General features: G+C 65.9%; 110 protein-coding genes, 1 tRNA gene and 1 pseudogene (2 of these 112 cut by a window edge). 38 read left to right on the forward strand and 74 right to left on the reverse strand.

All coding sequences use genetic code 11. The annotated features are described in order from the left end of the window. The 3 genes in view from SR882_RS00280 to SR882_RS00290 are tightly spaced (at most 4 nt apart) and all read right to left on the reverse strand, a layout consistent with a single transcriptional unit that may run on beyond the window. Positions 1–1127: the 5' portion of a 5-(carboxyamino)imidazole ribonucleotide synthase gene (locus tag SR882_RS00280; protein ID WP_322521363.1), read on the reverse strand. It extends 67 nt beyond the left edge of the window; only the first 1127 of its 1194 coding nucleotides appear in the window; its start codon is at positions 1125–1127; its stop codon lies beyond the left edge, outside the window. Positions 1128–1131: 4 nt separating this feature from the next. Continuing rightward, positions 1132–1629, reverse strand: coding sequence for a 5-(carboxyamino)imidazole ribonucleotide mutase (gene purE / locus SR882_RS00285; protein WP_322521364.1), 498 nt, complete (start codon positions 1627–1629; stop codon positions 1132–1134). Further along, positions 1626–2042: a SirB2 family protein gene (locus SR882_RS00290; protein WP_322521365.1), complete on the reverse strand. Its 417-nt coding sequence runs from the start codon at positions 2040–2042 to the stop codon at positions 1626–1628. The genes purE and SR882_RS00290 overlap by 4 nt, the downstream gene beginning before the upstream one ends. Before the next feature lie 148 nt (positions 2043–2190). On the opposite strand from SR882_RS00290, the gene SR882_RS00295 reads away from it, so the two are divergent. Both SR882_RS00295 and SR882_RS00300 read left to right on the forward strand, forming a co-directional pair. After that, entirely contained in the window at positions 2191–2859 is a 669-nt protein-coding gene (locus SR882_RS00295) for an energy-coupling factor ABC transporter permease (RefSeq protein WP_322521366.1), read from the forward strand. Positions 2860–3092: 233 nt separating this feature from the next. After that, entirely contained in the window at positions 3093–3431 is a 339-nt protein-coding gene (locus SR882_RS00300; RefSeq protein WP_322521367.1) for a c-type cytochrome, read from the forward strand. A gap of 197 nt (positions 3432–3628) precedes the next feature. Here SR882_RS00300 and SR882_RS00305 read toward each other — a convergent pair whose 3' ends face one another. From SR882_RS00305 to SR882_RS00315, 3 genes are all read right to left on the reverse strand, one after another. Continuing rightward, complete coding sequence (locus tag SR882_RS00305; RefSeq protein WP_322521368.1) at positions 3629–4429, reverse strand: ABC transporter permease; 801 nt, start codon at positions 4427–4429, stop codon at positions 3629–3631. Then, positions 4416–5018 (reverse strand): ABC transporter ATP-binding protein, encoded by a 603-nt coding sequence (locus SR882_RS00310; RefSeq protein WP_322521369.1) that lies wholly within the window; start codon positions 5016–5018, stop codon positions 4416–4418. Before SR882_RS00310 ends, SR882_RS00305 begins: the two co-directional genes overlap by 14 nt. A 214-nt stretch (positions 5019–5232) precedes the next feature. Beyond that, positions 5233–6462, reverse strand: coding sequence for a c-type cytochrome (locus tag SR882_RS00315; RefSeq protein ID WP_322521370.1), 1230 nt, complete (start codon positions 6460–6462; stop codon positions 5233–5235). A 90-nt stretch (positions 6463–6552) separates the two neighbouring features. On the opposite strand from SR882_RS00315, the gene recG reads away from it, so the two are divergent. Beyond that, a complete protein-coding gene (gene recG, locus SR882_RS00320; RefSeq protein ID WP_322521371.1) occupies positions 6553–8679 on the forward strand; it encodes an ATP-dependent DNA helicase RecG in 2127 nt (708 codons plus the stop codon). Positions 8680–8854: 175 nt separating this feature from the next. Next, complete coding sequence (locus tag SR882_RS00325) at positions 8855–11020, forward strand: transporter substrate-binding domain-containing diguanylate cyclase (protein ID WP_322521372.1); 2166 nt, start codon at positions 8855–8857, stop codon at positions 11018–11020. Positions 11021–11116: 96 nt separating this feature from the next. Here the strand turns inward: SR882_RS00325 and SR882_RS00330 are convergent, their stop codons facing one another. Next, on the reverse strand, positions 11117–12361 hold the full coding sequence (locus tag SR882_RS00330) for an MFS transporter (RefSeq protein ID WP_322521373.1): 1245 nt from the start codon (positions 12359–12361) through the stop codon (positions 11117–11119). Between the two features lie 452 nt (positions 12362–12813). Between SR882_RS00330 and SR882_RS00335 the strand changes: the two genes are divergently transcribed. The 5 genes from SR882_RS00335 to SR882_RS00355 all read left to right on the forward strand — a co-directional run bounded on the left by SR882_RS00335 (position 12814) and on the right by SR882_RS00355 (position 20813). Next, positions 12814–15576, forward strand: a complete 2763-nt coding sequence (locus tag SR882_RS00335) for a type I restriction endonuclease subunit R (RefSeq protein WP_322521374.1) — start codon at positions 12814–12816, stop codon at positions 15574–15576. Next, a complete protein-coding gene (locus SR882_RS00340; RefSeq protein ID WP_322521375.1) occupies positions 15573–17063 on the forward strand; it encodes a restriction endonuclease subunit S in 1491 nt (496 codons plus the stop codon). Before SR882_RS00335 ends, SR882_RS00340 begins: the two co-directional genes overlap by 4 nt. After that, positions 17060–17971, forward strand: coding sequence for a DUF5655 domain-containing protein (locus SR882_RS00345; protein ID WP_322521376.1), 912 nt, complete (start codon positions 17060–17062; stop codon positions 17969–17971). The genes SR882_RS00340 and SR882_RS00345 overlap by 4 nt, the downstream gene beginning before the upstream one ends. Next, positions 17971–19413, forward strand: coding sequence for a type I restriction-modification system subunit M (locus tag SR882_RS00350; RefSeq protein WP_322521377.1), 1443 nt, complete (start codon positions 17971–17973; stop codon positions 19411–19413). Before SR882_RS00345 ends, SR882_RS00350 begins: the two co-directional genes overlap by 1 nt. Before the next feature lie 200 nt (positions 19414–19613). Next, entirely contained in the window at positions 19614–20813 is a 1200-nt protein-coding gene (locus tag SR882_RS00355) for a Fic family protein (protein WP_322521378.1), read from the forward strand. Between the two features lie 30 nt (positions 20814–20843). On the opposite strand, the gene SR882_RS00360 is transcribed toward SR882_RS00355, so the two are convergent. From SR882_RS00360 to doeB2, 5 genes are all read right to left on the reverse strand, one after another. Beyond that, a complete protein-coding gene (locus SR882_RS00360; protein WP_322521379.1) occupies positions 20844–21293 on the reverse strand; it encodes an Sbal_3080 family lipoprotein in 450 nt (149 codons plus the stop codon). 187 nt (positions 21294–21480) lie between these two features. After that, positions 21481–22857, reverse strand: a complete 1377-nt coding sequence (locus SR882_RS00365) for an NAD-dependent succinate-semialdehyde dehydrogenase (protein ID WP_322521380.1) — start codon at positions 22855–22857, stop codon at positions 21481–21483. Continuing rightward, a complete protein-coding gene (doeA, locus tag SR882_RS00370; RefSeq protein ID WP_322521381.1) occupies positions 22854–24194 on the reverse strand; it encodes an ectoine hydrolase in 1341 nt (446 codons plus the stop codon). The genes SR882_RS00365 and doeA overlap by 4 nt, the downstream gene beginning before the upstream one ends. Before the next feature lie 3 nt (positions 24195–24197). After that, the gene (locus SR882_RS00375) at positions 24198–25472 is read right to left on the reverse strand and encodes an aspartate aminotransferase family protein (protein WP_322521382.1); all 1275 of its coding nucleotides are present in this window, start codon (positions 25470–25472) and stop codon (positions 24198–24200) included. 118 nt (positions 25473–25590) lie between these two features. Then, on the reverse strand, positions 25591–26760 hold the full coding sequence (doeB2, locus tag SR882_RS00380; protein ID WP_322521383.1) for a N(2)-acetyl-L-2,4-diaminobutanoate deacetylase DoeB2: 1170 nt from the start codon (positions 26758–26760) through the stop codon (positions 25591–25593). A 312-nt stretch (positions 26761–27072) separates the two neighbouring features. On the opposite strand from doeB2, the gene SR882_RS00385 reads away from it, so the two are divergent. Beyond that, positions 27073–28500, forward strand: a complete 1428-nt coding sequence (locus SR882_RS00385) for an MBL fold metallo-hydrolase (protein ID WP_322521384.1) — start codon at positions 27073–27075, stop codon at positions 28498–28500. A gap of 332 nt (positions 28501–28832) precedes the next feature. Here the strand turns inward: SR882_RS00385 and SR882_RS00390 are convergent, their stop codons facing one another. From SR882_RS00390 to ssb, 4 genes are all read right to left on the reverse strand, one after another. Next, positions 28833–30059, reverse strand: coding sequence for a PP_RS20740 family protein (locus tag SR882_RS00390; protein WP_322521385.1), 1227 nt, complete (start codon positions 30057–30059; stop codon positions 28833–28835). Continuing rightward, positions 30052–31980, reverse strand: coding sequence for an ATP-binding protein (locus tag SR882_RS00395; RefSeq protein WP_322521386.1), 1929 nt, complete (start codon positions 31978–31980; stop codon positions 30052–30054). The genes SR882_RS00390 and SR882_RS00395 overlap by 8 nt, the downstream gene beginning before the upstream one ends. 20 nt (positions 31981–32000) lie before the next feature. After that, complete coding sequence (locus SR882_RS00400; protein WP_322521387.1) at positions 32001–33071, reverse strand: DNA cytosine methyltransferase; 1071 nt, start codon at positions 33069–33071, stop codon at positions 32001–32003. 885 nt (positions 33072–33956) lie between these two features. After that, a complete protein-coding gene (gene ssb, locus SR882_RS00405; protein ID WP_322521388.1) occupies positions 33957–34454 on the reverse strand; it encodes a single-stranded DNA-binding protein in 498 nt (165 codons plus the stop codon). A gap of 174 nt (positions 34455–34628) precedes the next feature. Between ssb and uvrA the strand changes: the two genes are divergently transcribed. Further along, positions 34629–37460 carry an excinuclease ABC subunit UvrA gene (uvrA, locus tag SR882_RS00410; RefSeq protein WP_322521389.1) on the forward strand — a complete coding sequence of 944 codons (2832 nt, stop codon included), beginning with the start codon at positions 34629–34631 and terminating at the stop codon, positions 37458–37460. A 286-nt stretch (positions 37461–37746) separates the two neighbouring features. On the opposite strand, the gene SR882_RS00415 is transcribed toward uvrA, so the two are convergent. The 5 genes from SR882_RS00415 to SR882_RS00435 all read right to left on the reverse strand — a co-directional run bounded on the left by SR882_RS00415 (position 37747) and on the right by SR882_RS00435 (position 41433). Further along, complete coding sequence (locus SR882_RS00415) at positions 37747–38289, reverse strand: hypothetical protein (protein ID WP_322521390.1); 543 nt, start codon at positions 38287–38289, stop codon at positions 37747–37749. Positions 38290–38310: 21 nt separating this feature from the next. Further along, positions 38311–38652 carry a TraR/DksA family transcriptional regulator gene (locus tag SR882_RS00420; protein WP_322521391.1) on the reverse strand — a complete coding sequence of 114 codons (342 nt, stop codon included), beginning with the start codon at positions 38650–38652 and terminating at the stop codon, positions 38311–38313. A 6-nt stretch (positions 38653–38658) separates the two neighbouring features. Continuing rightward, the gene (locus tag SR882_RS00425) at positions 38659–39156 is read right to left on the reverse strand and encodes a hypothetical protein (RefSeq protein WP_322521392.1); all 498 of its coding nucleotides are present in this window, start codon (positions 39154–39156) and stop codon (positions 38659–38661) included. Between the two features lie 130 nt (positions 39157–39286). Then, a complete protein-coding gene (locus SR882_RS00430) occupies positions 39287–40282 on the reverse strand; it encodes an MBL fold metallo-hydrolase (protein WP_322521393.1) in 996 nt (331 codons plus the stop codon). Positions 40283–40449: 167 nt separating this feature from the next. Then, on the reverse strand, positions 40450–41433 hold the full coding sequence (locus tag SR882_RS00435; protein ID WP_322521394.1) for an aldo/keto reductase: 984 nt from the start codon (positions 41431–41433) through the stop codon (positions 40450–40452). Between the two features lie 123 nt (positions 41434–41556). Here SR882_RS00435 and SR882_RS00440 point away from each other — a divergent pair, with 123 nt between their 5' ends. Continuing rightward, on the forward strand, positions 41557–42012 hold the full coding sequence (locus tag SR882_RS00440; RefSeq protein ID WP_322521395.1) for a phosphate-starvation-inducible protein PsiE: 456 nt from the start codon (positions 41557–41559) through the stop codon (positions 42010–42012). Between the two features lie 76 nt (positions 42013–42088). Here SR882_RS00440 and phoU read toward each other — a convergent pair whose 3' ends face one another. After that, positions 42089–42811 (reverse strand): phosphate signaling complex protein PhoU, encoded by a 723-nt coding sequence (gene phoU / locus SR882_RS00445; protein ID WP_322521396.1) that lies wholly within the window; start codon positions 42809–42811, stop codon positions 42089–42091. Positions 42812–42994: 183 nt separating this feature from the next. On the opposite strand from phoU, the gene ppk1 reads away from it, so the two are divergent. From ppk1 to SR882_RS00470, 5 genes are all read left to right on the forward strand, one after another. Beyond that, positions 42995–45070, forward strand: a complete 2076-nt coding sequence (gene ppk1, locus SR882_RS00450; RefSeq protein WP_322521397.1) for a polyphosphate kinase 1 — start codon at positions 42995–42997, stop codon at positions 45068–45070. Positions 45071–45196: 126 nt separating this feature from the next. Then, positions 45197–45463, forward strand: coding sequence for a PP0621 family protein (locus SR882_RS00455; RefSeq protein WP_322521398.1), 267 nt, complete (start codon positions 45197–45199; stop codon positions 45461–45463). Continuing rightward, positions 45460–47088, forward strand: coding sequence for a sensor histidine kinase (locus tag SR882_RS00460; RefSeq protein WP_322521399.1), 1629 nt, complete (start codon positions 45460–45462; stop codon positions 47086–47088). Before SR882_RS00455 ends, SR882_RS00460 begins: the two co-directional genes overlap by 4 nt. A gap of 3 nt (positions 47089–47091) precedes the next feature. Then, a complete protein-coding gene (locus tag SR882_RS00465; protein WP_322521400.1) occupies positions 47092–48441 on the forward strand; it encodes a sigma-54-dependent transcriptional regulator in 1350 nt (449 codons plus the stop codon). Positions 48442–48540: 99 nt separating this feature from the next. Then, the gene (locus tag SR882_RS00470) at positions 48541–49074 is read left to right on the forward strand and encodes a DsrE family protein (protein ID WP_322521401.1); all 534 of its coding nucleotides are present in this window, start codon (positions 48541–48543) and stop codon (positions 49072–49074) included. Positions 49075–49104: 30 nt separating this feature from the next. Here SR882_RS00470 and sixA read toward each other — a convergent pair whose 3' ends face one another. After that, positions 49105–49611: a phosphohistidine phosphatase SixA gene (gene sixA, locus SR882_RS00475; protein WP_322521402.1), complete on the reverse strand. Its 507-nt coding sequence runs from the start codon at positions 49609–49611 to the stop codon at positions 49105–49107. A gap of 244 nt (positions 49612–49855) precedes the next feature. Between sixA and SR882_RS00480 the strand changes: the two genes are divergently transcribed. Together SR882_RS00480 and SR882_RS00485 are read left to right on the forward strand one after the other, a co-directional pair. Then, a complete protein-coding gene (locus SR882_RS00480) occupies positions 49856–50395 on the forward strand; it encodes an FHA domain-containing protein (RefSeq protein WP_322521403.1) in 540 nt (179 codons plus the stop codon). 7 nt (positions 50396–50402) lie between these two features. Next, entirely contained in the window at positions 50403–52124 is a 1722-nt protein-coding gene (locus tag SR882_RS00485) for a protein kinase domain-containing protein (protein ID WP_322521404.1), read from the forward strand. A gap of 28 nt (positions 52125–52152) precedes the next feature. Here SR882_RS00485 and SR882_RS00490 read toward each other — a convergent pair whose 3' ends face one another. From SR882_RS00490 to SR882_RS00545, 12 genes are all read right to left on the reverse strand, one after another. Then, positions 52153–53190, reverse strand: coding sequence for a LysM peptidoglycan-binding domain-containing protein (locus SR882_RS00490; RefSeq protein WP_322521405.1), 1038 nt, complete (start codon positions 53188–53190; stop codon positions 52153–52155). A gap of 31 nt (positions 53191–53221) precedes the next feature. Further along, positions 53222–54028, reverse strand: coding sequence for a PP2C family protein-serine/threonine phosphatase (locus tag SR882_RS00495; protein ID WP_322521406.1), 807 nt, complete (start codon positions 54026–54028; stop codon positions 53222–53224). 142 nt (positions 54029–54170) lie between these two features. Continuing rightward, complete coding sequence (locus SR882_RS00500) at positions 54171–56096, reverse strand: ABC-F family ATP-binding cassette domain-containing protein (protein WP_322521407.1); 1926 nt, start codon at positions 56094–56096, stop codon at positions 54171–54173. Positions 56097–56597: 501 nt separating this feature from the next. Beyond that, positions 56598–56674, reverse strand: a tRNA-Pro gene (locus SR882_RS00505). A 23-nt stretch (positions 56675–56697) separates the two neighbouring features. Further along, on the reverse strand, positions 56698–57675 hold the full coding sequence (locus SR882_RS00510) for a polyprenyl synthetase family protein (protein ID WP_322522368.1): 978 nt from the start codon (positions 57673–57675) through the stop codon (positions 56698–56700). A 71-nt stretch (positions 57676–57746) separates the two neighbouring features. Continuing rightward, entirely contained in the window at positions 57747–59123 is a 1377-nt protein-coding gene (locus SR882_RS00515) for a hypothetical protein (protein WP_322521408.1), read from the reverse strand. Next, positions 59120–60958: a tetratricopeptide repeat protein gene (locus SR882_RS00520; RefSeq protein ID WP_322521409.1), complete on the reverse strand. Its 1839-nt coding sequence runs from the start codon at positions 60956–60958 to the stop codon at positions 59120–59122. Before SR882_RS00520 ends, SR882_RS00515 begins: the two co-directional genes overlap by 4 nt. A gap of 11 nt (positions 60959–60969) precedes the next feature. Continuing rightward, on the reverse strand, positions 60970–61926 hold the full coding sequence (locus tag SR882_RS00525; protein ID WP_322521410.1) for a vWA domain-containing protein: 957 nt from the start codon (positions 61924–61926) through the stop codon (positions 60970–60972). Continuing rightward, positions 61923–62441: a hypothetical protein gene (locus tag SR882_RS00530; protein ID WP_322521411.1), complete on the reverse strand. Its 519-nt coding sequence runs from the start codon at positions 62439–62441 to the stop codon at positions 61923–61925. The genes SR882_RS00525 and SR882_RS00530 overlap by 4 nt, the downstream gene beginning before the upstream one ends. After that, a complete protein-coding gene (locus SR882_RS00535) occupies positions 62438–63478 on the reverse strand; it encodes a DUF58 domain-containing protein (RefSeq protein ID WP_322521412.1) in 1041 nt (346 codons plus the stop codon). The genes SR882_RS00530 and SR882_RS00535 overlap by 4 nt, the downstream gene beginning before the upstream one ends. Beyond that, on the reverse strand, positions 63475–64425 hold the full coding sequence (locus SR882_RS00540; RefSeq protein WP_322521413.1) for an AAA family ATPase: 951 nt from the start codon (positions 64423–64425) through the stop codon (positions 63475–63477). The genes SR882_RS00535 and SR882_RS00540 overlap by 4 nt, the downstream gene beginning before the upstream one ends. A gap of 73 nt (positions 64426–64498) precedes the next feature. Beyond that, positions 64499–65272, reverse strand: coding sequence for an ArsR/SmtB family transcription factor (locus SR882_RS00545; protein WP_322521414.1), 774 nt, complete (start codon positions 65270–65272; stop codon positions 64499–64501). 224 nt (positions 65273–65496) lie between these two features. On the opposite strand from SR882_RS00545, the gene SR882_RS00550 reads away from it, so the two are divergent. Both SR882_RS00550 and SR882_RS00555 read left to right on the forward strand, forming a co-directional pair. Further along, positions 65497–66759: an MFS transporter gene (locus SR882_RS00550; RefSeq protein ID WP_322521415.1), complete on the forward strand. Its 1263-nt coding sequence runs from the start codon at positions 65497–65499 to the stop codon at positions 66757–66759. Positions 66760–66901: 142 nt separating this feature from the next. Then, complete coding sequence (locus SR882_RS00555) at positions 66902–67495, forward strand: DUF4124 domain-containing protein (RefSeq protein WP_322521416.1); 594 nt, start codon at positions 66902–66904, stop codon at positions 67493–67495. Between the two features lie 56 nt (positions 67496–67551). Here the strand turns inward: SR882_RS00555 and argB are convergent, their stop codons facing one another. The 3 genes from argB to coaBC form a co-directional block, all read right to left on the reverse strand. Continuing rightward, complete coding sequence (argB, locus tag SR882_RS00560; protein WP_322521417.1) at positions 67552–68439, reverse strand: acetylglutamate kinase; 888 nt, start codon at positions 68437–68439, stop codon at positions 67552–67554. Between the two features lie 300 nt (positions 68440–68739). After that, positions 68740–69195, reverse strand: coding sequence for a dUTP diphosphatase (dut, locus tag SR882_RS00565; RefSeq protein ID WP_322521418.1), 456 nt, complete (start codon positions 69193–69195; stop codon positions 68740–68742). Between the two features lie 4 nt (positions 69196–69199). Beyond that, positions 69200–70390 (reverse strand): bifunctional phosphopantothenoylcysteine decarboxylase/phosphopantothenate--cysteine ligase CoaBC, encoded by a 1191-nt coding sequence (coaBC, locus tag SR882_RS00570; protein WP_322521419.1) that lies wholly within the window; start codon positions 70388–70390, stop codon positions 69200–69202. A gap of 132 nt (positions 70391–70522) precedes the next feature. Here coaBC and SR882_RS00575 point away from each other — a divergent pair, with 132 nt between their 5' ends. Further along, on the forward strand, positions 70523–71128 hold the full coding sequence (locus tag SR882_RS00575) for a redoxin domain-containing protein (protein ID WP_322521420.1): 606 nt from the start codon (positions 70523–70525) through the stop codon (positions 71126–71128). 19 nt (positions 71129–71147) lie between these two features. On the opposite strand, the gene tal is transcribed toward SR882_RS00575, so the two are convergent. From tal to ykgO, 3 genes are all read right to left on the reverse strand, one after another. Further along, entirely contained in the window at positions 71148–72245 is a 1098-nt protein-coding gene (tal, locus tag SR882_RS00580) for a transaldolase (protein ID WP_322521421.1), read from the reverse strand. A gap of 97 nt (positions 72246–72342) precedes the next feature. Further along, entirely contained in the window at positions 72343–73257 is a 915-nt protein-coding gene (locus SR882_RS00585) for a DnaJ C-terminal domain-containing protein (RefSeq protein ID WP_322521422.1), read from the reverse strand. 316 nt (positions 73258–73573) lie between these two features. Then, a complete protein-coding gene (gene ykgO, locus SR882_RS00590) occupies positions 73574–73699 on the reverse strand; it encodes a type B 50S ribosomal protein L36 (RefSeq protein WP_058574874.1) in 126 nt (41 codons plus the stop codon). Between the two features lie 189 nt (positions 73700–73888). On the opposite strand from ykgO, the gene rdgB reads away from it, so the two are divergent. Together rdgB and hemW are read left to right on the forward strand one after the other, a co-directional pair. Continuing rightward, entirely contained in the window at positions 73889–74521 is a 633-nt protein-coding gene (rdgB, locus tag SR882_RS00595; protein WP_322521423.1) for an RdgB/HAM1 family non-canonical purine NTP pyrophosphatase, read from the forward strand. Between the two features lie 13 nt (positions 74522–74534). Beyond that, positions 74535–75698, forward strand: a complete 1164-nt coding sequence (gene hemW / locus SR882_RS00600) for a radical SAM family heme chaperone HemW (protein ID WP_407653356.1) — start codon at positions 74535–74537, stop codon at positions 75696–75698. 16 nt (positions 75699–75714) lie between these two features. Here the strand turns inward: hemW and glmU are convergent, their stop codons facing one another. The 17 genes from glmU to speE form a co-directional block, all read right to left on the reverse strand. Then, entirely contained in the window at positions 75715–77100 is a 1386-nt protein-coding gene (gene glmU / locus SR882_RS00605) for a bifunctional UDP-N-acetylglucosamine diphosphorylase/glucosamine-1-phosphate N-acetyltransferase GlmU (RefSeq protein WP_322521425.1), read from the reverse strand. Between the two features lie 97 nt (positions 77101–77197). Then, a complete protein-coding gene (gene atpC / locus SR882_RS00610) occupies positions 77198–77641 on the reverse strand; it encodes an ATP synthase F1 subunit epsilon (protein WP_322521426.1) in 444 nt (147 codons plus the stop codon). A gap of 15 nt (positions 77642–77656) precedes the next feature. Next, entirely contained in the window at positions 77657–79045 is a 1389-nt protein-coding gene (atpD, locus tag SR882_RS00615; RefSeq protein ID WP_322521427.1) for a F0F1 ATP synthase subunit beta, read from the reverse strand. Positions 79046–79087: 42 nt separating this feature from the next. Then, a complete protein-coding gene (gene atpG / locus SR882_RS00620; RefSeq protein WP_322521428.1) occupies positions 79088–79948 on the reverse strand; it encodes a F0F1 ATP synthase subunit gamma in 861 nt (286 codons plus the stop codon). 15 nt (positions 79949–79963) lie between these two features. Then, on the reverse strand, positions 79964–81502 hold the full coding sequence (gene atpA, locus SR882_RS00625) for a F0F1 ATP synthase subunit alpha (RefSeq protein ID WP_322521429.1): 1539 nt from the start codon (positions 81500–81502) through the stop codon (positions 79964–79966). A gap of 11 nt (positions 81503–81513) precedes the next feature. After that, positions 81514–82050 (reverse strand): F0F1 ATP synthase subunit delta, encoded by a 537-nt coding sequence (locus SR882_RS00630; protein WP_322521430.1) that lies wholly within the window; start codon positions 82048–82050, stop codon positions 81514–81516. A gap of 16 nt (positions 82051–82066) precedes the next feature. Beyond that, positions 82067–82537, reverse strand: a complete 471-nt coding sequence (locus tag SR882_RS00635) for a F0F1 ATP synthase subunit B (protein WP_322521431.1) — start codon at positions 82535–82537, stop codon at positions 82067–82069. Between the two features lie 98 nt (positions 82538–82635). After that, positions 82636–82923, reverse strand: a complete 288-nt coding sequence (gene atpE, locus SR882_RS00640; protein WP_125198247.1) for a F0F1 ATP synthase subunit C — start codon at positions 82921–82923, stop codon at positions 82636–82638. A 55-nt stretch (positions 82924–82978) separates the two neighbouring features. Continuing rightward, positions 82979–83797 (reverse strand): F0F1 ATP synthase subunit A, encoded by an 819-nt coding sequence (gene atpB, locus SR882_RS00645; RefSeq protein ID WP_322521432.1) that lies wholly within the window; start codon positions 83795–83797, stop codon positions 82979–82981. Positions 83798–83822: 25 nt separating this feature from the next. After that, entirely contained in the window at positions 83823–84230 is a 408-nt protein-coding gene (locus SR882_RS00650; protein WP_322521433.1) for an ATP synthase subunit I, read from the reverse strand. Next, entirely contained in the window at positions 84227–84514 is a 288-nt protein-coding gene (locus tag SR882_RS00655) for an AtpZ/AtpI family protein (RefSeq protein ID WP_322521434.1), read from the reverse strand. Before SR882_RS00655 ends, SR882_RS00650 begins: the two co-directional genes overlap by 4 nt. A gap of 148 nt (positions 84515–84662) precedes the next feature. Beyond that, positions 84663–85544: a ParB/RepB/Spo0J family partition protein gene (locus tag SR882_RS00660; protein ID WP_322521435.1), complete on the reverse strand. Its 882-nt coding sequence runs from the start codon at positions 85542–85544 to the stop codon at positions 84663–84665. Positions 85545–85548: 4 nt separating this feature from the next. Beyond that, complete coding sequence (locus tag SR882_RS00665) at positions 85549–86388, reverse strand: ParA family protein (protein WP_322521436.1); 840 nt, start codon at positions 86386–86388, stop codon at positions 85549–85551. Next, positions 86385–87050 (reverse strand): 16S rRNA (guanine(527)-N(7))-methyltransferase RsmG, encoded by a 666-nt coding sequence (rsmG, locus tag SR882_RS00670; RefSeq protein WP_322521437.1) that lies wholly within the window; start codon positions 87048–87050, stop codon positions 86385–86387. The genes SR882_RS00665 and rsmG overlap by 4 nt, the downstream gene beginning before the upstream one ends. A gap of 4 nt (positions 87051–87054) precedes the next feature. Continuing rightward, positions 87055–88935, reverse strand: a complete 1881-nt coding sequence (mnmG, locus tag SR882_RS00675) for a tRNA uridine-5-carboxymethylaminomethyl(34) synthesis enzyme MnmG (RefSeq protein ID WP_322521438.1) — start codon at positions 88933–88935, stop codon at positions 87055–87057. Between the two features lie 101 nt (positions 88936–89036). Further along, positions 89037–90521: a tRNA sulfurtransferase gene (locus SR882_RS00680; protein ID WP_322521439.1), complete on the reverse strand. Its 1485-nt coding sequence runs from the start codon at positions 90519–90521 to the stop codon at positions 89037–89039. A 224-nt stretch (positions 90522–90745) separates the two neighbouring features. Continuing rightward, positions 90746–91597, reverse strand: a complete 852-nt coding sequence (gene speE, locus SR882_RS00685; protein WP_322521440.1) for a polyamine aminopropyltransferase — start codon at positions 91595–91597, stop codon at positions 90746–90748. Positions 91598–92002: 405 nt separating this feature from the next. Between speE and SR882_RS00690 the strand changes: the two genes are divergently transcribed. Then, positions 92003–92224 (forward strand): cold-shock protein, encoded by a 222-nt coding sequence (locus tag SR882_RS00690; protein WP_322522369.1) that lies wholly within the window; start codon positions 92003–92005, stop codon positions 92222–92224. On the opposite strand, the gene SR882_RS00695 is transcribed toward SR882_RS00690, so the two are convergent. Then, positions 92211–93176, reverse strand: a complete 966-nt coding sequence (locus SR882_RS00695; RefSeq protein ID WP_322521441.1) for a hydrogen peroxide-inducible genes activator — start codon at positions 93174–93176, stop codon at positions 92211–92213. The two genes, SR882_RS00690 and SR882_RS00695, sit on opposite strands and share 14 nt — an antisense overlap. A 182-nt stretch (positions 93177–93358) precedes the next feature. On the opposite strand from SR882_RS00695, the gene trxA reads away from it, so the two are divergent. The 3 genes from trxA to SR882_RS00710 all read left to right on the forward strand — a co-directional run bounded on the left by trxA (position 93359) and on the right by SR882_RS00710 (position 95892). After that, on the forward strand, positions 93359–93685 hold the full coding sequence (trxA, locus tag SR882_RS00700) for a thioredoxin TrxA (RefSeq protein WP_125198259.1): 327 nt from the start codon (positions 93359–93361) through the stop codon (positions 93683–93685). A 322-nt stretch (positions 93686–94007) separates the two neighbouring features. Then, positions 94008–95267 (forward strand): transcription termination factor Rho, encoded by a 1260-nt coding sequence (gene rho, locus SR882_RS00705; protein WP_322521442.1) that lies wholly within the window; start codon positions 94008–94010, stop codon positions 95265–95267. Positions 95268–95412: 145 nt separating this feature from the next. Then, positions 95413–95892 carry a hypothetical protein gene (locus SR882_RS00710; RefSeq protein ID WP_322521443.1) on the forward strand — a complete coding sequence of 160 codons (480 nt, stop codon included), beginning with the start codon at positions 95413–95415 and terminating at the stop codon, positions 95890–95892. A gap of 4 nt (positions 95893–95896) precedes the next feature. Here the strand turns inward: SR882_RS00710 and SR882_RS00715 are convergent, their stop codons facing one another. Continuing rightward, positions 95897–96436, reverse strand: coding sequence for a peroxiredoxin (locus tag SR882_RS00715; RefSeq protein ID WP_322521444.1), 540 nt, complete (start codon positions 96434–96436; stop codon positions 95897–95899). Positions 96437–96592: 156 nt separating this feature from the next. Between SR882_RS00715 and SR882_RS00720 the strand changes: the two genes are divergently transcribed. Further along, a complete protein-coding gene (locus SR882_RS00720; protein ID WP_322521445.1) occupies positions 96593–97189 on the forward strand; it encodes a cytochrome b/b6 domain-containing protein in 597 nt (198 codons plus the stop codon). Next, positions 97186–97320 carry a hypothetical protein gene (locus SR882_RS00725; RefSeq protein WP_322521446.1) on the forward strand — a complete coding sequence of 45 codons (135 nt, stop codon included), beginning with the start codon at positions 97186–97188 and terminating at the stop codon, positions 97318–97320. Before SR882_RS00720 ends, SR882_RS00725 begins: the two co-directional genes overlap by 4 nt. Positions 97321–97369: 49 nt before the next feature. On the opposite strand, the gene purD is transcribed toward SR882_RS00725, so the two are convergent. Beyond that, complete coding sequence (purD, locus tag SR882_RS00730) at positions 97370–98641, reverse strand: phosphoribosylamine--glycine ligase (protein ID WP_322521447.1); 1272 nt, start codon at positions 98639–98641, stop codon at positions 97370–97372. Positions 98642–98799: 158 nt separating this feature from the next. Here purD and SR882_RS00735 point away from each other — a divergent pair, with 158 nt between their 5' ends. Continuing rightward, positions 98800–99261, forward strand: a complete 462-nt coding sequence (locus tag SR882_RS00735; protein WP_322521448.1) for a tRNA (cytidine(34)-2'-O)-methyltransferase — start codon at positions 98800–98802, stop codon at positions 99259–99261. After that, a complete protein-coding gene (tsaA, locus tag SR882_RS00740; protein WP_322521449.1) occupies positions 99258–99959 on the forward strand; it encodes a tRNA (N6-threonylcarbamoyladenosine(37)-N6)-methyltransferase TrmO in 702 nt (233 codons plus the stop codon). Before SR882_RS00735 ends, tsaA begins: the two co-directional genes overlap by 4 nt. Before the next feature lie 46 nt (positions 99960–100005). Here tsaA and SR882_RS00745 read toward each other — a convergent pair whose 3' ends face one another. From SR882_RS00745 to SR882_RS00775, 7 genes are all read right to left on the reverse strand, one after another. Next, positions 100006–101013 (reverse strand): NAD(P)H-dependent glycerol-3-phosphate dehydrogenase, encoded by a 1008-nt coding sequence (locus tag SR882_RS00745; protein ID WP_322521450.1) that lies wholly within the window; start codon positions 101011–101013, stop codon positions 100006–100008. Positions 101014–101022: 9 nt separating this feature from the next. Beyond that, complete coding sequence (gene secB, locus SR882_RS00750) at positions 101023–101532, reverse strand: protein-export chaperone SecB (protein WP_322521451.1); 510 nt, start codon at positions 101530–101532, stop codon at positions 101023–101025. Between the two features lie 37 nt (positions 101533–101569). After that, positions 101570–102007, reverse strand: coding sequence for a thioredoxin TrxC (gene trxC / locus SR882_RS00755; protein WP_322521452.1), 438 nt, complete (start codon positions 102005–102007; stop codon positions 101570–101572). Between the two features lie 74 nt (positions 102008–102081). Next, positions 102082–102408, reverse strand: coding sequence for a glutaredoxin 3 (gene grxC / locus SR882_RS00760; protein ID WP_322521453.1), 327 nt, complete (start codon positions 102406–102408; stop codon positions 102082–102084). Between the two features lie 10 nt (positions 102409–102418). Continuing rightward, a complete protein-coding gene (locus SR882_RS00765) occupies positions 102419–102847 on the reverse strand; it encodes a rhodanese-like domain-containing protein (protein ID WP_322521454.1) in 429 nt (142 codons plus the stop codon). A gap of 268 nt (positions 102848–103115) precedes the next feature. Then, positions 103116–103328, reverse strand: coding sequence for a YgaP family membrane protein (locus tag SR882_RS00770; RefSeq protein WP_322521455.1), 213 nt, complete (start codon positions 103326–103328; stop codon positions 103116–103118). 83 nt (positions 103329–103411) lie between these two features. After that, complete coding sequence (locus tag SR882_RS00775) at positions 103412–103741, reverse strand: ArsR/SmtB family transcription factor (RefSeq protein WP_125199401.1); 330 nt, start codon at positions 103739–103741, stop codon at positions 103412–103414. Between the two features lie 333 nt (positions 103742–104074). Here SR882_RS00775 and SR882_RS00780 point away from each other — a divergent pair, with 333 nt between their 5' ends. The 4 genes from SR882_RS00780 to SR882_RS00795 all read left to right on the forward strand — a co-directional run bounded on the left by SR882_RS00780 (position 104075) and on the right by SR882_RS00795 (position 108268). After that, positions 104075–105322 (forward strand): murein hydrolase activator EnvC family protein, encoded by a 1248-nt coding sequence (locus SR882_RS00780; protein WP_322521456.1) that lies wholly within the window; start codon positions 104075–104077, stop codon positions 105320–105322. A gap of 340 nt (positions 105323–105662) precedes the next feature. Further along, positions 105663–106994: a S41 family peptidase gene (locus SR882_RS00785; RefSeq protein ID WP_322521457.1), complete on the forward strand. Its 1332-nt coding sequence runs from the start codon at positions 105663–105665 to the stop codon at positions 106992–106994. A 28-nt stretch (positions 106995–107022) separates the two neighbouring features. After that, on the forward strand, positions 107023–107577 hold the full coding sequence (locus SR882_RS00790) for a DJ-1 family glyoxalase III (protein ID WP_322521458.1): 555 nt from the start codon (positions 107023–107025) through the stop codon (positions 107575–107577). Between the two features lie 73 nt (positions 107578–107650). Beyond that, on the forward strand, positions 107651–108268 hold the full coding sequence (locus tag SR882_RS00795; protein WP_322521459.1) for a YigZ family protein: 618 nt from the start codon (positions 107651–107653) through the stop codon (positions 108266–108268). Between the two features lie 107 nt (positions 108269–108375). Here SR882_RS00795 and SR882_RS00800 read toward each other — a convergent pair whose 3' ends face one another. The 3 genes from SR882_RS00800 to SR882_RS00810 all read right to left on the reverse strand — a co-directional run bounded on the left by SR882_RS00800 (position 108376) and on the right by SR882_RS00810 (position 110770). Beyond that, entirely contained in the window at positions 108376–109620 is a 1245-nt protein-coding gene (locus SR882_RS00800; RefSeq protein ID WP_322521460.1) for an ammonium transporter, read from the reverse strand. Positions 109621–109635: 15 nt separating this feature from the next. After that, complete coding sequence (locus tag SR882_RS00805) at positions 109636–109974, reverse strand: P-II family nitrogen regulator (protein WP_125199395.1); 339 nt, start codon at positions 109972–109974, stop codon at positions 109636–109638. Positions 109975–110038: 64 nt separating this feature from the next. Further along, a complete protein-coding gene (locus SR882_RS00810) occupies positions 110039–110770 on the reverse strand; it encodes a TorF family putative porin (protein WP_322521461.1) in 732 nt (243 codons plus the stop codon). Positions 110771–111063: 293 nt separating this feature from the next. Between SR882_RS00810 and ubiK the strand changes: the two genes are divergently transcribed. Continuing rightward, on the forward strand, positions 111064–111345 hold the full coding sequence (ubiK, locus tag SR882_RS00815) for a ubiquinone biosynthesis accessory factor UbiK (RefSeq protein WP_322521462.1): 282 nt from the start codon (positions 111064–111066) through the stop codon (positions 111343–111345). Positions 111346–111512: 167 nt separating this feature from the next. After that, a pseudogene (locus tag SR882_RS00820) lies at positions 111513–113019 on the forward strand (YifB family Mg chelatase-like AAA ATPase). Between the two features lie 8 nt (positions 113020–113027). Here SR882_RS00820 and cmoB read toward each other — a convergent pair. The 3 genes from cmoB to cmoA form a co-directional block, all read right to left on the reverse strand. After that, positions 113028–114026 carry a tRNA 5-methoxyuridine(34)/uridine 5-oxyacetic acid(34) synthase CmoB gene (gene cmoB, locus SR882_RS00825; protein WP_322521463.1) on the reverse strand — a complete coding sequence of 333 codons (999 nt, stop codon included), beginning with the start codon at positions 114024–114026 and terminating at the stop codon, positions 113028–113030. 7 nt (positions 114027–114033) lie between these two features. Continuing rightward, a complete protein-coding gene (locus SR882_RS00830) occupies positions 114034–115044 on the reverse strand; it encodes a DUF2860 family protein (RefSeq protein WP_322521464.1) in 1011 nt (336 codons plus the stop codon). Positions 115045–115236: 192 nt separating this feature from the next. After that, on the reverse strand, positions 115237–115343 hold the 3' portion of the coding sequence (gene cmoA / locus SR882_RS00835) for a carboxy-S-adenosyl-L-methionine synthase CmoA (protein ID WP_322521465.1). The gene runs 688 nt beyond the window's last position; the window shows 107 of its 795 coding nt (coding positions 689–795); the start codon falls outside the window, past its right edge; its stop codon occupies positions 115237–115239.

The following is a 115343-nucleotide window of genomic DNA, read 5'->3' on the forward strand; positions in this document are numbered from 1 at the left end:
GGCGCGGTGACCGTGACGTGGCCGAGCTTGCGTCCCGGACGCGGGGTCTTGCCGTAATCGTGCCAATGGGTCCCCGGCACCGCCAGCACCGCCGCCGGGTCGGGCAGACTGCCGACCAGGTTGAGCATCGCCACCTCGCCGAGCGGGTCGGTCTCGCCCAGCGGCCAGCCGATCACCGCGCGGATGTGGTTCTCGAACTGCGAGGTGCGCGCCCCGCCCAGGCTCCAGTGACCGCTGTTGTGCACGCGCGGCGCCATCTCGTTGATCACCAGCCGGCCATCGACGACGAAGAACTCGATCGCCAGCACACCGACGTAGTCGAGCTTGTCCATCACCAGCCTGGCGGCGCGTTCGGCATCCGCCTGCAACGGGTCGCCGGTGTGGGCAGTGGTCTGCCAGAGGATGCCGTGGCGATGCTCGTTGGTCACCAGCGGGTAGACGCGGGCCTCGCCATTGCGGCCGCGCACGGCGACGATCGAGACCTCGCGCTCGAATTCGAGCATCTTCTCCAGTACCGCCGGGGCGCCTGCCAGCGCCTCCCAGGCGGAAGCGGCCTCGCCGGGATTGCCCGGGCCGCCCTCGTGGGCGGCATGGGCGGGATCGGCCAGTCGCACCTGGCCCTTGCCGTCGTAACCGAAGCGCCGGGTCTTGAGGATCGAGGCGCCACCCAGATGCGCCACGCCCTGGACAATGTCGCGCACCGAATCGACCTGCACCCACGGCGCGACCGACAGGCCCAGTCCCTCGAAGAACTGCTTTTCCTCGACGCGATCCTGCGCCACGGCAAGCGCCTGCGGATTGGGCATCAGGCAATTGCGCGCGGCGATCCGCTCGGCGGAGGCCTGCGGCACGTTCTCGAACTCGAGCGTGACCAGGTCACACTCCACGGCCAGTCGTTCGAGCGCCTCGGCATCGTCGAACTCGGCACGCAGGTGGCGGCCGACCGAGGCGGCCGGCGGCTCCATCGCCGGGTCGAGGAAGGTAAAGCGATGCCCCATCGCCACCCCGGCCAGGCCCAGCATCTGGCCGAGCTGGCCACCGCCGATTACGCCGATGTGCAGCCCGGCCGGCTCGCCGGTGCGTCCCTCGACGCGCGGCACCTCGCACTGATTCTGACCGCCGCCCATCGGCTCAGGCCTCGCCCGGCTCGGGCTTGTCGAGCACCGCCTGGGTCTGGCGCTCGCGCCAGGCATCCAGTCGCTCGGCCAGCGCTTCGTCGTGGGTCGCCAAGGTCGCGGCGGCCAGCAACGCGGCGTTGATCGCGCCGGAGCGGCCGATGGCGAGCGTGCCCACCGGCACGCCGGCCGGCATCTGCACGATCGACAGCAGCGAGTCCATCCCCGACAACGCCTTGGACTGCACCGGCACGCCCAGCACCGGCAACCGCGTCTTGGCCGCGACCATGCCCGGCAGGTGCGCCGCGCCGCCGGCCCCGGCGATGATCACCTTCAACCCCCGGCCGACGGCCGCGTCGGCGTAGTCGAACAGCTTGTCGGGGGTGCGGTGCGCGGAGACCACGTCTTTCTCGAAGGGAATACCCAGCGCCTCGAGGGTTTCGCAGGCGTGGATCATCGTCTCCCAGTCCGACTGCGAGCCCATGATCACGCCGACCAGCGGTTGGGCACTCATACGCCCGTCACCATGGCGGGCAGGACGTCCTGCAATTGCGGGTGCGTGTTGGCCACGCCCACGGCAGCGACATACAGGAAGACCAGGATGGCCAGCACCCAGGCACTGGCGCGCAGGCCACGGGTCTTGCCGAAGCGCATCGCTACCAGGCCCAGGCCGATGTAGACGATCAGGCCGACGATCTTGACGGTGAGGAAGTCGGGGTGGACGCCATTACCCCAGAACAGCAGCCAGGCGGCGACCAGGGCGCTGACCAGCAGCACGGTGTCGACCACGTGCGGGGTGATCTTCACCCACTTCTTTTTCAGCATCGGCGAGCCGGCGAGCATCCAGACACCGCGTACGACGAAACCGGTGAGCGAGAGCACGGCCGCCAGGGCATGCAGGTGAATCCAGAGGGAGGCGTTGGCCATGGAGTATCTTCCCGATTGATGTGTCCGTGTGACCGCAAGGGAGCGAACCCTAGATGCGGAAAGGGCCAAAGCATAAATCATCGGCGCCCACCCCCCAAGGTCGCTACACTGAGGTCCCCACCAGGCACCAGCGACAGGAGGTGACGCCATGCAGCTACCCAACCACCTGGTCTCTCTGCCGATTGGCGCGATCGGCTGGCTGCTGGCCATTGCCAGCCTGATCTGGGCGGTGCGCACCGCGCCCTGGCCGGCCCTGCGCGCCGAGCCGATGCGCACCCACCTGGTGCTGCTGGCGGTGATCTTCCTGACGGGCATGTGGACGCTCTCGGCCACCCTGATGCCGGGGCTGACCCTGCACTTTCTCGGCGCGGCGACGGTGACGCTGGTCATCGGGCTGGAGCTGACCCTGATCGCCGGCCTGATTGCGGCCATTCTCTCCGCACTGCTGTTCGGCCAGGGCCTGGCGATCGCCAGCTGGACGTTTCTGCTGAGCGCCGCCCTGCCCGCGGCGATCACCTACGGCATCACGCGCGCCTCACAGCGTTTCCTGCCGCCGAATTTCTTCATCTACCTGTTTATCGGCGTGTTCCTCTCCGCGGTGCTGGGCATGCTGGTCCACGGCGGGGGCACCGCGTTGCTGATGATGGCGTTGGGGCTGTACGACGCCGACATCATCTGGAACAACTACCTGCGCATCCTGCCGCTGATCGCCTTCCCCGAAGGGGTAATCAACGGCATGCTCATGACGGCCCTGGCTCTGGTCAGCCCGCAACTGGTGATCTCCTTCGACGACCACCATTACATCGACGGCCGGTGACTCGAGACCCGCCGGGCGGCCCGCAACGGCAAGGCCGGGGATTGCGTCCTGACGTCGCCCATTTGCAAGATGCAACTCCGGCCGCCGCCATCAGTCGAACTGAACTCGGGTAAGCGTTTGTTTATGAAAGAACGCCGAGCCGCGCGCGGGTGGCATGGAACCTGCTAACCAAGCCCCAGCCGAGCAGGAGTGAGCTCGGGTAATTCAATGACACGAGATCTCAGGAGTTCCTCATGAAAAAACTGATCGCGATCGCTTTCGCCTCGGGTTTGGCCGCTGCCTCCGCGCAGGCCATGGCCGCCGACGTCAAGGCCGGCAAGAAGCTCTACGAGCAGAGCTGCGCCTCCTGCCACGGTCAGCAGGCCCAGGGCCAGGGCATGTTCCCGGCACTGGCCGGCAAGAGCGCTGACCACATCGTCACCGCGCTGGGCCACTACAAGAACGGCAACCAGGACGCCCTCAAGGAAATGGGCGACCTCGGCGGCTCGAACTTCGCCATCATGGCCCCGAACGCGGCCGGCCTGTCCGACGGCGACATGGAGAACCTGGGCGCCTACATCGAGACCCTCTAAGGTCCCGCGCCCGACACGACCAACCCGGACCACTCGGTCCGGGTTTTTTTGTGGCCGATGACAAATCACATGGGCGCGGTCAGGCCGAGCCTCACCCGACGGCCCGGGGCAAACCGGGGCAAACCGGGGCAGCCCGGGGCAGCCCGGGGCAGCCCGGGGCAAACCAGGCGCTCGACAAACGGGGCACAGGGACGTTGTCAGCGCCCGCTGCGCAGGCGGTCGAGCCGCAGGCGATCACGCGCATCAAAAAGGCGGCGCGCGCCCAGCTGCACCGCCACCAGTGAGCCAAAGCCCGTCGCCGCCGTGATCAGGAAGATAATCAGGATCTGGTATTTGACCGCCTCGATCGGCGGCGTGCCGGCGAGGATCTGGCCGGTCATCATCCCCGGCAGGCTGATCACGCCGGCCGCGGCCAGCATGTTGAGCGTGGGGATCAACCCGGCACGCATCGAGTCCGAGCGCAGCTCGGCGGTCGCCTCGCGCACCGTATGCCCCAGCACCAGCCGGGCCTCGATCTCGCGGCGGCTCTGCCAGGCCGTCTGCGTGAGGTTGTTCAGGGCCAGGCCGATGCCGGTCATGGTGTTGCCCAGGATCATGCCCAGCAGGGGGATGGCGTATTGCGGGGTGTACCAGGGGTCGGTCTCGATCACGAAGGTCAACGCCAGCACGGTGACGATCAGCGCGGTGGCGCTCATCGCCGCCAGGCCGATGCCGTAACCGTGCCAGCCCCGGATCGCGCGCTTCTGCCGGGCGACCACCTCGTAGCCGGCCAGCGCCATCATCACCATGGCAATCAGCGCGATCCACGGCAGGGTCGCCGCATCGAACACCGCCTCGAGGATCACGCCCACCAGCAGCAGCTGCAGCACCATCCGCACGCTGTTGAGCGCCAGGGTGCGGAACAGGCCCAGCCCCAGCAGCACCTGCACCACGCCCAGCGCCAGCACCAGCCCGGCCGCCAGGGCGAGATCGAACGGGGTCAGGCTATACAGTTCCATGCAGCACCCCTCCCTCAGGTGTCATTTCCAGCCACCGATCACCGTGGGCGTCGATCTCGCGGGGATCGTGACTGATCCATACCGCCGCGGCACCCTGATCGCGCAGGTAGTCGAGCAGCAGCCCCGCCATCGCCTCGGCGTTGTCGCGATCGAGATTCGCGGTCGGCTCGTCGAGCAACAACACGCGCGGCTTGAGTGCGAGCGCGCGCAATACCGCCAGTCGCTGACGCTCACCGGAGGACAGCCGCTCGACCGGTGATTCCCACAACGCCGCCCGCAGCCGCAGGCGTTCCCACCAGGTCTCGGATGGCGGGGAGGGAAAGTGTTCGGCCACCGTGTCGGCCCACCAGCCGGATTCCGCCGGCACCAGCGCCACCTGGCGGCGCCAGTCGGTCGCCGGGATGGATTGCTGCTCGACGCCCCCCAGGCTGATCTCGCCCTCGTGCGGGGACAGATCGGCCAGCGCGCGCAGCATCTGGCTCTTGCCCACGCCCGACTCACCCCGCACCGGCAGCACCTCGCCGGCGGCAAGCGCGAACGAGACCCGCGGCACGTTTGGCCCGCACAGCTCCTTCACCTCGAACAACATGCGATTCCCCCGTCGAAAAACACGCCCCCGATCGGCCGGGGGCGGCAAACTCGTCTCACCGTGGCAGCGAGGCGTGCGCGAGCAAGCCCGAGCACGACCGCTCCGGCCAACCGGCCGCACGGTGAACAGCCACGCACCCCGCAAACAAAACGCCGGCCCTGAGGGCCGGCGTCGTTTCTGCGATCAGGCCGAAGCGTCGGCCTAGGTGGCGACCTTACTCAGCCGCGGCACCTTCATTTTCCTCGTCCATGACCGCGATGTAGGCACCCAGCGCCGTGATGTCGTCATCGGTCAGGTTCGTGGCCTGCGGGATCATGGCATAGGAATTCGGACCCATCTCCTGGCCCTTGCGGTAGATCTTCAGCAGAGAGATGGTCTGGTCCATGCCAGTACCGGCCAGCTTGGGCGCGTTGAACAGCTCGCCACCCTCGCCTTCGGCGCCGTGGCAGATGGCGCAGGAGGAGTACAGCGCCGCACCGCGGTTGATGACCGACTCGCTGACGATACGCGGCTCGGCCGGCTTCTCTTCCTTGGCGGTGTCGCCGCCCTCGGACTTGGCCTGATCACCACCAGCCGCGTCACCGCCGCCGTTGGTGCCACCGAACTCGTCGGCAATGTAGACCGACAGGTTGGCGATCTGCTCGTCCGAGAGGTTCGCCGCGTTCGGCGCCATGGTGCCGTAACGACCGCCCAGGCCGACCGACTTCAGGTAGTCCTGATCGCCTTCACGGTAGGCGGTCAGCTTCTTCTGCACGTCGGCTGCGTCCATCTCGGTCAGCACCGGGAAGGCACCGCCCTGGCCGTTGCCGTCGGCACCGTGGCAGGCCGCACAGGAGGCGTAAGCCTGCTTGCCGGCCGCGACGTCACCGTCAACCGCACCGCCGCCGTTGCCGCCAGCGCTGTCGCCACCGTCAGCCGCACCACCGGCGCCACCACCGAACTCGTCGCCGATGAAGGCGGCCAGGTCAGCAATGTCCTCGTCGGAGAGATTGGCCGCGTTCGGCGCCATGGTGCCGTAACGGTCACCCAGGCCGACCGACTTCAGGTATTCCTGGTCGCCATCGCGGTAGGCAGCGAGCTTTTTCTCGGCCTCGTCAGCCGGGATGCCGGTCAGCACCGGGAAGGCGCCGCCCTGGCCCTTGCCGTCCGCACCGTGACACGCGGCACAGGAAGCGTACTTTTCCTTGCCGGCAGCAATGTCGCCACCGGAACCGCCAGAAGACGTCTCGCCACCACCCGACTGCGTTTTCTCGTCTGCCGAGGCAGTCTTGGTTTCCTCTTCCTTGCTTGCCGGCTTCTCGACCACCTGCCCTTCCAGCGCGTTCTCTTCCGCGGTGTTGAAGAGCGCGTTCACGAGATAGAACACGGCGGCAAGCAGGACCAGCGCCGAGACGAAGCCAACCAGCTTCGACATCGGATCGACCTTGGGGGTATGTTGAGCCACGAGAGTCCTCCAGAATCTTTATCGTTTTAGCATGCGCAACGGCGCGTAGTATATCGGCAAAAATCCTCGTTTGACAGAACCGGCGCCCGCATGTCTCCCCCCGCACCGAAAAAAAACCGCACATCCAGCAGGGCCACCACCTCGGGGCGCGTCAGAAAGCCGCCCCCGGGGCTTTCGTCGCCCGTGGCGGAACTGCCCGGCGTCGGCCCGAAGGTGGCCGAAAAACTCGCCCGCCTGCACATCGAGACGGTCGAGGACCTGCTCTGGCACCAGCCATTGCGCTACGAGGACCGCGGGACCAAGCAACCGCTCTCGCCGGAACACCTCCACGAAGCGGCCCTGTTCGAGGTGCGCATCACCGAGGTACGGCCGCTGTTTCGCGGCAAGGCACGCCTGGTCTGCCAGGCCGTGGGCGAGGGGCCGTCCGGCCCGATGCCCCTGACCGTCTGGTTCTTCGGCCGTTTCGGCCCCACCCCGCAGGCCGGGCGGACCTATCTGCTGTTCGGCGAGTTGCAGCATGGGCCGCACGGCCTGGAGATGGCCCAGCCCGAGCTGGTCGCGCCCAATCAGATCGGCCAGATTCGCCCGGTGTACCCGGCCACCGAGGGCGTCGCCCAGCCCAAGCTGCGCCAGCTGGTCGAGGCGGCTCTGGAAGTGGCCGTGCGCGACCTGCGCGACCCGCTGCCCGGCGCCATCCGCGAGGCGCGCGACTGGCCGTCTTTGATGAAGGCGCTGCAGCGCATCCACCTGCCCAAACGCAACGACGGCGTGCCGGAGCGGACCGAGCCGGCCCTCCAACGCCTGATCACCGAGGAGCTGGCCACCCACATCCTCGCGCTGCGCCAGCGCCGCGCCGTCACCCGCCAGGTCGCCGCCCCGGCCATCCCGCCACGCGAGCACCTGTTCGACGCATTGCTCGGCCAGCTGGGCTTCGCGCCCACCGGCGCGCAGCAGCGGGTGATCGGCGAGATCAAGACGGACCTGGCCCAGCGCCTGCCGATGCTGCGGCTGGTGCAGGGCGACGTCGGTTCGGGCAAGACCCTGGTGGCCGCGGCCGCCGCGCTGGACGTGATCGACGCCGGCTACCAGGTCGCCCTGATGGCGCCCACCGCCCTGCTCGCCGAGCAGCACGCGCGCAACTTTGCACAGTGGTTCGAGCCGCTGGGGCTGTCGGTATTGCTGTTGAGCGGCCAGCAATCGGCCGCCCAGCGCCGCGAGGGGCTGGCAACACTGGCCGACGGCCGCGCCCAGATCGTGATCGGCACCCACGCCCTGTTCCAAGAATCGGTGGCCTTTCATCAACTGGGGCTGGTGATCGTCGACGAGCAGCACCGCTTCGGCGTCCATCAGCGCCTCGCGCTGACCGACAAGGGCGCGAGCCAGGACGGAGGCGCGCGCCGACCGCACCAGCTGATCATGACCGCCACCCCCATCCCGCGCACCCTGGCCATGACGCAATTCGCCGACCTCGACGTCTCGATCATCGACGAGCTGCCGCCGGGGCGCACCCCGGTGACCACCGTGGTGGTGCGTTCGGATCGACGCGGCGAGGTGATCGAGCGCATCAGCCAGGTGTGCGCCGAGGGCCGTCAGGCGTACTGGGTCTGCCCGCTGATCGAGGAAGGCCAGATCGAGGCGCAGGCCGCCGAGTCCACCTTCGCCATGCTGGGCGAGGAATTGGCGCACCTGACCATCGGCATGGTGCACGGGCGGATGTCGGCCGCCGAAAAGCAGCGCGAGATGGCCCGCTTCAAGACCGGCGACTATCACCTGCTGGTCGCGACCACGGTGATCGAGGTGGGCGTCGACGTGCCCAACGCTTCGCTGATGATCATCGAGAACGCCGAGCGCATGGGCCTGGCCCAGCTGCACCAGTTGCGTGGCCGGGTCGGGCGCGGCGCGACGGCCAGTCACTGCGTGCTGCTGTTCGACGAGCCGCTGAGTGACCGCGCCCGGGCCCGCCTCGGGCTGATGCGCGAGACCGAGGACGGCTTTCGCCTCGCCGAGGCCGACCTCGAACAGCGCGGCCCGGGCGAGGTGCTGGGCACCCGCCAGGCCGGCATCGCCAAACTCAAGATCGCCAACCTGCAGGAAGATCAGGGCAAGCTCGAGGAGGCGGGGCAACTGGCCGACGAATTGCTCGAGCGCTTCCCCGAGTCGGTCAACCCGCTGATCGCCCGATGGGTCGGCGCGGCGGGGCAATACGGACAGGTATAGCACCATCCGAACCCAACCCTTGCCCGCATCCGGCCGCTGACATACAGTTTTTCCTTATACCCCGATCCGGGCCACACTGACCGCCCCCGGTTGAACCGCGACGACGAACACGCCATCCGACGACGACGGTCGGCACACCAGCCCGCCCAGGCACTGACGGAACCACGCGCCGGCAATGAAGCGACTCTGCCTTTCTCTACTCGGGACCTGGTTCCTGTTGATCGCCCCCGTGATTGCCCAAGGCGCAACTCCCCAGGGCGCATCGGCCGTGACCCTCAATGCCGACGAAAAGGCATTCCTCGAAGCACACCCGACCGTCTCGATCGCCATGATGGTCGAGCACCCGCCGTTCACCATCGTCGGCGATGGCTCGGGCAACGGCTTCGAACACGACGTCCTGCACCTGATCGCCAGCAAGACCGGGCTCACCTTCGAGAAGACCTTCGGCATCTGGGGCGACTCGTTCCGTCGCTTCCGCGAGGGCGAGGTCGACATGATCTCCGGCATCTCCTACGACGAGGATCGCACCGCCTTCACGCTGTTCACCGAGCCGTACTACGAGCTGCCGATCTTCGTCTTCGTCCGCGACGACTTCGGCGACTACGCGGACATCGCGGATCTCGCCGGGCACAAGGTCGGGGTGATCGACGACATCTTCTACGTGAATGACCTGGAGGCCGCCGGCGGGATGGACCTGCGGCACTACGGCACCTACCAGGAAATGACCCGCGCGCTGGTGCTGGGCGAGATCGACGCGCTGGTGCAGAACCTCACCAATATCAATGAGGTCATCAAGCGCCGCGCCTACACCAACATCCGCATCGCCGGCGAGTTGTCGCTGCCCGGCGTGGGCGCGGAAGACCTGCGCTTCGGCATCACGCCGGACAAGCCCGAACTGCACTCGATCATGCAGAAGGGCCTGGATGCGATCACCCCGGCCGAGTGGGGCACCTTGACCGGACGGTGGCTGGGGGTGCGCGGCGAGGGCGCGCCTCAGGAGCGAACAGCGGCCATTGAGCTGACCGAGGCCGAGCGCGCCTATCTCGACGAGGCGGGCCAGATCGACATCTGCATCGACCCGAACTGGATGCCCTTCGAGCGCTTCGACGAGCACGGCCGGCACCACGGCATCAGCGCCGACTACTTCGCCCTGTTCGAGCAAGCACTGGGCGTGGACTTTCGCCCCCTGCCGGTCAAGACCTGGTCGGAATCGGTCGAGGCGCTGAAGGCCGGGCGTTGCGAGATGTTCAGCCTCGCCATGCGCACCCCCGAGCGCGAGACCTACGCCGAGTTCACCGACAGCTACATCGAAACCCCGCTGGTGGTCGCCACCAAGGCCGACGTCGCCTTCATCAATGACCTGGGCGACCTGAGCGGACGCCGGATCGCCATCCCGGCGCTGTACGCCTTCGCCGAGCTGCTGCGCGACGACTACCCCGACCTCGACCTGATCGAGGTGACCGACATCGACGCCGGCCTGGCGATGGTGCGCAGCGACGAGGTGTTCGGCTACATCGGCACGCTGGCCACCATCGGCTACAAGCTGCAGACCGAATACAGCGGCGAGCTGCGCATCACAGGCGATTCCGGCAAGTCCTGGGACATGGGCGTGGCCGTGCGCAAGGATCGGCCGATGCTGCACGGCATCATGGAAAAGGCCGTCGCCAGCATCACCGAGGAACAGCGCCGGGACATCAACAACAAGTGGATCTCCGTGCGCTACGACCAGCGGGTGGACTACACCCTGCTCTGGCAGGTCAGCGCCGTCTTCGTCCTGCTGCTGCTCGCCGGCGGGCTCGTCTATCTCAAGCAGGTCAGCCTCAAGCGCCAGCTCGAGGCCGCCTACCGACAGACCGAACGGCTGGCCGTCACGGACAAGCTCACCGGGGTGTACAACCGCCACCGGCTCGACCAGGTCCTCGGGGAAGAGGCGCGCAAGGCCAACCGGTACGGCGATGCCTTCGGCGTGATCATCCTCGACATCGATCACTTCAAGGCCATCAACGACCGCTTCGGCCACCGCAGCGGTGACGCCATCCTGCGCGAGTTCGTCGACGTACTGCGCCGCAACTGCCGCCAGACCGACATCCTCGGACGCTGGGGCGGCGAGGAATTCCTGATCATCGCCCCGCACGCCGACAAGCCCACGCTGACGGCCTTCACCGAGAAGCTGCGCCACGCCATCGAATCGACCTCATTCACCGAGGCCGGCCGGGTCACCACCAGCATTGGCGCGAGCCTCTACCGGCCGGGCGACACCCCCGACACCCTGGTCAAGCGCGCCGATGACGCCCTCTACGACGCCAAGGGCCAAGGGCGCAACACGGTGGCGTTCCGGTAACCGCCGGCAACGAATCGCCACCTGCTGACCGCCGCCGTCCAGGCAGACGAGGTTCGCACTGACCTCTGCCCGCCCCGCGCCCAGGTGCCTTGCGGGTCAGGAGTTCTTGGCGTCTCGCGTGACCGGCTCGTCATCCGCGCCCTGAAGCTGGTAATCGTAGGCGGCCTGCAGGCCGGTCTGGCCTTCGGCCTCCTCCTCGGCCTCTTCGCCGATCGTGCGCGGGTACAGGGGCGACAGGATGGCGATCACGACGCCAATCGCGGCGAACATCGCAAATGCCTCGGCGTAGCCGAATGCGTTGACCAGCATGCCGACAACCGGCGAGCCGATCGCCTGCCCCAGCGACACCGCGATGAACGGCAGCACCGGCCCCATGGACAGGCGGCCCGGCAACAGACGGATGCCCGTCATCAAGTAGAGCCCCGTCAGGCTCATGTAGGCCAGGCCGAAGACCAGCGCGGAAAAGGCCGCAAGAAACACGTTGCTCGGACTGGCCGCGAGCAACGCGATGCTCGTGGCCAGCATCATCAGCATCAGGGCCTGCGTGATGGGCGGGTTGTTGCGATCGGCCACGTCGGCCACCATCGCCCCGCCGAGCCCGGCCACGCCGACCGCCAGCCACAGCCAGCCGGTCGCCGCCGGCGGCAACTCACCCAGGGTGACCACGAGATCCGGTGCGAAGATCCAGTAGGCGGCGGAGACGAAGCCCATCAGGAAGGCAAACACCGAGAGCCGCCCAAGACGCCACCACTGCAGGCTGCTGATCGGCGGTGGCGGCGTGGCATCCGACGGCGTGAAGCGCGACACCGAGGGGATGACGCGCCACGTGACCGCCACGCCGATGACGGCCAGCACGGCAAAGGATCCGTAGGCGAGCCGCCAGGCATCGGCCAGGATCAGCACCGCCGGCACAGCAACGACCACGCCGATGCTGGTGCCCGCATTCATGATCGAGCTGACGCGCCCCTGCATCGAGCGCTCGACCACCGCCTGCATGGCGCCCGACAACGCCGGCATCATCAGGCCGGTGGCGATACCACAAGCGAACACCCCGATGCCCAACGACAGCGCGTCGGGGGACTGACTGATTACCAGCAAGCCACTGGCACCGACGGTGCCGGACAGCATCGCCGTGTAGCGCGCCCCCAACCGTACGGCGAGGATCGGCGCGACCACCGACGCGAGAATAAAGCTGATCAGCGGCAACGCACCGATGATGCCGACCACTTCCGGCGTGAGTCCCAGTTCGGCGCGGATCGGCGGCACGAACAGACCGAAGGCGAAGCGCGCCAGCCCGTAGGTGATCGCGATCAGCCCGGCGCCGAACAGCGCGAATCTCATGCTGGGAGGAAACGTCATGTCTGCCCCGCCTTGCTCGAAACGAGAATGTCGGCCCGCCGGCCGCCCTGTCGCACACCAAACAATGCAGAAAGCTTAGAGCCTAGGCCGCGATCTCGCCGGGTTCAAACAGGAACCCTGGCTTGCGTGACTGAGTATCCGTTTTCGTTGTGGGAGCTTGTCCTGCAAGCGAGACGCGCCAACGGCAAGTGCCCAGCCCTGCGCTGGCACCACGAAAAATTGCTACCTGTACCGGGTTACGAGACTCGGAATTCCCCTTCGCCTTGCCGAAAGGGTTTGGCCGGCCCTTTCCGCACAAGGGTGGACTCCTCCGCAACCTGATAGCATCGGATAGCCAGCTAGTGGCCGGGGCAAGCACCGATGTGCCGTTCGGGCATGCAGCCCCGCCACCCTCACAAGGACGGCCCAGCGGGTGGCCAGAAAGCGAGATCCCCATGCAACTGCCGGAAGAACAGGCAAGAGAGAAAATCGACCAACTGCTCACGGAGGCCGGTTGGATCATTCAAGATCGCGATGCCTTTGACCGGAATGCGGCCCTCGGCGTGGCCGTGCGCGAGTTTTCGCTGCCCGCCGGATTCACCGACTATCTGCTGTTCATCGAGGGCAAGGCGGCCGGGGTGATCGAGGCGAAGAAGGCCGGCATTACCCTCAGCGCCGTCGCCGAGCAGTCGGCGAAGTACATGACCGCCCTGCCCGAGCACCTGGCCCGCTGGGACGACCTGCTCGTCTACGACTACGAAAGCACCGGCGAGGAAACCTTCTTTCGCAACCTGCACGACCCCAAGCCACGCTCGCGCCGGCTGTTCGCCTTCCACCGCCCCGAGACCCTGCACGACTGGCTACGCGAACCCGACACGTTGCGCGAACGGCTGCGAAACATGCCGCCACTGGACTTCCGCGGCCTGCGTGACTGCCAGGTCGAGGCCATCGAGGGGCTGGAACGGTCACTGGCCGAAGACCGCCCCCGGGCGCTGATCCAGCTCGCCACCGGCGCGGGAAAGACATTCACCGCCTGCTCCTTCTCGTACCGGCTGATCAAGCATGCCGGCGCGAAGCGCATCCTGTTCCTGGTGGACCGCAACAACCTCGGCGACCAAACCCTCAAGGAGTTCCAGAACTTCCAGCCGGTGGGCACGGCCAACCGCTTCACCGACACCTACATCGTTCAGCACCTGCACGGCCATCGCATCGACCCGGACGCCAAGGTGGTCATCACCACCATCCAGCGGCTCTACTCCATGCTGCGCGGCCGGGAACTGGACGAGGAAACCGAGGAAATCTCCGCCTTCGAGCAATGGTCCGATAACGGGCACGACCCGCTACCGGTGGCCTACAACCCCGACATCCCGATCGAGACCTTCGACTTCATCGTCACCGACGAATGTCACCGCTCGATCTACGGCCTCTGGCGCCAGGTGCTGGAATACTTCGACGCCCATCTCATCGGCCTGACCGCCACGCCGTCGAAGCACACCCTCGGTTTTTTCAACCAGAACCTGGTGGCCGAATACCCCTACGAGCGCTCGGTCGCCGACGGCGTCAACGTCGGCTACGAGGTCTACCGTATCCGCACCCGCGTCACCGAACAGGGCGGCAAGATGGAAACGGGCGATGCCGGCTTCCAGGTGCCGGTGCGTGACCGGCGCACCCGCCAGCTGCGCTACGAGACCCTCGACGCCGACCTGGAATACACCGCGCGAGAGTTGGACCGTTCCGTCGTCAACCCCAACCAGATCCGCACCGTCCTTCGCACCTACCGCGAGCGCGTCTTCACCGAGCTGTTCCCCGACCGCACGGGCGAGTGGCTGCCCAAGACCCTGATCTTCGCCAAGGACGACAACCACGCCGAGGAGATCGTCCACGCCGTGCGCGAGGTCTTCGGCGAGGGCAACGACTTCGCCAAGAAGATCACCTACCGCAACACCGGCGAGGATCCCAAGGCACTGATCAAGGCCTTCCGCGTCGATCCCTTCCCGCGCATCGCCGTTACCGTCGACATGGTCGCCACCGGTACCGACATCAAGCCGGTCGAGGTGCTGTTCTTCATGCGCGACGTCAAGTCCGAGGGCTACTACGAGCAGATGAAAGGCCGCGGCGTGCGCACGATTCCCGAGGCCGACCTGCGGGCCGTCACCCCGGATGCCAAGACCAAGACCCGCTTTATCCTGATCGACGCCGTGGGCGTCTCCGAGACCAAGAAGAACGCCAGCCAGCCACTGGAACGCAAGCACGGCATCAGCTTCGACAAGCTGCTCGAGCAGATCGCCATGGGCCGTCGCGACGAGGACGCCCTGTCCTCGCTCGCCGGCCGGCTGGCCGCCCTCGATCGCAAGCTTTCCGACGACGATCGCTCCCGCGTGGCCGAGACCACCGGCGGCCAGACCCCGCGCGATCTGGCCAACACGCTACTCGATGCCATCGAACCCGACCGCCAGCAGGCCGCCATCACCGAACGCGTCGGCCCCGCGCCCACCCCGGAACAGGAACAACAAGTCATCGACGGGCTGATGGACGAGGCCTGCCGCCCCTTCGACAAGCCCGACGTGCGCCAGCGGCTCAAGGACATCAAGCAGAAAAGCGAGATCGTCATCGACGAACTCACCCCCGACGAGATCACCGGCGCGGGCTTCGACGAACAAAAGGCGCGCGAGACCATCACCAGTTTCAAGCAGTTCATCGACGACAACCGCGACGAACTCACCGCCCTGCAGATCCTCTACAACCAACCGCTCGGCCACCAGCACCTCACCTATGCCACCATCCGCGAGCTGGTGAACGCCATGACAGAGCGCCCGCCGCACCTGGCGGTCGCCAATGTCTGGCAGGCCTACAAGCGGCTCGAGGCCGCCCGAGTGCGCGGCGCGCCGGTGGACGAACAGCTGACCGAAGTCGTCAGCCTGGTGCGCTTCGCGCTGGGCCAGACCGACAGCCTGGAACCCTTCAGCACCGCGGTGGAACGCCGCTTCAACCTCTGGCTGGGCCGGGAGAAGAAGGCTGGCCGCGACTACGGCCCCGAGCAGATCGAATGGCTGCGCGCCATTGCCGCCTACCTGACCGCCAATGCCGAGATAACCCCGCGCGATTTCATGGAAGCACCCGCATTGACCGACAAGGGCGGTATCCTGCGCGCCCGCAAGGTACTGGGCGACGGGCTGAACGAGATGCTGGATGAGCTGCAAGAGGCGTTGGTGGCGTGACAAATAATCAATCCGTCCTACCTCTCAATTGGAGCGAGGCCAGCTTGGGGGAATTAGGCACTTGGTCCGGGGGCGGGACTCCATCCAAGGCGAACAAGTCCTTCTGGACGCATGGCACTATCCCTTGGGTTTCACCGAAAGACATGAAGTTTGGCCGCGTCCGCGGAGCCGCGGACTCAGTCACGGAAGACGCCATCGACCAGTCTTCCGCAAAGCTGATTCCTTCCAATTCAATCCTGATGGTTACAAGATCCGGCATATTGGCGCACACCTTCCCTGTGGCGGTTACCGAGTGCGCCGTGGCCGTCAATCAGGACCTAAAAACGCTCACGACTTTTGATGAAATAAATCCGGACTTTTTGACTTGGTATCTGCGCGCGCAGAACTACCGCATTCTCAAGGATTGCGCCAAGCACGGCACTACGGTAGCGAGTATCGATACTGACCGACTCAAAAAAGTTTCGGTTCCGGTAGCCCCTCTCAACGAACAACGCCGCATTGTCGAAAAGATCGAGACCCTGTTCGCCCGGCTGGACCAGGGCGAGGCGGCGCTGCGCGAGGTGCAGGCGCTGCTGGCACGCTATCGCCAGTCCGTACTGAAGGCCGCCGTCACCGGCGAACTGACCGCCGACTGGCGCGCCGAGAACGCCCACCGCCTCGAACACGGCCGCGACCTGCTGGAGCGCATCCTGCAGACCCGCCGCGAGAACTGGCAGGGCCGCGGTACATACAAGGAACCCGACACGCCCGACACCACCGACCTACCCGAACTACCTGAGGGGTGGGTATGGACATCGCTAGATGCGCTTTTGACTCATCTGACCAGTGGCTCGCGAGGCTGGAAAAAGTATTACGGCCGAGGCGAAGGTGTCTTCATCATGGCTCAGAATGTGCGCCCGATGAGATTTGATCTTTCCGAGAAGTTTCGAGTTGACCCTCCTGCCGATAGCCCTGATGCAATTCGGAGCGAAACCCGAAAAGATGACATTCTCATCACGATCGTCGGCGCGAACACCGGAGACGTATGTCGTTTCCCTAGCGATGAAAGGCGTCATTACGTATGCCAGAGCGTTGCCTTACTCCGTCCTGCCGAGAGAACACTGAGTCGCTTCCTGGAAATGTTTCTTGCCAGCAAGGGGGCTGGGCGCGACCAACTGGAAAAATTCATTTATGGAGCAGGCCGCCCTCACCTGAGCTTTGAGCAATTACGGTCGGTGGCAATCCCCCTACCGCCGCTCGAAGAACAGGCGGAAATGATGACGCGAGTCAATGAGAAGCTCAGCGAAATCCAGCAAGTCGAGGATGCGCGCCAAACCGAACTCACCCGCTCCGCCGCCCTGCAGCAGTCCATTCTCAAGGACGCCTTTGCCGGCCGGCTGGTGCCGCAGGACCCCGACGACGATCCCGCAGCCGAATTGCTCGTCCGCATCCGCGCCGCCCGCGAGGCCGCCCCAACGAAACCCAGCCGCAGGAAGACCCGCGCATGAGTGATCTCAAGCTGTTCCAGTCCGCCGGCAAGACGCTGACCGAGCTGGGCAACACCCCCACGCCGCTGGAGCGCGGCCTGCAGACGCAGTTCGAGCAGAACCTCGAGACCCTGCTGGGCGTGCGCTTCCTGGCCTCCGAGTACGCCACCACCCACGGCGGGCGCATGGACACGCTGGGGCTGGACGAGAACGGCTCGCCGGTGATCATCGAGTACAAGCGCGACCGCTCCGAGAACGTGATCAACCAGGGCCTGTTCTACCTGGACTGGCTGATGGACCATCGCGGCGACTTCGAGCTGCTGGTGCGGGACCGCTACGGCAAGGAGGTCGCCGACCAGGTGGAATGGAACGCGCCGCGCCTGATCTGCATTGCCGCGGATTTCACCAAGTACGACATCCACGCCGTCAAGCAGATGGGCCGGAACATCGAGCTGATCCGCTACCGCCGCTTTGCTGGCGACCTGCTGTTGCTGGAGCTGCTGACGGCGGTCTCGGCCGGCACGTCATCCGGCGTGACGGTTGACGCTGCCGGCAACAGCAAGCCGCACAAGTACAAGACCGTCTCGGAGATGATCGCCGGCGCGGACGGCGAACTGGCCAATCTCTATGCCGACGTGGAGCACTTCCTGATGGGGCTGGGGGACGATGTCACCCAGAAGACCCTGCGCTTCTACGTGGCCTTCCGCCGGATCAAGAACTTCGCCTGCGTGGAGGTCAAGACCACGCTCAACCTGGTGCGGCTGTACCTGAAGCTCGACCCCGACACGGTGGAGCTGGAAGACGGCTTTACCCGCGACGTGCGCCACGTCGGCCATTACGGCACCGGCGACCTGGAAGTGAGCCTGACATCCCACGACGACCTCGAGCGCGCGAAAGCACTGATCGAACAATCCTACGAGGCCTCCTGATGAGCAACGAGCAACTGGTCTCCAAGGTCTGGAACTATGCCCATGTCCTGCGCGACCAGGGCATTTCCTACGGCGACTACATCGAGCAGATCACCTATCTGCTGTTCCTGAAGATGGACCAGGAGCGCGAGGAGTTTCTGGGCGAGGGCTCGGCCATCCCGCCGGAGTGGAACTGGACGAAACTGGCCAGCAAGGAGGGCGATGAGCTGGAACTGCAATATCGCCATACGCTGGAGGCGCTGGCCAGCGAACCGGGGCTAATCGGCACCATCTTCCGCAAGTCGCAGAACAAGCTCTCCGATCCGGCCAAGCTCAAGCGCGTGGTCGGCCTGATCGACAAGGAGGGCCCGTGGATCGGTCTGCAGGTGGACGTGAAGGGCGAGATCTACGAGGGATTGCTGGAGCGCAACGCCTCGGAGGTGAAATCCGGCGCCGGGCAGTACTTCACCCCGCGGCCGGTGATCGAGGCCATTGTCCGCTGTGTCGAGCCGAAGATCGGCGAGACCGTCTGCGACCCGGCCTGCGGCACCGGTGGGTTTCTGCTGACCGCCTTCGAACACATGAAAACGCAGAGCCAGGACCGCGAAAAGCTGCGCGATCTGCGTCACTCGGCATTCACCGGCGTGGACATCGTCGACGAGGTGGTGCGCTTGTGTGCCATGAACCTCTACCTGCACGGCATCGGCAACGGCGGCAGCCCGGTGCTCCAGCGCGATGCGCTCGCCGGGGACAACGGCGAGCGCTTCGACGTGGTGCTGACCAACCCGCCCTTCGGCAAGAAATCCAGCTACAAGGTGGTGGGCGAAGACGGCTCGGTCAGCACGGAGCGGGAGAATTACGAGCGCGAGGATTTCAAGTTCACCACCTCGAACAAGCAGTTCAACTTCCTGCAGCACATCATGACCATCCTCGACACCCAGGGCCGATCCGGCGTGGTGCTGCCGGACAATGTCCTGTTCGAGGCCGGCCGCGCAGGCGAGGGCATCCGCAAGCGGCTGCTGGAAGGCTTCAACTTCCACACCCTGCTGCGCCTGCCTACCGGCATCTGGTATAGCCCCGGCGTGAAGGCGAACGTGCTGTTCTTCGACAAGCGCCCCGCCTCACGCGAGGTGCAGACCAAGGAGCTGTGGGTCTACGACTACCGCACCAACGTCCACAAGACGCTCAAGACCAAGAAGCTGACCGACAGCGACCTGGACGACTTCGTCCGCTGCTACCACGAGCGCAAGGAAACCGAACGCTTCCGCCGCTTCACCTACGAAGAACTGGCCCAGCGCGACAAGCTCAACCTCGACATCTTCTGGCTCAAGGACGACAGCCTGGAAGACATCGACAGCCTCCCCGCCCCCGACGTACTGGCCACGGAAATCGTCGAGAACCTGGAAGCCGCGCTGGAACAGTTCCGCAGCGTCAGCGCCGAGCTGGCAGAGGATCCGGGTTGACCCCAGCTCTCGCATGACTCGCTATCGAGGAACCAGGGCAGGCCGCGATGCAATTCAGGCGCGCATCAACCTAAGCGCATGCCTGGAGCCGGGGAAAACAAGGGAGAAAAACCGGGGCCATATTCCATAATTTGAAAACATACCACCCCAGGCGCTTCCATATTTCTCTTTTGTGCTATAGAAGAGCGTGTTAAGGCAACATGATTCAGGCTCCACCAAAAATGACACGCTGTGGCATCTATCGACAGACCCCGACCGGCTACCGTGCGTTCTTCCCGGCGACACTGCCGCCCACTCCTCCAGTGAAGCTCGAAGGGGAGTTGGCGATGCTGCTCTCCGACGCAGACCGCGCTCTGGGCGCAATCAACACCATTGCAAGCGTCCTGCCGAATCCCGATCTTTTCGTCGCGATGTTCATCCAAAAGGAGGCCCTACTCTCCTCTCAGATCGAGGGAACCCAATCCTCCCTCACCGACGTACTCGGGGCCGACGAGGAACACATACCCACGGCTGACGTGGGCGAGGTGGTCAATTACGTCAAGGCGATGCGCTATGGCCTGCGCCGACTGATTGACGACGAGTTCCCCATGTCCCTGCGATTGCTCCGGGAAATCCACGGTGTGCTCATGCAGCAAGTACGCGGTGGCAAGCCAGCGCTGACACCGGGGGAGTTCCGCACCGGACAGAATTGGATCGGCGGCACCAACCTCCGAACGGCACGATTCATTCCACCGCCACCAGACTCCATGAAGGATGCACTCGACAACCTAGAGAAATACCTCTACGTCGAAGACGATTGCCCCGTCCTGCTGCAGTGCGCCTTGATTCACTATCAGTTCGAAACCATCCACCCCTTCAACGACGGCAATGGCCGTCTCGGACGCCTGCTGATTACCTTCTTTCTTGTCTGGCGCGGAGTGCTGGACGAGCCCATGTTGTACCTCTCCGCCTACCTAAAGACCCATCAGCAGGAGTATTACGACCGTCTAATGCAGGTCCGTAATAGCGGCAACTTCGAGGCCTGGGTCGCCTTCTTCCTCGAAGGGGTGGTGACGGTTTCCGAACAGGTGGTGAGCACCACCAAACGCCTTCAACAGCTGGAGCATAACGACATCGACCGCCTCATCGCCGCGAACGCCGGGCAGGAGGGCTTTAGGTTGCTACGACATCTCATGCAGCAACCCGTCGTAATGGTGAAGGACGTGCAACGCATCCTCGGCGTCAGTTACGGCAAGGCCAATACCCTGATAGCCACCTTCGCCGAGGCCGGCTTACTTCAGCAAACAAGCCAAGGCCGGCGTAACCGCCGCTTCGCCTACAAACGCTACATCGATATCCTGGCCGAAGGCACCGAAATGCCCACGGGCGAAAACGGAGGTCAGCCCGAGACCGCCCCATGAACAAGCGCAAACAAACGCGGCTCTGTTCCCTCAATCCTGATTCGTCACTCCCGCACCACCAAACATCTCCTCAACCAACGGCTCAATCTTGCTCCGCGTCGACCCAAACTTGTCCATGCGCCCACCACCATTCCGAGCATCGTAGGTCGCACGCCCTTCAAGCCCATCCTGCCCAAACACCTTGAGATCGGCATAGGACAGGTACATCGCCATGTCCCAGCGCCAATTGGCGGTGTATTCGAGGAAGTGGGAGCAGCCGACCGGGCGCTCGCCGCGATACACCTCGGTGTACAGGCCCTGCTCCTCGATCAGTTCGCAGACGGCCGGTTCGAAGCCGTCCATCAGCACGTCGGGATTGTGTTCGACGCAGATGCGCTCGATGTCGTTGTCGGCGACGGGCTCGACGGTCTGGGTAATGGAGCAGCCGCTCAGTCCGAGCAGCAGGCCGAGGCCGGCAACGAGTTTCGCTTGCGGTGACATGACACCTCCTTGGTCAGTGGTTGTTCCCTGTGGGGCATTGCACCCCGAATGCGCATGATCGCATGGTTGAAAGGCCGGGTGCGCACCCGGCTCGGTTGGTCACAAAAACAAAAGGCCAGCGCCCCGGCGGGGTCACCCCCACTCGGCACGCTGGCCTCTCTTCAAGCTTCCAGCTGTCCGCTTCAGGCTAGCCGGTCTTCGGCCCCACCCACACCTGCTGGGCATTAACGAACATCTTGATGCCATGCGGACCGAGTTCACGGCCGTAGCCGGAGCGCTTGACGCCGCCGCTGGGCAGGCGCGGGTCGGTCTTGACGATGCCGTTGACGGAGACCTGGCCGACCTCGAGGTCGCGGGCCATGTGGATGGCCTTCGCGGTGTCGCCGGTCCAGACGGCCGCCCCCAGCCCGTACTGGGTGCTGTTGGCGATCTCGAGGGCATGGTCGGCGTCACGCGCGGACATGGCCACGGCGATGGGACCGAAGGTTTCCTCGCAGAAGGCGACCATGGTGTCGTCGACGTCGGCGAGAAGGGTGACCGGGTAGAAGAAACCGTCGCCCTCGGGCATCTCGCCGCCCATCAGGCAGCGCGCGCCGGCCTCGATGCTCGCCTGCACCTGGCGATGCAGCCCGTCGCGGAGATCCGCGCGAGCGATCGGGCCCACGTCGGTGCTCTCCTCGCGCGGGTCGCCCATGGTCAGTTTCTCGAGGCGGGTTTTCATCATGTCGAGGAAGCGCTCGTAGATGGACTCCTCGATGATGATGCGCTTGGCGGCGATGCAGGACTGGCCGGCGTTGATGATGCGCGAGAGCACCACGGTGTCGGCGGCGGCCTCGAGATCGGCGTCCGCCAGCACGATCACCGGGTCGGAACCGCCCAGCTCCAGCACGGCCGGCTTGATCTGCCGGGCGGCCGTGGCCGCGACGATGGCGCCGGCGCGATCGGAGCCGGTAAAGGACACGGCACGCACGCACTCGGTCTCGATCGCCCCCTGGATGTCTTCGGTCTCCAGCGGCAGGTTCTGGAATACGCCCTGCGGGCAGCCGGCCTTCTCGAACGACTCGGCGATGCCCGCGGCGCAGGCCGGCACGTGGGCGTCGTGCTTCATCACGCAGGTGTTGCCGGCCATCAACGCCGGCGCGGCGAAGCGAAAGGCGAGCCAGAACGGCGCGTTCCACGGCAGGATGCCCAGCACGGTGCCGATCGGCAGGTATTGGACGTAGCTGACCGTGGCATCCGAACCCAGCATTTCGCTGGCGAGGTACTCCTCGGCATGATCGGCGTAGTGCTCAGCGCACCAGGCGGCCTTGTCGACCTCACCACGCGCCTCGCGAATCGGCTTGCCCATCTCGTCGGTCATCAGCAGGGCCAGGCGCTCGCGATCCTCGCGCATCACCGCCGCCACGCGCCGCAGCAGGTCGGCGCGCTCGGCAAAGCTGGTCTTGCGCCAGTCGCGGTAGGCGACGTCACTGCGCTCGAGCACGGCGTCGCGCTGGGCCGGGTCCATCACCGGAAAGTCGTGCAGGGTCTTGCCCGTGGTCGGGTTGATGACGGTCTGGCTCATGAGGCGCGCGACTCCTTGGATTTCTTGTGGTCGTGCTTGCCGTGGGACTTGGCCGAGGATTTGGCCCCGGATTTGGCCTCGGATTCCCCCTGGGACGCCTCCTGGCGCTTGCCGCTCTCGGCCGCGAGCAATTCGATCACCGGCGGCTCGTCCGGGATCTCGCGCTTGGCCTCCTCGCGCTTGACGGTGAAGTCCTGCTCCATGTCGAAGAACGACTCGCAGCCGTCCTTGGTGATGTAGATGGTGTCGGAGATGCCGCAGGTCTTGTCGCCGTCCACGCCCCAGGCCCAGGGGATGATGTGGAAGGTCATGCCCTCGCGCAGCACGGTCTTGTCGCCGTGCATCAGGCTCAGGATGTAGCCCTCGTCCCAGCTGGGCGGGAAGGCGATACCGATCGAATACCCCGAGCGGGTGATCAGCTTCCCGTGGGCGTCGTCCACCGTCATGATCGAGCGGACCAGGTTGTCGGCATCCGAGACGGTGACGCCCGGACGAATCAGCCCCTTGACCCGCTCGAGGGCCTCCTTCATGCGCTCCTGGGCCTTCCACATCAGGTCGGTGGGTTCGCCCAGCACGGCGGTGCGCATCATGGCGGTGTGGTAGCGGCGGTAGCAGCCGGCCACCTCGAGGAAGACGTGCTCGCCCGGCTTGACCACGCGCCCTTCCCAGGTGGCGTGACCGATCATGGTGCGCGGCCCGGAGGTGACGTAGGGCAGCACGGCAGGCGGTTCGCCGCCGGCTCGGAACATCGCCGCGCAGACCTCGGCGCCGATCTCGTTCTCGGTCACCCCGGCCTTGCAGGCCTCGAGCCCGGCCTTCATGCCGGCCTCGGTGGCGACGGCCGCGCGACGCATGATCTCGATCTCATGCTTGGACTTGGTGCGCCGGCCGCACTCGACGATGCCGAAGCAGTCCAGCAGCTTCGCCCCGGTCAGCGTGGTGTGCAGCGCGTCCTGCTGGTAGGCGGGGAAGAAGTAGCTGTTGCGCTCGTAACCGATGTACTTGTTCGCCAGACCGAACTCCTTCAACGAGGAGACCAGCATCTGGATGGCGTCACCGGTGTCCGGATACGGCCGGGTGATCTCCACCCAGGTGCGCGCATGGACGTTGGATTCCTCCATGGTGCGCGTGATCATGAACGGCTTGTCGTCGAGCGGCACCACCAGCGCCTGGAAGAACGAGTACCCGGTCGTCTGGTAGTCGGTCAGGTACATCAGGTTCTCGGGGTCGGTGATGATCACCGCGTCGAGCAGCCGCTCGGCCATGCGCATGCGCAACTCGCCGAGCCGGCGCTCGTACTCCTCCATCGGGAAGGTCATGTCGTCACGTTGTCGCATGGGTCAGCCCTCCACCTGGGCATCGACGGCCTGTTCGAAGAGGTTCAGCCCTTCCTCGAGGTCGTCATCGGGAATGGTCAGCGGCGGGATCAGCTTGATCACCTGCCCCTTCGAACCGCAGACCGCCGCCAGCAGGCCACGGTCGAAGCACTCGCGGGCGATGCGCTTGGACAGATCGCCGTCGATGAAATCCAGCGCCTGCATCATGCCGCGGCCACGCACGGCAAAGCGCGGGTACTTCTCGGCGATGGTCTCCAGGCGCTTTCTGATCACCTCGCCCTTGCGGCGGGTCTCGTCCATGAACGCCGGGTCGTCGAAGTAGCCCAGCGCCACGGTGCCGGCGATGAACGACAGGTCCTGGCCGCGGAAGGTGCCGGTGTGCTCGCCCGGCAGCCAGTGCTTGTCGTGCTCGGGCTTGTTGAGGTTCATCGCCATCGGCGTGCCGAAGCCGCCGATGCCCTTGGCCAGGGTGATGATGTCCGGGTCGAGGTCCATCTCGTCGAAGGAGAAGTACGAACCCGTGCGGCCGGAACCCATCTGGATGTCGTCGAGGATGAACAGCGCGCCCAGTTCGTGCGCGAGGTCCTGGATGCCCTTGAGCCATTCCTCGGAGGCGACGCGCACCCCGCCCTCGGCCTGGATGGTCTCGACCAGGAAGGCCGCCGGCGGCGCGAAGCCGCTGGAAGGGTCGCTGTAGATGTCACGCAGACGCTCGAGCGACGGCATGCCGCAGCCCAGCGTGCAGTTGGGGCACTGGGTCTCGCAGCCGAAGGCCTGGTGGACGACATTGTCCAGCGGCACGCCGGCGGCGTTGCGGAAATGGGCGTTGGTGGTCGCCGCCAGCGCGCCCAGCGTCATGCCGTGGAAGGCGTGGTGGAAGGACACCACCTGCTGCCGGCCGGTGACGCGACGGGCGAGCTTGAGTGCCGCCTCGACGGCATTGGTGCCGGTCGGGCCGACGAACTGCAGCCGGTAGTCCATGTCGCGCGGTTTGAGGATCGTCTCGACGAACTTGGTGATGAAGGCGCGCTTGGCCGTGGTGTACATGTCGAGGCTGTGGGCGACGCCGTCGTTCTGGATGTAGTCGATCAGCGCGTCCTTCATCTTCGGGTCGTTATGCCCGAAATTGAGCACCCCGGCGCCCGCGTAGAAATCGATGTAACTGCGGCCCTGCTCGTCGGTCTGGCGGGCGTTGCTCGCCGAATGAAAGACCGTGGGTGCGGCGCGACAGTACGCGCGGATCTCGGATTCCCACTGCTCGAACACCTGCATGTGCATTGGCGCTTTCTCCCCTTATTGCGGGTGGTTTCAGTCCGCCGCATCGCGGCGGGAGTGCCGGGGAGTGCCCCGGCCGGTCTCCGGGTCAAGCTCTTGCAAGAGCCCTGCCCATTCGCGTTCAGCCCGCGCTCGACTCCATCGACATCCCGACCAGGTCGGAGAAGATCCGGCCCACCGGGTCGATCAACCGGTCGTTGAAGTCGTAGCGCGGGCTGTGGCAAGGCCAGTGATGGCCCTCGCCGTCATCGGCGCCGATCAAGGCGAAGGCGCCGGGAACCTCCCGAAGGTAGTAGCTGAAATCCTCGGACGCCATGATCGGCACCGGCAACGACGTATCGCGCCAGTCGACGCCCAGCACACGGGCCAGTGCACCCCGGTAGTGCGCGGCGGCCTCGGGGTGGTTGACGGTGGCGTGATAACGGGGCGTGAAGGTAAAGCGCGCCTCGACGCCGTAGGCCGCGGCGGTATCGCGGGCGATCTGGTCGAGGTGCTGGGCCACCGCATCGCGCTGGTCGGTACGTTCGACGCGCACCGAGCCGGCCAGGCGGGCGGTATCGGGGATGGCGGTGATCGCCCCGCCGGCCTCGAAGGTGGTGACGCTGACCACCGCGGCGGTCTGCGGGGCCAGTCGGCGCGAGACGATCTGCTGGATCGATTGCACCAGGGCGCTACCGGCAAGCAGCGGGTCGCGACAGGCCTCGGGCTGGCTGGCGTGCCCGCCGCTGCCGGTCAGGCGGATCTCAAAGGTGCCGTTGGCGCCCATCACCGGCCCGTCCGGGCAGACGGCCTGGCCGAAGGGAATCGCCGGCCAGTTGTGCCAGCCGAACACCCAGTCGACGCCCTCGAGCGCGCCGTCGCGGATCATCTCGCGCGCGCCGTGGCCGCCTTCCTCGGCGGGCTGGAACAGCAGCGTGACTGGGCCGGGCAGCTGGTCCTCGCAGGTCTTGAGCCAGCGGGCGACCGCCAGCAGCGTGGCGGTGTGCCCGTCGTGACCGCAGGCGTGCATGATCCCGGGCGTGCCGGAAGACCAGTCCTTGCCGCTGATTTCGTCGATCGGCAGGGCGTCGATGTCGGCACGCAGGGCGATGTGACGGCCTGTTGCCTCGGACGCGAGGTGGGCCACCGTGCCGGTGCCGACGCAGGCGCGCCAGGGGATGCCCAGATGATCGAGCTCCGTGCGGATGACGCCGGCGGTGGCGTGCTCCTGCCAGGTCAGCTCGGGGGCCTGGTGCAGGCGACGGCGAAAGTCGGTGGCCTGGGTGGCGATGTCGGTCCAGATCGAGGGCACCGTGGCCTCCTGTCGGCGGCCGGCACGGGCCGGACGCGGGTGGTTTCAGCGGGACACCGGGCGCTTGAGCCTAGAGGCTGGAACGACCCGATGACTTCGAGCTAAGCACAGGTGCCGGCACGGGCGCAACAGCGCGCTCGCGCCGGTGTCGCGCCGGTGTGGCGTCCGGGCCACGCCCAGCGATGACGGATCGATCCACGGGAGCGTCGGCGGGGGTTGAGAAACTCGAAATCCATCCCACTGTCCATTCTTCAACAGTTTCTCTGATAGATTCCCAAGTCACGCTTATTCACTACCTCCGAGGGAGTACCCATGCTGTTCGAAGCGTTCGAAGAGACCGGCCTGTCGCAACTGAGCTACGCCGTCGGCTGCCAGCAAAGCAAGGAGCTTGCGATCGTCGACCCGCGCCGCGACATCGACATCTACCTCGATTTCGCCGAGCAGGAGGGCTACGTCATCCGCCACGTGCTGGACACCCATATCCACGCGGACTACGCCTCCGGCGCGCGCGAACTGGCCGAGGTGACCGGCGCGAAGCTGCACCTGTCGGCCTACGACGACAACGAGGTGTTCGAGGTCGGCTTCGACCACCTGCCGATGCAGGAAGGCGATTCGGTGCAGATGGGCAACGTCCGCATCGAGGCGCTGCACACACCGGGGCACACCCCCGAGCACCTCACCTTCCTGGTCTATGACGGCGCCCGCTCGGTCGACGTGCCGGCGGTCGCGCTGACCGGCGACTTCCTGTTCGTCGGCAGCCTCGGCCGCCCCGACTTGCTCGGCGAGGAGGCCACCCGCGGGCTGGCCAAGCAGGCGTTCCACAGCGTGCGCGAGAAGCTCCACGGCCTGCCGGACGGGCTGGAGATCCGCCCGGGGCACGGCGCGGGATCGGCCTGCGGCGCCGGCATGTCGGGGCGCACCGTCTCGACGCTGGGTTACGAGCGCGCGGCCAACCCGCTGCTCGACCCGTCGCTCACCGAAGACGAGTTCATCGACACGCTGCTGGGCAACTTGCCGCCGGCGCCGGATTTCTACCCGCGCAACAAGGTCACCAATTCGGAAGGTCCCAAGCCGGTCCAAGGCATGGTCGACCTGCTGGCCGAGGAGATCGAGGTCTTCGACATCGACGACCTCAAGGCCCGCATGGCCGAGGGGGCGGTGGTGATCGACATCCGCGACCGGCTGGCCTACAACGCCGCGCACATCAAGGGGTCGCTGGGCATCGAATACGGCGACAACCTCTCCACCTGGGCCGGCTGGATCGCCCCGCCGGACCAGCCGCTGATCCTGGTCGACCATGAGGGTGACGACGAGCTGATCAGCGAGGCCATCCGCGCGCTGGTGCGTGTCGGGCAGGACCACGTGGTCGGCTTTCTCGACGGCGGCTTCGATGCCTGGCTCAAGGCCGGCGAGGCATTCGACAACCTCCCGCTGGTCGACGCCGAGACCGCCAAGACCGACCTCGATCACGACCGCCGCGCGCTGTGGGACGTGCGCGAGACCAGCGAATGGAACGACGGCCACGCCCTGGGCGCACGTCACACCCCCGCCCACGATGCCCGCAACGGGCTCGAGGGCGTGGCCAAGGACGAACCGATCACGCTGGTCTGCGGCTCGGGCATGCGCTCGACCGTCGCCGCCAGCCTGCTCAAGCGCGCGGGCTACACCAACGTCGCCAACCTGATGGGCGGCATGGACGCCTGGGAAGAGGCCGGTCTGCCGGTGGTCGCCAAGGACTGATCACACCGCCCGGCCCGAAACGAACAGCCCCGCTCGACCGAGCGGGGCCTTTCGTGCACGGCCCACAACCAACAAACCCCGCGCTTCTTAGGTCGGCTTGGGCCCAGCAAAAACCCAGCCGCCGGTTCACTTGCAAATATTAATGGGTTCGGAAAAAGCTTCTGGCACTAAATTCGCCCAAGTTGTCCGCCCCCCTTGAGGAACCGAAGGAGCCATCCCAAGCACGCTCATTTCCCGCACCCCAACACGACTAAACATCAGCTACTTTAAAACCCGGCAACCCTGAGGGCATTCAGGACGACCCCCCCATATTGCCCGCCAAGCCTTGGGGATTATGCTTCTTTCGCACCCCCCGTTTCCAGCCAGCGGTCAAACTCTTCACCTGAATACCCAGCTTCAACCAAAAGATCTCTGGTCTGACTGCTTGACTTCTCGTATGCAACTGAGTCTTCGGACAACTCTTTCTCAACATCACAAGGCCTAACCACCACCTCAGCGATCGCGCGAGCGAGGTCCTGCTCGTCAATCCCCCCCGAGTCACTTTGACCTGACGACACATTCGTTGCCAACCCGGAACTGTCGTGCAAACCCTTTGGGGCCGGGGTCATGAGGTAAGAAATCGAAAAAAGATCTAAGCTTCCATTTCCTCGAACACTGTAGGCATAAGCATCTTTTGTTCTGACTTTCAGCGGCACATGCAACTCTGCGGCACTGAAGTGCATTAGCCACTTTGAAAAGGCGGCCGCGTAAGCCTTTGGGAATAGGTCATCCGCAACGTCGTGCGCATCCTGTAGCTGAGAAAAAAGCTCGCCACGGCACACACCGATACCTTCCGAAAACTCTTTCGCAAAAATCTGATCATGTTTAACGTTTTCCAACAATTTCCCCCAGAAGGTGCCCAACGCGTCCTTATCAACAGCTTGAAGATCGGCTCGTGTTGTAATGAACAGAAGCCACGGCTCGCGCCTTGTTTGCTGCATATCCAATATGGCAAGAATAGCGTTGTAATAACTTTCCTCTGATCCTGGCGAATGAGTTCCTATTGAGTCACACAAATCGATATTAACCACATCAAAGGGCCCATATTCACGCAACCGCCTATGGGCCACTGAACGAGGGTTAGCGATTTGCTCAATTCTATTGTGTTCTACGGTTGACGATGCATCCAACCTTTGCTCAGTTATTAACCGATGCATGGTTTCGTCCAAAGCGTCCCGTGCTGGGGAATTCGGGACTGCGCTGGAGTCAAACCCCAAAAAACGTATAGAAACTCCGTCTCTTAAACACCGATCGGAAATGACTCTAAGATCAAGCAAATCTCGTTCGGCAAGGCCAAGATAATTTATCTGTTTCGTTTTCTCGACTAAGGGTTTTACCTTATTGAGCAGGTCACCGACGCGGCGATCCCATTGAAGCTTCCGGACATATTGTTTTCTGGGCAAATGCCATGGCTGAAACCGCTTCCGATCCCTTGAGGTATGCTTTACAGGCTCGAAGAGCCCCTTAAGAAGGTCGTCGTCTTGCGGGCTCTGGCTCGATCGATTAGCCCCGTTACGCATCGTTGAACACCTTTAACAGGTTCTGAATCAGTCCCTGTTGCTCTTCCAGGGGCAGTGAGTCGATTACACCATATGCCATAAGAATACTTGCAACCGCTTCAGCCCTTCTCTTGTCTTCTTCGGACTTTCCTGTCAGACCTAAAGCACTAGCTGAAAAAGCAAGTCCATCATACGATGATCTTGCATCTTCAGCCTCCTTTTCGGTAGCCAGTATCTTAATGTCGGGCCGCGCATCTTCCGCCTCATCCAAGCCTACAAAACGACCATCCCATACTTGTTTAACGTGCTTTTCGAGTGCGCGCAGGCTCGAGGCGGCTTCCTCCTTCCGCCTCGCTAATCGCGCCTCGGACGAAAGTTGTTTGTGTTTCGTTGCAAGGTTTCTAAGCGCTCGATGGAGCCAGCGGCTAATGATCTGGTAATGCGGGTGGGAGTGATTAAACGACTCTCTGTCAATGTTAAGGGCGCTTTCCATACCCTCATCGACAAAAATCTCCGCTGTCGTTTGTCTGAGCCTAGTCAGCTCTGCCACCTTATATTGCATAAAGGTAGTATCAAAAAGAGTTCCGCTTGCACCAAAGATTCGAACAAGCACCCCCTGGTGCTCCTTAGGCATGATCTTGGGACGCCAATGCAAATACGCCCTAAACTTCAGCGGACCCCCATTCTGCGTCGAGGGAATATTTGATAAGTCTGGAGAGTATTCACCAATAAACAATAACGGCGTCTGAAAAGTACTGCCACTCTTTGTTTCGGAAGTGAAGGATATCGGTCGCCTAAGTTCGATCCCGTCAACGAACACGTCGAAGTCATTCGGGCTTTCCATCCCTGGTGGAACACCCTGATCCTGTTCTGACAAACAGTCGTCATTTTCCCAAGCTATCTCGGACGGCTGTTTTCCGTTCTCATTAAAAAGTCGGAAAGCACGTATCCCGTCTTTTCGCGTGAGATCGAAAGGATGTTTTTCTATATATTTAATAGGCACAGCCAGCGAAAGATTCCAAATCGTTCGCAAATAACTGTCGAGAACCTGGTCTAGGTTGGTGCGGTTTCTTTTGACTCCTTCACTGACAACTGCCTCGTGGAGACGGTGCATGCGAGTCAAAGGCGAATCTTCTTCACCCCAAGGCAAGGACGCACTATCGGAAATGTAGTCAGGGCCCTTCGCCCCCAAGTCAACCGCGCCGATGTGATAGGTCGGGTGAGTAAGGCTTGAACCAAGTGGCGTAGCCTTATCCTGAGGAGCCTCCTCAAGTAGGGTTTGCCACATACCCCTACTTTGAAGCACCTCTTTGGCTTGATTTCGCAGGTCCATTAGGATTAGCTCCGTGCCATGTGCGTCGAGACTTGGGTGAGCCTCTTCCCATATGTGGACTTCTCCAGTTTTTACATCTGCGCCATCATTGATGGTGTGCTCAATTTCTTCATCTGAGTATGTGTGGAGCACAACGTCGGCGATCAAGCTATAGTTTTCACCTTTTCGCTTTGTGAGTATTTTAAAATGCCGGGTAAGCTGCGCAACCGAGAAAAGCCCGATCCCGATTTTTCCAATTAATCGTCTCCCCCTTGGGGAGAGAAGAGGATTCTGTCCGGACGTAACGTTAAGGGTTTGGCCTTTAGATGTGCGCTTCGCACTACCGCCAATTTGCTGAATAAGATTCGCAAGAGCCTCCCTGCTCATCCCATTCCCATTGTCTCGAACCCTTATCTCATCAAATCGCGGGGGGTCCATGTCTATGGTTACCCGAGTGGCATCCGCGTCGTAAGCATTTGATATGAGCTCCCGAAGCGCGGATGACGGCTCTCGGTATATCCCATCCGTCACCCGCGCAAGAACCCTGTCTGATGTCCTCAATTCCGCACGAGCCGGCGTGCCGCTATCACGACTATTCTGTATTTCTGAAATTAGAATATCGGGATCCACTTTACTTTCCTCTCAGGATGTCACGCTCCGACAGCTGACAATTCGCAAATCGGATAACGGGAGCTCCCAGTAAGCGGCTCACGCACCGCTGCGTAAAAAGAATTTGCAACCGAGGCCGCCAAGGGAATCGGCACAGCATTAGAAACCTGGGTAACTTGCTCGGAAAAATTACCCTTAACGACAAAGTCTAACGGGAAACCTTGCAATCTCATCGCCTCATAAATACTCAGGCGCCTATGACCATCAGGATGGACATGGATCTCTCGGTTTCCATAGGCGACAGCCGGGCTTGGCAAGTCCCAGGAAAGCTGCTTGAAGGATCGGCGCTTTAGGTTAGGGCCATGATTAGTTGCGAATTTTTGAGACCTTGGAACCATGGTCCAATGGTTGGGATGAAAAGGGATGTCCGAAGCGGAGAGGTTTCTGCGAAAAAACGTAGGCTCTGGCAGATTGGCGATAGCATCACGAACGAGGGAGGGCCGGGAAACGGTTGGCGCGGGCACCAAGTAACGCCGAACCGCTCCGGGGGCAAATTTTTTATGGAACCCCAGAAGCATTAGTCGTCTTCGATTTTGGGGCACCCCATAATCGAGAGCTTGATGAATTTTTTCGTGTTGAGAAAATCCCGCACGGTAGAGCCGCCATTTAAGGCGCGCATAGCGATATCGATGTTTCCGCACCTCCCGAAGCCCTGGAACATTTTCAAACACAAAACCTAAAACACGAAAACGACATAGAAGCGCTTCGATTATCGCGGCGTAACTATCTACAAGGGAAGCTCGCTTTTCATCGATCTTGGGAGATACGTTGCTTACACTAAAGGATTGGCACGGGGGACCGCCAATCACCACGAGATTAGAACCCGGCGACACATGCCGCTCTACCAATTCAGCAACAACCGCAGGAGAGGCTTCTCCCAGATCAATTTGGTAAGCATATGTGCCGGGAAAGTTTGAACGATAGGTTTTGAGTTCGGCGCTGCCACGCTCAAACGCCACGGCTGTTTCGAGACCACAGCGAGAGAACCCAAGATCCAACCCACCAGCGCCAGAATAGAGGCTTACTACGGAAATTTCTGCATTCTTGGCCACACTCGGCATTCGTTGGATTCCTCGTTAGCGGGCCGTTGCTTGCTCCAACACTCATTGGGACTAACCGCCAAAAGCGCATGCACAAACACCCAAAGGTAAGCTACAGACACCTATAACTTCGGTCAAGGCCTCGGCGCCCAACGCGGATGACGCTCACTGCTCGCTTGTCGGTCGGCGGCGCACGCCTTAGCCAATGAATATCAATTTAATAGATCACAGAAGCCCCCATCCAATCGGCCATATTTTTCAAATCATTTCTCATGGAACATGAAACGCGATGCTTCTGTCTGAAGAGCCATTGGCGACATTGGCCGACATGCGTGTGGGCTTACCCCGTGAACTCTTTGAGGGTCCGCGCAAAAACGTGTGGAGGAAGGAATCTGAATCTAACTCTTTGAATTTGTTTTGCATCAACCAAGTGACAAAGCGGCCCCATTCCCCCTCGGGCTTATCCATTTTCCTCGCAATCGCCCGGACCCAAGTTCAGTGAGACGGGCAAGTTGAAAGCCTCCCGCCAGCCTGAAACAACGAAACCAGAGCCAACAGTGGAGATTGCATTTGCGCATTCACCACCCACACCTTGCGCCGTGCCTTCCAGCTGGTAAGTTGCCGGGACTGGCGGGCAAGGATATCGAACTGCACCCGACGGCGACCCACCAACCGTAAGGGAAGCCCGCAGGGCCAAGGCGCCGAGGTGTCCTTCTTTTCGCCCCTTTTCTTGGAGAAGCAAAAAAAGGACTCGCGCGCAGCCTCGAAAGCCCGTCGAGACCAACGACACCCTTCAGGCGCGCGAAAACAGGGCAACAAGCCAGGAAAAGGTCGCCACCAAAAACAAAACCCCGTCGGGGGACGGGGTCTATCAGGTTTGGTTGAGGCCGGTATTCCTCAGAACGGAATGTCGTCCTCGCCGAAGCCGTCGTCGATGGACTTGGCCGGGCGCTGGTCCTGGCTCGGCGGCGGGGGCGGCGCGCCGTAGTCGGACTGGCCACCTTGGCTGGCCTGGCCACCGCCGTAGCCGCCGCCCTGGCCGCCACCGCCACCCGGACGGCCACCGAGCATCTGCATCTCGTTGGCGACGATCTCGGTGGTGTAGCGGTCCTGGCCGTCCTGGCCCTGCCACTTGCGGGTCTGCAGGCGGCCTTCGATGTAGACCTGGCTGCCCTTCTTCAGGTACTCGCCGGCGATCTCGGCGAGCTTGCCGAAGAAGACGATGCGGTGCCACTCGGTGTTCTCGCGGTTCTCACCGGTGTTCTTGTCGCGCCATTGCTCGGAGGTGGCCACGCGGATGTTGGTGACCTGGCCGCCGGACGGCAGGTAGCGCACGTCCGGGTCGACCCCGAGGTTGCCGATGATGATTGCCTTGTTCACACCGCGGCTAGCCATATTCAAACTCCTTGTGGTTCCTGCCGACCGGTGGCGTCACCGGCCCCTGCAAGCGCAAACCACCACTATAAAGCATTCATATCTCGGCAACGAGATCGTCGTGCATTCGGCTACACTACCCGGTTCCGCGCCAACCGGCGGCGGGCACACTCAAACGAGCGAATTCCCTGCACCATGGCCGATCCGTTCATCCGCATTCGCGGCGCACGTACGCACAACCTCAAGAACATCGATGTCGATCTCCCGCGCGAGAAGCTGATCGTCTTCACCGGCCTGTCGGGCTCGGGCAAGTCGTCGCTCGCCTTCGACACGATCTTCGCCGAGGGCCAGCGCCGTTACGTCGAGTCGCTGTCGGCCTACGCGCGCCAGTTCCTGTCGATGATGGACAAGCCCGACGTCGACACCATCGAGGGGCTGTCGCCAGCGATCTCGATCGAGCAGAAGACCACCTCGCACAACCCGCGCTCGACGGTGGGCACGGTCACCGAGATCTACGACTACCTGCGCCTGTTGTACGCCCGCGCCGGCCTGCCGCGCTGCCCGGAGCACGACATCGACCTGGCCGCGCAGACGGTCTCGCAGATGGTCGACCACGTCATGGACCTGCCCGAGGGCTCGAAGTGGCTGCTGCTCGCCCCGGTGATCGAGAACCGCAAGGGCGAGCACCACAAGCTGTTCGCCGAATGGCAGGCGCAGGGCTTTTTGCGGGTGCGCCTTAACGGTGAGGTCTACGAGATCGACGAGGTCCCGACGCTCGATCCCAAGACCAAGAACACCATCGAGGTAGTGGTTGACCGCTTCAAGGTGCGCGACGACCTGCAACTGCGGCTGGCCGAGTCCTTCGAGACCGCGCTACGACTGGCGGACGGCCAGGCGATGGTGGTGTCGATGGACTCCGACGAGGAGCACGTCTTCTCGTCACGACACGCGTGCCCCAAGTGTGGCTACTCGCTCGGCGAGCTCGAGCCGCGGCTGTTCTCCTTCAACAACCCGGTCGGCGCCTGCCCGAGCTGCGACGGACTGGGCGTGAAGCAGTTCTTCGACCCGCAGAAGGTGATCATCAACCCCGAGTTGTCGCTGGCCGCCGGCGCCGTACGCGGCTGGGACCGGCGTAATGCCTACTACCACGCACTGCTCTCCTCGCTGGCGCGTCATTACGACTTCGACCTGGAGACGCCGTGGCAGGAGCTGCCGGAGGACCTGCGCGAGATCATCCTGCACGGCTCGGGCAAGGAGAAGATCGCCTTCACCTATATCGCGCCGCGGGGGCGTACCCGCGAACGCACGCATCCCTGGGAGGGCGTGCTGCCCAACATGTCGCGCCGCTACCGCGAGACCGAATCGCAGGCGGTGCGCGAGGAGTTGGCGCGCTACATCTCCGAACAGGCTTGCCCGAGCTGTCACGGCACCCGCCTCAATCGCGCCGCCCGGCACGTGTTCATCGACGGTTACAACCTGCCGACGGTGACCCGCTGGTCGATCGGTTACTCGGCGGGCTTCTTCGACGAGCTGGCGCTCGAGGGCGCGCGCGGCGAGATCGCCACGCCGATCGTGCGCGAGATCCGCTCGCGGCTGAAATTCCTCAACGACGTGGGGCTGAACTACCTCTCGCTCGACCGCAGTGCCGAGACGCTCTCCGGCGGCGAGGCGCAGCGCATCCGGCTGGCGAGCCAGATCGGCTCGGGGCTGGTGGGCGTGTCCTACATCCTCGACGAGCCGTCGATCGGCCTGCACCAGCGCGACAACGATCGCCTGCTGGGCACGCTCACCCACCTGCGCGATCTCGGCAACACGGTGATCGTGGTCGAGCATGACGAGGACGCCATCCGTGCCGCCGACTTCGTCCTCGACATCGGCCCGGGTGCCGGCGCCCACGGCGGCCAGATCGTCGCCCAGGGCACGCCAAAGCAGATCGAGGCGACCAAGGATTCACTCACCGGGCAGTACCTTTCGGGCAAGCGTGAGATCGCGGTGCCCGAGCGCAATCGTGCCGATGCCGAGCAGATGCTGACGCTCGAGGGTGCGACCGGGCACAACCTCCAGGGCGATCCGCTACACATCCCGCTGGGGCTGTTCACCTGCATCACCGGCGTGTCCGGCTCGGGCAAGTCGACGCTGATCAACGACACGCTGTACAAGATCTGCGCCCACCAGCTCAATCGCGCCAGCGCGACCGCCGCGCCGTACAAGAACATCCACGGCATCGAGCAGCTCGACAAGGTGATCGACATCGACCAGTCGCCGATCGGGCGCACGCCGCGCTCGAACCCGGCGACCTATACGGGCCTGTTCACCACCATCCGCGAGCTGTTTGCCGGCACGCAGGAAGCCCGCTCGCGCGGCTACACGCCGGGTCGGTTCTCGTTCAACGTCAAGGGCGGGCGCTGCGAGGCCTGCCAGGGCGACGGCGTGATCAAGGTGGAGATGCATTTCCTGCCCGACGTGTACGTGCCCTGTGACATCTGCGGCGGGGCGCGCTACAACCGCGAGACCCTCGACATCCGCTACAAGGGCAAGACCATCACCGACGTGCTCGAGATGACCATCGAGGAGGCGGGCACGTTCTTCGAGGCCGTGCCCAGCCTGCACCGCAAGCTGACCACCCTGATGGACGTGGGGCTGGGTTACGTGAAGCTGGGGCAGAACGCCACCACGCTCTCCGGTGGCGAGGCCCAGCGGGTCAAGCTCTCGCGCGAACTGGCCAAGCGCGACACCGGTCACACGCTCTACATCCTCGACGAGCCGACCACCGGCCTGCACTTCGAGGACGTCGCCCAGCTGCTCAAGGTGCTCTACCGCCTGCGCGAGCACGGCAATACCGTGATCGTGATCGAGCACAACCTCGACGTGATCAAGACCGCCGACTGGATCGTCGACCTCGGCCCCGAGGGCGGCTCCGGCGGCGGGCGCATCATCGCCTCGGGCACACCCGAGCAGGTCGCCGAGGTGGAAGGCTCGTACACCGGCTACTACCTCAAGCGGATGCTGGCACCGGCCAAGGCGTAACCGGCCACCATCGTAGGTCGGGCTTCAGCCCGACGTCGGCAGGCCAGGTCGCGGCACCCAATCGGTGTCGGGTTGTCGGGCTGAAGCCCGACCTACGGCAAGACTAGAACCAGACGCCTCCCCATTGTGGGAGCGGGCCCTGCCCGCGAAAGCCGCTTCAGCGGCTGTCCCGGCAAACGGGATGCCCACAAATCAACTCGGGTGGGATCATTCACACGGGGACACGCGCCCTCGGCGCGTTTCGCGGGCGGGGCCCGCTCCCACAGTGACGACTCCAGCGTGGGGGTTACTCGAGCGTGCGCTGCAGGCTCTCGAGCACGTCGCGGGTCTTCTCCTTGGTCTTGTCGATGACGTTGGAGGTGGTGTCCTTGGTCGCCTGCCAGGCGCTGGAGGCCCCGGACTTGGTGCTGGACCAGATGTCGGCGGCGGCTTCCTTGGTCTGGGCCCACCAGTCATTGTCGACGCGCGGGTACTCGCGCACCTGGTCGAGGTCGTCGTTGAGGAACACCGCGTAGGAGACCCGGTCGAGCTGGTCGCCGGAGCGGGTCGCCACGGAGAACTGCTGCACCTCGACGAAGCGGTAATCGTCATCACTCACGCCATTGATGTCGTCGTCGAGTTCGATCACCAGCCCGTGGACTTTCATGTTCTCGGCGACCAGCACATCCTCGACCTCGCCCACCTCGCGGTTGCGATCGGTGGCCAGGAACACGTCGGCCCCGATCAGGGCATCCATGGAGTACAGCCCTTCCGGTGCAGTCTCAGCCAGCGCGGGCTGGGACAGGGTCACGGCAATGGCGCCAGCCAGTAGGGTGTTCATGCGATTCATAGGATCTCTCCTGATGGGTTGTTATTCGCTCTCGGCACATTCGACACAGCGCGTCACGCTGGGGTCGTTTTGGAGTCGCGCCAAGGGAATGGGTTCCCCGCAGACGAAGCAGTCGCCGTACTCGTCGTTTTCCATGCGCCGCAAAGCGCCTTCGATGCGGGCAAGTTCGCGCTCCCAACGGGCGCGGATGGCCCGGGCCATTTCTCGACCCTGCTGCGCCTCCACTCGCGACAACAGACTCTGGCACGAGTTGTCGATTTCCACCCGCTCGGTGGACTCGTCGCGGCCGCTCAACAGCTGTCGCAGCGCCTCACGGCGTTCGACCAGCTGGTCGTGGAGCGCTTGGCGTTCGGGCTCATCCATCGGGCGTCAATCGATCTTGATCTTGGCGTAACCGCGCTGGGCATAGGCCGCGGCGGTGACGAAGGTATTGCCCACCTCGACCAGCGGCTCGATCAGATCGGACTGGGTAATGCCGGCGCGCCGGCTGGCAATCGAACAGACCTCCATGCGATCGATGCCATCCAGGGCGTGCAACTCCGCCAGCTTCGACTGGATCTGCAGGATGACCTGGGCATTGTCGATATCACGGTTGGACGCATCGCGCGTCAGCAGCCGGACCGAGCCGCCACGAAAGCCGAACACCATGCGCGGCGTTACGCCCTGACGTTCGAGATCCCGGTAGGTCTGCTCGATCACGCCAAGTCGGGCGAGCAGCTTGTCCGGATCGGACAGGGTGACATCCCACAGGATGCGTGCCTCCTCGATCCCCTGCAGGGCGTGGGCGTCGTCGGGTCGCGGCACCTCATTGGCGACCGTCAGTCCCGGCAACAGCATGAACATCAGACCCAGCATCAATCGGCGCATGGCCGCTCCCTCCTTGTGGACGTCCAACCAGTAAAGCCGATCGACGCATCGGTTCCAAGGTGCCACGCAAAAGAAAACCGCCCGCGGGGTGCCCCGGGGCGGCTTGTGGGTCCAACCGCTGCTCGGTCGGTCAGAATTCGAATTCCATCTTCTGGAAGACGCGCCCGGCGTTCTGGCCGGCGAGTTCGTCGAAGGTATGCCAGTGCGAGAACTGGCTCTGGTCGAGCTCGTAGGCATCCTGCAGGCTGCCGCCCTCGTCGATGATCCGTCCGATCTCGGTGCGCAGGAACACGAGATAGTCCTTGGTGTAGTGCTCGACGGTTTCCAGGTCGGTCGGCGTGCCGTGGCCCGGGATGATGGTCTTGCCTTCGGCGACTTCGGCAAATTTCGGCCAGGTCTCCAGCCACGCGGCGGTATCGGTGTACTCGAAGATCGGCAGCATGCGGATATTGAAGGCCATGTCGCCGGCGATCAGCACGTCACGTTCGGGGATGACCACCGAGATGTCGCCCGGGGAGTGGGCCTCGCCAAAGTAGACCACCTCGGCGGTCATGCCGCCCAGGTCGAGCTCGATGCGGTCCTCGAAGGTGCGGCTCATCGGCACGTACTCGGTGCCCTCGGCCTTTTCCTCGGCGATGTCCTTGAGCTGAGCGACGTAGGCGGCCGCGTGGCCGTCGTAGTACTCGGCGGCATCGACGTGGCCAATCACCTCGGCGCCTTGGTCGATCCAGTAGCCGGAGGCCATGGCCGCGTGCAGCTGGCCGTTCTCGTTGACCACGTACTTGACCGGCACGTCGGTGCGCTGCTTGATCTGTTCGTGCAGGGCCTCGGCCAGCTGGTAGGAGGCGCCGGCGTTCATCACCAGCACCGCGTCCTCGCCGATCACGAACGAGAGGTTGTTGTTGTGCAGCGAGTTCTCGTAGGTGTAGGGCTGGGTCGCGCCGATCGCCGACCAGACGTCATCGGCAACCTGCTGCGGCATGTCGTAGAGCATCGAATCCGGCGCCTTGTCGGGCGGGTTGTCATCCTGCGCGGCGGCGGGGCCGGCAACCAGGCCGGTGGTCGCCATTGCCAGCAGCGCGCTGCCGGCCAGGTTGCGCGTGTCTCTCATCCAGTCGGTCAACATACGAGTCCACTCCTCGCTTGGGCGGAGAACCCATAAGCATTTTGGGTTTATTTATTAGCGGGCTAACCATCTCGCCGTTCGGGCGGGAAAACAACCCCGCAAACTATTCAGGTTTTCGATTCCAAAGAACATACGCTAATCAGTATTTAATTAACTAGTTGATACGGCTAGTTCCAGTCCAGCCCGCCACGCGTGCTCCAGTACGACTCGGGACGCTCGGCGAGTGCGGCCAGCGCCTCGCGATCGGGCGGGGCGAGGGTGATGTCCAGCGCCCGCAGGTTGGATCCCAGTTGCTCGGCGTTGCCGGCCCCTGACAGCACCATGTCCACGAAAGGGTGGTCCAGCAGCCAGCCGATTGCCAGCGCATCGCGACCCACCCCGTGGCGACCGGCCACGGCGTCCAGGGTTTGCAGGGCCGGCGCATCCTTGGGCCGGTCGTTGCGTGCGGTCAATCGACCGTTGGCCACCGCCTCCTTGATGATCACGGCCATGCCGGCCTCGGAGGCCTTTTCGAGCTGGCCCAGCACCGACGGCTCGAACAGGTTGGCGGTCGCCTGTACGGCGTCGAACAACGGACGGCCCTCGATCTCGACCTCCATTGCCCGGGCCAGGGTTTCCGCCTGCGCGGGGCCGCTGGTGGTCAGGCCGATGGCCACGCCTTGGTCGCGCAATTCGCCCAGGCGCTCGAGGACGGCGGCGTTGTCGAGCACGCCGGAATCGAGGGTGGCCGAGTGGATCTGGTAGAGCACGGGAGGGAACCCGAGCGCCTCGAGGGTCTCGCCCCACTGGCGATCGAGCACCGCGCGGCTGTGCTCCTTGACCTCGTGGACGTCGGCATCGACCCGCCAGCCGGCGGTGTAGGTATAGCCCCACTTGGAGCCGACCGCCGGGCGCTGCTCATCCGCTCGCTCGGCAAGCCAGTCGCCGAGGAACGCCTCGGCCCGGCCGTAGGAACGCGCGGCATCCACGTAGCGAATCCCGCGTTGCCAGGCGGTATCGAGCATGGCGTGACAATGCGCGCGCATCGCCTCGACATCGCGCCCGTCGGGCATGTCCTCGCCGTGGCCAAGGTTGATGTAGCCGGGCCGGCCCAGGGCGGCCAGCCCCAGGCCGATGCGCGGGCGCGGCAGGGTAAGTCGTTTTCCCGACATAAACAGACGTGACTCTCGAATCGTGAACGGTATGGGTCAACTTTGTCGCGCCAAGCGGGTAAAGTTGGCGCCTTTCAACCCACGGCCCAACGCCGGGCCGAGATCGAATAGGGAGAGGCTAGCATGCAGGGTTTCCGCCTGGGACAACCGATCCACCGCGTCGTCAGGGGACTGGAACTGGTCGGCCTGGTGGTGATCCTGATCGCCACCTTCGTCGCGGCCGGGCAGGATGTCGCCGAGATGATCGCGGCCCGGCGTGTGACGCTTGCCGACCTGTTGCTGCTGTTCCTGTACCTGGAAGTGCTCGCCATGATCGGCGCCTACCTGCAGACCGGCCGGCTGCCGATCCGCTTTCCGATCTATATCGGCATCATCGCGCTGGCGCGCTACCTGGTGCTGGAGGTCAAGGACCTCGAGGCGTGGAAGATGCTGGCCGTCGGCGCGACCATGGCGATTCTGGCCGGCACGGTACTGCTGTTGCGGTACGGGCACCTGAAACTGCCCTACCCGGAGAACGAACTCGACCTGGGTGACGCCGAGGGCAAGCCGCCACGTCGCGCCGAGTCGGATGCCCCCTGAACGAAACGGGCCGGCATAAGCCGGCCCGTCCTCCTTGTTGCCCGCCACACGGGCCGGGAACACCGCGGATATGTCCTCAGATCTGCGTGCGCTCCTTGGCCTCGCGCAGACCGCTGGAGCACTCGCCCGTGCCGCGCTGCTGGAAGATGATGTACTCGGCGATGTTGGTGCAGTGGTCGCCGATACGCTCGATCGCGCGCATGCAGTGCAGCATCCGCAGGCTGAGGTCCGGTGATTCCGGGTGCTTTTCCATGTACTCGAGCAGCACCTCGTGGACCTCGTTGTACTCGTGGTTGACGTGGTCGTCGCGGCGCATGATCTCCTCGGCGGCAACGCAATCCTGGCGTACGAAGGCGTCGAGTGCGTCGTGCAGCATGCCCTTGACGATCCGCCCCATGACCCGGAAGTGGGTGGCGAAGGCGGTCGACTGCAGGGCGGGGCCGACCTCCTCGGCAATGCGCGCGAGTTTCTCGGCCTTGTCGCCGACGCGCTCGAGGTCGGTAATTGCCTTCACGATTGACATGATGGTGCGGAGGTCGCCGGCCGTCGGCGCATAGCGAGCAATGAGATGGATCGCCATCTCGTCGATCGAGACCTCGAGGCGATCGATCTCGTAGTCCTGTTCCATCGCCACGCGACCGCGCTCGGCATCCCCGTCAAGCAGGTAGGCAAGCGCGTCGTCGAAGTGCTGTTCGGCCACCCCGCCCATGTTCATCAACAGCGAACGCAGCGCGCCCAGATCGTCATCGTAACGGGTCAGGGTGTGCGGCGTCAGGTTGGGCGTGTCTTTGTCGCTCATTTGTCCAGAATCTCCTTAAGGCGGCTTGTCTCGACCCGGTTGCTAGGGTTTACTCGTGACAGACCGGGTGACATGCAGGCTTAACATGCCTGTCATGCCCGACGGGCAGACTGGGCCAACCGCATGCCGCGGGGGCTGGTCGCCCAAATACGCATACTTTAACCGACTTTACGTTGCGAAATAATGACAACCACCGACGAGAAATCCCTGCCGTTCATCAACCGCGAGCTGAGTCTGCTCGGCTTCAACCGCCGAGTGCTCGAATTGGCGCAGGACCGCAACGTCCCGTTGCTCGAACGGCTCAAGTTCCTCTGCATTTCCTCGTCGAACCTCGACGAGTTCTTCGAGGTGCGCGTCGGCACGCTCACCCAGCAGATCCGCGCCGGCATCAGCCGGCCGGACGATGCCGGTCTTTCCCCGCCAACCCAGCTGGACCTGATCCTCGAGCAGGCGCACGCGCTGGTCCACGACCAGTACGAAACCCTCAACCGCGAGATCATCCCGGCGCTGGCGGAGGAGAACATCCACTTCCTGCGCCGCACCCACTGGACCGAAGCGCAGGCCCTGTGGGTCAAGCAGTATTTCCGCCGCGAGCTGCTGCCATTGCTCACCCCGCTGGGGCTGGACCCGTCGCATCCCTTCCCGCGCATCCTCAACAAGTCGCTCAACTTCATCGTCTCACTGGAGGGCAACGACGACTTCGGTCGCGAGGCGTGGCTGGCGATCGTCCAGGCGCCGCGCGCGCTGCCGCGCATCATCCAGATGGACGAGAGCGCCGCGGAAGGCCCGTCGAGCTTCGTCTTCCTCAGTTCGGTGATCCACGCCCACGTCCACGAGCTGTTCCCCGGCATGACCGTCACCGGCTGCTACCAGTTCCGGGTCACCCGCAACAGCGACCTGTCGGTCGACGTCGACGACGACGAGGACCTGCTGCAGACGCTGCAGGGCGGGCTGTTCGAGCGCAACTACGGCAATGCGCTGCGCCTGGAGGTGGCCGACAACTGTCCGGCGGACATGATCGATTTCCTCTGCGAGCGTTTCGCCCTGGAGCAGCGCCAGGTGTTCCAGGTCCATGGCCCGGTCAACCTGCATCGCCTGATGGCCCTGCCCGGTCTGATCGATCGCCCCGAACTCAAGGACCCGCCGTTCACGCCGCGCCTGGACCCGGAATTCGATCCGGACGAGAACATCTTCGAGACCATCGAACAGCGGGGCAGCGTGCTGCTGCACCACCCCTACCAGTCGTTCATGCCGGTGGTGGAGTTCATTCGCCAGGCCGCCACCGACCCGCGGGTGGTGGCGATCAAGATGACCCTCTACCGCACCGGGCGAGATTCGGCGATCGTCGATGCCCTCGAGGCGGCGGCGCGGGCCGGCAAGGAGGTCACCGCGGTGGTCGAGCTGCGGGCGCGCTTCGACGAGGAGGAAAACATCAACATCACGACGAGGCTGCAGAAGGCCGGCGCCTACGTCGCCTACGGCATCGTCGGCTACAAGACCCACGCCAAGATGACGCTGGTGGTCCGCCGCGACGGCAACCGCCTCAAGCGCTTCGTCCACCTGGGCACCGGCAACTACCATCCCGGCACCGCGCGGCTGTATACCGACTTCGGCCTGATGACCGACGACCGCTTCGTCGGTGAGGACGTCAACAAGCTGTTCATGCAGCTGACCGGCCTGGGCCGCGGCATCCACCTCAAACGCCTGCTCCAGTCGCCGTTCACCCTGCACGACGGCATGCTCGAGCGCATTCGCCGCGAGACGGCGCACGCCCGCAACGGCCGGCCGGCGCGCATCCGCGCCAAGATGAATTCCCTGATCGAGCGGCGTGTGATCGAGGCGCTCTACGAGGCCTCGCAGGCCGGGGTCACCATCGAGCTGGTCATCCGCGGGATCTGCTGCCTCAAGCCGGGCATCCCGGGCGTCTCCGAGAACATTCATGTCCGTTCGGTAATGGGGCGGTTCCTCGAGCATCCGCGCGTGTTCTACTTCCACAACGACGGCGAGGAGGAGCTGTTCCTGTCGAGTGCCGACTGGATGCCGCGCAACTTCTTCGCCCGGGTGGAGACCGCCTTCCCGGTCGACACCCCGGAAATCCGCGCCCGGGTGATCGACGAGGCGTTCGATCGCTATCTCGCCGACAACACCGGCGCCTGGGAACTCACCGCCGCCGGCGAATACCGCCGCATCACCCCGGCCAAGGGCGAAAAACCGTTCAATGCCCAGCAATCGCTGATCTCCGACCTGGGCAAGGCCTGAGCGCGCCGATGCGGCTGACGGCTGAACATGCGCCAGCCGGCCGCTCGCCCCCTACGCCCGCTGGACGGCCGATCGGCATGCGATACTGTCGGCCGTCGTCATCCCGATCACGGTAACCACCCGCCCATGCTCAAGCTGCTGTTCTGGCTCATCGTCGCCCTGGTCATCGGGCTGTTCTTCGCCATCCGCCAGGCCAATCGCCTGCGCGCCGAGCAGCAGGACGACGACGCACCCCAAACCCGCTCGCTGGAATCCGTGCGCTGCGCGCAGTGCGGGGTCTTCGTGCCCGCGGACGAGGCGGTGCGGCGTGACGGCCAGGACTTCTGCAGTTGGGAACATGCCCAAGCCTGGGCCGAGGCGTGGCACAAGGCACGGCGCCGGGAGCAGGAATGATCCAGCCGGCCGGCATGGAGAACTGGCGCGGGCTGCGGCTCGCCAACGCCTATCGTCTGCTGCTGGCCCTCGCCCTGACCGCGGCGGCGCTCACCGATCGCGGTCCGGCGGTCTTCGGCCAGGCGGATGCCTCGCTGTTCATGCTCACCGCCTGGGCCTACCTGTTCCTGGCCATGGCCTTCGAGTGGCTGCTGGAACTGCGCATCCTGCCGTTCCGCCCGCAGGCCCACCTGCACACCGCCGGCGATCTCGCCTGCCTGATGCTGATTGCCCACGCCTCGGGCGGCCCCGAGGGCCCGATCGCGCTGGCCCTGGTGATCGCGATCGGCATCGCGGCGGTGCTGCATGGCGGGCGAGCGGCCATCGGCTACGCCGCGATCGGCGTACTGCTGGTCCTCGGCGAGGCGATCTACGCCTCCTGGACACAGACGGATGCCAACCACCTGACCAACTCCGGCTTTCTCGGCGCCGCGCTGCTGCTGATCACGGTGCTGGTGATCGCCTTCGAACGGCGCGCCGCCCTCTGGGAGCACCAGAGCCAGGCTCGCGAGCGCGAGGTGCGTTACCTGTCGGAACTGGCCCTGCGGGTAATCGAGCAGACCGACAACGGCATCATCGTCTCCGACCCCGATGGCCGGATCGAGTACATCAACGCCGCCGCGCGCCAGATGCTCGACGAGGGCGACGAGGCCGATGAGGCGGACGATCACCGCCTGCCGGACCTGCACCCCGGCGTCTGCGACGCGCTGCGGGCGTGGCATGCCGGCCACGGCGGCCAGCAGCAGGACTTCGACCGGCCCCGCCGCCTGCGCGCCCAGTTCCACCGCATCGAAACCGCGCTGGGTCCACGCGCCCTGATCGTGCTGCTGGATCTGTCGGCCGAGGACGAACGGGTCCGGCGCGACAAGCTCGCCGCGCTGGGCCGGCTAATCGCCTCGATCGCCCATGAGGTGAGAAACCCGCTGTCCTCGATCCGCCAGGCCGCCGAATTGCTGCCGGAATCGGACACGCCGGCCGAGCGCCGGCAACTGACCGAGATCATCACGCGCCACAGCGACCGCATCAATCGACTGGTCGAGGACGTGCTCGGCGCCGCCCGTGCGCCGGTGGTGCATACCCAGACCGTGGACCTGATCGACTGGCTGACCCAGTTTGTCGAGCGGCGCCGCGAGGCTTGGCAGGCCGCCGGCCAGCCATTCACGATCCGGCTCGATGCGGCTGCCGAAACCGCCCCGGCGCGGGTCGATACGACCCATCTATGGCAGGTGATGGACAATCTCTGTGACAATGCCGAACGTCACGGCTGCCCCGCGGATGGCCGGCTGGCGATCCGGCTACAGGTGGAAGCGGCTGGTGGACGCTGGCAGATCCGGCTCTGCGACAACGGCCCGCGCATCCCCGTCGCCGATCGCGACGCCCTGTTCGAGCCGTTCTACACCACACACTCGCAGGGAACGGGACTGGGCCTGTTCGTCTCGCGCGAGCTGGCCCTGGCCAATCGCGGCGAACTGGCGCTGGTCGAGCCGGTCGCCACGGACGCGCCGGGCAACTGTTTCCGGCTGTGTCTGCCGATGACGGACGGGGCGAACGGGACGGCAACGACACAAGGGCAAACAAGGGACTGAGAAATGGCGTACTGCCTGATCGTGGACGACGAGCCGGATATCCGCACGCTGGTCGCCCTGTTCATGAAACGCGAGGGCGTGCCGACGCTGGAGGCCGCCGACCTGGCCGAGGCCCGCGAGCGGCTCGACCGTCACGGCGAGGAGATCGACCTGTGCCTGGCCGACATGCGCCTGCCCGACGGCAACGGCCTGGACCTGGTCGACGAGATCCGCACCCAGCGCCCCGATCTGCCGGTGGCGGTGATCACCGCGCATGGCCAGGTCGAGGCCGCGGTCCGCGCACTCAAGGCCGGCGCCTTCGATTTCATCAACAAGCCCATCGAGCAGGACACCCTGCGGCGACTGCTGCGCGATGCGCGCAACCTGCAGCCCACCCCCCCGACGGCGAATGCCCCGACCGACGCGGAGACCGACGCATCCAGCCTGATCGGCCAGTCACGTGCCATGCGCCAGCTGCGCGAGATGATCGGCCGCCTGGCCCGCTCGCAGGCACCGATCTTCATCCAGGGCGAGTCCGGCACCGGCAAGGAGCTGGTGGCCCGGGAGATCCACGCCCACAGCAGTCGCGCGGGCGGCCCCTTCGTGCCGGTCAACTGCGGCGCCATTCCCAGCGAACTGATCGAATCGGAGCTGTTCGGCCACCACAAGGGGGCGTTCACCGGCGCGACCCGCGACAAGCCGGGCCTGTTCCGCGCGGCCGAGGGAGGTACGCTGTTTCTGGACGAGATCGCCGAGCTGCCGCTACCCCTGCAGGTCTCGCTGCTGCGGGTGCTGCAGGAGCGTCGCGTGCGGCCGGTGGGTGGCACCGAGGAGGTGCCGGTGGACGTGCGGATCGTGTCCGCCTCGCATCAGGACCTCAACGAGGCGGTGACCGACGGGCGCTTTCGCCAGGACCTGTTCTTCCGCCTGAACGTCATCGGCCTGCGCGTGCCGCCGCTGCGCGAACGACTCGACGACCTGCCGGCGCTGGCCGAGGCGATCGTCGCGCGGCTGGCCGCCCGCGACCATCGCCCGGTACCGGGCATCGATCCCGCCGTGCTGCAGGCCCTGGCCACCCAGTCCTTCCCCGGCAACGTGCGGGAACTGGAAAACGTGCTGGAACGCGCCATGGCCCTGACCGACGGCGAGCGGATCACCGCGGCGGCGGTCGCACCGCACCCGATGATGACCGGCGAGGAGGAACCCGCGTCTTCACTCGGCGCCTGCCCCGGCTTCATCCCGGAGACCGACGAACAGCACGACGTGCTCGCCGCCCTGCAACAGACCCGCTGGAATCGCAGTGAAGCGGCCCGCCAGCTGGGCATGACCCTGCGCCAGCTGCGCTACCGGTTGCAGAAATGGGGGCTCGACTGACGCGGCGACGCCGACCCGGCCATCACGGTCACGAAGGTCTACTCTCGGTCCTGTCAGATAGAGAGCATGACCAGGCATTTCAATGACCGGAGGTGGCTCATGAGATTTCTTCCCCTATTGCGACAGGCCCTTTGGGCACTGATCGCCTTGCCGCTGGCCGCGATGGCCGCGCCGTCGTCCGACCTCGCCCTGGGTTTCACCTGGAACGATGTCACCGGCATCCAGAACAAGGACCAGATCAAGGTCGTCTACGGCATCAAGCAGGACGACTGGGAGGCCGGCGTGGGCAAGTCGCTCTACTATGCCCGGGGCCTGTATCAGAGCTATGACGCGCTCGGCGTGAAGAAAGAGGATGTCGACATGCACCTGGTACTGCACGGCGCGGCCGGCTACTGGCTGCTCGACAACGAAGCCTATCGCGCCGAAAAGAACCAGCTAACCGGCAATCCCAATGCCCACATCGTCCAGGAGCTGATCGACCAGGGGGCCCACGTCGAGGCCTGCTACGAGACGCTAAAGGCGCACGGCTGGCGCAAGGACGACCTGCTCCCTGGCGTGAAGGTGGTCCACGATGCCTATTCGCGCATTATCGACCTGCAGATGCGCGGTTACGCCTACCTGCCGTTCTTCTGACGCGGGTCGGTCCCCGGCGGGAGACTGCTGCTACTCGGCGAGACGACGCAGCACCGCGGGCGGCAAGGCCCAGACAAGCTGGCCGTTGCCGTAGCCGACGGCGTTGTCGAAGCGGATCAGCATCATGCCGCCCTTTTTCATGGGCATGTTGCCGGCGGGGCGACCGGCGAGCAGGCATTCGGCCAGCTGGCCCAGGCTCGGTTCGTGCCCCACCACGGCCATGCCGTCGACGCGTGGCTGCTTGCGCAACCACTCCACCATCGCCCCGATCGGAGCGTCGGGGTCGAATACGCCCTCCTGCTCGATCCGGCGCTGCTCGATGGCCGGCGCGACGATCTCGGCCGTCTGTACTGCACGGACGGCCGGGCTGGTCACCAGGCGTTCGATCGGCAAGGCCATGGTGGTCAGGCCGCGCGCCGCCATCTGCATGCGGTCGATGCCGCGCTGGGTCAGCGGGCGCTCGTTATCGGGCCGCCCCTCGCGGGCAAAGGCCTCGCGATCCTGCGCGGCCGCGTGTCGGATGATCAACAGGTCCATGATGGGTCTCGCTGGCCTTGATACGGCGTGGCTGGGGTGCATGGCTTGGATTCGGGAAGCATCCTGAACCCGCCAAGCTACCGGATTGTGACAATGTGACCGGGAACGCGCTGCCTGACCCGGAAAGGAAGGTGGACCCCGATCCGGCCGATAGGTTCAGGAAGACCTGCTCGGACCGGGCGCACCTGGCAACGGTAACGCTCTGGGCTATGATGGTGGCCCAATCAGACTTCGAGGAGACCACATGGAAGGCCGAGACGCGCAGGATGCACGCTCCACCCCCAACCCTCACCGCCCGAACCGTTCGGCCGGCCCGCAGGGCACCATGCTCTTTCAGGCCGACGAGATGCGCCGGCAAGCCGAGGCCGCCGAGTCGCAAGGCAACGAGCGCGCCTCGGTCGCCGAACCGATTCTCGAGGGGATGAGCGGTGGCATCGAAGGGCGGCGGTTCACCCTGCGCGCCGGCCGGCAGACGATCGGTCGACGCGAGGACAACGACATCGTCCTCGACGAACCCAGCGTGTCCTCGTCGCACGCCTGGATCCTCAACCAGCAGGGTCACCACGTGATCATGAACATGCTGTCGACCAACGGCACCTTCGTCAACGACCAGCGGGTGCACGAGGCCACCCTCAAGCACGGCGACCGGGTGCGGCTCGGTCAGGCGGAATTCGTGTTTCTCACCCGCGAGGCCGGCGCCGGCCGGGTCGGGCCGCGTCACTGGCTGGTGGGCGCGCTGCTGCTCGCGGCCATGGGGCTGGCCTTCTACCTGATCTGGAACTGAGCCGGCCGTGACGGCCCCCGAGACGCCGACAACGATCGGCCGCTACCGCATCGAGGGTGTCCTCGGCGAAGGCGCCATGTCGATCGTCTACGCCGGCTTCGATCCCAGCATCAATCGCCACCTGGCGATCAAGTGCCTGCGCGACGAAGTGGCCCGGGACGACGCCTACCGGCGACGCTTTCTCACCGAGGCCCGTGCCGCCGGCACGTTGAACCACCCCAACATCGTCACCATCTACGACGTCGGCGAGGCCGACGGCCGCCCCTATATCGCGATGGAACGCCTGCGCGGCGACACGCTCGCCGATCGGGTCGCCAAGGAGGGCTTTCCGTCGGTCGCGGTCGTCATCGATCTGGCCGGCCAGATCGCCGCCGGACTGGACTTCGCCCACCGTCACGGCGTGATCCACCAGGACATCAAGCCCGACAACATCATCCTGGTCGAGGGCTGGACCCACGCCAAGGTCAACGATTTCGGCGTGGCGCGCCTGCCCGAGGGTGACGAGCACCATGACGGCATGGTCGCCGGCACCCCCGCCTACATGTCGCCCGAGCAATTGCGCGGCGCGGCGACCGATGGCCGCAGCGACCTGTTTTCGCTGGGCGTGCTGCTGTTCTGGCTGCTGACCGGGAACAAGCCATGGCGGGAGTCGGAGATCGACCGGCTGATGGCCGAACGCCACGACACCCCCCAGCCGCCCCTGATCCCACGCGAACCCGCCACGCCCGAGGTGCTGTTGGAGATCACCCGTAGCCTGCTGCAGACGGACGCCAACCAGCGCTACCAGCACGGCCACGAGGTGATCGATGACCTGCGGCATGCCCGGCGTGAACTCGAGCGCCTGCGGGCCGACCCGATCGCCACCCGGATCCTGCCGATGCGGGTGCGCTGGGCGGCGATCCTCGGCACCATCCTCACGGTCACCTTGCTGACCGGGCTGGCGTCGGTCTACGTCAAACAGGATCAGGCGCTGACCGGCCTGGCGCTGGATTTCGGCGCGTCACTGGGGCGCACCATCGCGCATGAAACCGCCGAGGATCTGTTGCTCAACGACGAGGTGGCCGTGCGCGCCCTGGTCGTGGACATGCGTCGCAATGACCAGATCCGCTATCTGGCCGTCGCCAACCGGGAACGACAGGTAATCGCCAGCGCCCGCGACGACGAGGTCGGCGCGCGACTGCCGACGCTGCCCGAGACCCACCGACGCCAACTCGACGACGGCATCGTCAGTCATCACGGCGCGCTGCCGGCGACGGACACGAACGAGCCCCTGCTGCTGTTCGACGTGCCCATCCGTTACCAGTCGCACCCAATCGGCACATTGCGCCTCGGGGTCGAGAGCGAACCGTTGGCCGCGGCAAACCGCACGACGCTGACGGCAATGATCACCGCCCTGCTGGCGACGCTGGTGGTGGTGCTGGGCGCGGCCTGGTGGTTGTTCCGTCGCCTGCTCGCGCCGCTCGACGTGCTGCGCGACGCGCTGATGCACGTTGCCCGTGGCGAAACCGGTCATCGCATCCGGCTGGTGCGGCGCGACGAATTCGGCCGCCTGTTCACGGCCTTCAACCTGATGAGTGAAGCGCTCTCCCGGCGCGAGGACAACCCGCCGGCCAATCAACTCAACCCGCCCACCGACACCGAGCCGACGCGCGTGATCGAGCCGGCGGATGCCGCGGGCGACGAACCGACCGAGCCAGAAGCGCCATCGAATCGTGCAGAGGCTCCCTAGCTCGGCGGCCCGCCGTCACCCGCTTGGGTCACAACTGGTCGACACGGCGCTGCAATTCGCGGGCGCGCGCCCGGTAGGTCCGGGCCGGTTCGAAGGTCGGATCGATCGCCAGCACGCGATCCCACAGGGCGATCGCCTCGCCCAGGTCCTGGTTGCGATAACGCAGGATCGCCCGCTGGTGATACTCATCGACCAGCCGTTCGCGCAGCGCGGGCACCCGGCTGGCGGCCGGCTCGATGCCCGCTTGCTCGGCCAGCGCGGCCTCGAAACGCTTGAGCGCCGCCTCGGGCCGGTCGTCGGCGAGCAGCGCCATGGCTTCGCGCTGCAGGCGCTCGGCATCGGTTGGCGCCGAGCTGCTCGCCTCCGTCACCGCGCCCCCCTTTTCGGTCACCGTCGGCTGGAACGACGGCAGCGGCGCGTCCGGCAGGGCCAGTGCCGCGGCGGTCTTCTGCGAGGGAATCGGGGCGCGGTCGAGTTGCCGACGCGCCGGCTGACCCTCCTCCGCCGAGGCGGTCGACCCGGCATCGCTCGAGCGCGGCTGCCCCGGCAGGCGCAGGGTCTCGCCGATACGCAGGTCGGAGGGGTTGGCCGAGTCGTTGTAACGGGCGAGGATCAGAAACAGCCCGGCATCGCCCAGGTGACGAGCGGCCAGGGCGCTGTAGGAATCGCCCGGGCGCACCACGTACTCATGCGACTGGCGACCGAGCACCGCCTCGGGGTCGGCGGTCAGCTGGCGCATCACGGCCCGCGCCACCATGTCGTCCGGATGGCGCTCCAGGTAGCGGGCGAGGTCCCGACGACCGCGCGCAAAGCCGCCGCGCTGGAGATCATCGAGGATAGCGTCCAGCGAGCGGCGGTCGGCCGGCGGGGCAACGGCCGATTGCTCGGCCGGTGTGGATTCGGCCGGCTTGCCCTCATCGTCAGCCAATCCCTGCAGGCGGGCATCGAGTTCGCCCAGCTGGGCGCAGCCGGCCATGACGGCCGAACCCAACAGCAGGGCGAGGGCCTGAACGAAGGCCTGAGCGAGGCGGGTTGGGGAGTTGGGTCGTCCACCGAAATTAATCATGGTTCGGTTGCCGTGATGCGAGGAAATGGATTCAGGTAATCGACAGCCGCCCCGCCAGACGACCCAGCCAGGAGGCCGGACGCCTGGAGCGCGCGAGGATCAGACCGAGGTTGTCCCCCGTCTCACCACCGCGCTCGGCCCCGAGGGCGAGTCCGTGGTGCAGGGCGTCAAACAGGTCGGGGGCACGCAGCAGGCCGGCCAGCTCCGAGCGACCCAGGGTCTCCCAGATGCCGTCACTGCATAGCGCGAAACCGTCACCGGGCCGCACGACGGCATAGCCATGCTCGACCTCGGGCGGCTCGCTGCCGCCCAGCCCCCGCAACAGCACGTGCTGGTCGGGGTCATGCGCCAGGTCGACCTCGCGGATCTCGCCGCGATCGAGCTTCAGCCGGGCCAGGCTGTGGTCCCGGGTGACGCTCAGGCAACGACGGCCGCGAAAATGGTAGAGGCGGCTGTCGCCGACATGGGCCCAATAGGCCTGTCCGTCGCGCAGCAAGAGGGTGACGACGGTCGAATGCGGCTCGGCCGCCACCCAGGCGTTACGCCGACGGATCTCGGCATGCGCGGCCTGGCAGAGGGTCTCGAGGAACAACGCCCCGGGCTGCTCGCGCCAGACCCGCTCGTCCCACAACTCGCGGGCGGCATGGATGACCCCGCCCGAGGCCAGCTCGCCGGCACCGTCACCACCCATGCCGTCGGCCAGCACCATCAGCGAGGTCGACTCGCGCGCATCATGCAGGCAGATCAGGTCATCCTGCTGCGAGGGCCGGCCGCCCCGGGCCCGCCCCCCGGCCATACCCGGGGCCTCGCGAATGTCGAACTCACCGTCCGTGTCCATGCCTGCGAGCGCTCCTGTTCGCCTGATCCGTTGCCATGCCGGCATCCCGCCGATGGTCGCGGTCGAGATCGACTCGATCGGTCCTCGGGGCAGTATAGCCCTGCCCGCAAACCGAGTCAGCCGCCTTCCTCAGTCCGCTTCCTCAGCCCTCTTCCTGGGCCTCGAGCCACTCGGTCTCGGTGGTCTCGAGCCGGGCGCCGATCTCCGCGCGCTCGGCCTGCAGGCGCGCGACCTCGACCTCCTGCTGCCCGTCGTACAACACCGGATCGGCCAGCGCCGCATCGACCTCGGCCAACTGACCGCCCAGACGCTCAACCTCGGCCTCGAGGCGATCGAGACGTTTTTGCCGCTCCTTGGCTTTCGCACGAGACGCCTTGTCGCGCGGCGCGCCCCACTTGGCGGAGGCGTTGCCCGACGACGGCGCCTGCTTGTCGGTCTTTCCCTTCGGCTTGTCGGCCGCCTGCTCGCGATCCTCGCGATTCTGGGCCCGTCGCCGCTCGGTGACCGCCTCGCGGTAGTCGTCCAGGTCGCCATCGAACGGCAGGGCGGCGCCGTCACGCACCCACCAAAAACGGTCGCAGACCAGCTCGATCAGGCTCTTGTCGTGCGAGACCACCAGGATCGCCCCCTCGAAGGTCTGCAAGGCCTCGGCGAGCGCCTCGCGCATGGCGAGATCCAGGTGGTTGGTGGGTTCGTCGAGGATCAGCAGGTTGGGTGCCTTCCACACCAGCAGCGCCAGCGCCAAGCGCGCCTTCTCGCCGCCCGAAAACGGCTCGATCGGCTCGAAGATGCGATCGCCGACGAAACCGAACCGGCCGAGGAAATCGCGCAGTTTCTGGGTTGAGCCGGTCTTGCCGGCGACGCGCTCGAGCGCGATCAGCGGCGTATCGCGCGGGTCGAGCTGATCGAGCTGGTGCTGGGTGTAGTAACCCACCTGCACGCCCGGCGCGACGAAGCGATCACCGGCCAACCAGGTCTCGCCGCCGTCGGCGATCACGCGGATCAGGGTGGTCTTGCCCGCGCCGTTGGCGCCGAGCACGCCGATGCGATCGCCGGCGCGAATCTGCAGCGAGACGTCCTCGATCAACGGCGTGCCGCCATAGCCGATGGCGACATCCTCGAGCGTGACCATCGGATCCGGGGCACGCTTGGGCGTCGGGAAGTAGAAGGAGAAATCATCGCGGTCGGCGTGACTGGCGGCGATGGTCGGCAGCCGCTCGAGCGCCTTGACCCGGCTCTGCGCGGCGCGCGCCTTGGTCGCCTTGGCGCGGAAACGATCGATGAACCCCTGCAGCCGTTCGCGCTCCTTGCTGATCTTGTCGGCCAGCGCGGCGTCCTGTGCCAGTCGCTCGGCGCGCATCGCCTCGAAATCGCTGTAGTGCCCGGTGTAGAGATTGAGCTTCTGCTTCTCGATATGGGCGATGTGCGTGCAGACGTGATCGAGAAAGTCGCGGTCGTGCGAAACCACGATCAGCGTGCCGGGGTAATTGACCAGCCAGTCGGCCAGCCAGAACACCGCGTCGAGGTCGAGGTGGTTGGTCGGCTCGTCGAGCAGCAGGATGTCGGAGGGCGCGATCAGGGCGCGCGCCAGGTTCAGCCGCATGCGCCAACCGCCGGAGAAGCTCGAGACCGGGTTGTCGATCGAGGCGGGCGCAAAACCCAGGCCATCGAGCAGCCGCGCGGCCCGCGCCCGGGCGGTAAAGCCGCCGATCATCTCGAACTCGGGGTAGATCTCCGCCATCCGCATGCCGTCGTTCTCGGCCTCGGCCTCGAGCAGGGCGGCATTCAAGCGGGCGTAGTCGCGGTCACCATCGAGGACGTAGTCGACCGCCGAGGCCTCCAGCGCGGGCGTCTCCTGTTCCACGGTCGCCATGCGCTGGCCGCCGGCCCACTCGATATCGCCCGCATCCGGCGCGATCTCGCCTTCGAACATCGCCAGCAGGCTGGACTTGCCGGTGCCGTTCTTGCCCACCAGGCCCATGCGCTGGCCCGGCAGGAGCGTGAGATCGGCATCCTCGAGCAGCAACTGTGTGCCGCGACGAAGGGAGACGGACTTCAACTGGATCATGTGGTCTCCAATCGGAATCGACGCCGTGAAAGTTGTCAGCGTCGCAAATGAGCGTGGCAAGGGGCGCCGAGGGATTGAGACCCTTCAAGCACCCCGGCATGGCAACGGAGGGCGGATTCCCCTTGTGCCTTGCCTCGCGAGCGTCCGGTGGCCGGAGCGGAGCGACAGGGACGTCGCTCCGAGGTTCGCCGCGACACGACGTCGCGTCGAACCGGCCCCGATCAGCCACCGGACGCTTGCGAGGCCGGGTGTCTCGGTATCGAGACACCCGGGCCCGAAGGGCCAAGGCGCAGGGTGCCCTTCTTTTCGCCCCTTTTCTTGGGCAAGCAAGAAAAGGGGCTCGTCCGCCCTTCGACAAGGGTGGGAAAGAACAACCCCGCGCCACCAGGCGGGCGAAACGACTCCCGCCGCCCGATTCCAGCCACCCTGAGCCTCAGGGAACAACTGGAACCCCAAAACCAAAAAGGCCGGGACCCCAAACGGGGCCCCGGCCGGGGAATTTGGTCGGAGTGGCAGGATTCGAACCTACGACCCCTACGTCCCGAACGTAGTGCTCTACCAGGCTGAGCTACACTCCGAAAGACCGTCGACGCCTGAGACGTCAGTGGTCGCGCTGGACGCTGATGTCCGCCAGGGCGGCCATCGCTCGGGAATGGTCACTGTCGGGCAGAACCCCCAGTGCCTGCTTGGCCGCATCGGCCTCACGTTCAGCGAGCGCCGAAGTATACGAGAGTGCGCCGGTCCGTTCAACTACTTCGAGCACCTCGTCGATGCGATCGGCCGACTGCGACTCGATCGCCTCGCGTATCAGCTCGGCACTCGCCCCATCCGACCGCGCCATGGCGATGATCAGGGGCAAGGTCGGCTTGCCCTCGGCAAGGTCGTCACCGACATGCTTGCCGGTCTGCGCCTCGTCGCCGCGGTAGTCGAGCACGTCGTCGATCAGCTGAAAGGCCACGCCCAGTCGATAGCCGTATTCGCCCAGCGCACGCTCGGTGGCCTCGTCGCGGTCGTCCAGCACCGCGGCCAACCGGCAGGCGGCCTCGAACAGGGTGGCGGTCTTTCGCCCGATCACGTCCATGTACAGCGCCTCGGACACCCCGGCATCGCCGATATTCATCAGCTGCATCACCTCGCCCTCGGCAATGCGGTTGGTGGCATCGGCAAGGATCGACATCACGCGCGGTCGCTCGACCTCGACCATTATCTGGAAGGCGCGCGAGTAGAGGAAATCCCCGGTGAGCACCGAGGCGGCGTTGCCGAAGCGGGCATTGGCGGTATCGCGGCCACGACGCAGGGAGGACTCGTCGACCACGTCGTCGTGCAGCAGGGTCGCGGTGTGGATGAACTCCACCACGGCGGCCAGCTGCGCCGACCCCGGCAGCTCCGCGTCCTGGCCACGCAGTGCCCGACTGGCGAGCATGTGCAGCAGGGGCCGGAAGCGCTTGCCGCCGGAATGGACGATATAGCTGCCCAGCTGGTTGATCAGGGCGACGTCCGAGCCGAGCCGATGCATGATCACGCGGTCGACGGCCTGCATGTCGTCGGCCATCAGGGCGCGGATCTCGTTCAACTGCATGCTCATCGTCTCGCTCGTTCGCTCGGTAGTGGGATGCCCGACGGGCCGCCGCCAACCTTACACCAAGCCCCCTACCGGAACCACCGAGCCGGAAGCGACCGGGCCAGGGTCTCGCGCGATGCCCGGAACGCCTGCTCGTCGGTCTCGTCGCCGGCAAAGCGCAGGCGCTCGAGGGTGGAGCGCGCATCAAGCCAGTCCGTTGGCGCCCCGCGCGCCAGCAACACCGAGCGCACCGGGCTCACCATCGGCTGCGGCAAGGCGGCCAGCACGCGACCCAACCGTTCACGCAGGGCCTGTGGATCCGCGGCCGACCGCAGTTCCCGCTGGGCGCGACGCCAGGTGCGACGGGCCCTCCACCAACGGAATCCTGTTCGAGCGAGCAGGCCCAGCAACACCAGGCCAGCGAGGCCAGCCAGCACCCAGGGCAGGGCGGCCCGGATCACGTCGAGGCGACGCTCGGCCGGTTCGGCCTGCCAACGAACCGCATGGGCCTCGCTACGGGCGTATTCGATCACAGAGCCCGGCTTGTCGGTCCTCGGATCGATATAGGGCAACTTGAGTGCCGGCAGGCGCGCCTCGCGAGTGCCGTCGCCTCCGCCCGTGACGGCCGGCAATATCGAGAATCGCACCTCCCAGGCATCGCCCAAGGGCCCCAGCGATTCGGCCCGCGTCTGGTCCGGGGACAGCCGGATCGCCGGCTCGTCGATGCGCAGCCCCGTCGGGGCGATCAGCTGCGCCCGTAGCAGTTGTTCGAGAGCCTTTTCCGACAGTCCTTCGCCGACCACCACGAAGCGCCACTCGCCCGGCTCGCCGGCGACCAGTTCACCGATCCGCATGTCGCGCAGTTCCAACGCCGGGGTGACCGGCAGGTACTCGGGCAGATGGGCGGGTAGCGGCTCGACCGCCAGCCGCCGTGCGACCGGCACCCAGGCATATTCGCTCTGGGCGCGACCGACCAGATCGAAATCGATGCGCTGGAATGCGAGCGTTACCTCGCCGCCGCGCAGCGCCTGCACGGCCCAGCGGTAGTGGCGTCGGACCACGCGCCGTCCGTCGATCTCGACGGTGTCCTGCACCGCCTCCAGCACCTGCGTATCGACCCCCTTCCCTTCCGGACGATGCACTTCCACGCCGCGCAACTGCCGGGCCGGATCGAGGATGGTCTGGGTAACCAGCACGGTCTGGCGCTGCACGGGGTCGATCGCCGCGACCTCGGTCTCGACGATTACCCCGCGCGGCAGGCGCCCGGCGCCGTCCCGGCTGACCGGCTCGGTTGTCGCCGGGAGCGGCTCGATCGGCCCCAGCTCGACCCGTTCGGCGAAGCCTGTCGCCTCGCGATCGCGATCCGGCCGCGGGATATCCGCGCTGATCGGCAGCGAGATACCCACGGCAAGCCATACTGCCAGCAGAAGGATCGAGAACCGGCGGGCGACTCGCATCACGCTCATGGCCCGGCCTCCTTCTTGTCTCCGGTCAGTCCTTGGCGAACCCCGGACTTGTAGGGCTGCTGGCGGAGCAGGCCGTCCATCGGCGGAACCGGGCGATCCTCGATACGCTCGAGCTTCTTGCGTGCGCCGCCGAGCAGGCCCTCGTCCAGCGCGAAGGCCTCGCGCTCACCCGGCGCCTGCTCGGCCACCGCGCCGCCCTGGCCGCTTCCCTCGGCCTCGAGCATCTCCTCGGCCATTTCGGCCCCATCGCTCTCGACGATCTCGCGACGCAGCATCGACTCGTAGCCCTGGAATTCCGGCGTCGGCTCGAGGGATTCCTCCTGAGCCCCGCCGCGCAACGCCTCGACCAAGTCGCGGTTGGTGCGGGCATCATCGAAGTCCGGATCGATCGCGAGCGCTGCCTCGAAGGCATCCACCGCCCCGCCATAACGCCGAGCGAGCGTGAGGGCATTGCCCAGGTTGAACAGGGCGAGCAGCCGTTGCGGATCGGTCTCGGCCAACCAGGACGCCGCCTGCAGGCGCTCGACGGCGTGCGGGTAATCGGCCCGACGAAACGCCGCCAGCCCGCTCCCCAGGCGGGCGTTGAAGCCCGCCACTCGATCGAAATCGCTCTGCGCACGGGCGAACTCACCGGCCTCGAATGCCTGCCACGCCTGGTCGAGATAGGCCTCGCGCTCCGACTCGTCGATCAGCGGGGCGGCCCCGGCAACCGTGAACACGATCGGAGCCAGCACGGCGAATAGCACCACCAGCCCGAACCGCCAGCCACGCCCCGGTCGGGTTCTCGCCCCCCACTCGAGCACCAGGTGGATGATCAACGCGACCATCGCCACCCACAGGGCCAGCACCGCCAGCGAACGATATCCCTCGACGGTCTCGGCCGAACGGGCCGGCGCGGGCAGGGCATCGATACGCTCGCGCAGGAAGGCGACGTCGTCCTGTAACACCCCGGTTCGCCGCGCCTCGCCACCGGCAAGCTCGGCCAACTCGGCGACGCGATCGAAGGCGGGAACGGAGACGATCACCTCGTTGTCGTCATTGCGGCGCGGCTGGCCCTCCTTGAACAAGGGCGTGCGCTCGCGCGCCATGCTCAGTGCGAACAGCGGAATGCCACGCTCGGCCAGCCCCTCGGCGCCCGCCAGGACGAGGCTGCCGAGCTCGCCGGCGAATTGCCGGCCGTCGGCCGAGGTCAGCCAGATCACCGCCCCACCCTCCAGCGTCGGCATCTCGGCGGCGAGGGCGAAGGCACGATCCGGACGGGCGACCAGGCGATCACCCACCAGGTCGGGCAGATGACCGGCGTAGAAGTCGAGCAGGCTGGCATCCGGCCCCGGCGGCAACATCACCCCGGCGGTGTCCACAGAGCGCAGCAGGCCCATGGGCCGCCTCGGCTGCGATTCGGCCAGCAATTCAATCAGCATCACCGCGCGCTCGATCCGGTTGGGCTCGACATCCCGGCCGGTCATGGCGGCGGTGCCATCGACCACGAACAGCAGCGGGGCACGGGCCTCCTCAGGCGACTCGCGGTCCTGCGCCAGGCGCGGATCGGCCAGGGCCAGCACAGAAAACAGCCAGAACAGCACCCACAGCAGGCGCGTGGCCAGGACGCCCCCCTTGCGGCGACGCCCGCCGGTGGTCGCGGCGGCAAAGGCCCAGTCGTGCAGCTCCGGGTCGGCGTAGGCATCCAGGCGAGCACGCCGCTGTCGACGCCAGAGCGCCAGCGCCAACGGCAGGATCAGCAGCCACAGGGCCTCCGGGCGGGCCAGCACGGGCCAGGTCTCGGCGCCGAGGAGCAGGCGCCAGAGATCGAGCAGGCTGTCGACGGATGACTCCATGGGCAACACCTTCAGGCGGCCAGCCGGACGTTGAGGAACTGGGCGGCGAGCAGTGCGGCAAGCCCCAGCGCGAGGAACCAGGCGAGCAGCGAATGGCGCTCACGGCGAGTGTCCCGGGCATCCGCCTCCGGCTCGTGGCGCTCGATCACGTCGGTCACCGAGAACAGGGCCTCGCGATCCCCGGCGGCAATCGCCTCGCCACCGGACAGTCGGGCCAGATCCTCGAGGGTCGGCTCCCCGCTCGCGGGGCCGGCATCGCCCGGGGCCAGGTTGACGGTGAACAGCTCGATGTTCTCGGCCCGCGCCAGCGTCAGCGCCTCGGCCGGGCTCATTTCGCCACCGGTATTGACCCCGTCGGTCCAGACGAGCAACTGCGGTGGCGCCTCGCCGCGCTCGCGGCGCTCGGCGATCGATTCCATCGCCACGGCCAGACCATCGCCGAGTGCGGTTGCACTGCCGTCGAGACCCGGCTCGAGCTGTTCGATCCAGAATCGCAGCGCGCCGTGATCGTCGGTCTCGGGCACCAGCGTGCCGGCCGAATCGGTCACCACCATCAGGGAAAAGCGGTCGCGCGGATGGGCGGTAATGAATGCGTCCAAGGCCTCGCGCATCACCCCCATGCGCGAGGCCGGCCGGCCCTCGGCGTCGCGGAAATCGCGGCTCGCCATGCTGGGGCTGGCGTCCACCAGCAGCACGATCGAGCGGGCCGGCTCGTCCGCCTGCAGCGACTCGCCCACCCAGACCGGGCGGGCCAGCGCGACCACCAGGCTGGTCAACGCGAGCAGGAGCAGGGCCAGCAACCACCGCTGACCGCCGCGCGGACCTCGGTCGGCCGGGTCGCGCCCCAGTGCCGGGTGGCGCAACAGGCGTGAAGGCGCGCGATCACGCACCCGACGCGCCCAGAACGGATAGATCACGGGCAGGGCGGTCAGCAGCAACAGCACCCAGGGCGAACCGAAGCCGATCATGCCGCCTCCTCCCGCCAGACGGCGCGGCGCATCGCGCGCAACCGCTTGCCGAGGGAATCACGCCATGAATCGGGGTCGGCCCCGGCGTCCCCCGACCCCTGGCCAAAGCGGGCATGATCGATCTCACGCACCCAGGCGGACCACGGCTCGGCCAGCCGCTCGCGCCACGGGGCCCGGCCGCCGTGCTGCCAGCGGCCTATCGCGCGGATCACGTCATCCTGCAAGGCACGCCGCCCGGCTGCATCAACCACATGCGCCGCTTGACGCTCCAGCCGCCACAGCGTCCACCACAAGCGCAGCTCGCTCCGATGACGCGAGAGCCACCAGCCAAACAGCAACACAAGCGCGATGACCACGCCCGCCAGCCACACCAGCGAACCCTCGTCGGCAGGCACCGGGGCGTCAGCGGCACGTTGCACCAGCCAAGGCGCGGTGTAGATGTCGACCAGTCCCTCGGGTGCCTGCTCCGGCAGGCCGCCGTCGGGATGGTGCCAGTCGCGATAGCCTTCACTCATGACGCGGCCCCCGCGGTGCGTGCCAGGGCCACCGGGGCCTCGGCCAGCCACTCGGCCGGTTCGGCCTCGGCAGGCAACGCCAGGAAGGCCGCACCCAGCGCCTCGACCGACTCGCGCCATTGTTTGAGGCGTTCCTGCTGCCGGCTGGCGAATTGCTCACGCCAGCGGCGATTGCCGGTATCCAGCCAACGCGCCCGGTTGCCCGCCTCGAACGCGACCAGGCCCAGGTCGGGCATTTCCAGCTCGACCCGGTCGGCCACCGAGACGAAGATCAGGTGATGGGCGGCGGCCAGCGGTGCCCAGTCGATGACCCGGCCGGGACCGGTGTCGGACAGGCAGTCGGAAAACACCATGACCACCGAACCGACCGGCAGGCGCTGCAACAGGCGTTGACGCAGTCCTGGCCAGTCGACCGGCTGGGCGTCCTCGCCGGTCTCGCCGGCGGCCTCGGCCAGTTCGGCGAGGCGTTGCAGGATCGCCCCCTGACCGGTGACCGGCCCGGCGGCATGATGCCCGGGGCAGAGCTGCTCGCCGATGCCGTGGATCTCGACGGCGAGATTCTGGCGCAGCGCACCGGCGGCGAAGGCGTGGGCGGCGAGCAGCGCCTGGGTGAGCTTGAGCCGCCGACGGGTGCCGAAGCGCATCGCGGCACCACAGTCGACCACCAGGTGGGCCTGGCGCTGGGCCGGCTCGCGGTGCACCCGCACCACCGGCTCGTTGGCCCGTGCCGAGATGCGCCAGTCGATGCGCGCGGCCGACTCGCCCGGCTGGTAGGCACGCAGCTGCTCGAAGTCCAGCCCCTCGCCCAACCGCCGCGCCAGCTGGTCGCCGGACAAGCGGGTGGCGGTAGGGACGCTTTCCGGCACCAGGGTGGGCAGGCGCTCGCCCCCGGCCCAGGCAACAGCGATCTCGTCGGCCGACGGGGCGACACCGGCACGCGGGCGGGAGACCTGATCGCGGGGCTGCGCCCGGTCGATCACACCCCGCAGGGCCGCGGCCGCCCGGCTGATCAGCCCCTTGGTGACCGTGGGGGTCACGGCGCCGGAATCAGCTCGAGCAGTCGGTTGATGACCGCATCGCGGGTCAGGCCGCTGACCATCGCGCGCGGGCCGAGGATGATGCGGTGGCGCAGGGCATCGGCCGCCAGCTTGATCAGGTCATCGGGGACGATGTAGTCGCGCCCCTCGAGGTAGGCGGCCGCCCGGGCGGCCTGCACCCAGGCCAGCGCGCCACGCGGCGAGGCGCCGACCAGCACCTGGTCGGCCAGTTCGGGGTCGAGCTCGCCGACCCGGCGCGTGGCGGCGACGACATCGACCACCCAGCGCTGCAGGGCCTCGTCGCAACGCACCTGGCGCACCGACTCGCGCGCGGCGAGCACCTGGTCGACCGTGATGTTCTTGGCCTCGCCCACCGGGTTGCTGCCCAGCGTGCCCTCCAGGGTGCGCTTGAGGATGGCGTACTCGTCCTCGCGCTCGGGGTAGTCGAGCGATACATGCAGCATGAAGCGGTCCATCTGCGCCTCGGGCAGCGGATAGGTGCCCGACTGCTCCAGCGGGTTCTGGGTGGCCATGACCAGGAAAAGTTCCGGCAGGTCGCGGCTGTGCCCGGCGACCGTGACCTGGCGCTCGGCCATCGCCTCGAGCAGTGCCGATTGGACCTTGGCAGGCGCCCGGTTGATCTCGTCGGCGAGCACGATCTCGTTGAACAGCGGGCCCGCCTCGAAGGTGAACTCGCGGGTCTCGGGGTGATAGATCTCGTTGCCCAGCAGATCGGCGGGCAGCAGGTCGGGCGTGAACTGGATGCGCTTGAAATTGGCGTGCACGCCCTCGGCCAGCGCCTTGATCGCGGTGGTCTTGGCCAGCCCCGGCAGGCCCTCGACCAGCAGGTGACCGCCGGTCAAGAGACCGATCAGCAGGCGGTCGACCAGCTCGGTCTGCCCGACGATGTAGTGGCCCAGGTGGGCACGGAGGTCTTGGATGGGCATCTGTTCACTCATGGGGTCACCTAGAAAAACCTGTTACGTCACCCGATTGCTGCGTCACGTACTCGCTCACTTCTCACCTATCCGGTTGATATGTCTCGTCGCTCGCTCCGCGGCTCCTTGCACTCGGGCGACTCACGACGGTTTTTCGAGATGCCCGCAGCTCGACTCGGCTTGTCCGCGGTGCGGTTTCGGTGTCGTCAATGCTGGTGGGCAGGCCGGCGAGCTTCCACTCCGGGAAGCCCGACTCCAGCCTCCGGGTCTGGAACCCCGCCTCGCGCAGGCGGGCGACCGCCTCGAAGGAAAAGGTGCAGTAAGGGCCGCGGCAGTAGGCGATCACCTCGCGCTCGGGATCGAGCTCGGCCATGCGCCGCTCGAGGTCCTTGACCGAGACGTTGATTGCCCCGGGGATGTGGCCCGCCTCGTACTCCTCTTCCGGGCGCACGTCGATCAACGTGACCAGCCCCTTGCGGCAGCGCTCGATCAGCTCCTCGGCGGAAACCGGCTCGAGCGCGTCCTTCTGGTGCAGATGGGCGTCGACCATCTGGCGCACCTCGGCGAGATGCCGCTCGCCGACCCGTCGGAACACGTCCAGCAGTTCGACCACGTCATCGGCGGCGATGGCATAGATCACCTGCTTGCCTTCGCGGCGGGCGGTCACCAGACCCGCCTGCTGCATGCGCTGCAGGTGCTGGGAGGTGTTCGCCACGGACAGGCCCGCGACCCGCGCCAGCCCATCGACCGAGCGCTCGCCCTGCGCCAGGTGCTCAAGCAGCTCCAGCCGGCGCCCGTTGGAGAGCACCTTGCCCAGCCGGGCGAACTGGTCGTTGAGCTGTTGTTTGAAGGTCACACCGATCCTCGGTTTGTGAGTCGTGAAGGTCGATTCAACCACCCTGCCGCCCAAGCCACAAGAAGCGCCCGCGAGGCGCCGCCCAAACTTGACACTCATTCTATTGAACCATTGAATGTAATACTAGGTCACGCGACCCGAGGGCGACAGACGATGCCACGTCCGTCGCGAATCCAATGGACTCTCAAAGCGGTCACGTTGATGCCCCGACGAATACGACAGGAATGAGCAAATTCGTGGATCTCACTCACGGCATTGCCGCCAACCGCGGCCAGTTCGTCCAGTTTCTGCTGCAGGTGTTCTTCGTCGGCGCGCTGGTGGGCATGACCCGCACGGTGCTGCCGGTGCTGTCCGAATCCGATTTCGGCCTGGGCGCGGGGGCCTTCACCACCCTGGCGAGCTTCGTGGTGATCTTCGGCGTGATCAAGGCCACGCTCAACCTGCTGGCCGGGCGCTTTTCCGACCGCTACGGGCGCAAGCGCGTGCTGGTCGCCGGCTGGCTGTTCGCCATCCCGGTGCCGTTCCTGCTGCTGATCGCCGACTCCTGGGGCTGGGTGCTGCTGGCCACGGTCTTCCTGGGCATCAACCAGGGGCTGGCGTGGTCGATGGCGCTCAACAGCAAGCTCGATCTCACCCACGCCCACCAGCGCGGGCTGGTCAACGGCGCCAACGAGTTCGCCGGCTACGGCGGCGTGGCGGTGGCCGGCTATTTTGCCGCGATTGCCGCCGAGCAGCTCGGGGCGCGTGAGGGCCTGTTCTGGTTCGGCCTGGTCGTGATCGTGCTCGCCCTGGCGCTGGCCATCTGGATGGCCCGCGACACGCTGCCCTGGGCGCGCGCCCAGCAGCAGGCCCAGGAACGAACCCGGGGCAACGACAAGGCCCCGCCGACCCGATCCGGCCTGGGCTTCTTCCTGCATGCCACCTGGGGCAACCGCAATCTGCTGGCGGTCAACCAGGCCGGGCTGGTGGAGAAATTCACCGACACCATCATCTGGCTGTTCGTACCCATCCTGCTGGTCGCGCGCGGTGCGGATCTGGTGACAACGGGCTTTTTGGTGGGCATCTACGGCGTGGTCTGGGGCGCCGGGCAGCTGATTACCGGGCCGGCCTCGGATCGACTGGGCCGGCGTGGCCTGATCACCTGCGGCATGTGGCTTTGCGGAGCGGGGATCATCGCGATCGTGCTGAGCCACTCGGCCTGGGCCTGGGGCCTGGCGCTGGCGGTGACCGGCGTGGGCATGGCAATGCTCTACCCGACGCTGGGGGCGGCGGTCGCCGATTATTGCGAGCCGGTCGAGCGCGCCGGCATCCTGGGCGTGTACCGCTTCTGGCGCGACTTCGGTTATGCCGTCGGCGCGCTGGCGCTGGGTCTGGTGGCGACGCTCACCGACGGCATCGAGGCGGGTTTCTGGTTCGTCGGATTGAGCATGGCGCTCTCCGGCCTGTGGGTCGCCCTGGGACTGGCACCGCGCCGGCAGGACCGCTGATCGCCAAGGCTGGCATCCTGCTTGCAACCGTGTCCCAACGAGCGCCCGTCCCGACTGGAATCCGGTTTGGGGCGGGCATATTGTCACTTTTTGACGGGACGGCCAGGCAGGCCGTAGCCATCTTGGACACAAGGAGATCACCATGCAGGTCCGCCATCGCGCCATTCTGGCCGGTCTCGCGCTCACCCTGCTTCCGGGCCTTGCCTGGCAGGCGGCCCAGCAGGCGGCTCAGGCCAGCAACGTCACCTATCGCTGGGTGAACGGCGACGGCAACCTGCAGTTCAGCGACACCCTACCCTCCGGCGCCGCCGCCAACGGCTACCAGGTGATCGACCCACACACCGGAACGGTCGTCCGCGAGGTCGCTCCGCGCAAGACGGCCGAAGAAAAGGCGCGCGAGGCCGCCGAACAGCGTGCCGCCGAGCAGGCCGCCCGCGAGGCACGGGCACAGGCCGAGCGGGATCGCGTCCTGCTGTCGCTCTACAGCAGCGAGGCGGATCTCAAGCAGGCGCGGGACCATCGTCTCGAGCGGATGGACGGCCATATTGCGCAAATGGAAAGCTCGATCGAGCGGATGCAGGCGAATATCGACGCCGGGCACGACGACCCGGCGTATGCGCGTGATCTTGAACGAATGAAACAGGCGTTGGCCGAGGCGCGCGCCAAGCGAAAAGCACTGATCGAACAGTTCAAGGCCGACCTCGACCGGTTGCGGGAACTCCAGGCCGACGGCTAGGGCGCGATGGCATCCCTGGCTCGCACCAGGCGTTGCCACCCCTCGAACGAAACGACTCAGCCGCGGATCAGCGTGCCAACCCCCTGATCGGTGAGCAGCTCGAGCAGCACCGCGTGCGGCACGCGCCCGTCGATGATCTGCACCGTCTTGACCCCGCCACGCACGGCATCGAGCGCGAAATTGATCTTGGGCAGCATGCCACCGTAGATGGTGCCGTCCTCGATCAGGGCCTCGACATCACCCGCGGTCAGGCCGGTCAGGAGCTTGCCTTGCTGGTCCAGCACCCCGGCGATATTGGTCAGCAGCAGCAACTTCTCCGCCTCCAGCACCTGGGCGACCTTGCTCGCCACCACGTCGGCGTTGATGTTGTAGGCCTCGCCGTCCTCGCCCACGCCAATCGGCGCGATCACCGGAATGACATCCGAGGCATCCAGCGTGCGCAGGATGCCCGCGTCGATGGAGGCCACCTCGCCGACGTGACCCAGATCGATGATCTCCGGCTCGTCGAACTCGGGGTTCTTGCGCGTCACCTTGAGCTTGCGCGCCCGCACCAGCCCGGCATCGCGGCCGGTCAGGCCCACCGCCCGTCCGCCGTGACGATTGATCAGGGCGACGATGTCCTTGTTGACCAGCCCGCCGAGGACCATCTGGACCACGTCCATGGTCTCGCGGTCGGTCACCCGCATCCCCTCGATGAACTCGCCCTGCTTGCCGAGCTTCTGCAGCACCTCGTTGATCTGCGGCCCGCCGCCGTGGACGATCACCGGGTTCACACCCACCTGCTTCAAGAGCACGATGTTGCGGGCGAAGGCATCCTTGAGCTCGTCGTCGACCATGGCGTTGCCGCCAAACTTGATCACCACGGTCTTGTCGAACAGGCGCTGGATGTAGGGCAGCGCCTCCATCAGCACGTCGGCCGTCAGGGCGGGGTCGAATCGGGGCATCGGTTGGATTCCTGGGTTGAAAGATGGGTGTCGGGAGCCTCTGCGCGGGTAGCTGTGCCGCTCTGCGCGGCTTGAGCCGGGCAGATGCAAGGCATCCGCTCGCCGCGGCAGGGTGATTCCCTTGCCAATAACGGTAACGCCGCAGATGCTCGGCTCAAGCCGTGCCCTTTGGGGCCCTGCGACTCACCTGTCTCGGCATTGCAATTTGTTCGTTTGGTGCAACCACTCACTCCGGCGTCTCACGTTCGCCATGAAAGACTCGCAGGGACAGAGCGGCGCTGCTAACCGTGTAGAGATGCCTTAGCCGCGGCCGGTGTGACCGAAGCCACCGGTGCCGCGCTCGCTCTCGGAAAACTCCTCGACGGCCTCGAAGGCCACCTGGACCACCGGCACCACGATCAACTGGGCGATGCGCTCGCCGATATCGATGGTGAATGCGCTGTCGCCCCGGTTCCACACCGAGACGAACAGCTGCCCCTGGTAGTCCGAGTCGATCAGGCCCACCAGGTTGCCCAGCACGATGCCGTGCTTGTGGCCCAACCCCGAGCGCGGCAGAATCATCGCCGCGAGCTCCGGGTCGTCCAGATGGATCGCCATGCCGGTCGGCACCAGCTCGGTCTGCCCGGGCGCGAGCGTCAGTGGCTCATCCAGACAGGCGCGCAGGTCGAGGCCTGCCGAGCCGCCGGTGGCGTAATCCGGGCGCGGAATCTCGTTGCCCAGCCGGGGGTCGAGCCATTTGACTTCAACTCGATGCATCGTCTCAATCCTGTGTGATCTGGTGATAGGTATCGAATATCTCGCCGGCGAGATGGCGCTTGTCGGCCTGCGCCAATTCGCGCTCACCGCCCTCCCACAAGAGCAGCAGGGCGTTGTCCGGTCGATCGAAGCCCTTGCCCGCTCCCACCTCGTTGGCACAGATCAGGTCCATGCCCTTGGCCACGCGCTTGGCCGCCGCGTACTCGCGCAAATGGTCGGTCTCGGCGGCGAACCCGATAACGAACGGCCGATCGGCACGCGATACCACACCGCGGATAATGTCCGGATTGGGCACCAGCTCGAGACTGAGGGTCTCGCCGCTTTTCTTGAGCTTCTGGCCCGCGGGGGCCGCCACACGGTAGTCGGCCACCGCCGCGGCGCCAACGAAGAGATCCATCGACTCGATCGATTCGACGGCCGCATGCATCTCGGCAGCCGTTTCCACGTCGACCCGCTTCACGCCCGAGGGCGTGGGCAGGGCCGAGGGGCCGGCGACCAGCGTCACGACCGCGCCGCGACGAGCCGCCTCGGCGGCGATGGCGAAGCCCATCCGCCCGGAGGAACGGTTGGCGATGAAGCGTACCGGGTCGATCGGCTCGCGGGTACCGCCCGCCGTGACCACCACCTGTCGCCCGGCCAGGTCCTGCCGGACGTTGGCCAGCAGGTCGTCGACGATCGCCTCCGGCTCGAGCATGCGCCCTTCGCCGGTCTCGCCGCAGGCCTGGGCTCCCGCCGCCGGCCCCAGCAAGGTCACGCCGCGGGCGAGCAGGGTGTCGCGGTTGGCCTGGGTCGCCGGATGGGCCCACATCTGGCGGTTCATGGCGGGAGCCAGGTGAACCGGGGCGCCGGTGGCGAGACAAAGGGTGGTCAGCAGATCGTCGGCCATGCCGGCGGCCAGACGCGCCATCAGGTCGGCGCTGGCCGGGGCGATCACTACGGCATCGGCCCAGCGAGCCAACGCGATATGATCCATGCCCGATTCGGCCTCGGCATCCAGCAGGGTGGTCCGCACCGGGTGACCGCTGACCGCCTGGAAGGAAAGCGGCGTGACAAATCGGGTCGCCGCCTCGGTCATCACCACGCGCACCTCGCAGCCGGCCTCGACCAGCCGACGCACCAGCACCACGGCCTTGTAGGCCGCGATGCCGCCGGACACGCCGACGAGGATGCGCTGATGGGATGATGGGGCATTCATGGGCGCAGTTTATCAGGGAAGACCGGCAGGCAGCCGATACCGCTGCTCGATCTCGCGGCCCCGGCGCGCCGTGAGGCGACGCGCCGGCGACATCCTCCGCCACCTTTCACCGAGACACGTCGAGACGGACGCATGCCAGACGACCCGAACAACAAGAGCCACAACCCGGGCAACAACCCGGGCAACACCCCGGGCAACAACTCCAGCGACACCCCGCCGCCAAAGCCGAAACGCCGCCTGCCACGCTGGGCGCGCTGGAGCCTCGAGGGCCTGGTGTTCGTCGCGGCCCTGCTGGCCGTGCAGGCCTGGATGGGACCGGACCTGCCGGAGGGCGAGATTCCCGGCATGGCGGTGGAAACCATCGGCGGCGAGGCACTGACCCTCGGCGGGCCGGCGGACGAGCCCACCGTGGTGGTGTTCTGGGCCACCTGGTGTGGTTACTGCGATCTGGAGATGCCCTGGCTGGTCGACCTGGTCGACGACCATCGCGTGATCACCGTGGCGATGCAGTCGGGCGATGCGACCACCGTGCGCGCCCACATGCGGGAGAACGATCTGGAGAAACTGCCGGTGATCAACGACCCCGACGGGCGCATTGCCGCCAGCTTGGGCGTGAACGTTACCCCCACCTTCCTGTTCTTCGACCAGACCGGGCGGGTTGCGCATTCGACCACCGGCCTGACCAGCCCCTGGGGCGTGCGCCTGCGGATGTGGTGGATGAACCGCGCCGCCGACTAAGTCAGGGAAGCTCGGTTTTTTACGCCTGATCGATGGCCGCGAGCAGATCGTCGAAGGCGGTCTGGAACTGTTCCAGCCCCTCGTCGAGCAACTGGTCCCGTACCGCGCCGTCCATGTCGATGCCCACCTCGGCCAGTTCGGCCCAGACCTCGTGATCCTCGTCGAGACGCGGCTTCAACAGCGAGGCAATCCGGCCGTGGTCGGCAAAGGCCTCGAGCGTCGCATCCGGCAGCGTGTTGATGGTGCGCGGGGCGATCAGGTTCTCGACGTACAACAGATCCGAATAGGCCGGGTTCTTGGTGCCGGTACTGGCCCAGAGCAGATACTGCGGCCAGGCACCCCCTTGCTCGAAACGGTCGAACGACTCGTCCTCGAACACCTCGCGGAAATGCTCGTAGGCCATGCCGGCCAGCGCCAGGGCTGCGCGCCCCTTGAGGGCCTCGGCACGCGCCCCGCCGATGGCATCGAGCTGCTTGTCAACCAGCGTGTCGACCCGGCTCATGAACAGGCTGGCCACCGCGCGCACCTCGGCGACCTTGCCACCGCTTTTCTCCAGCTGCTCGATGCCGCGTCGATAGGCGGCGAATACCCGTCGCACCTGATCGAGCGAGAACAGCAGGGTGACGTTGACGCTCACCCCCTGGCCGATCAGACGCTCGAAGGCCTCGATGCCCTCGACCGTCCCGGGCACCTTGATCAGCACATTGGGCCGATCGACCAGTTCACGCAGGCGATGGGCGGCGCGCACCGAGGCATCCGCGTCATGGGCGATGCCGGGCGACTCCTCCCAGGAGACCCAGCCGTCCTCGCCATGCGACTGGTCCCAGACCGGTCGCAGCAGGTCGCAGGCGCGCTGGATGTCCGTGACGACCAGGTGCTCGTAGACCGACTCGACATCCGAATACTGGCGCTTGCCCGCGGCGATGTCCTCGGTATAGAGGTCGCTGCCGACAATCGCCTTCTTGAAGATCGACGGGTTGGACGTCACCCCGCGGATGCCGTAGTCGCGGATCAGCCGCGGCAGTCCCTCGTCCGTCAACAGGGCGCGGGAAAGGTTATCCAGCCAGAGACTCTGGCCCTGCGATTCGTGGAGTTGGCTCAAGGCATGCGCGGTCATCGTCGACTCCTTCCGGTTGCTTGCGCGTGACAAGGACGAGGTACCGCGGTGGCACCTCTAACCGGAGCTTAGACGCTCCTGCGCCATCCACGCGCTCTTATCGCGGATCGAAGGGCATCGAGGTGCGCATTTCCTCGTAGAACTCGCGCGCCTCGTCGGTCTTGGCCGGCGGGGTGTGGATCATCAGCACCAGCCGCAGGTCACCGCCGGCAAAGCCACGCTTGGGGATACGCAGCTTGCGTCCGGATTGCGACCCGGCGGGCACGCTCATGTTGATGCGCTTGCCGTCGGGCAGGGTGACCGGCACCTTGGCACCCAGGGCTGCCTCCCAGGGCGTGATCGGCAGCTCCTGGATAATGTTGTTGCCATCAACCCGGTCGCGGTCCTCCTCGCGCAAGGTAAGCACCAGGTAGAGGTCCCCCGGCGAGCCGCCCATCGGGCTTGGCTGACCCTGACCGGAAAGCCGGATGCGACGTCCCGGCGTCGAGCCGGCCGGGACGTTGACCTTCAATGAGCGCGCCCCGCCGCGTCCGTCGGAGACCCGGATGGTGTGCGCGCCGCCGGTGACCAGCAAGGAAAGCGGCACCGGTGCCTCGGCCTCGACGTCCTGCCCGCGGACGCTGCGCCCCTGACCGGCACCGCCGGGGCCGCCGGGGCCGCCGAAACCGCCACCGAAGAACTGCGAGAAGAAGTCGGAAAAGCCGCCGGCCGCGAAGTCGTCGCCGCCGAAGCCACCACCAAAGCCACCGGGACCGCCCGGGCCACCGGGGCCGGCGCCGAACTCGTCGCCGTGGTGGTAGCCCGAACCGAGCGCATCGTAGCGCGCACGCTTCTGGGCATCGCCGAGTACCTCGTAGGCCTCGTTGATTTCCTTGAACTTGTCCTCGGCGCCCTCGCCCTTGTTGCGATCCGGGTGGTATTTCTGCGCAAGCTTGCGGTAGGCACGCTTGATCTCGTCCTGCGAGGCATTGCGCGCCACGCCCAGGGTTGCGTAGTAGTCGTGATATTTCACGCCTGCACTCCTCCGAGTGATGTTCTGTGTGCCGTGTAACCGGCGTCTCGAAAACCCGCCCCTTTGCCAGGACCTGGGTCAGGCTTTCGACACCCCGTGAATGAGGAAAGGCCCAATGATGAAAAGCCCGGGGCCGCCGGGCTTTTCGCGCACATCCGCCGCCGGCGGCCGGGGCGGATCAGCTCAGGACGCAATCACCGACCAATGCCGCGCTCATGCCGTTGATGTGGGTCGACCGCGGGCATTTTCAAGACCCGGACACGACAAGGCCCCGCCGGGGCGGGGCCTTGTGTCACGCGTCAATCCGGCAGGCGACTTAGCGCTGACGGGCCTTGAAGCGCGGGTTGGTCTTGTTGATGACGTAAACCTTGCCGCGACGACGAACGACTTGGCAGTCCTTGTGTCGCTTCTTGGCTGACTTGAGAGAAGACAGAATTTTCATGGACGCCCCTTTCGCTAATCCGCTCGGTTCCACACAAAGCGCGGCAATATAGCGGATCCGGAGCACAATGGCAACCACTGCCTTCGCCCAGCGACTGCTGGACACTGCAGGAGCGCCCGGTTGCAGGTATCCTCGCAGCCAGCGCAATCCCCCTGCGCAACGCAATGGCAACACAACCGGGACGCCTGAATGACAGACATCGTGATCGCCACCAACAATGACGGCAAGATGGCCGAGTTCGAGGAAATGCGCCGGGTACTGGCCGCGAGCCACCCCACCCTGGACGGACTGCGTTTCGTCTCGCAGCGTCGCTGGAACGTGTCGTCACCGCTCGAGGATGCCGACAGCTTCCGTGGCAATGCCCTGATCAAGGCGCGCCACACCGCCGTGCTCACCGGCCACCCCGCCATCGGCGACGACTCCGGGCTGGTCGTCGATGCCCTCGACGGCCAGCCGGGCATCTTTTCCTCGCGCTTTGCCGGCGAGCAGGCGAGCGATGCCGAGAACAACGAGAAACTGGTCGAGGAACTGGCCAGGCGACCGAATACCCCGCGCAGCGCGCGCTTCGTCTGCGCCCTGGCCTTCGTCCGCCACGCCGAGGACGCCGACCCGATCGTCGTCGAGGGCACCTGGGAGGGCGAGGTGCTCGATGCGCCGCGCGGCGAGCGCGGCTTCGGCTACGACCCGCTATTTTTCTCGCCGGAACACGGCCTGAGCGTCGGCGAGATGGACCCGGACGACAAACACCGGGTCAGCCATCGGGCGCGCGCCTTGAAGCAGCTGATCGAGCAGCTGGCCGCCCTCGACATCAACCCCGCGTGACCCACTCATGAGCCTGTTGCAGTTTACCGACAACCCGCCACTCTCGCTCTACGTCCACCTGCCGTGGTGCGTCGAGAAATGCCCCTACTGCGATTTCAACTCGCACGGCCTCAAGGGCCGCGAGCTGCCCGAGGACGAGTACGTCGACGCCCTGCTGCGCGATCTGGAGCCCGAGCTGCCCCTGACGTGGGGACGGCCGATCGAGACGATCTTTCTCGGCGGCGGCACCCCGAGCCTGTTCTCGCCCGAGGCGCTCGACCGGCTGATGTCCGGCCTGCGCGCACTGCTGGACCTGCGCTTCACCCGCGAGGTGACCCTGGAGGTCAATCCGGGCACCGACATGGCCTCGCGGCTGGCCGAGTATCGCGCCATCGGCTTCAACCGCGTCTCGATCGGCGTGCAGAGCTTCAATGACCGGTCGCTGGAACGGCTCGGCCGCATCCACGATCGTCGCGCCGCCTGGCGCACCATCGAGGCGGCCCACGACGCGGGCCTCGACAGCTTCAATATCGACCTGATGCATGGCCTGCCCGGCCAGACGGAGGAAGATGGGCTGGCGGACGTCGACACCGCGATCTCGCTCGAGCCGCCGCACCTGTCCTGGTACCAGCTGACCATCGAGCCCAACACCGCCTTTGCCTTCAGCCCACCGGCGCTGCCGCCGGAGGCGACCCTCGACCGGATCGGCGAGGCGGGCGCCCAACGTCTGCTCGACGCGGGCTACGATCACTACGAGATCTCCGCCTTCGCCCGGCCCGATCACGCCTGCCAGCACAACATGAATTACTGGCAGTTCGGCGACTACCTGGGTATCGGGGCCGGCGCGCACGGCAAGCTGACGATCCCGGCGGAAAACCGCATCGAACGACGCCTGCGCAGCCCGCACCCCAACCGGTATCTCGAACTCGCGGGTCAGCCCGCGAACATCGACGCCCACGACATCGGCCGCAAGGAAATCCCGTTCGAGTTCATGCTCAATGCCCTGCGGCTCACCGACGGTTTCCCGGTGGGTCTGTTCCAGGAACGCACCGGCATGCCTATCGCCGTGGTATCGAAAACCCTGCGCTCCCTGGAGGAGGATGGCCTGATCGAGTGGGACATCCAGACCATTCGGCCGACCGAGCGCGGTCTGCGTTTCCTCAACGACGTACTCGGGCGCTTCCTGCCGGACGACTGATCTCGGTCGAGCGTGGTCAGTCCTTTTGCTTGCGTGGTCGCTGCCAGCCGGCGATCGCCTTCTGCCGACTGCGCGCGATGGCCAGCTCGCCCTCGCCCACGTCGCGGGTGATCGTCGATCCGGCGCCGATGGTGGCATCGCTGCCCACGCGGACCGGGGCAACCAGCTGCGTGGCCGAACCCACGAACACCCGGTCCCCGATCTCGGTGACGTGCTTGTTCGCGCCGTCGTAGTTGCAGGTGATGGTGCCGGCGCCGAGATTGCTGTCATCGCCGACGCGGGCATCGCCCACGTAGGACAGGTGGTTGACCTTGGACCGCTCACCGATGCGCGCGGCCTTGATCTCGACGAAGTTGCCGATCCTGGCCGCCGAGTCGAGTGCCGCGCCGGGACGCAGACGCGCATAGGGGCCGATGGCGTTGTCACCCGCGGCCACCACGCCGTCGACGTGACTGAAGGCCTCCACCGTCGATCCGGCGCCGATCTCGCAGTCGCGCAGGACACAATGCGGGCCCACGCGGACATTGTCCCCCAGGCGCACATCGCCCTCGAACACGCAGCCGACGTCGATCGACACATCCCGGCCACAGTCGAGTGAGCCGCGGATGTCGATGCGTGCCGTGTCGGCCAGGCTCGTGCCGGCCAGCGCCAACGCCTCGGCCTGGCGCTGCTGGTAGACCCGCTCCAGGCGGGACAGGGCGAGTCGGTCGTTGACCCCCGTCACCGCCCAGGCATCCTCGGCGATCACCGCCTCGACCGACTTGTCCTCGGCCGCGGCCATCTCGATGATGTCGGTCAGGTACAACTCGCCCTGGGCATTACCGGATTCGAGTCGATCCAGCCACGCGACCAGGTCGCCGTAGCGCGCCATCAGGATGCCGGTATTGACCTCCCGGACCTGGCGTTCCGCTTCGTTCGCATCCTTCTGCTCGACGATGCGCAGGACGCGCCCGCTGTCGTCCCGCAGGATGCGCCCATAGCCGGTCGGGTCGTCCATGTGCACGGTCAGCAGGGACACGACCGCAGACGAGCCAATCAGGCGCTCGAGCAGACCGGCACCCAGCAGCGGCACGTCGGCATACAGGACCAGCACCCGATCGTCCGCCCCGGCCCGCAATCCGTCGATCCCGATCTGAACCGCGTGGCCGGTGCCGTTTTGCTCGTCTTGCCACACCCAGGCCACCTGCCGCTCCGCCTCGGCGTCACGCACCGCCTCGCCCTGGTGACCGATCACCACGCGTATCGAGGCCGGCTGCAGCGCCGCCGCCGTGTCCAGGCAATGAGCGAGCATCGATCGGCCGGCAATCTCGTGCAGCACCTTTGGCCTGCTCGAACGCATGCGCGTGCCCTTGCCCGCGGCGAGAACCACCACGTGCAGCTGACCGGTTGCCGAATCCTTCATCACTTATTCACCTATCGTTTCTTGCCGACGCCACGGTCGATGCAAACAAAAAAGGAGCCCGAAGGCCCCTTTTCAACACGTCTGCCGACGCGTCGCCTTAGTGGCGACCACCGGCGGAACGCATGGACTTGATCCACTTGAGGCGTTCTTCCGCCTCGACCATGATCATATCGGCCGAGGTGAAGTCGAGCTGCCCGCGCTGCTCGTACTCCTGAACGTACTCCTCCTCTTCGCCCATGCGGGCTTCGAGCTCGTTGGGATCCAGGTTCTTCGCGTCCTCTTCCGTCAGCGCCCAGTCAGCGATGATGCTGACCACGTGGGGCTGGACTTCGACCACGCCAAAACCGACGAAATAGCGCACGATCGAGCCATCGTCCTGATGCACGCGGACTTCGCCCGGGCGCAGTACCGACAGCGTCTGCGTGTGACGGGCAGTGACGCCCATTTCACCGGCTTCGGTCGGGATGGAGACGAACGTCGCCATCCCGCTGAAGATCGGCTTCTCCATGCTGACGATGTCGACTCGGGTAGTCATAGCCATTGTCGACCTCCGTTATCAGGCCTTCTCAGCCATCTTGTTGGCCTTCTCGACGACTTCGTCGATGGTGCCAACCATGTAGAACGCCTGCTCCGGCAGGTGGTCGTATTCGCCGGCCACGATGCCCTTGAATGCGCGGATCGTTTCCTTGAGCGGAACGTAGCGACCCGGCGCACCGGTGAACACCTCGGCGACGAAGAACGGCTGCGACATGAAGCGCTGGATCTTGCGAGCACGCGATACCACCGCCTTGTCGTCGTCGGACAGCTCGTCCATGCCGAGGATGGCGATGATGTCCTTGAGCTCCTTGTAGCGCTGCAGGGTGGTCTGCACGCCGCGAGCGGTGTTGTAGTGCTCTTCACCGACAACCTGCGGGTCGAGCTGGCGGCTGGTGGAGTCCAGCGGGTCGATCGCCGGGTAGATACCCATGGCGGCGATGTCACGTGCCAGTACGACGGTGGCGTCGAGGTGGGCGAAGGTGGTCGCCGGAGCCGGGTCGGTCAGGTCATCCGCCGGTACGTAGACCGCCTGGACGGAGGTGATCGAACCCGTCTTGGTGGAGGTGATGCGCTCCTGCAGGACGCCCATCTCCTCGGCCAGCGTCGGCTGGTAGCCCACCGCGGCCGGCATACGGCCCAGCAGTGCGGAAACCTCGGTGCCCGCCAGGGTGTAACGGTAGATGTTGTCGATGAACATCAGGACGTCACGGCCCTCGTCACGGAAGTACTCGGCCATGGTCAGGCCGGTCAGCGCGACGCGCAGACGGTTGCCCGGCGGCTCGTTCATCTGGCCGTAGACCAGGGCGACCTTGTCGAGGACGTTGGAGCCCTTCATCTCGTAGTAGAAGTCGTTGCCCTCACGGGTACGCTCACCTACGCCGGCAAATACCGAGTAGCCGCTGTGCTCGACCGCGATGTTGCGGATCAGCTCCATCATGTTGACGGTCTTGCCCACGCCGGCGCCGCCGAACAGGCCGACCTTGCCGCCTTTCGCGAACGGGCAGAGCAGATCGATGACCTTGACGCCGGTCTCCAGCAGCTCGGTGCCCGCGGCCTGCTCGTCGAAGCTGGGCGCCTTGCGGTGGATGGACCACTTCTCTTCGGTCTCGACCTCGCCGGCCTCGTCGATCGGCTCACCCAGGACGTCCATGATGCGACCCAGCGTGCCTTTGCCGACCGGAACCGAAATCGGCTTGCCGGTGTTGCTCACGGCCAGGCCGCGCTTGAGACCGTCGGAGGTGCCCATGGCGATGCCACGAACGATACCGTCACCGATCTGCTGTTGAACCTCGATCACCAGACCGTTCTCGTCAACGCGCAGCGCGTCGTAGACGGAAGGCACCTGGTCATGCGGAAATTCGACGTCGATCACCGCCCCGATGATCTCGACAATTTTTCCAGAACTCATGTGTGTTCCTCTTTCAATTCGAAAAATGGGTTGGCGCCGTCGTCACACGGCGGCTGCGCCGGACACGATCTCGGAGATTTCCTGAGTGATCGCCGCCTGACGCGCCTTGTTGTACTGCTGCTTCAGGTCGCCGATCATGTCATTGGCGTTGTCGGACGCGTTCTTCATTGCGATCCGGCGTGCCGCCATTTCACAGGCCACGTTCTCGACGGTGGCCGACACGATCTGACCCGCGAGGTACCGCTTGAGCACCGCATCCAGGACGATCTCCGAGTCCGGCTCGTAGATGTAGTCCCAGTGATGCTTGAGGCTCTCGTCCTCCTGGTACTGCAAGGGCGCGATCTGCTTGACGGTCGGGTCCTGGGTCATCGAGTTGACGAACCCGTTGTGGGCCAGATCGATGCGGTCCACGTCGCCGTTTTCGAACGCGGCGAGTGCCGCATTGATCGCCTTGCGCATCGCCGCGTAGCTCGGCTTGTCGCCCAGCCCCGTCACGGAGGTCAGGATGTTGCCCCCGTAACGGCGAAAGAAGGCGCGGCCCTTGCTGCCGATCGGGATGACGTCGACCTCGACACCATTTTTCTCGTATTCCCGAATCTTGTCGGTCGTGCGCTTGAGCAGGTTGACGTTCAGCCCGCCGCACAGGCCCCGATCCGTGGTGACCACGATCATGAGAACGCGCTTGACCTCACGCTCGACCATCAGGGGATGGCGGTACTCAGGATGCGCGTTGGTGATGTGACCCACTACCTCGAGAAATTTCTCGGCGTAGGGACGGGTCGCCTCCATCGCTTCCTGGGCGCGCCGCATCTTGGATGCGGCCACCATTTCCATCGCCTTGGTGATCTTGCGCGTGTTCTGGACGCTCTTGATCTTGGTGCGAATCTCTTTGCCTACGGCCATGATCTCGCCCCCCGGTTAATAGACGCCTTTGGCCTTGAAGTCCTCGACGACCTTTTTCAGCTCGGCGGCGATTTCATCGCTGTAGTTGCCCTCGTCACCGATCTTCTTCGCCAGCTCGCCGGCGTTGTCGGCGGCAAAGGCATGCAGAGCGGCTTCGAAGTCATTGACCTTCTCGACCGGCACGTCATCGAGGAAACCCTCGTTGGCCGCGGTCAGCGACAGCGCCATCTCGGTGACCGACAGCGGCTTGTACTGCGGCTGCTTCATCAGCTCGGTGACGCGCTTGCCGCGCTCCAGCTGCTTGCGGGTCGCCTCGTCGAGATCGGAAGCGAACTGCGAGAACGCCGCCAGCTCACGGTACTGAGCCAGGTCGGTACGGATACCGCCGGCCAGCTTCTTGACCGCCTTGGTCTGGGCCGAGCCACCCACACGCGATACCGAGATACCCGGGTTGATCGCCGGGCGGATGCCGGAGTTGAACAGGTCGGTCTCGAGGAAGATCTGACCGTCGGTGATCGAGATCACGTTGGTCGGAACGAACGCGGAGACGTCACCGCCCTGGGTCTCGATGATCGGCAGCGCGGTCAGCGAGCCGGTCTGGCCCTTGACTTCACCGTTGGTGAACTTCTCGACGTAGTCCTCGTTGACGCGCGATGCACGCTCCAGGAGACGCGAATGCAGGTAGAAGATGTCACCCGGGTAGGCTTCGCGGCCCGGCGGACGACGCAGCAGCAGGGAGATCTGGCGGTACGCCCAGGCCTGCTTGGTCAGGTCGTCGTACACGATCAGCGAATCCATGCCGCGGTCGCGGAAGTACTCGCCCATGGTGCAGCCGGCGTAGGCGGCCAGGTACTGCATGGCAGCCGGATCGGAAGCGCCGGCGGACACGACGATGGTGTATTCCAGTGCGCCGTGCTTCTCGAGCTCGCGAACCACGTTGGCGACGGTCGAGGCCTTCTGGCCCATCGCGACGTAAACGCAGTAAACGCCCTTGCCCTTCTGGTTGATGATGGTGTCGATCGCCACCGCGGTCTTGCCGGTCTGGCGGTCGCCGATGATCAGCTCACGCTGACCACGACCGATCGGCACCATCGAGTCGATGGCCTTGATACCGGTGAGGATCGGCTGATCGACGCCCTGACGCTCGATAACGCCCGGTGCGATCTTTTCGATCGGCGCGGTGGTCTCGGCGTTCAGCTCGCCGCGACCGTCGATCGGCTGACCGAGGGTGTTGACGACGCGACCCAGCAGTTCCTTGCCGATCGGCACTTCCAGGATGCGCTGGGTGCACTTGACCTGGTCGCCTTCGTTGAGGTGCTCGTAGCCACCCAGGACGACGGCGCCGACGGAGTCACGCTCGAGGTTCATGGCCACGGCGAACGAGCCGCCCGGCAACTCGAGCATTTCGCCGAGCATCGCCTCGCTCAGGCCGTGGATTTTGATGATGCCGTCGCCCACCGAGACGATGGTGCCGACGGTTTGCGCTTCCGCGCCGGCATCGAAGTTTTCGATGCGCTCTTTAATCAGACTGCTGATTTCAGACGGGTTGATCATGGAAGATCTCCTTAGCGACTCATTTGTACGGCAAGATGCTCGAGCTCTCCGCGCATCGATCCGTCGATGACCAGGTCACCGGCGCGAACGATCGCGCCGCCGATGAGGTCTTCGTCGACGGTAGTTTCGAGCTCTACGGTGCGATCGAGTCGCTTGCCGAGCGCTGTTTTGATTTGGTTCGACTGCTCGTCGGTCAGAGGCTTGGCCGAGACGACGGAGGCCACGATGCGGCGCTCCGCTTCGGCACGCAGCTTCTCGAATTCCGCGGCCACTTCCGGCAGCAGGTCGAGGCGGTCGCGTTCGCCGAGCAGACGCACGAGATTGAGCGCCTTCTCGTCGACCGAGTCCTCGACCACCTTGATGAAGCCGGCGAGCCGATCGGCACGGGAGCGAGCCTCGTCGCCCAGAAACGCGACCATATCGGCGTTCTGCGCGACGGCAGACAGCCCGGCAAGCGTCTCGGACCAGTGCTTGGCCTGCGCCTTGTCGGCACAGAGGTCATGCACTGCCTTGGCGTACGAGATGGCGACTGTGGTGTGGTCAGACATGGGGCCTCCGCTAGTCCTAGATCCGAGCGATCAGATCTGAGATCGCGGATTCGTGGTCCTTGTCCGTCACCTCGCGCTTGAGGATGCGCTCGGCACCGGTGGCAGCCACGTCGGCAACCTGGGAGCGGAGCTCTTCCTTGGCGCGATTGACCTCGCGGTCGATCTCGGCGTTGGCCTGGGCGACGATGCGCTCGGCCTCGGTCTTGGCGTTGTTACGCGCCTCTTCCAGGATCTGGTTCGAACGAGAATTCGCCTGAGCGATGATGTCGTTCGCCTTGTCCTTGGCCTCGCGCAGCAGCTCGGTCGAGCGCTCCTGGGCCAGTTTCAGCTCGTGCTTGCCACGCTCGGAAGCGGACAGGCCGTCAGCAATCTTCTTGCGACGCGCTTCCATGAGGGCAGAAAGCGGCGCCCACAGGTATTTGTTGACCAGCCAGATCATCAGCACGAAGGCGATCAGCTGAGCAAGCAGTGTGATCGAAATACTCACAATGTCCCCTCGCGTAAATACGGATTGGGTTTCCGGTCAGCATGAAGCGGCGGATCGAACCGCCGCCCATGCCGAATCGATGTCACGAAGGACGCGACTTAGAGAGCGCCAATCGCGGCGGTCAGGGCACCGACGAACGGGTTGGCGAACAGGAACCACATCGCGAACGCGAGGATGATGAACGGGAAGGACTCCATCAGACCGGCGAAGATGAACATGTTGGTCATCAGCTGCGGACGCATTTCCGGCTGACGCGCGATGCCCTCGAGGGTCTTGGAACAGATCAGGCCCCAGCCGATGGCCGAACCGAGGCCGGCGGCAGCGAGGATCACACCAACGCCAACTGCGGTGTAGGCATAGATGGTAGCGAGCATATCGGGGGTCATAGCTTCTTCTCCTAATCAGAAAAACAAAGGGTCAAAGGAAACTCGGGTCGGTGTCTCAGTGTTCGTCCAGGGTATGCGCCATACCGATATAGACGATGGTGAGCACCATGAAGATGAAGGCCTGCAGCGTGATCACCAGGATGTGGAAGGCAATCCACGCCATGTCGAGCACCACCTGCAGCGGGAACCAGATCAGCAGGCTGGCACTGATGGTCGCACCCAGGGTCAGCAGGGCGATCAGCAGGAAGACCAGCTCACCGGCGAACATGTTGCCGAACAGACGCAGCGCGAGGCTGATCGGCTTGGCGAGCTCGTCGATGGTGGTCATCACGATGTTGATCGGGATCAGGAACTTGCCGAAGGGGTGGAACAGGAACATCTTGATGTACCCACCCAGGCCCTTCACCTTGATGCTGTAGTAGATCGTGAGTGCAAACACGAACAGCGCCATGGCAAGCGTGGTGTTCAGATCGGTGGTCGGCACCACCTTGAGGTATTCGACACCCAGGCCGGAAGCGATCGCCGGCAGCAGGTCGACGGGAATCAGGTCCATGAAGTTCATGAGCCAGACCCACAGCAGGATCGTCAGCGCCAGCGGGGCGATGATCTTCGGTGCCCGGCTGCCGAACGAGTCACGAATTTGCTCATCCACGAACTCCAGGATGCCCTCGGCGGCATTCTGGAGACCGTTGGGTGTCTCCGCACGCAGGCCACGACCGATGCGCATGGCGACGAACACGATCAGCGCCCCCAGCAGGACGCTGAAGAACAGCGTGTCGATGTTCAGCTGCCAGAAGCCCTCGCCAACAGAGAGGTTGGTCAGGTGATGCTGGATATATTCAACCGGGCTGCCGCCCGCATTCTCCGTAGCCACTGTCTCTAACTCCTCAAGCTTGAAATCAATCTGTTGTCTGGTCGGTCGGACGTCCCGAATCCTGACCGCGGGCCGCGAGGACGCCGGCGATCATGGCGACCACGAAGGCCCCGACCATGAATCGCGCGTCCAGCTTCAGCAGCCCCAGTCCGACCGCCATCAGGGCGAGCAGTGCGACAAACCGCACCGCCGCCCCGAGATACATCGTGTTCATGCTCTGCTGCGGCGACTCCACCGCTAGCTCGGTCGCCCGCGCCATCGCTCGACGGAGCATCCAGGCCAGCAGCATCGCTACCGCCACCCCACCGGCAGCCGACAACGCCGCGTGCGGCGAATGCAGCAAAGCCCCACCGACGGCCAGCGCCAGGACGATCAGCTGGATCGTCACCACACGCCGCCCGCGGCGGGTGATCGCTTCGGCCATGCGACTCATGAGCGATCCGAATCCCGCGGTTCGTCATCCCGGCCGGTGGCCAGCAACGCCTTCTTCGCATTGCGCATGCCGGCGATGAAACCGAGGGCCCCGAGGATCAGCATGAAGATCGGCGCCGTCTCCAGCCAACTGTCCAGCATGAAGCCGAGAAAAAGTCCGGCAATGACGCTGGAGGCAAACATGTTCCCGGCGCCCACCTGGAGCAGCCCCTTGAAGCGCGCACTCCAGTAACCGCCCTGACCCTTCTGGTCTGTGCCGGCGGGCGTCTTGTCGGGATCGTTCATGTTCGGGGCCCAAAAATTGGCGGTCAGTGTAGCGATTCGCTCATCCAACGACAAGCAATGATGCCTTGGCTGGCTATGAGTCGGGCGCCTGCAGCGGGGCCACTGACATCGCACTGGTTCCACGCGCCACGTGAACCCAAGGCCGGGGTCAGTCCACCTCGGGGCGTCCGCCCTCAGCGCGGCCGACCAGGCGCTCGATCAGGCCGTCAAGCTGGTCGAGGCTGTCGAAAGCCAGAACCACGCGCCCCTTACCGCGGCGATTGGCCTGGATGGTGACGGCCGTGCCGAGCGCCTCGCCCAGGCGCCGCTCGAGGGCGCGGGCATCCGGGTCATCGTCGTCCTCGGGGGCGGGGGTGGCCGCCTTCAGGTAGCGGCCGACCATGGATTCGACCTGTCGCACGGTCAGCGTACGCGAGACCACCTTGTCGGCAATACCGGCCTGTTCCTTTTTCGGCAGGACGGCGAGGCTGCGGGCGTGGCCGGCCTCGATCTTGCGCTCGCGCAGCAGCTTCTGCACCGGGGCGGCCAGCTCCAGCAGCCGCAGAGCGTTGCTCACCGCCGGGCGCGACACACCCAGCACGTCGGCAACCTGCTGGTGGGTCAGCTCGAACTCCTTGACCAGCCGCTGCATTGCCTGGGCCTGCTCGATCGCATCGAGATCCTCGCGCTGGAGGTTCTCGATCAGCGCCATGGCGGCCGCCTGGTTGTCATCAATCTCGCGCACGACGGCCGGGATGTGATCGAGGCCCGCCTTCTGCGCCGCGCGCCAGCGCCGTTCGCCGGCAATCAGTTCGTACTCACCGGAACGGCGGCGCACCACCACCGGCTGGATCACGCCCTGGGCGCGAATGGAATCGGCCAACTCGGTCAGGGCGGCCTCGTCGAAACGGGTGCGCGGCTGGAACGGATTGGGGCGGATCAGATCGACCGCCAGTTCACGCAGCTGCGCGCCGGCTTGCTCGGCGGGACGCTCCGCAGTGCCCAGCAGGGCATCCAGACCGCGCCCCAATCCCTTGCGTTTCGTGCTCATGCCATCAGCCTCTGTGTCCCGATTCGTCACGACCGGGAGCCCCTTGGCGCAGGGCGGCCGGCTTGCCGAGCTTGCCGCGCTTGCGCGCCCGCTTGATCAGTTCGCGGGCCACGTCGGCATGCGCCTCGGCGCCGCTGGAGCTCTTGTCGTAGAACATGGCCGGCAGGCCGTGGCTGGGCGCCTCGGCCAGCCGCACGTTGCGCGGCACCAGCGCATCGAAGACACGGTCGCCGAAGTGCTGGCGCAACTGCCCGCTCACGTCCTGCGCGAGTCGGTTGCGCGCATCATACAGTGTGCGCAGCACCCCCGCGATGCCGAGGTCCGGGTTGAGCGCGACCCGCACCTGTTCGATCGTATCCAGCAGGGCGGAGAGACCTTCCAGGGCAAAATATTCGCACTGCACGGGGATCAGCACGTCATCGGCCGCGGCCAGACTGTTGATCGTGAGGGTATTCAGGGCCGGCGGGCAGTCGATCAGGACGAAGTCGTAGTCGTCGACCAGCGGGGCGAGCGCTTGGCGCAGCTTGGTCTCGCGGCCGATGCGCGTGACCAGCTGGAATTCGGTACCGGCCAGATCGATGGTCGCGGGCAGCAGGTCGAAGCCGCCCGGGTCGGTGGGCAATAGCGCCTCGGCCACGCCGATCTCCTCGAGCAGCACCTGTCCAACGTGACGCTCGACCGAATGCTTGTCGAAGCCCGAGCTGACGGTGGCGTTGCCCTGCGGGTCCATGTCGACCAACAGCACGCGGCGGCCGAATGCCTGCAGGGCCGCGGCCAGATTGACCGCCGTGGTGGTCTTGCCAACGCCGCCCTTCTGGTTGGTGATCGCCAGCACCCAGCTCATGCGACCGCCTCCCGATCGATCACCAGCAGGTGGCGTTCGGCATCGAGATCGGGGACAGCCAGCGCATGCCGGGCGGTGACGACAAACCCATCCGGCAGGGCGTCGAGCTCCTGCCGATCGAGCCGGCCCTTCATGGCATACAGGCGCCCGCCATCGGCGAGCAGCGGGGCGCCGAGCCGGACGAAATCGGCCAGTGCGGCAAACGCGCGCGAGATCACGCAGTCGAACCGGTCGGCCGGATCGAGCTGCTCGACGCGTTCACGGCGTACGGTGACGTTGCCCAGCCCCAGCTCGCGCTGGGCGGCCATGGCGAAACGCGTCATCTTGAGATTGGAGTCGACCAAGGTGACCTCACTGTCGGGGCGACAAACCGCCAAGATCATACCCGGTATGCCCGGACCACTGCCAATGTCGAGCAGACGCGGACAGGCGGGCAGGTGGGGAAGCACCGCCAATGAGTCGAGCAGGTGACGGGTGACCATCGACTCGAGGTCGCGCACCGCGGTGAGGTTGTAGGCACGATTCCAGCGAGCAAGCAGTTCGAGATAGTCGATCAGTCGCCGCCCGACGGCCGGCTCGAGCGCGAGCCCGAGACGATCCGTGCCGTCGAGCAGTCGCCGTTCGAGCCGTTCGCGTTGCTCGCCGGATAGCGCCGCGGGCATGCGGTCAGGCCGACCGGGCCAGCTGGCCGCGGCGCTTGAGGTGCACCAGCAGCAGGGAAACGGCGGCCGGGGTCACGCCCGGAATGCGCGCCGCCTGGCCGACCGTGGCCGGGCGCTGGGCCGCGAGCTTGTCACGCACCTCGTTCGACAACCCCGGGATCTCGGCGTAGTCGATATCCACCGGGATCGCCTCCTGCTCCTGCTTGACCGAGCGGGCGACCTCGTCACGCTGCCGGTCGATGTAGCCGGCGTACTTGGCCTCGATCTCGAGCTGCTCGATTACCGCCGGGGCGGGCATGGCCTCGGGCGCCAGCTCGTCGACCGCAGCGATCTTGGCGTAGTCGAGCTCCGGACGACGCAGCAGATCGAGCGCGGTGACATTGCGCGAGACCGAGCCGTCGAGCTTGTCGGCGGCCGGATGGCCCGGATGGACCCAGATCTCCTTGAGGCGGCCGCGCTCGGCCTCGATCGCCTCCATCTTCTCGTTGAAGGCACGCCAGCGGCGCTCGTCGACCAGGCCCAGCTCGCGGCCGATCGCGGTCAGGCGCTGGTCGGCATTGTCCTCGCGCAGCATCAGGCGGTATTCCGCCCGGCTGGTGAACATGCGATAGGGCTCGAGCGTGCCCTGGGTGGTCAGGTCGTCGACCAACACGCCCAGATACGCCTGGTCGCGACGCAGGGTGAGCGGGTCGCGGTCGAGCACGCGCGCGGCGGCATTGGCACCGGCCATCAGCCCTTGGGCAGCCGCCTCCTCGTAACCGGTGGTGCCGTTGATCTGCCCGGCGAAGAACAACCCCTCGATCCCGCGGGTCTCGAGCGTGGGCTTGAGTCCGCGCGGATCGAAGAAGTCGTACTCGATCGCGTAGCCCGGCCGGGTGATGTGCGCGTTCTCGAAACCGCGGATCGAACGGACCAGCTCCAGCTGCACGTCGAAGGGCAGGCTGGTGGAGATGCCGTTGGGGTAGACCTCGTGGGTATCCAGCCCCTCGGGCTCGACGAAAATCTGGTGCGAGTTCTTGTCGGCGAAACGATGGATCTTGTCCTCGATCGACGGGCAGTAGCGCGGGCCGATGCCCTCGATATTGCCGGTGAACATCGGCGAGCGGTCCAGCCCGCCGCGGATGATCTCGTGGGTGCGCTCGTTGGTGTGCGTAATAAAGCACTCGACCTGACGCGGGTGCTCCTCGGGCGAGCCGAGGAAGGAGAACACCGGCGTGGGCGTGTCGCCCGGCTGGGCCTGCATCACCGAAAAGTCGAGGCTGCGACCGTCGAGGCGCGGCGGGGTGCCGGTCTTCAGGCGCGCCACACCCAGGTCGAGCGAGCGCAGTGTGTCGGCCAGCTTCTTGGCCGGCGGATCGCCGGCACGGCCGCCTTCCGAGCGCTCCAGCCCGACGTGAATCTGGCCGGCCAAAAAGGTGCCGGCGGTCAGCACCACCGACCCCCCAAAGAACTCGATCCCACCGGCGGTACGCACGCCGACGACCCGCTCGCCGTCGAGGATCAGGTCATCGACACCTTGCTGGAACAGGGTCAGGTGCGGCTGGTTCTCCAGCATGTGGCGCACGGCGGCCTTATAGCGCACGCGGTCGGCCTGGGCGCGGGTGGCGCGCACGGCCGGCCCCTTGCGGGCGTTGAGGATGCGGAACTGGATGCCGCCCAGATCGGCGGCATGGCCCATCGCGCCGCCGAGCGCGTCGATCTCCTTGACCAGATGGCCCTTGCCGATCCCGCCGATGGCCGGATTGCAGCTCATCTGGCCGAGGGTCTCGATGTTGTGGGTGACCAGCAGGGTCTCCACGCCCATGCGAGCGGAAGCCAGCGCCGCCTCGGTGCCGGCATGGCCGCCGCCGATGACGATCACGGGGAATCGATCTGGATAACGCATGGGAACCTCCTGCCGGCAATTCGGCTGACAACCCCGGGGCCAAAAATGGGCGCGGCAGTATAACGGAAACCGCTGTCAAATCCAGCAGTTATCGCCCGCCATCATGCCGCGCCGACCACCGCCGGATCACCGCGTTCGAAGGCCCGGCGCAAGCGGCTCACCCCACCACGAAACGCGCGGGCATCGAAACCGGCGCGCTGCATCCGCTCGGCGAGCAGGGGCGCATTCGCGCCGCGCAGACAGTAGAGCAGGTAGGGGCGATCCTTCGGCAGCGACTCGAATCGGCGCGCCAGTTGGTCGGGCGGGTAATTGGTCGCGCCGGGCAGGTGCCAGTCGGAAAAACGCCGCGGCGGCTGGCAGTCGATGACCTGCGCATCCGCCGGGATCACATCGGCCAGCACGTCGGGCTCGGTGAGGTCCTCCGCCGTCAACGCGGCGAGATCGACCTCTCGCGCCTCGGCGACCGCCTGCTCGAGCAGAGCGTGATCGAGCGCCGCCTCCTCGCGATCGATCCGCCCCCGCCGCGACGAGACCAGCGGCTTGCTGTTCGACAGGGCGCAGAATTCCGGGACGCCTTCACAGAGCTGGTAGGTGCCGATCCGCCGGGCGAGCGTCATGATCTCGCTCTTGTCGAAGCCGATCAGCGGACGCAGCACCGGCAGTCCGCTGGCCGGATCGATGCTGTTGAGGTTCGACAGCGTCTGCGAGGAGACCTGCGAGAGCGTCTCGCCGGTGACCAGCGCCTGGGCGCCGGTGCGGCGGGCAATGGCTTCGCCGGCGCGATACATCAACCGCTTGAGCACGACTTGCCAGACCTCGCCCGGCAACCGCTCGCGCATGTCGGCGACTACCGGCAGGAAATCCACCACGTACAGGCGGGGCCGGTCGCCAGCCGCCCAGTCGACGGCCAGCCGGTGGGCGATGCGCGCCACCATGTTCTCGTGGGTCGCCCCGCCGAGGTTGCAGAAGACGTAGTCGTTACCCACCCCGCGGCGCATCGTGTACCAGGCGGCCACCGCCGAGTCGAAACCGCCGGACATCAGGGTCACCGCGCGATCCTGCACCCCCAGCGGCACCCCACCCGGTCCCGGTTGGCGCCGTGTGAAGACCCAGGCGCCTGCCTCGACCAGGTCGATCTCGACCCGCACATCGGGCCGATCGAGATTGACCGTCCCGAAGGGATTGAGGGCCGCGCCCACCTGGCATTCGACCTCGCGGGTGGAGATATGGGCGCCGCCGTGGCGCTTGCAGCGCACGGCGTAGCTTCGCCCGCGCACGGCCTCGGCAAAGCGCGCCCGCGCCACCTCGACCAGTGCCGCCACGGTCGGCTCGACCACGGCCTCCACCGGCGAGTAGGACGCCACGCCGAAGACGCGCTCCAACCGCTCGGCGGCGGCCTCACGCTCCCGGGTAAACAACAGCAGTCGTCCCTGGTCGACGCGCAGCTCGTGCGGCACCCCGTCGAGGGCCGCGCGCAGGTTGTTCATCAGGATGTTGCGAAAGCGACGCCGCGTCGGCGTCGACTTGAGCTGCATTTCCGGGGCGGGCCGGACGATGATCAGTTCGGGCCAGTCGGGTTTGGTCATAGCGGGCAAGGGAATCGGAACAGGTGAAACTAGGAGCCGCCCCGCTTGCGTCGCGGGGCGCGATCACTGGAGACGACAACGGCTGCGAAGCGCTCGGCGCAAGAGCCCATCCGGATGCTTTTGGCCCGGATACTTTTGGCCCGGATGCGCCATGAATCCGCGTGATGATCCCTCATGCGATCAAGAGACCGGCGAGGGCGCGCGGGTTTCATGAAACCGGCGGGCTAGACGTCGCCGAGCGCCTCCTGCATGAAGGGCGGGATGGCCAGCAACCCGCGGTGCAACTCGGTGCGGTAAAAGCGGGTGGCGACACCGGCGGCCAGCGGACGAATCTCGTCGAGCGGACCCGTCTTGCGCGCCAGGGTGCCGGTGATCGAGCCGCCGGGGTAGACCGGCTGCGGGAACAGCAGCGAACGGCGCTCGGCAAAGCCCGCCGCCTTCATCGCGCGGTGGTAATCGAGCATCAGCGGCATGTGATAGAACGGCGATTCGCTCTGGCCGACCATGATGCCGTCCTCGCGCAGCACACGCTGGCAGTCGGCGAGGAATGCCGGGCCGAACAGGCCGGTGCCGGGACCGATCGGGTCGGTGGAATCGACGATGATCACATCGACGCTCTCGGCCGGGGCGTTGCGCATCCAGGCCACGCCGTCCTCGAAGCGCAGCGAGGCGCGTGGGTCGTCGTTATGGGCGGTCAGCTCGGGGAAGAAGCGCTCGGCGGCCCGGGTAACCGCCTCGTCGATGTCGATCTGCACCACCGACTCGACCTCCGCGTGCTTGAGCACCTCGGTCAGCGTGCCGCAATCGCCGCCACCGATGATCACCACGTTGCGGGGATGCGCGTGGGTCTGCAGCGCCGGATGCGACATCATCTCGTGGTAGACGAAGTTCTCCAGCGACGAGAGCATCATCACCCCGTCGAGCAGCATCAGGTTGCCCCACTGCTCGGTGCGCCAGACCTCGAGGTGCTGGTAGGGCGTCTGCTCGTCGAGCAGTTTTTCGGTTGCGCGGATACCGAAGCGCGCCCCCATCTCCTCGACCGTCTCGTAGACCCACTCGTCGTGCTTGCCGGACATGACCCCCTCCCGTGATTCGCCTCGCCCCGACCCGACTCGGGGCCTCAGGCATGAGGCAAATGTGACAGAATACCAGCCGCGAGCCCCCGCGTGACGGATGACATCCGGCCTATACCCCGCCGGATCGGTTTCACGCCGGCCCGCCATCTCGAATAACGACACACAACCAACACGGAACCTATCCCACCCATGAAAAACTGGCAGGACTCTCGACTTACCGCCTTTATCGTCACCCTCGGACTCGCCGTCATCGGCGCGTTGGCCATCGGCCAGATCTACGACTACATCGACCAGCGGCTGCTGCAGTTTCTCGCCTCGGCGGCCGTCATCCTGATCATCTCCCTGCTGGCCGGCTGGCTCGCGCCCCGTTCCACCAAGCCCGGCCTGCGCCCCAAGGAAGTCGCGGTGGAACACGAACCGGTCCGCGAGACCGGCAAGGTCAAGTGGTTCAACGTAGACAAGGGGTTCGGCTTTATCATTCGCGACAACGGCGAAGACCTGTTCGTCCACTTCCGCGCCATCAGCGACGGCGGCGCCTCACGCCTCAACGAAGGCCAGCAGGTCGAATACCAGATCGGTCAGGGCCGCAAGGGTCCGCAGGCCGAAGAGGTCGTCATTCTCGACTGACGGCATCACCCTCGGCCGGGCCGCCCAGCGACTCGCAACAGCCCGGCAGGGTCTCCCGAATCGATTGCGCCAGCACCTGGAGCGCTTGCGGCCGGGAAAAGCGCCGGCGGCTGGCCAGCGCGATGTCCCGGGTGGGCGTATCGCTGGCAAACGGCAGGTAGCGCACCAGGGCCTGTGTGCCCTCGTCCTGCGCCCAGGTCGAAGCGCAGGGCAGCACGGTGATCCCCGCGCCACTGGCGACCATCATGCGCATGGTTTCCAGTGAGCCACCCTCCAGCGTGCGCTGCAGGCGCCCGAACGCCCGGCCGTCGTTACAGCGCGGACAGACACCCAGCACCTGGTCGCGAAAGCAGTGCCCCTGGCCGAGCAGCAGCAAGTCGTGCTCGGCCAGCTGGTCAGGCTCGATCGCCTCCTGGTCGGCCAGGGGGTGGCCGACCGGCACCGCCACCGTGAACGGCTCCCGGTAGACCGGCTCGACCGTCACGCCCGGCGCCTCGAACGGCAGGGACAGCACCACCACGTCCACTTCGCCGTGCTCGAGCTGTTCGCCCAGGTCGGCGGTCAGCCCCTCCGTGATCTCGATCGGCATCCGCGGGGCCAGCTGATGCAACCGGCCGATCAGGCGAGGCAGGAGATAGGGACCGACCGTGTGGATCAGCCCCACCCGCAGCGGGGCGGCCAGGGGGTCACGCCGGGTGTGGGCCAACTCCTCGAGGCGCTCCATCTCGGCGAGCACCCGCCCGGCCTGCTCGATGATCGCGCGACCCTCGGGGGTAACCTGCACCTCGGAGCGGCTGGCGCGCTCGAAGATCTGCACGCCGAGCGCAGATTCCAGCCGCTTGACCCCGACGCTCAGGGTGGGCTGGCTGACGAAACAGCGCGCAGCGGCACGGCCGAAATGCCGCTCGCGAGCAACGGCGACCACGTAGCGGAGCTCGGTCAAAGAAGCCATGGGAAGCGGGTTCCTTTTGCGTGATCGGGACGGCCGGGCCATACTCCGGGTGTTCGGCACGCCCGACCGGGCTATCGGGCAGCAGAATAGCACCACGAGGAGCGGTCGCTTGAAAAGCGGCGTCAAGGGATTAACAATTGCCCGACAGGCATTAACAGTCACTGATATTTAGGAGTCATGCCGTGAGCGACAACATCGTCTACGTATCCGACGCGGATTTCGAAGCCCAGGTCATCAACAGCGACACGCCCGTGCTGGTCGACTTTTGGGCCGAATGGTGCGGACCCTGCAAGATGATCTCGCCGATTCTCGACGAGGTCGCCGACGACTACGCCGGCAAGCTCAAGATCGCCAAGGTCAACATCGACGAGAACCCGGAAACCCCGCGCCAGAACGGCATCCGTGGCATTCCGACCCTGATGCTGTTCAAGGGCGGCAAGGTCGAGGGCACCAAGGTCGGCGCCGTATCCAAGTCGCAGCTGACCGACTTCATCGACTCGGCCCTGTAAGCACCGGGGACACGGAAACCGACCTCAATCTTCGCCGGCCGGGCCCAACCGGTTTGGCAAGTGGTCGGTTCTGTGCCAGAATCCCCGCCAATCAAGGGACTGCCGAACGTCATCCGTCCCGCTCTGCCCGCCCTGAGGTCTTACCGGCCCACCGGCTGCAAGCCACTTGGATACGTTCAGCGGCTCTCTGAGACGACACACCCCTTCTGTCGTCCGGCCACACCTCGGTGGCCTACCGATCTCAGCATTTGATTTCTCCTTTCGACATCCCGTTGATTTTCCATCTGTGGCCCGCCGCGGTCCCCACGACGAATCCATCCGAATGAATCTAACCGAACTCAAGAGCAAGCCCGTTCCGGAACTCATGGATCTGGCCCAGTCGATGGGGCTGGAAAACATCGCCCGGACCCGCAAGCAGGACGTCATCTTCGCCCTGCTCAAGGCCCACGCGAAAACCGGCGAGTCGATCCACGGCGACGGCGTGCTGGAAATCCTCTCGGACGGGTTCGGCTTTCTGCGCAGTTCCGACGGCTCCTATCTTGCCGGGCCGGCCGACATCTACGTCTCGCCCTCGCAGATCCGCCGCTTCAACCTGCAGACCGGCGACTCCATTAGCGGCTCGATCCGCCCGCCCAAGGACAACGAACGCTACTTCGCGCTCTTGAAGATCGAGAAGATCAATTTCGAGAAGCCCGAGGCCTCGAAGACCAAGATCCTGTTTGGGGATCTCACGCCGCTGCACGCCGAACAGCGCATGCGCATGGAGCGCGGCAACGGCTCGACCGAGGACCTGACCGCTCGGATCATCGACATCGTCTCGCCCATCGGCAAGGGCCAGCGCGGCCTGATCGTCGCCCCGCCCAAGGCCGGCAAGACCATGCTGCTGCAGAACATCGCGCAGAGCATTGCCCACAATCATCCCGAGTGTGACCTGATCGTGCTGCTGATCGACGAGCGGCCCGAGGAAGTCACCGAGATGCAGCGCACCGTGCGCGGCGAGGTGGTGGCCTCGACCTTCGACGAGCCGGCACCGCGCCATGTACAGGTCGCCGAGATGGTGATCGAGAAGGCCAAGCGCCTGGTCGAGCACAAGCGCGACGTGGTCATCCTGCTCGATTCGATCACCCGCCTGGCGCGCGCCTACAACACCGTGGTCCCGTCCTCGGGCAAGGTGCTGACCGGTGGTGTCGACGCCAACGCCCTGCACCGCCCCAAGCGCTTCTTCGGTGCCGCGCGCAACGTCGAGGAGGGCGGCAGCCTGACCATCCTCGCCACCGCGCTGGTCGACACTGGCTCGAAGATGGACGAAGTGATCTACGAGGAATTCAAGGGCACCGGCAACATGGAGCTCCACCTCGATCGGCGCATCGCGGAAAAGCGCACCTACCCCGCGATCAATATCAACCGCTCCGGCACCCGCCGCGAGGAACTGCTCACGGATGCCGAAGAACTGCAGAAGATGTGGATCCTCAGGAAGTTCCTGCACCCGATGGGCGAGCTCGAGGCGGTGGAGTTCCTGCTCGACAAGCTGCAGCAGACCAAGACCAACAACGAGTTCTACGACTCGATGCGCCGCGGCTGAGTCCGGCGCGCGGCAGACGAAAACCCCGGCCTTTGCCGGGGTTTTTTGTACCGAACGCCTTGTCCGAGCTCCTTGCCGGCTGCGGCCGTTTATCGGCTGACCGCCTATCATGATGATGGGAAACCAGCACAGGGAGAATTGCCACATGACCAACCGTTACGATCGGCTCCAGAGCCCGGCCAACCGGAGATGGGCCAGCCGGAGATGGACATTACTCGGCGGGCTGGCCCTGCTCGCCATTCCGGCCCTGTCACCAGCCGACCCGGGTGTGCCCGACCCCCGCCAGAACCTCGGTTTCACCGCGGGGGAAAAGGCGGTCTTCCTCGCGGACATGCGCCAGATGCTTGGCAGCGTGCAACAGATCATGCAAGGCATCGCCGACGACGACCGAGAAAAGATCATCGCGGCGGCCCAACGCTCGGGCAATCGCATGGCCCGCAACACGCCCGCATCGATCCGGGAGAAGACCCCACCGGCATTCAAGGCGATCGGAGGACCGATGCACATGGCCTTTGAAGAGATCGCCATCCGCGCCGAGACCGATCCCCTCGAGGACATCACTGCCATGACCGCCGAGGCCATGAACCAGTGCATGGCCTGTCATGCACGGTTTCGCGTGGACTGACGACTCAGGTATCGCCGCGCAGGACCTTCAGGTCATCCAGCACGTCGCGGACATGCTCTTCCGGGTTCACCTTGCGGTAGATCTTCGCGATATTGCCGACGGGATCGATGATGAAGGTCTGGCGCTTGGCGAATTTCACCACCAGGAAGTCGCTCAGCGCGCCGTAACGCTCGACCACCTCGCCCTCGGGGTCGGCGAGTAGCGGGAAGGGCAGTTCGTACTCGCGGGCGAACTCGGCGTGACTCGCCACGCTGTCCATGCTCACCCCCAGCACCGCCGCGTCCTGCGCGATCAACCGGTTGATGTTGTCGCGAAAGCTGCAGGCCTCGGTGGTGCAGCCGGGCGTGTCGTCCTTGGGATAGAAGTACAGCACCAGCCACTGGCCGTGGTAGTCGGCAAGCGAGCGGGACTCGCCCTGCTGGTCGGGCAGGGTGAAGGCGGGCGCCGCGTCGCCGACCGTGAGCGGGGTCTCGGCCGCCAGGCCGAGCGGTGCGACCAACGTGCCGAGCAGGCCGGCCAGCAGGGAAAGGGCGTGTCGTCTCATGGGTGGCGTGCTCCTAAAGGGGTAGCCGTGGCGACCTCCAGTTAAGCAGGTTTGTCGCGCATTCGCCCGCGCCCCCATGTCCACACACCGTTCAGGGGCATTTCAGGAAGCTGCCGCACACTCGGGGTCCATCACACCCCTGCGGAGGGCTTCGGGATGACGACCGGCAATACAATTACCGTCTGGGACCGCTTCGTGCGGCTGTTTCACTGGCTGCTGGTGGCGGCCTTCTTCACCGCCTACCTGGTGGAGGACGACCTGCTCGGCGGGCACGTCTGGGCGGGCTACCTCGTCTTCAGCCTGGTGGTGCTGCGGCTCGCCTGGGGCGTTGTCGGAAGCCGGCACGCCCGCTTCTCCGACTTCGTCCGCCGCCCCGGCGAGCTGCTCGTCTACCTGAAATCGATCCTCTCGGGGCGAGCGCGGCGCTACCTTGGCCACAATCCGGCCGGTGGGGCGATGGTGATCGCGCTGATCGGCTCGCTGCTGGCCACTACCGTGCTCGGCATGCTGCTGCTCGGCTCCGAGCCGGGCAATGCCCTCCACGGGGTCGTCAACGCTCTTGGCCTGGCTGGCGAGACCGGCGAGGAGGCACTCGAGGAAACCCACGAGTTCTTCGCCAACTTCACTCTCGCCCTGGTCGGCCTGCATGTGCTGGGCGTGCTATTCAGCAGCCTGGCGCACCGCGAAAACCTCGTTCGCGCCATGATCACCGGCCGCAAGCGCCCCAATAGCGCCGAGGAGGAACAGGCATGAAGCGCCCGATCCGAGCCGTGATCCTGATGGTGCTGCTGGCACTGGGCCTGGCCGCCTTCGGCTGGTGGCAACTCGCTGGCGTGCCGTTGATCGAGGACGAGGGGCACGAGCACATCGAACGCGACGACTAGGCATGCCGACCCGCTGATCGCATTGATGCGTGGACGTGGCGCTTGTCGATCAGCGACCGATGGCCCGCCAGCCGATATCGCGGCGGCAGAAACCGCCCTCGAAATGGACCTTGTCGACACCGGCGTAGGCGGCCTTTTGCGCCGCCTCCACGGTCTCGCCCAGCGCGGTGATGCACAGCACCCGCCCGCCGTTGGTGACGATATTGCCGTCGGTCTCGGCGGTGCCGGCGTGGAAGGCCTTGACGCCCGTGGGCAGGGCATCAAGGCCGCTGATCAAATCACCCTTCGAGGAGCTCTCAGGGTAGCCGGCCGAGGCCAGCACCACGCCCACCGCCGCCTGTTCGGTCCACCCGGCACTGACCTGGTCGAGCGACCCGTTGACGCCGGCCTCGATCAGGTCGACCAGGTCGCTGTCCAGGCGCATCAGCACCGGCTGGGTCTCCGGGTCGCCGAAGCGGCAGTTGAACTCGAGCACCTGCGGTTGGCCATCCGGGCCGATCATCAGGCCGGCGTAGAGAAAGCCGGTGTAGGGCAGACCGTCGAGGGCCATGCCCTTCACGGTCGGCTCGATCACGGTCTCCATCACCTGGGCGATCATGGCGTCATCCAGCACCGGGGCGGGCGAGTAGGCGCCCATGCCGCCGGTGTTGGGGCCGCGGTCCCCGGCATCACGGGCCTTGTGATCCTGGCTGGAGGCCATCGGCAGGACATGCTCGCCGTCGACCATGACGATGAAGCTCGCCTCCTCGCCCGCGAGGAAGGACTCCACCACCACGCGGGCGCCGGCCGCGCCGAACTGGCCGGCGAAAATGTCGCGGATGGCGGCCTCGGCCTCGTCGATGGTCTGGGCAACGATCACGCCCTTGCCGGCGGCCAGACCGTCGGCCTTCACCACCACCGGCGCGCCGTGTTCGTGGACGAACTCGATCGCCGGCGCGGCGGTGTCGAATACCCGGTAGGTCGCGGTCGGGATGCCGTGGCGCTCCATGAAATCCTTGGCGAAGGCCTTGGACCCCTCCAGCTGGGCGGCCTTTTGGGTCGGCCCGAAGATGGCCAGTCCGGCATCGCGGAAGGTGTCGACCACGCCCTCGACCAGCGGTGCCTCGGGGCCGACCACGGTCAGGTCGACGGCATTGTCAGCCGCAAAGGCGACCAGTTCGGCGACGTTGGTCGCGGATACGGCCACGTTGCGGCATTTTGGCTCCTCGGCCGTGCCGGGGTTGCCGGGGGCAACAAAGACCGTCTCCACTCGTGACGACTGGGCGATCTTCCAAGCCAGGGCGTGCTCGCGGCCACCACCACCGATTACCAGTACCTTCATGCCTTCACCTCCACGCCTTCACCAGGCTACGCGTCTGCTCGGTTCGCGCGCCACAGGGTCGGCGAGCGAACGGGATCTGGTCCGCATTCTACATCAGCCCCGCGCCCCGTCGCCGGATGCACCCGGGCCGAACCGTCCGGCTGGCCTACAATGGCGGGATGCCATCGATCATGCTGTTCGAACCCGAGATCCCGCCCAACACCGGCAACCTGATCCGGCTGTGCGCCAATACCGGCTCCCAGTTGCATCTAGTCGAGCCACTGGGGTTTTCCTTGTCCGAGAAGGCGGTGCGCCGGGCCGGCCTCGATTACCACGCGCTCACGCACGTCCACCGCCACGCCGATCTCGAACAGGCCCGACGGGCGGCACCCGGGCGGCTGCTGGCCTTCTCCACGCGCGGCACGACACGGTACGACCGGATCGACTACCGGCCCGACGACGTGCTGCTGTTCGGCCCCGAGACCCGCGGCCTGCCCGACGAGGTGCTCGAGTCACTGCCCGAATCCCAACGGCTCTACCTGCCGATGGCACCGGGCTCGCGCAGCCTGAACCTGGCGAATGCCGCGGCGGTGGCGTTCTTCGAGGCCTGGCGGCAACTGGACTTCAGGGGGGCGAAATGACGGACGACTGGCGCATGGAGCCCATCGGGCACATCGAGAGTCCCTACCGCGAAGGCTTCGGCATCCCGCGCCAGTCGGGCATCGTGCCGGCGGCCACCGGCATCCTGGTGCCCACGACCGAATGGCAGGATCCCGCCGCGTGGCGGGGCATCGAGGCATTTTCCCACCTGTGGCTGGTATGGGTGTTCCATGCCAAGCGGCGCATGCAGGCCGGCGACCGCAAGGCGGTCCGGCCGCCGCGACTGGGGGGCAACGAGCGGGTGGGGGTGTTCGCCAGCCGCGCCCCGATACGGCCCAACCCGATCGGGCTGTCGGTGGTGCGGCTGATCGACGTGCAGCAGGTCGATGGCGGGGTGCGATTGCATCTGGGCGGACTGGATCTACTCGACGGCACGCCGATCCTCGACGTCAAGCCGCATGTGCCCTACGCCGACTGCCCGGCGGACAGCCGTGGCGGCTGGGCCAGCGAGCCGCCGGCGCGGCTGGCCGTTGTCTGGGGCGCGGCCGAGCCGTGGCTGGCGCGACTGTCACCCGAACGGATCGCGCTGATCGAACAGACCCTGGCCCAGGATCCGCGCCCGGCATTCCACGACGACGCCGACCGCGTCTACGGCATGCGTATCGAGGAGATCGACGTGCGTTTCGTGGTGCGCGAGCATCGCGCGGAGATCCGCGAGATCGTGCCGGCGGCGGACTGACGGACAGCGGCCAGGCCAGCGGCCAGGCCGGAATCGGACAGCGGGCTCAGTCCTCAGGACGCGGATCTCGGGCCAGCAGTTCGGCGACGGCCTGCCGAGCCGGCAGCCCTTCGTAGAGCACCCGGTAGACGCCCTCGGTGATCGGCATGTCCTGACCCTGGGCCTGGGCCAGGCGGTGTCCCTCGCGCGCGGCACTGATGCCCTCGACCGCCTGGCCGATGGCCGCGACCGCCGCTTCCACCGACTCGCCCTTGGCCAGACGCAAGCCAAACTGCCGATTGCGCGAATGATCGTCGGTGCAGGTCAGTACCAGGTCACCCAGCCCGGCCAAGCCGGTGAAGGTCTCCATCCGCGCACCCATCGCCTCGCCCAGGCGCATGATCTCCGCCAGGCCACGCGTGATCAGGGCCGCGCGGGTGTTGGCGCCGAAGCCGAACCCGTCGGAGACGCCGGCGGCGATCGCCAGTACGTTCTTCAGCCCGCCGGCCAGCTCGATCCCCACCACGTCGCTGCTGGGGTAGCAGCGGATATGGTCGTTGCGCAAGGCCTCGGCCACCCGCTCGGCGACGGCCCGGTCCCGGCTGCCGACGGCCAGCGCCGCCGGCCGGCCGTGTGCCACCTCGATGGCAAAGGTTGGCCCCGAAACCACGGCGAACGACACGTCACCCAGCGCCCCGGCCACCAGTTCGTCGATACGCCGCCCGGTGCCGGGCTCGAACCCCTTGGAGGCGGTGACGTAAGTGGCCGATCGCGGCAGGGCCGCGGCGTGCTCGCCGAGGAACTCGCCCAGGATCTTGGTCGGCAGCACCAGCCAGACCTGGTCGGCATCCTCGACCGCCCAGGACAGGTCCGAGCCGGCGCGCAGGGTCTCGGGCAGCTCGATTCCCGGCAGGTAACGTGCGTTCTGATGATCACGGTCGATGGCCGCCGCCTGCTCGGCGTCACGCGCCCACAGGCGGACCCGGGCCCCGTTGGCCGCCAGCAGGGCAGCCAGCGCGGTACCCCAGGAGCCGGCCCCGAGCACCGCGATCCGTGTGCGCTCCGGTTCACTCATCGCGGGGGATCAGTTCGGCCGGGCGTCCGACGCTTGGTCCGCCTGCGCCGCCCGCTGCTGCTCGTGCTGAGCGTACAGGGCGTCGAAGTTGATCGGCTGAAGGACCATCTGCGGGAAGCCGCCCTTCATCACCAGGTCGCCGACCGTCTCGCGAATGTAGGGGAAGATCAGCGTGGGGCAGTAGGCGCCCAGCAGCTGTCGACGGGTGGCGTCATCGAAACCCTTGATGGTGAACACCCCGCCATACTGCACTTCGGCGAGATAGATGGTCTTCTCGTCGACGGTCGCAGTAACGGTGATCGTCAGTTCGGTCTCGAAGGCGGCATCGCTCAGGCGGGTGGCGTTGTTGCCCACCTGGACGTTGACCTCGGGCTTCCAGTCATCGCGCGTGAAGATATCCGGCGCCTGCGGCGACTCGAAGGACAGGTCCTTGAGATAGATCTTCTGCACGAAGAACTGCTGTTCGTTGCCTTCCGTCGCCTGGCCGTTGCCGGCGGCGCTGTTTTCGCCCTCTGCCATGTCGGTATTTCCTGGTCGTCGTTCGTTCGTTGGGGATTCAACGGATACCGTGCCCGGCCAGCCACTGTGTCAGTTGCGCGGCCGGCAGGGCACCGGAAAGGCGGTCGATCTCGCGACCGCCGGAGAAAAGGATCATGGTCGGGATGCTGCGGATGCCGAAGCGCGCCGAGACGGCCGGCGCCCGCTCGGTCTCGAGCTTGGCGACCACCAGCCGGCCGCGGAATTCTCGCGCCAACTGGTCGAAGGTAGGGGCCATCATCTTGCAGGGTCCGCACCATTCGGCCCAGAAATCGACCAGTACGGGCAGGTCGTTACGGGCGACGTGTCGATCGAACCCGGCCTCATCCAGTGTCACCGGCTGACCGGGAAACAGGGGCTGGCGGCAACGCCCACACTTGCCGTCACCGAGGCGTTCGACCGGCAGCCGATTGACCGCCCCGCAGCCGGGGCAGACCACGTGTCTGGATTCACTCATCGCGGCGCGTCCTCCCGCTCCTTGCCGACCTCCATGATAGCGCGACCGACGATTGCTGGCGCCAATGCGGCGCGTCAGCCTCCCTCGACCGGCGGTTCACCGGCGGCGCGACGTGCCTCGGCCTCCACCAGCGGCATCAGTCGATCGTCACGATCCAGCGCGGCCAGCTCGTCGTAACCGCCCACGTGCGTCTCACCGATGAAGATCTGCGGCACCGTGAGCCGCTTGGCCCGCTGGATCATCTCCTGCTTCTTGGCCGACGACAGCTGGACGTTGATCGACTCGAACGTCAGCCCGCGCTTTTTCAGCAGGCGCTTGGCGAAATGACAGAAGGGACAGAGCGGACTCTGGTAGACGACGATCGGCGGCTGACCGCTCGAAGCGGCGGATTCGGCCGTCATGCCCCTCTCCTCACCTGCCCTTGCTGACGGGGTAGTTCTGGCCTTCCCACGCCAGGATGCCACCACCGAGGTGGCTGACGTTCTCGAAACCACCCTTGACCAGGATGTTCGCCGCCGTGGCCGAACGGTTGCCCGAACGGCAGTACAGCACCACTTCGTCGGGGCCCTCGCCCTTGATGTCGCCGAGCTTCTTTTCCAGCTTGCCCAGCGGAATATGGCGCGCGCCCTTGATATGCCCGGCCTTCCATTCGTTGTCTTCACGGACATCGATCAGGGCCACGCCGTCACGGCCGGCCTTGCGGGCGACCTCGGCCGGGTCGAGTGTCTTGAACTTCTGCAGGCGACGGGAAAGCTCGTTGCTGACGAGCAGCACGATCAGAACGGCCGCCACGGTGGACAGCACCCAGTGGCGAGCGAGGAAATCGATATAGGATTCCATGAGTGGTTCTCGGGTTCTTGAAGGGCGTTTAGGGAATCATTGCGCGAAGCGCCAAACCAAAGCAGGCTCGGCTCGCCGTCGGATAGGTGACAACACCACGGTCCACCATGCCGGCAAGCCGGCGGTCTCGTCGATTCGCGCAGCCGTTCCCGGCTGACTGCGCCATACAATGGCGGGAGCCCGGAAAAAATTCAAGGCACCGGCGGCGTGATGCCGATCCGGTGCCTTGAAATCGCTCAACGACGCGGCGGTTGCCGCGGCCACGGGCCTAGCAGGCCCGGCGCACGCCCATCTTGGCCAGAATCGAATCCAGCGGGCAGAAGCGCGTGATGCCACTCTGAAACAGGTTCAGGCCAATGAACGCCGTCAACCACAGCCAGGAAAGCTGACCGAGATCCGCCTGACCCGTGACATGCGCCAGGGCCAGGGTGGCCAGGATCATCAATCCGGCAATGATGCGAACGTAGCGATCGGTAGTCATTATCTGTGTGCCTCCGCAAAATCCCATGGGACGGTGCGCCAATCAAACCTGGCTGCACCCGAATAGAATTATTTTATTCTATCCTAATTAAGCGGGCAAAAAACTTCCTGCATCATGCCGATCAGGCGCAGCGTCCGCGCGTCGGAGACCCGGTAGAACACGCGGTTGGCATCCTTACGCGAGGCAAGGATGCCCTTGTCACGCAGGATGGCCAGATGCTGGGAGATGTTGCTCTGGGTCGTGCCGACGGCCTCGACGATCTGCTGGACACTGAGCTCGTTGTCGCCCAGCACGCACAGGATCTTCAGCCGGAGCGGGTGTGACATCGCCTTGAGCGACCGCGAAGCGCGCTCGATGTCATCGGAGCGGCCCATCAGCCGGGTGGCAGGATATTCCTCGGTTTCCAAATTCATGGTTCGACCCAAGTGCTGGTTGCGGGTGACGGAAATCGCCGCGTTCCCTGGGAACCCGGGCAATCACCCGGGCGGCGGTCTGCACCGCTCGCCTCGGGCCGCCCGTGCGGCAAAATCCCTCGTGGGAGTCTCTGCTCGCCTGGTCAAGGCCTTGGCAATTCGTGCAGAGGTTCCCCGGCTCCGTATACTACCGCTTTTCCGCCGGATTGTTGCAGTGGCCACGGGCGGAACCCGAGGGAGATCACGACAGTGATCGCTCGACGACGCCACACCCTCTTCGTTTCTCCACGGTCAGGGGCCGCCTTGCCACAGTCACCGCCAAAGCGTCACAGCGTGTCTCCGCCGCCCGCCGGCCCGTTCGGGCGGGCGGCCCGGCGGTTCGTACTGGCCGTGCTGATGACGCTCGCCCCGGCAGTCCTGGCCGAGGCGGCCATCGAAGAGCGCATCGAGGCCCAGCGCGAGGTAATCGAGTCCACCGAGAAGGAACGGGTGGCCGCGCGCGAATCCCTGGCCGAGCTGCAAAAGCGCATGGCCTTCCTGGAAGAGAAGGCGCGCGAACTGGACGCGGAGCGCAGCGAGCTCGAATCCCGGCAGCGGACACTCGATCAACGCGAGGCCGAACTGCGTGAGGGACTGGCCCGGCGACGCGCCGAACTCGAGCGCCGCCTGCAGGCGGCCTACCCCCTGACGCGGGGCAGCGTGCTGCAGGCCTTGCTGGGCGATGGCGATGCCCTGCAGACCGACCGCGACCTGCACTACCTGCGTGCGCTGATCCGCCCCGTCCAACAGGCCCAGCAAGCCCTCGAGGCGCAGCGAACCAGACTGGCGGAGAATCGCGCCGCGATAGCATCGACCGATCGCGAGTTGCGCGAGGCCGGGGCGCGCCTCGATGGTCATCATGAGGCCGTCGGCGAGAACCTTGCTGAACAACAAAAACTACTGGCCTCGCTGGGCGAGACCCTGGATGAACAACAGCAGGAGTTAAAGAACCTGCTGGATCGCAAGCGACGCCTCGACCGCGAGGTGGCGGCCGCCCAGAAAGCCGCCGAAGCCGCCGCCAAGGCCGAGGCGGAACGCCGCCGGGCCGAGCGCGAACGGGCCGAACGGGCCGAACGGGCAAAGGCCGAGCAACCGGCTCATCAGGAACGGCCTTCGCCGCCCAGGCAAGCGCCCCCGACCCAGGTCCGCGACGACGGCAGCATCCCGATCGCCGGACAGATCAAACGTCGCTTTGGCGAGACCCTGCCACAGGGCCGTCTGCGCAACGAGGGCGTGATCTTCCATGTCGCCGGCGCCAGTGCGGTTCGCGCGGTCGATGCCGGGCGCGTGGCATTCGCCGGCACGCTCAAGGGCTGGGGACAGCTGGTGATGTTGCGCCACAATGGCGACTTCCTCTCGCTCTACGCCCATTGCCGCTCACTGGATGTCGCCAAGGGCGACCACGTTGCCCGTGGCGACCGCCTTTGCACGTCGGGGATCATCGATGCCGACCAGGAAGGCCTGTACGTCGAGGTGCGTCGGGGCAACCGTCCCATCGACCCGGGGCGCTGGCCCGCATGGCGCAAGGTGGTCGGCGGCTGACTCGTGCAGACCTTACCTCGACGACGGTGGCACCCGATCGCTGCGTGTACTAAGTAAGGGGCTCCGAACTCAGCGATAGGGCTCGCGGCCGGGGCCTCGACCATGGCATAGTTGACGATCATCGTGTCGGACTGGGCGACCCGGCCAAGGCAATGCCACGGGGGGCGAACCGAATGGCCGGAAAGGCGATCACGCCACCATCTTGCGCCTTGATTGCCCGCTAGTCGCCCCCACCGTCACCGGAACAACACGACACGCTCGGCCGGGATCCCCGGCATGAGCACCGCACCACCGGCCCGACTGGGCCCAATACCGCAGATTAATGTCTAGAGAGCACACCATGACCACTTGGATCCGCAAGGCCTCGAACCTGGGCATCGCCGCCTTCTTCGGCTTTGCCATCGCCATTGCCATCAACGCGATGGCCGAACGACCGGCCGAGACCAGCGGCGACATCCCGCTGGAGCAGTTGCGGACCTACTCCGACGTGCTCGACCGGGTACGCTCGGATTACGTCGATGACATCAGCGAGGGCGAGCTGATCGAGAATTCCATTCGCGGCATGATCTCGGAGCTCGATCCGCATTCGGGCTACCTCGACGACGAGGAGTTCAAGAGCCTGCGCGAGTCCACCTCGGGCGAGTTCGGCGGGCTGGGCATCCAGGTGGGCATGAAGGACGGTGTGCTGACGGTCATTGCCCCGATCGACGACACCCCGGCAAAACGCGCCGGGCTCGAGGCGGGCGACAAGATCATTCGCATCGATGGCGAGCTCACCCAGGACATGGACTTGGAAGAGGCCGTCAAGATCATGCGCGGCAAGCCGGGCACGGACATCGACCTGACCATCGCGCGCGAAGGCGAGAAGAAGCCGCTGGAATTCACCATCACGCGCGCGGTGATCAAGACCGAGTCGGTCCGCTCCGAAATGCTGGAGCCGGGCTTGGGCTACATCCGCGTGTCCCAGTTCCAGTCGCGCACCGTCGAGCAGATGCACGACGCACTCGACACTCTGGTCGAGGAAAACGACAACGAGGCGCTCAAGGGCCTGGTGCTCGACCTGCGCAACAACCCGGGCGGCGTGCTCGACGGCTCGGTCGAGATGGTCGACGCCTTCCTCGAGGAAGGTCAGATCGTCTACACCAAGGGTCGCGTCGCCGACGCCAAGATGAGCTTCGAGGCCAGCAGCGGCGATCGCCTCGACGGCGCGCCGATGGTGGTGCTGGTCAACGGCGGGTCGGCTTCGGCCTCCGAGATCGTCGCCGGCGCGCTGCAGGACAGCGGCCGGGCGCTGGTCATCGGCGAGAAGACCTTCGGCAAGGGCTCGGTCCAGTCGATCATGCCGCTGGCCAACGGCGGCGCGCTGCGACTGACCACCGCGCGCTACTACACCCCCAGTGGCCGCTCGATCCAGGCCGAGGGCATCAAGCCGGACGTCACCGTCCACCAGCTCAAGGTCAGCGACATCGAGGAGGTGTTCTCCATCTCCGAGGCCAGCCTCGCCGGCCATCTGACCAACGGCGACTCCGACATGATGGATACCGATTCGCCATCGGAGCGTGGCGAGGACGACGAGGAGCGCGAGCCGCTGGTCATTCGCGACTATCAGCTCTACGAGGCACTGAACATGCTCAAGGGCATGGTGATCGTCAGCAAGAACACCCGCCGCTGACCCGCGGCACACGAGGAGGAAGCACGACATGGCAAGCAAGGCGCTGGTCATTCTGGCACCCGGTTTCGAGGACCTGGAGGCCATCACCACCATCGATATCCTGCGTCGTGGCGGTATCCAGGTGGAGGTTGCCGCCCTGCATGAAAACAAGGTGACCGGTTCACGCGGCACCACGGTCGTCGCCGACACCAACCTCACCCTGCTCGACGACGATCGGGTCTTCGATGCCATCGTGCTGCCCGGCGGTCAGCCCGGCGCGAACAACCTCGCCGCCGACAAGCGGGTCATCGCCCGCCTGCAGGATCAGTCGGTCGCGGGCCGCTGGATCGGTGCCGTCTGTGCCGCACCCAAGGTGCTCGCGGCCGCCGGTCTCCTCAAGGGACGTCGCGTCACGCACTTCCCCGGCGCGCTCGATGCGACCGACTCGCAGGGCGTCGAGGTGGCCGACGAGGCCGTGGTCGTCGACGGCAACCTGGTCACCGGTCGCGGTCCGGGCGTGGCGATGGACTTTGCCCTGGCGCTGGTCGAGCAACTGGCCGGGCGCGAAACCCGCGACGCGGTGGAATCCAAGCTCGCCCGTTGAATCGCCTGCTCGACAATCACCCCCATCATGTCCCACGCCTGCCCCTGCGGCAGGCGTTTTCCGTTGTCACGCCATGAGCCAAACGGGCTACGTCACCCCGGCCGCGACGATCGAGCGCGAGCTGGAGATCAAGAAAAGCCGTTTCATCGCCCGCGCCGGGCTGGTCGCGGACCGCCAGGCGGCCCTGGCCTTCGTCGAGGCGGTGAAGGCCGACTACCCGGACGCCCGCCACCATTGCTGGGCCTACTTGATCGGCAACCCCGACACGTCGGCCAGCGCGGCAATGAGCGATGACGGCGAACCGAGCGGCACCGCCGGCAAGCCGATTCTCAACGTCATCCAGCACAAGGGCATCGGTGACGTGATCGTGGTGGTGACGCGCTACTTCGGCGGGGTCAAACTGGGGGCCGGCGGCCTGGTGCGCGCCTATGCCGGGTCGACCCAGCAGGTGCTGGCCGACCTTCCCCTGGACGAACATCGCCCGCAGCGGGCCTTTACCCTGGCGTTCGACTTTGCCGACGAGCAACCGTTGCGCCACTGGTCGGACCAGCACGGGGCGCAACTGCAATCGATCGACTACGGCCCCCGGGTCACCGCGCAGCTGAACGTGCCGCTGGAACAGGTCGAGGCCTTCGAGGCCTTTCTCGGTGCCCAGGGCATCGAACGGCTCGGGGCAACGGACGACGACTGAGCGCCACCCGCCACAGGAGTCAATGAACGCAAAAAAGGCCCGGGCAGTTGCCCGGGCCTCGCCTTTTTCCTGACACGTCCCTGTGTCGCCAACTCGATGATGTGTCTTTACTTGTTGGTGAACTCGGGGTAGGCCTCCATACCGCACTCGACCGAGTCGACGCCTTCCTGCTCGTCCTCCTCGCTGATGCGCAGGCCCATCACGGCCTTGAGGATCAGCCAGATGATCAGGCTGGCGACGAAGACGAAGCCACCGATCAGGGCCAGACCGGCCAGCTGACCGCCGAGGGTCGCGCTGTCGTTGGACAGCAGTACCGCCAGCACGCCCCAGATACCGGCCACGCCGTGTACCGACAGGGCACCGACCGGGTCGTCGATCTTGATCTTCTCGAAACCGAGGATCGAGAACACCACGATCACGCCACCGATGGCGCCGATGATGACCGCCAGGAGAGCCGACGGGGAGGACGGATCCGCGGTGATGGCGACCAGGCCAGCCAGTGCGCCGTTGAGCACCATGGTCAGGTCGACCTTGCCGAAGGTGAGCTTGGAGACGATCATCGCCGCGACCACGCCACCGGCAGCCGCCAGGTTGGTATTGGTGAACACCTGGGCGACGGCGTTGGCCGAGTCGACATCGGAGACCTTGAGTTCCGAGCCGCCGTTGAAGCCGAACCAGCCCAACCACAGGATGAACGTACCCAGTGTCGCCAGCGGCAGGTTGGCACCCGGCAGGGCATTGACCTGGCCGTTCGGACCGAACTTGCCCTTACGCGGGCCGAGCAGCAGGACACCAGCCAATGCGGCGACCGCACCGGCGAAGTGGACGATGCCCGAACCGGCGTAGTCGGAGTAGCCCAGATCGCTCAGGATGCCGCCACCCCAGCTCCAGTAGCCCTGGATCGGGTAGATCAGGCCGGTGAGGACCACGGTGAAGGCGAGGAACGACCACAGCTTCATCCGTTCGGCGACCACGCCGGAGACGATCGACATGGCAGTGGCCACGAACACGACCTGGAAGAAGAAGTCGGCCATGTTGGAGTAGTAGATGTCACCACCACTCGCCGCGACTTCGGCTGCCGTGTTGTCTGCGCCCAGGAAGAACGACAGGCCCGGGATGATGCTGGAGACGCCGTCGCTGTACATGATGTTGTAGCCAACGGCCATGTACATGATGCAGGCGATCGAGAACAGCGCGATGTTCTTTGTCAGGATCTCGACGGTGCTCTTGGAGCGCACCAACCCGGCCTCGAGCATGGTGAAGCCTGCCGCCATCCACATGACGAAGGCACCGGCGATCAGGAAGTAGAACGTATCGAGGGCATAGCCCAGTTCGATGACTTGAGTTTCCACGGTGAAATCCTCCGCTTAAAGGGCGTCCGCGCCGGTCTCGCCGGTGCGGATGCGAATGGCTTCCTCGATCGGCGAGACGAAGATCTTGCCGTCGCCGATCTTGCCGGTACTTGCCGCATTGGTGATCACCTCGATCACCTGGTCGGCCAGGCCGTCGTCAACGACCATCTCCAGCTTTACCTTGGGCAGGAAGTCGACCACGTACTCCGCGCCCCGGTAGAGCTCGGTGTGGCCTTTCTGGCGACCGAAGCCCTTGACCTCGGTCATGGTGATCCCTTTCACGCCGACGCCGCCGAGTGCCTCGCGAACGTCGTCAAGCTTGAAGGGCTTGATGATTGCCGTAATCAGTTTCATGTCTCTCTCCTCGGAAGCGGGCCGGCCTCAGGCCGACCCATGAGTCCGTTTGGGTCGGGGGCGATCAGAACGACTTCGACCAGCTGATCCAGAGCTTCAGGTCGTCGGAATTGTCGTCGCCGAAGACCGGATTGCCCTCGTCGATGTCAGCGAGTTCGAAGTTCAGGCCAAAGGAACCGAATTCCCCGGCATCCTTGGAGAGGCCCGCACTCCAGTGACCGTAGTCCACATCGTAGGTCGAGCTATCGGCATCGAAGCTGTAGTAACCGTAGTAGAGGCTACCGCTGTAGCCGGACTCGCCGAACGGCACGTCGACACCGGCGTAGTAGTACATGTCACCCGTGTCGAAGACGCTCTCGCCCGTCGCCTGGGAATTGACCGTGTAGGCCATGCCCGCGGTGAAGTAGCTGTAGGTCAGGGAGCCGTAGATCTCGCCGAAGTCAAGATCATCGCCGTCCGGGTAGGCGTAGTAGATATAGCCGACGTCGTAACCGAGATCGCCGATGCTGCCACCGTAGCCGGCGTAGAGGTCGAGCTCGTAGCTGGTGCCGTCACCGAAGTCGACGGTAGACGCCCAGGTACCGGCGTAAAAACCGGACTCGTGCCCATAATCGAGACCGCCTTGAACGGCCGCACCGTCGTCGGTCTGGGTGACACCACGGAAGAAGTAGTTGGAAACCACGCCGGCATTGGCGGACACCTCGGCCGCGGCCACGGAAGGCAGGGTGAGGGCCGACAGGCTGAGGGCGGAGGCCATGGCGGTGGAAAGGCTGGTTGCGATAAGGGTCTTTTTCATGTCTGTGCTCCATCAGGTGAACGTTCGGGTTCACCCGGGACATTGCACCGCCCGTGCCAAGTCTGTTTTTTGTTTATTTACATGCAGTTAGGCAACGCCCTTGCTCGAACGCCCGGACAACGCACCCGACGGTCTCCCCAAATTGGGGATGCCGTTTTTTGCCTCTGCCACATTGTGGTGCGTCGGTCATGCCTGGCATCGGGCCACACTGGCGCGCGCCGCATCTTGCATCTGTCAGGGGTATCCCCAACAATCGGGATGCCGTCGACGACGAACCACACCGAGGTACCGAGATGTCCATCACCCACACGATCGAAGAGATCTCTCAGCGCATCGAGCAGTCGATGCCCGAGAGCCTGCGCGAGGGCAAGCAGGAGTTCGAAAAAGCCGTGCGCCAGGCCGTCAGCAACGGGTTTTCGCGCATGGACCTGGTGACACGCGAGGAATTCGACGTCCAGACCCAGGTGCTCGCCCGCACCCGCGCCAAGCTCGAGGCACTGGAGCAGCGCGTCGCCGAGTTGGAAAAACACCACGGCGGCCCGTCGGACAATGAAGAAGGCGACATGGCCAGCTGAATCCTGACCGGCGAGCCGATTTGCTCGCCGACTCGTTCAACAGGCCGTTGGTGGGGGCATGGATGCCCGGCCACCAACGGCCTGGGATCGACAATCCCCTTCGCCGGCACCGGTATTTTGCAAGGCGGCCCGCCGGCCGACCTATCCACGACACGAGGCATACGGACATGCCCATCGCCAAGATCCACAGCCGAGCCCTGCTCGGCATTCACGCCCCCGCGGTCACCGTCGAGGCCCATGTCGCCCCGGGGCTGCCGGCGTTCACCCTGGTCGGGCTGCCGGAGACCGCGGTGCGCGAATCCCGGGACCGGGTGCGCGCGGCGATCCTCTCCTCGGGCTTCGAGTTCCCGCCGCGTCGGTTGACCGTCAATCTCGCCCCGGCGGACCTGCCCAAGGAAAGCGCGCGCTTCGATCTCGCCATCGCCCTCGCCATCCTCGCCGCCACCGGCCAGCTGCCGGCACCCGCCCGCGAACGATTGGCGCAGATCGAATGCCTGGGCGAGCTCTCCCTGGATGGCAGTCTGCGCTCGGTGCGCGGCAACCTGTCGGCGGCACGGGCGGCACGGGATGCCGGACGGGAGTTGCTCCTGCCGGCCGACGGCCAGGCGGAGGCGGAACTGATCCCGGGGGTTACCGGGCGAGGACTGCATCACCTGCGCGATCTTGTGGCCTACCTGGCCGGCGAGGCCGACCCTGTGCGCCTGGAACACCGCCCACCTCCACCGGTCGATCCGGCCATCAATGGCGATCTGGCCGATGTGCGCGGCCAGCCGCGCGCCAAGCGCGCACTCGCCATCGCCGCCGCGGGCGGCCACAACCTGTTGCTGATCGGTCCACCGGGTGCCGGCAAGAGTATGCTCGCCCAACGGCTCGCCGGCATCCTGCCGCCGATGACCGAGGAAGAGGCCCTGGCCGCCGCCGAGGTCTCCACCGTGACGCCCGGCGGCTTCGACCCGGCGCTTTTCGGACAACGTCCGTTTCGCGCCCCGCACCATTCCGCGTCGGCCGTCGCGCTGATCGGTGGCGGTTCGCACCCGGCGCCGGGCGAGATCTCGCTCGCCCACCACGGCACCTTGTTTCTCGACGAATTGCCGGAGTTCGACCGCCGCGTGCTCGAGGCCCTGCGCGAGCCACTCGAGGCCGGTTCGGTAATGATCTCGCGAGCCGCGCGTCACGCCCGCTTCCCGGCCGACTTTCAGCTGGTCGCCGCGATGAACCCGTCGCCGCAGGGCAGCGAAATCCACTCGCGGGCCGCCCAGCGGTACCGGGCCAAGGTCTCGGGGCCCCTGCTCGACCGGATCGACATTCACCTGGAAGTCCCGCGCGTGCCGGCCACCGATCTCGATCAGGCACAGCCGGACGGCGAGGACAGTCAGACCGTGCGTGAGCGGGTCATCGCGGCACGCCAGCGCATGCGGGAACGACAGGGGGGGGGTCAATGCGCGTCTCGACGCCGGCGGGGTGGCCAAGCACATCGTGCTGGCACCCCCCGAACGCCACATGCTCAACCGGGCGATCGAGCAGTTGAATCTCTCGGGGCGGGCGCGCGAGCGGATCCTCAAGCTCGCCCGCAGTATTGCCGACTACGAGGCTCGCGAGGCGATCGATTCGGCCGCACTGGCCGAGGCGATCGGCTACCGCAATCTCGATCGGCTGTTCGGCGGTGGGGCCTAGCCAAGAACCTAGGGACAGCGAGCGGTGATGATGGCGCGCTGGGGCGCGGGTAGCCCCTCACGGGTCCGAGTGGGGTCGTCGGGGTCGAGGAAGTCGACCAGCGACTGCCGGTCGCCGAACCATTCGGTACGGTGCTGCTCCTCGGCGGTGGTTACCGTCACGTCGATCACCTCGGGATCGACGAAACCCATCCGTTTGAGCCAGCCGATCACGGCGGCCGGACTGGGCAGGAACCAGACGTTGCGCATGCCAGCATAGCGATCCGCCGGGGTGAGGATGGTGGTGGCATCGCCCTCGACCACCAGGGTCTCGAGGACCAGCTCGCCGCCGGGGCGCAGGCAGGCCTTGAGTTCGCCCAGGTGCGTGAACGGATCGCGGCGGTGATAGAGCACGCCCATGGAGAAGACCGTGTCGAAGCGCGGTCGCTGTGGGAAACGCTCCAGCGTGGTGGGCACGATGCCGGCGCGCGTCTCGCCCAGCAGGTGGGCGACGGCGTGGAACTGGGCGACGAACACCCAGGTGGGATCGACGCCTAGGGCGAAATCCGCCCCCGCGCCGAGCATGCGCCACAGGTGATAGCCATTCCCGCTGCCGATATCAAGCACCCGCCGACCGGCGAGCGGCTGGATACGATCGACCAGGCGATCCCATTTGAGATCCGAGCGCCACTCGGTGTCGATCAACACGCCAAACAGTTCGTAGGGGCCCTTGCGCCAGGGGATCAGGGCACGCAGGTCGGCCTCCAGCCCGGGCAGGGCGGGACCGTCGGTGGTCGCGGTGATGGCGGGCCGGTCGAGATGATTGATCGCCCCGGCGGGACGCTCGGGGAGGGCACCGACGGCGGCGAGCCAGCGCGACCAGTCACCATGATTGACCGCGGACCAGTCGAACGTCCGCCATCCCTCCATCGGCATCCGCCGGGGCAGATGGCCAAGCGCTGCCCGCGTCTGGCGGGCGATGCGCTCGACCCCGAGCGCGATCTGCTGCTCCGTCGTTGCCTCCGTCATCGACGGATCAGAACCGATAGCCGAGACCGACGGCGAACACGCCCGTCTGCTGATCGTAGAAGCGGATGTCGGAATCGCGCTCGGACCACACGCCATAGGCGTTGACCGACCAGTTCGACCAGCCGAACGGCTCGGCGTAGCGCACACCGGCGACCAGGCCCATTTCCTTGCCATCACGGTACTCGTCGTAGATCGGCTGACGCGCGTCATAGCGGTCGACGCCGTAGTAACCGGTCATCGAGAGCGACCAGCGATCCATGTCGTAGCGGGCAGTCAGCTGCGGGCGCAGCAGCCAGCCTCGGTTGGCCGCGCCATCGGCATCCAGGCGACGGTACTGCACCCCCGGCGTCAGGCTGAAGCGATCGGTCAGCGCGAGCCGGTAGTTGAGATCAAAGCGGTGCTCCGTGCCTTCTCGCGCCAGCAGTCGACGGTCGCCGGCCGAGAGGCCCAGCGCCTGACCGGAACGTTCCTCGTCGATGTCGCGGCGGTAGAGCCGGTAGTCCACCGACAACCCCGAGCCGGCGATCCCCGCCAACCCCAGATGTAGGCCGCGCCGATCGACATCGGTGGCATCCCGGCGGGTGCCGACGACGAAGGGGTCCGACCAGACCTCGCTGTCATTCACGGTGACCGGAATCACGCCGACCGTCAGCAGACCGATACCGCCGACCAAGTAGCGCGCGCCGACTTCGACACCGATTTCTCCATCGGCCAGGGCGGAACGAGGCGTGCCGGCATAGAGCGACAACTCCCGTGGCACGATGGTGTAGTCGATTTGCCCCAGCGCCCCACCGATCGGTCGCGTTTCGCGTGAGGAAAGGCTGTAGAGGGAATCGATACGCTTCTGGTCACTGGAGACCGCCAGGTTGGAGCGGCTCGAAATGACACCGATCAGCGGCTGAATCTCGCCCGAGAAACCGGTCTCGTCGGCTATCGGCGAGGCCTGCACCCCCGTTGCAAGGAGCAGGCTCAGCGGCAGGATGGCCCGGGCCGCCGCCTGGGCCATAACCTGGGCCATAACCTGGGCCATAACCTGGGCAATGGCCTTAGCAAAGGCCTGAGCAATGGCTCGGGACACGAGTTTTGCAGAAGATTTCATCGGTTCCGTTCCTGTTGTTCACATGCCACGAAATCGCGATCGTCCGACGTGGGTCGCACAGCATAAGAGTTCTGTCTCTTCCCGCCATGAGCGGTTCCCCCGACAGGGCAATCAGCCGGGTTTCTTCGTTGTTTTTTTGCATCGGCGCGCCAGCCAGAGGCAGAACCCGTAATGGCGCGAGAGCATCACCACCTCGTCGAAGCCGGCTCGCCGCAGGC

Source organism: Guyparkeria halophila (assembly GCF_034479635.1).
Lineage (GTDB): Bacteria > Pseudomonadota > Gammaproteobacteria > Halothiobacillales > Halothiobacillaceae > Guyparkeria > Guyparkeria halophila.

Coding starts and splice junctions, on each gene's coding strand:
- purE (WP_322521364.1), bottom strand. CDS start 1,629: ATGAGTGCCCAACCGCTGGTCGGCGTGATCATGGGCTCGCAGTCGGAC.
- SR882_RS00290 (WP_322521365.1), bottom strand. CDS start 2,042: ATGGCCAACGCCTCCCTCTGGATTCACCTGCATGCCCTGGCGGCCGTG.
- SR882_RS00295 (WP_322521366.1), top strand. CDS start 2,191: ATGCAGCTACCCAACCACCTGGTCTCTCTGCCGATTGGCGCGATCGGC.
- SR882_RS00300 (WP_322521367.1), top strand. CDS start 3,093: ATGAAAAAACTGATCGCGATCGCTTTCGCCTCGGGTTTGGCCGCTGCC.
- SR882_RS00305 (WP_322521368.1), bottom strand. CDS start 4,429: ATGGAACTGTATAGCCTGACCCCGTTCGATCTCGCCCTGGCGGCCGGG.
- SR882_RS00310 (WP_322521369.1), bottom strand. CDS start 5,018: ATGTTGTTCGAGGTGAAGGAGCTGTGCGGGCCAAACGTGCCGCGGGTC.
- recG (WP_322521371.1), top strand. CDS start 6,553: ATGTCTCCCCCCGCACCGAAAAAAAACCGCACATCCAGCAGGGCCACC.
- SR882_RS00325 (WP_322521372.1), top strand. CDS start 8,855: ATGAAGCGACTCTGCCTTTCTCTACTCGGGACCTGGTTCCTGTTGATC.
- SR882_RS00330 (WP_322521373.1), bottom strand. CDS start 12,361: ATGAGATTCGCGCTGTTCGGCGCCGGGCTGATCGCGATCACCTACGGG.
- SR882_RS00335 (WP_322521374.1), top strand. CDS start 12,814: ATGCAACTGCCGGAAGAACAGGCAAGAGAGAAAATCGACCAACTGCTC.
- SR882_RS00345 (WP_322521376.1), top strand. CDS start 17,060: ATGAGTGATCTCAAGCTGTTCCAGTCCGCCGGCAAGACGCTGACCGAG.
- SR882_RS00350 (WP_322521377.1), top strand. CDS start 17,971: ATGAGCAACGAGCAACTGGTCTCCAAGGTCTGGAACTATGCCCATGTC.
- SR882_RS00355 (WP_322521378.1), top strand. CDS start 19,614: ATGATTCAGGCTCCACCAAAAATGACACGCTGTGGCATCTATCGACAG.
- SR882_RS00360 (WP_322521379.1), bottom strand. CDS start 21,293: ATGTCACCGCAAGCGAAACTCGTTGCCGGCCTCGGCCTGCTGCTCGGA.
- SR882_RS00365 (WP_322521380.1), bottom strand. CDS start 22,857: ATGAGCCAGACCGTCATCAACCCGACCACGGGCAAGACCCTGCACGAC.
- doeA (WP_322521381.1), bottom strand. CDS start 24,194: ATGCGACAACGTGACGACATGACCTTCCCGATGGAGGAGTACGAGCGC.
- SR882_RS00375 (WP_322521382.1), bottom strand. CDS start 25,472: ATGCACATGCAGGTGTTCGAGCAGTGGGAATCCGAGATCCGCGCGTAC.
- SR882_RS00385 (WP_322521384.1), top strand. CDS start 27,073: ATGCTGTTCGAAGCGTTCGAAGAGACCGGCCTGTCGCAACTGAGCTAC.
- SR882_RS00390 (WP_322521385.1), bottom strand. CDS start 30,059: ATGCGTAACGGGGCTAATCGATCGAGCCAGAGCCCGCAAGACGACGAC.
- ssb (WP_322521388.1), bottom strand. CDS start 34,454: ATGGCTAGCCGCGGTGTGAACAAGGCAATCATCATCGGCAACCTCGGG.
- uvrA (WP_322521389.1), top strand. CDS start 34,629: ATGGCCGATCCGTTCATCCGCATTCGCGGCGCACGTACGCACAACCTC.
- SR882_RS00415 (WP_322521390.1), bottom strand. CDS start 38,289: ATGAATCGCATGAACACCCTACTGGCTGGCGCCATTGCCGTGACCCTG.
- SR882_RS00420 (WP_322521391.1), bottom strand. CDS start 38,652: ATGGATGAGCCCGAACGCCAAGCGCTCCACGACCAGCTGGTCGAACGC.
- SR882_RS00425 (WP_322521392.1), bottom strand. CDS start 39,156: ATGCGCCGATTGATGCTGGGTCTGATGTTCATGCTGTTGCCGGGACTG.
- SR882_RS00430 (WP_322521393.1), bottom strand. CDS start 40,282: ATGTTGACCGACTGGATGAGAGACACGCGCAACCTGGCCGGCAGCGCG.
- SR882_RS00435 (WP_322521394.1), bottom strand. CDS start 41,433: ATGTCGGGAAAACGACTTACCCTGCCGCGCCCGCGCATCGGCCTGGGG.
- SR882_RS00440 (WP_322521395.1), top strand. CDS start 41,557: ATGCAGGGTTTCCGCCTGGGACAACCGATCCACCGCGTCGTCAGGGGA.
- phoU (WP_322521396.1), bottom strand. CDS start 42,811: ATGAGCGACAAAGACACGCCCAACCTGACGCCGCACACCCTGACCCGT.
- ppk1 (WP_322521397.1), top strand. CDS start 42,995: ATGACAACCACCGACGAGAAATCCCTGCCGTTCATCAACCGCGAGCTG.
- SR882_RS00455 (WP_322521398.1), top strand. CDS start 45,197: ATGCTCAAGCTGCTGTTCTGGCTCATCGTCGCCCTGGTCATCGGGCTG.
- SR882_RS00460 (WP_322521399.1), top strand. CDS start 45,460: ATGATCCAGCCGGCCGGCATGGAGAACTGGCGCGGGCTGCGGCTCGCC.
- SR882_RS00465 (WP_322521400.1), top strand. CDS start 47,092: ATGGCGTACTGCCTGATCGTGGACGACGAGCCGGATATCCGCACGCTG.
- SR882_RS00470 (WP_322521401.1), top strand. CDS start 48,541: ATGAGATTTCTTCCCCTATTGCGACAGGCCCTTTGGGCACTGATCGCC.
- sixA (WP_322521402.1), bottom strand. CDS start 49,611: ATGGACCTGTTGATCATCCGACACGCGGCCGCGCAGGATCGCGAGGCC.
- SR882_RS00480 (WP_322521403.1), top strand. CDS start 49,856: ATGGAAGGCCGAGACGCGCAGGATGCACGCTCCACCCCCAACCCTCAC.
- SR882_RS00490 (WP_322521405.1), bottom strand. CDS start 53,190: ATGATTAATTTCGGTGGACGACCCAACTCCCCAACCCGCCTCGCTCAG.
- SR882_RS00495 (WP_322521406.1), bottom strand. CDS start 54,028: ATGGACACGGACGGTGAGTTCGACATTCGCGAGGCCCCGGGTATGGCC.
- SR882_RS00500 (WP_322521407.1), bottom strand. CDS start 56,096: ATGATCCAGTTGAAGTCCGTCTCCCTTCGTCGCGGCACACAGTTGCTG.
- SR882_RS00510 (WP_322522368.1), bottom strand. CDS start 57,675: ATGCAGTTGAACGAGATCCGCGCCCTGATGGCCGACGACATGCAGGCC.
- SR882_RS00515 (WP_322521408.1), bottom strand. CDS start 59,123: ATGAGCGTGATGCGAGTCGCCCGCCGGTTCTCGATCCTTCTGCTGGCA.
- SR882_RS00520 (WP_322521409.1), bottom strand. CDS start 60,958: ATGGAGTCATCCGTCGACAGCCTGCTCGATCTCTGGCGCCTGCTCCTC.
- SR882_RS00525 (WP_322521410.1), bottom strand. CDS start 61,926: ATGATCGGCTTCGGTTCGCCCTGGGTGCTGTTGCTGCTGACCGCCCTG.
- SR882_RS00530 (WP_322521411.1), bottom strand. CDS start 62,441: ATGAGTGAAGGCTATCGCGACTGGCACCATCCCGACGGCGGCCTGCCG.
- SR882_RS00540 (WP_322521413.1), bottom strand. CDS start 64,425: ATGCCCATCCAAGACCTCCGTGCCCACCTGGGCCACTACATCGTCGGG.
- SR882_RS00550 (WP_322521415.1), top strand. CDS start 65,497: ATGAGCAAATTCGTGGATCTCACTCACGGCATTGCCGCCAACCGCGGC.
- SR882_RS00555 (WP_322521416.1), top strand. CDS start 66,902: ATGCAGGTCCGCCATCGCGCCATTCTGGCCGGTCTCGCGCTCACCCTG.
- argB (WP_322521417.1), bottom strand. CDS start 68,439: ATGCCCCGATTCGACCCCGCCCTGACGGCCGACGTGCTGATGGAGGCG.
- dut (WP_322521418.1), bottom strand. CDS start 69,195: ATGCATCGAGTTGAAGTCAAATGGCTCGACCCCCGGCTGGGCAACGAG.
- coaBC (WP_322521419.1), bottom strand. CDS start 70,390: ATGAATGCCCCATCATCCCATCAGCGCATCCTCGTCGGCGTGTCCGGC.
- SR882_RS00575 (WP_322521420.1), top strand. CDS start 70,523: ATGCCAGACGACCCGAACAACAAGAGCCACAACCCGGGCAACAACCCG.
- tal (WP_322521421.1), bottom strand. CDS start 72,245: ATGACCGCGCATGCCTTGAGCCAACTCCACGAATCGCAGGGCCAGAGT.
- ykgO (WP_058574874.1), bottom strand. CDS start 73,699: ATGAAAATTCTGTCTTCTCTCAAGTCAGCCAAGAAGCGACACAAGGAC.
- rdgB (WP_322521423.1), top strand. CDS start 73,889: ATGACAGACATCGTGATCGCCACCAACAATGACGGCAAGATGGCCGAG.
- glmU (WP_322521425.1), bottom strand. CDS start 77,100: ATGAAGGATTCGGCAACCGGTCAGCTGCACGTGGTGGTTCTCGCCGCG.
- atpC (WP_322521426.1), bottom strand. CDS start 77,641: ATGGCTATGACTACCCGAGTCGACATCGTCAGCATGGAGAAGCCGATC.
- atpD (WP_322521427.1), bottom strand. CDS start 79,045: ATGAGTTCTGGAAAAATTGTCGAGATCATCGGGGCGGTGATCGACGTC.
- atpG (WP_322521428.1), bottom strand. CDS start 79,948: ATGGCCGTAGGCAAAGAGATTCGCACCAAGATCAAGAGCGTCCAGAAC.
- atpA (WP_322521429.1), bottom strand. CDS start 81,502: ATGATCAACCCGTCTGAAATCAGCAGTCTGATTAAAGAGCGCATCGAA.
- SR882_RS00630 (WP_322521430.1), bottom strand. CDS start 82,050: ATGTCTGACCACACCACAGTCGCCATCTCGTACGCCAAGGCAGTGCAT.
- atpE (WP_125198247.1), bottom strand. CDS start 82,923: ATGACCCCCGATATGCTCGCTACCATCTATGCCTACACCGCAGTTGGC.
- SR882_RS00650 (WP_322521433.1), bottom strand. CDS start 84,230: ATGAGTCGCATGGCCGAAGCGATCACCCGCCGCGGGCGGCGTGTGGTG.
- SR882_RS00655 (WP_322521434.1), bottom strand. CDS start 84,514: ATGAACGATCCCGACAAGACGCCCGCCGGCACAGACCAGAAGGGTCAG.
- SR882_RS00660 (WP_322521435.1), bottom strand. CDS start 85,544: ATGAGCACGAAACGCAAGGGATTGGGGCGCGGTCTGGATGCCCTGCTG.
- SR882_RS00665 (WP_322521436.1), bottom strand. CDS start 86,388: ATGAGCTGGGTGCTGGCGATCACCAACCAGAAGGGCGGCGTTGGCAAG.
- rsmG (WP_322521437.1), bottom strand. CDS start 87,050: ATGCCCGCGGCGCTATCCGGCGAGCAACGCGAACGGCTCGAACGGCGA.
- mnmG (WP_322521438.1), bottom strand. CDS start 88,935: ATGCGTTATCCAGATCGATTCCCCGTGATCGTCATCGGCGGCGGCCAT.
- SR882_RS00680 (WP_322521439.1), bottom strand. CDS start 90,521: ATGACCAAACCCGACTGGCCCGAACTGATCATCGTCCGGCCCGCCCCG.
- speE (WP_322521440.1), bottom strand. CDS start 91,597: ATGTCCGGCAAGCACGACGAGTGGGTCTACGAGACGGTCGAGGAGATG.
- SR882_RS00695 (WP_322521441.1), bottom strand. CDS start 93,176: ATGGCTTCTTTGACCGAGCTCCGCTACGTGGTCGCCGTTGCTCGCGAG.
- rho (WP_322521442.1), top strand. CDS start 94,008: ATGAATCTAACCGAACTCAAGAGCAAGCCCGTTCCGGAACTCATGGAT.
- SR882_RS00710 (WP_322521443.1), top strand. CDS start 95,413: ATGACCAACCGTTACGATCGGCTCCAGAGCCCGGCCAACCGGAGATGG.
- SR882_RS00715 (WP_322521444.1), bottom strand. CDS start 96,436: ATGAGACGACACGCCCTTTCCCTGCTGGCCGGCCTGCTCGGCACGTTG.
- SR882_RS00720 (WP_322521445.1), top strand. CDS start 96,593: ATGACGACCGGCAATACAATTACCGTCTGGGACCGCTTCGTGCGGCTG.
- SR882_RS00725 (WP_322521446.1), top strand. CDS start 97,186: ATGAAGCGCCCGATCCGAGCCGTGATCCTGATGGTGCTGCTGGCACTG.
- purD (WP_322521447.1), bottom strand. CDS start 98,641: ATGAAGGTACTGGTAATCGGTGGTGGTGGCCGCGAGCACGCCCTGGCT.
- SR882_RS00735 (WP_322521448.1), top strand. CDS start 98,800: ATGCCATCGATCATGCTGTTCGAACCCGAGATCCCGCCCAACACCGGC.
- tsaA (WP_322521449.1), top strand. CDS start 99,258: ATGACGGACGACTGGCGCATGGAGCCCATCGGGCACATCGAGAGTCCC.
- SR882_RS00745 (WP_322521450.1), bottom strand. CDS start 101,013: ATGAGTGAACCGGAGCGCACACGGATCGCGGTGCTCGGGGCCGGCTCC.
- secB (WP_322521451.1), bottom strand. CDS start 101,532: ATGGCAGAGGGCGAAAACAGCGCCGCCGGCAACGGCCAGGCGACGGAA.
- trxC (WP_322521452.1), bottom strand. CDS start 102,007: ATGAGTGAATCCAGACACGTGGTCTGCCCCGGCTGCGGGGCGGTCAAT.
- grxC (WP_322521453.1), bottom strand. CDS start 102,408: ATGACGGCCGAATCCGCCGCTTCGAGCGGTCAGCCGCCGATCGTCGTC.
- SR882_RS00765 (WP_322521454.1), bottom strand. CDS start 102,847: ATGGAATCCTATATCGATTTCCTCGCTCGCCACTGGGTGCTGTCCACC.
- SR882_RS00770 (WP_322521455.1), bottom strand. CDS start 103,328: ATGACTACCGATCGCTACGTTCGCATCATTGCCGGATTGATGATCCTG.
- SR882_RS00775 (WP_125199401.1), bottom strand. CDS start 103,741: ATGAATTTGGAAACCGAGGAATATCCTGCCACCCGGCTGATGGGCCGC.
- SR882_RS00785 (WP_322521457.1), top strand. CDS start 105,663: ATGACCACTTGGATCCGCAAGGCCTCGAACCTGGGCATCGCCGCCTTC.
- SR882_RS00790 (WP_322521458.1), top strand. CDS start 107,023: ATGGCAAGCAAGGCGCTGGTCATTCTGGCACCCGGTTTCGAGGACCTG.
- SR882_RS00795 (WP_322521459.1), top strand. CDS start 107,651: ATGAGCCAAACGGGCTACGTCACCCCGGCCGCGACGATCGAGCGCGAG.
- SR882_RS00805 (WP_125199395.1), bottom strand. CDS start 109,974: ATGAAACTGATTACGGCAATCATCAAGCCCTTCAAGCTTGACGACGTT.
- SR882_RS00810 (WP_322521461.1), bottom strand. CDS start 110,770: ATGAAAAAGACCCTTATCGCAACCAGCCTTTCCACCGCCATGGCCTCC.
- ubiK (WP_322521462.1), top strand. CDS start 111,064: ATGTCCATCACCCACACGATCGAAGAGATCTCTCAGCGCATCGAGCAG.
- cmoB (WP_322521463.1), bottom strand. CDS start 114,026: ATGACGGAGGCAACGACGGAGCAGCAGATCGCGCTCGGGGTCGAGCGC.
- SR882_RS00830 (WP_322521464.1), bottom strand. CDS start 115,044: ATGGCCCAGGTTATGGCCCAGGCGGCGGCCCGGGCCATCCTGCCGCTG.